Consider the following 113997-nt stretch of genomic DNA (forward strand, 5'->3'; position numbering starts at 1 on the left):
TGATGTTCTCCTGCATCAGCTTCCAGTTGCCCGGAATGCGCTGGCGGTTGTAGCCGAGGATGCGGAGCGGACGGCCGTTGAACAGGCGGTCGAAGTAGCCCAGCATGGTCGGCCCGAGGAAGTCCTCCAGCGACTCGATGTCGTGATCGAAGCTCGCGAACACCACGCCGCCGCGCGTCGCCACCTTGAGCTTGTTGAGGCCATGGTCGGCGGTCTTGAAGTCGGCCGGCATGCCGCCGTTGACCTTGCCGTCCTGCTTCACGCCGCGGCGAAAGGGCACGCCCTGCAGGTCGCCCTGCAGCGTGTAGCTCCACTGGTGGTACGGGCAGACGAATTCCTTGCGGTTGCCGTGCCGCTCGCGGCAGAACTGCATGCCGCGGTGCGCACAGACGTTCTCGACCACGCGGATGCCGCCCTCGGCATCGCGCACCATGAGCACGGAGCGCTCGCCCACGACGGTGCGCTTGAAGTCGCCGGGCGCCGGAATCTCCGCTTCGAGGCCCACGTAGTTCCAGTGCCGCGTGTAGAAGAAGCGCTCGAGCTCCTTCCTGTGCTGCGCCTCGTCGGTGTAGGCCATGAAGGGGATGCGGCTGGTGTCGCCGGATTCCCAGTGGATGCGGACCGGGAACGTGCCTGTATCGGTGGTGCTCATCGTGTGCTGTCTCTCGTTGTTTTTCGCTGTTCTCGTCGGAGCCGTTCGAGCGCGTGGGACCGATGCTCGGCCTGCCATGAAAATCAGTCAATGCGATGAGATCGATGTTCAATATCATTCGAATCAATGACCACAGAGGCCCGCCATGGAGCTGCATGACATCGACCTGAACCTGCTGGTGGTGTTCGACCAGCTCATGGCGGAGCGCAAGGTGTCGAAGGTCGCCGAGAACCTCGGCCTGGGGCAGCCGGCCGTGAGCAATGCGCTGGCGCGTCTTCGCAAGCTGCTGGGCGACGAACTCTTTCTCCGTACCTCGGCCGGCATGCAGCCGACGCCGTTTGCTGAACAGCTGGCCGCATCGGTCGGCCTGGCGCTGGGCATGCTTCACAGCGCCGTGAACGCCCGAAGCAGCTTCGATCCCGGCAGCAGCCAGCGCCGCTTCGCGATCGGCATGACCGACATCGGCGAGATCTATTTCCTGCCCCGCCTGATGCAGCGCCTGCACGAGGTCGCGCCGCAGGTGTCGATCACCACGGTGCGCAACACCGCGGTGAACCTCAAGGACGCGATGGAGGCGGGGCAAGTGGACCTCGCGATCGGGCTGCTGCCCCAACTCAAGAGCGGGTTCTTCCAGCGTCGCCTGTTCGAGCAGAAGTACGTCTGCCTCGTGCGGCGCCGGCATCCGCTCGCGCGCAGGACGTTGCGAGAGGCGGATTTCTTCGCCGCCGAACACCTGGCCGTGGTGTCGGCAGGCACGGGCCACGGCCGGGTCGACCAGATCCTGGACCGAAGCGCACCGCAGCGGAAGGTCCGGCTGACGGTGCCGCATTACGTGGCGATCGGCCACATCCTGCAATCCAGCGACCTGGTCGCCACGGTGCCGCAACGGCTGGCCGAGCGGATGGTGGCGCCCTTCGAGCTGGCGGTGTTGCCGCACCCGGTGAAGCTGCCGGAGATCGCCATTCATCTGTTCTGGCATGCCAAGTACCAGAAGGACCCGGCGAACCAGTGGCTGCGCAGCCTGATCGTCGAACTGCACGCCGATTGACGGCGCGCGAGGCGAGGGAGATGCAGCGTCAGACGCCCAGCCAGTTGGACAGCGCGGCCGGGTCTGCCGCCAGCGACGGCGACTCGGCCGCCAGCACGATGCGGCCCTTCTCCATCACGATCGCGTGATCGGTATGGGCCAGCACCTTGCGCCAGTCGCGGTCGACGATCAATGTGGCGATGCCGGTGCTGCGGATGTCCGCGATCACGCGCCAGATCTCCGCGACGATCAGCGGCGCCAGGCCCTCGGTCGCTTCGTCCAGGATGAGCAGGCGCGGGTTGGTCATCAAGGCCCGGCCGATCGACAGCATCTGCTGCTCGCCGCCCGACAGCTGCTGACCGCCGTGCGAGAGCCGCTCGGTGAGGCGCGGGAAGGTCGCCATCACGCGGTCGAAGGTCCAGGCACGGCGCCCGTCCAGGCCGGCGCGTTCGCTCATCAGCAGGTTCTCGCGCACTGACAGGTTCGGGAAGATGCCGCGGCCCTCGGGCACGTAGCCGATGCCATGCCGGGCCATCTTCTCGGGCGCCCAGCCGGTCACGTCGCGGCCGTCGAGCAGGACGCGGCCGGAGGCCGGCCGCACATAGCCCATTAGCGTGCGGATCAGCGTGGTCTTGCCCATGCCGTTGCGCCCGAGCAGGCCGAGCGAGGTGGCGGCGGGGTGCACGGCATCGACGCCGCGCAGGATGTGGCTGTCGCCGTAGTAGGTGTGGATCGATTCGATGCGCAGCATGTCAATGTGCTCCCTCGTCACCGAGGTAGGCCTCGCGCACGGCCGGGTCCTGGCGGATCATGGCGGGGTCGCCGCTGGCGATGACCGCGCCGTTGACCATCACGGTGATGCGGTCGGCGATGCGGAAGACCGCGTCCATGTCGTGCTCGACCAGCAGGATCGCGTGCGACGCCTTCAGGCGCGTGAGCAGGGCGAGCATCCGGTCGGTCTCTTCCGCGCCCATGCCCGCCAGCGGTTCGTCCAGCAGCAGCACGCGCGGCTTTGTCGCCAGGCACATCGCGACCTCGAGCTGCCGCTTGGCGCCATGGCTCATCGTGCCGGCGATGCGGTGCGCCTCGGTGTCGAGCCCGGCGGCACGCAGCGCCTCGTCGGCCGCCGCGTTGCTCGCCGAGCAAGCGCGCGAAGCCTGCCAGATCGCCCAGGGCCGCGGCGTCGCGGCCTGCGCCGCCAGGCGGCAGTTCTCATGCACCGTGAACTCCGGGAAGATGGTCGTGCGCTGGTAGCTGCGGCCCACGCCGTCGCGCGCCCGGCGCGATTGCGCGCGGGTTGTGATGTCCTCGCCGGCCAGCGCGATGCGGCCCGCGGAGGCCTCGATCTCGCCCGAGAGCATGTTGATCAGCGTCGACTTGCCCGCGCCGTTGGTGCCGATCACCGCGTGCACTTCGCCGCGCCGCAGGTCGAGCGTCACCGCGTTGACGGCCACCAGCCCGCCGAAGCGGCGGGTCAGCCCCTGCACGGCAAGAAGCGGCGCGCTCACTGATGCACCTTCGGCTTCGCCTGCGGTGCGAGCGTCCTTCGGAACGGCCGGGCGGGCGCTCATGGCGTCACCGCCTTCGGCAGCGGACTCGGCGAGAGGCGTGCCGCCAGGCCGATCAGGCCCTTCGGCAGCAGCGCCACGAACACGATGATCGCGATGCCGAGCGTGAGCTGCCAGTGGTCGGCCAGCGGCCCCACCAGCGCGTGCGTGCCCAACACTTCCTTGAGCACCGTGAAGGCCACGGCACCGATCACCGCGCCGCGCAGATGGCCGAGGCCACCGAGGATGATCATCAGCAGCACCTCGCCCGAGTTGTGCCAGGCCAGCAGTTCGGGATTGACCACGCCGTCGCGCGAGGCGACCAGGAAGCCCGCCAGGCCCGCCAGTGCGCCGGCCAACACGAAGGCGGCGAGCTTGTAGCCGTACACCGCGAAGCCGGCCGCGCGCATGCGCTGCTCGTTCACGCGGATGCCCGCCAGGGCCGCGCCGAAGCGCGATCGACGGATCAGCGCGAGCAGGCCGTAGGTGCCGACGAGCGCAGCGAGCACCATGTAGAACTGCACCCAGCGGTTCTCCATGTCGATCGGCCCGAGCGCAGGCCGCACATACAGGTAGATGCCATCGCTGCCGCCGCCGACCTTGGTGTCGTGGAAGATGAAGTAGGCCATCTGCGCGAAGGCCAGCGTGACCATGATGAAGTAGACGCCGCGCGTGCGCAGGCTGAGCGCGCCGACCACCAGCGCGTACAGCGCCGCGCTGCCCATGGCCAGGGGCAGCAGCCAGGCGATCGAGCCGCCCTCGGCGCCCGAGGCGAGCACCGTCGCATAGGCGCCGATGCCGTAGAAGGCCGCGTGGCCGAGGCTCACGAGCCCGGTCATGCCGACCAGCAGTTCGAGGCTCAGCGCGAAGATCGACAGGATCATGACCTTGACGACGAGGTCGGATGCATACGGCCCCAGCAGCGGCCCCGCGGCCGCCAGGAGAACGGCGCAAATCAGGGGAATCCAGGCAGAGAAATTCTTCATGTCAGGTCCGCCGTCCCATCAATCCTTCGGGGCGCCAGATCAGCACGATGGCCATCAGCACGTACACCCCCATCCCGCTCAGCTCGGCGAAGAAGACCTTGCCGAAGGTGTCGACGAAGCCCACCAGCAGCGACGCGACCAGCGCGCCGGTGATCGAGCCGATACCGCCGATCACCACCACCACGAAGCAGATGATCAGCACGCTTGCGCCCATGTTCGGGTAGACCGACGACATCGGCGCGGCGATCATCCCGGCCAGCGCCGCGAGCGCCACGCCGGCCGCGAACACGATGCGATACAGCCGGCGGATGTCGATCCCCAGCCCGCGCACCATGTCCCGGTTGCTCGCGCCGGCGCGGATCATCATGCCCAGGCGTGTGCGGTTCACCACCAGGTAGAGGCCGATCGCCAGCACGATGCAGGCCGCCGACGCGAAGAGCCGGTACCACGGGTAGCTCATGAGCTCGCCCAGCGCGAAGCTGCCTTCGAGCCAGGGCGGTGCCTTCACGCCGTGCACGTCGTTCCCCACGAGGATCGAGCGCAGTTCCTCAAACACCAGGATGAGGCCGTAGGTCATCAGCACCTGCTGCAGGTGGTCGCGCTGGTAGAGGTAGCTGAAGAAGGCCCACTCCAAGAGGTAGCCGAAGACGGCCGCGAGCACCACGCCCGCGACCAGCATCACGATGAACTGGTCGCCGAAGAGCGGCGACAGCGCGAACGCCATGTAGGCGCCCAGCATGTAGAAGCTGCCGTGGGCCAGGTTGATCACGCCCATGATCCCGAAGATCAGCGTGAGGCCCGAGGCGACCAGGAACAGCAGCAAGCCGTACTGGACCGCGTTCAGGCACTGGACGAGAAAGGTTCCGAAGTCCACGGCGCGCGCCTTACATCCGGCAGCCGCGGGCCGGGTCGGCCAGGCCCTTGATGGCGATGCTCACCATCTTGTTCTCCTTGCCGTCGACCTTGCGCAGGTAGATGTCCTGTACCGGGTTGTGCGACTTGCCGACCGAGAAGGCGCCGCGCGGGCTGTCGATCTTGGCCTTCTCGACCGCGGCGGCGAACTCGGCCTTCTTCGTGATGTCGCCCTTGGTGGCATCGAGCCCGATGGCGAGGATCTGCGCCGCGTCGTAACCCTGCACGGCGTAGACGTCGGGCTGCAGCTTGAAGGCCTTGGCGTAGGCGGTGCGGAAGCTGGTGTCGCGCGGCGTGTTCATGCCGTCGGCGTAATGCAGCGTGGTCAGCATGCCCTGCGCGCTGTCGCCCTGGGCGTCGAGCGTGCCGTCGGTCAGGAAGCCGGGGCCGTACAGCGGAATGGTCTTGTTGAGACCTGCGGCCGCATAGTCCTTGACGAACTTCACGGCGCCGCCGCCGGCGAAGAAGGCGTACACGGCATCGGGCTTGGCCGCGGCGATCTCGGTGAGCAACGCCTGGAACTCGACGTTGGGGAAGGGCACGGTGAGCTGCTTGACCACCTGGCCGCCGGATTTCTCGAAACCTTCCTTGAAGCCGTTGGTCGACTCGTCGCCGGCCGCGTACTTCCAGGTGATGGTGATTGCCTTCTTCTTCTTTTCCTGCTTGGCCGCGACCTCGCCCATGGCGTAGGCGGGCTGCCAGTTGGAGAAGGAGCTGCGGAAGATGTTCGGTGCGCACATCGGCCCGGTCACGGCGTCGGCGCCCGCGTTCGGCACGATCAGCGTGGTGCCGCTTTCCTTCGCGGCCTTGGCCATCGCCATGGCGACGCCGGAGTGCACGGTGCCGACGATGACGTCGACGTTGTCGCGCTTGATGAGCTTGTTGACGTTGTCGGTCGCCTTGGCCGGGTCGGACTCGTCGTCGACCTTCACGTATTCGATCTCGCGGCCACCGAGCTTGCCGCCTTGCTCCTCGACGCGCAGCTTGAAACCGTTCTCGATGGCCACGCCGAGTGCTGTGTAGGTGCCGCTGTAGGGCAGCATCAGGCCGACCTTCAGCTTGCCCTGCTGGGCGTGGCCGAGCGTGGCGATGCAGGCGAGGGTGAGCGCCGTCAGCGCGGTGCGAAGGTTCTTCTGGCTCATGGTTGTCTCCATTGATTGATGAACGAAACAGTGGCGTCTATCACCTGCTCCGGCTGGTCCCGGTGAGGGGAGTGGCCGCAGTCGGGCAATTCGAGAAGCTGGGTGCGACCGACCCGCGACGCGATGCCGCGGATCTGCTGCAGGGTGCCGTATTCGTCGTCCACGCCCTGGATGGCCAGCACCGGGCAGGCGATGCCGTCGAGCTCGCGCTCGATGTTCCATTGGCGGAAGGGCGGATGCAGCCAGATGCGGTTCCAGCCCCAGAAGGCGGAGTCGGGGTCGTCGTGATAGCGGCCGAGCTTCTGCGGCAGATCGGTCTGCAGGTACGCGACGCGCGCCTGCTCGATGTTCTCGACCGTCACGTCTTCCACAAAGAGGTGCGGCGCAAGAACCACCAGCCCGGCGACAGACTGCGGAAAGCGCGTGGCGTACAGCAGCGCGATCGATCCGCCGTCGCTGTGGCCGAAGAGCCAGGGCAGCTCATCGATGCCCAGGGCCTCGAACAGCGGCGGCAGCACCTCGTGCGCCTGGCGGTGCATGAAGTCGACATCCCACACCTCGTCGGCATCGCGCGGTGTCGAGCGGCCATAGCCGGGGCGCGAAAAGACCAAGCCCCGGAAGCCGCCTGCCGTGCACAGCCGCTCCGGGAAGTCCTTCCACATCGCGACCGAGCCCAGGCCTTCGTGCAGGAAGACGACCAGCGGTGCGTCCTCACGCTCGGCCGCGATGCGCGTGTACTCGACGCGCATGTCCCGCTCCCGCCAACGGATGGCGGCCCATTGCGGCTCGCTGCTCACGCGTGCTGCTCCTGCTCGCGCAGCCGGAAGCGCTGGATCTTGCCGGTGGCCGTCTTGGGCAACTCGTCGACGAACTCGATGAAACGCGGGTACTTGTAGGCCGCGAGATGCTGCTTCACGAAGGCCTTGAGCTCGTCGGCATCGACCGACTGGCCGGCCTTGCGCACCACGAAGGCCTTGGTCTTGGTCAGGCCGTCGCTGTCCTGCTTGCCGATGACGGCGGCCTCGAGCACCGCGGGGTGGCGCATCAGCGTGGCCTCGACCTCGAAGGGCGAAACGTAGATGCCGCTGACCTTGAGCATGTCGTCGCTGCGGCCGGCGTAGGTGTAGTAGCCGTCGGCGTCGCGCGAGTACTTGTCGCCGCTCTGCGTCCAGCCGTCGCGAAAGGTCTGGTGGCTCTTCTCGGGGATGCCCCAGTACATGAGCGCGCTGCTCGGGCCCTTGATGTAGAGGTCGCCGACTTCGCCGTCCGGCACGGGGCGGCCGTCCTCGCCGCGCAGCTCGATCTCGTAGCCGTGGACGGGCCGGCCCGTGGTGCCGTAGCGGATGTCGCCGGGCCGGTTGGAGATGAAGATGTGCAGCATCTCGGTGGAGCCGATGCCGTCGATGATCTCGCAACCGAAGTGCGCCTTGAAGCGCTGCGCGATCTCGCCCGGGAGAGCCTCGCCCGCGGAGGAGCACATGCGCAGCGCCACGCTGTCCGCCGCCGGCAGGCCGGGCGAGGCGAGCATGCCCGCGAAGCCGGTGGGCGCACCGAAGAAGACGGTGGGCTTCACGCCGGTGGCCTCGGGCGGGAGCCCGGTGCCGGTCCAGCGTCGGAAGGTGGCGTCCGGCGTCGGCCGCTCGGCCATCAGCACCACGGTCGCACCGACCGACAGCGGGAAGGTCAGCCCGTTGCCCAGGCCGTAGGCGAAGTACAGCTTGGCGGCGGAGAAGCAGACGTCGGCCTCGGTGAGTGCAAGCACCGGCTTGCCGTAGAGCTCTGCCGTCCACCACGGGTTGCCGTGCGTGTGGACCGTGCCCTTGGGCCGGCCGGTCGAGCCCGACGAGTAGAGCCAGAAGGCGTGGTCCTGCGGGCCGGTCGGTGCCGGCCTGGTCAGCGGGGGATGCGCGCCGATGACGGCGTCCAGGTCGCTGGCGCTGTTGGGCAGCGCGGCGGTGGGCTGCGAGACGAAGAGCTGGCGCAGCGCGTGCGGCGACTTGGACATGGCGTCCTGCAGCACGGGCAGCAAGGCGCCCGACACCAGCGCGGCGACGGCACCGCTGTGCGCCAGCATGTAGGCATAGTCATCCGCCGTGAGCAGCGTGTTGACCGCGACGGGCACCACGCCGGCGTAGAGGCATCCCAGGAAGCTCACCGGCCAGTCGTTGGTGTCGAGTTGCAGCAGCAGCACGCGTTCGTCGCGCTGCACGCCCGCCGACTGCAGCGCACCGGCGAGGCGGCGGGCGCGGTCTTCCAGCGCGCCATAGCTGAGCGTGCCACGGTCGTCGATGTACGCGAGCTTGGCCGGCCGCCCGCGGTTGAGCGCGAACAGGTGTTCGGCGAAGTTGAAGTCGGTGGGCAAGCTCATCGTGTGTCTCCTGGTGTCATCGGCGCGGTGGTGCGCTCTTGTGTTTTGCGTGCGCGGAGGGCTAGCTCAGGCCGAGCCCGGCCAGCACCGCCGGACTGGCCTGTATCGCGCTTCGGCGGTGGTAGAAGTCCAGCGCCCGCAGGCCGCCGAGTTCCGCGCCGCCGCCGGCGCGCCCCGGGCCGCCATGCAGCGACATCGGCATCACGTTGCCGTGGCCGGTGTGGGTCTGCGCCACGTCGGGGCTGATCACGTGAACGCGACCATGGCTGGCGGCGACCTGCATCGCCACGCGTGCCAGCGTTGCGTCGTCGCTGCCGTAGAGCGAGGTGACCAGCGAGCCCTGGCCGCGGTGGGCCAATGAGATCGCGTGGTCGATGTCGCGGTAGGCGAGCAGCGTGGCGACGGGGCCGAAGACCTCGATGTCGTGCACGCTGTCCGCAGCGTCCGCGTCTTTCGCGCCCAGCAGCACCGGTCCGATGCAGGCCGCGATGGCGGGGTCGGCATCGATCAGCGGCTGCGCGCTGCCGTCGTGCAGTGTGGTGGTCTGCTTCTGCAGCATGGCTAGGCCCTCGCGTACCGCGTTCAATTGGACTCGGCTCACCAGCGAGCCCATGCGCACGCTCTCGTTGCGCGGGTTGCCGACCGTGACGCCGCGCAGCTTGGCGCCGATCGCCTCGGCCACCGCGTCGTAGACGGTGGCCGGCACGAGGATGCGGCGGATGGCGGTGCATTTCTGGCCGCTCTTGACGGTCATCTCGCGCACGACCTCGCGCACCAGCAGGGCGAAGGCGTCGGTGCCGGGCGTGACATCGGGCAGCAGCAGCGCGGAATTCAGGCTGTCCGCCTCGATGTTGACGCGCACCGAGCGCTGCGCCACGGCGGCATGCGATCGGATCAGAGCGCCGGTCTCGGCCGAGCCGGTGAAGGAGACGACGTCGAAGGGCTGCAGCTGGTCCATCAGGCCGGTCGAGCTGCCGCAGATCACCGAGAGCGCGCCGGCCGGCAGCACGCCCGCATCGACCACGTCGCGCACCATGCGCTGGGTGAGCCAGGCGGTCGAGGTGCCGGGCTTGACGATGACGGGCACGCCCGACAGCAGGGCGGGCGCTGCCTTTTCCCACAGTCCCCAGGCCGGGAAGTTGAAGGCGTTGATGAAGAGCGCGACGCCGCGGGTGGGGACCTGCAGGTGCTGCGACAGGAACACCGGCTCCTTGCCCAGCTTGACTGCGTCGCCGTCGCGCAGTGCGTGCACGTCGCCCAGCACATCGCCCCACTTCGCGTACTGGCCCAGCGTGAAGATCGCGCCGTCGATGTCGACGGCCGAGTCGTTCTTCACCGTGCCCGAGTTCGCGGTGGCGATCTCGTAGTAGCTGTCGCGATGGCTCTGCAGGACCTTGACGATGGCGGCGAGCAGCGCGGCGCGCTGGCGATAGGTCATCCCGCGCAACGCGGCGCCGCCGACGTCGCGCGCGAAGCCGAAGGCCGCAGGCAGGTCGAGCCCGGTCGCGTCGACGCGCGCCAGTTCGGTGCCGAGCACCGGGTCGAACAGCGGCACGCCGGCGCCGCTGCCGGTTTGCCAGCGACCGCCGACGTGATTGGGAAGAAGTTCGGTCATGGTGTCGGGCCTGGGTGGACGGGTTGAACCGGGGTGAGGCAGTTGCAGCATCCTGCTACGTGCAGTATCTTGCGCTTGATCAAACAATAAGCAGCATGATGCAGCATGTCAAGCAACATAATGCATGTATGGCGTTTACCCTGAGCGCGCAAAATCAAGGCATCGAATGAGGAGTTCCATGACTGAGGAAGCAGGGCGGGGTGGCAGTGCCATGGCGGTTGCGATCGACACGGCGGCCGGGGAAGCGACGCGCCATCCGCTGCTCGCCGTGCTCGGCGAACGCGTCCGGAGCCTGCGCGCGCAGCGTGGCCTCACGCGCAAGGCGGTGGCCCTGTCGGCCGACGTGTCGGAACGCCATCTGGCGAACCTCGAGTACGGCACCGGCAATGCCTCGATCCTGGTGCTGCAGCAAGTGGCGCAAGCCCTGCATTGCTCGCTCGCCGAGCTCGTCGGCGATGTCACGACCAGCTCGCCCGAATGGCTGCTGATCCGCGAACTGCTCGAGCACCGCAGCGAAGCGGATCTGCGCCGTGCGCGCATCGCCCTGGGCGAACTGCTGGGCAACGGCCGCGGCGATGCCGCACGCCACCGCCGCATCGCGCTGATCGGCCTGCGCGGGGCCGGCAAGTCGACCCTGGGGCCGATGCTGGCGCAGGATCTCGACGTGCCTTTCATCGAGCTGAGCCGCGAGATCGAAAAGCTCGCCGGCTGCAGCGTGCGCGAGATCCATGACCTCTACGGCACCAACGCCTACCGGCGCTACGAGCGACGCGCGCTGGAGGAAACCGTGCAGATCCACAGCGAGGTGGTGATCGCCACGCCGGGCGGCATCGTGTCCGATCCGGCCACCTTCAACGAACTGCTGTCGCACTGCACCACCGTCTGGCTGCGTGCCGCGCCCGAGGAGCACATGGGGCGCGTCGTGGCCCAGGGTGACACGCGTCCCATCGCCGCCAGCAAGGAGGCGATGGAGGATCTGCACCGCATCCTCGACGGGCGTGCGGCCTTCTATTCGAAGGCCGACCTCACGGTCGACACCAGCGGCCAGACGCTGGCGCAGAGCTTCGACCTGCTGCGCGGCGTGGTGCGGGCGGCGATCGCCGCCGCGACCTGACGCCGCTGCCGGCGGGGCGCCAGGCCCGCGGGTTCTCCTGAACTGCAGAAAAGTGCAACAGGCATTGACTTGCCTGTAGACGTGCATGATGATGCATGCACTGATCGCAAGAAATGCACTATGTTTCTTGTTTGTGCTGCTTACGGAGACACCCATGACCGACCTCACGACCCACGCACCGCGCGTCGACTACCGGACCGAGCCCGCCCAGTACCAGCACTGGAACCTCGCGGTGGAAGGCGCCGTTGCGCGCCTGACGCTTGACATCGCCGAGGACGGCGGGATCCGCCCCGGCTACAGGCTCAAGCTCAACAGCTACGACCTCGGTGTCGACATCGAACTCGCCGACGCGCTGAACCGCGTCCGCTTCGAGCACCCGGAAGTCCAGTCGGTCATCGTGACCAGCGGCAAGGACCGCATCTTCTGTTCGGGCGCCAACATCTTCATGCTGGGCGTCTCCAGCCATGCCTGGAAGGTCAACTTCTGCAAGTTCACCAACGAGACACGCAACGGCATCGAAGACAGCTCCAAGCACTCGGGCCTGAGGTTCCTGGCTGCCGTCAATGGCGCTTGCGCGGGCGGCGGCTACGAACTCGCACTGGCCTGCGACGAGATCGTGCTGGTCGACGACCGCTCCTCGGCCGTGTCGCTGCCCGAAGTGCCGCTGCTGGGCGTGCTGCCGGGCACGGGCGGCCTGACCCGCGTGACCGACAAGCGCCATGTGCGGCATGACCTGGCCGACATCTTCTGCACCAGCGTCGAAGGCGTGCGCGGCCAGCGCGCGGTCGACTGGCGGCTGGTCGATGCGATCGCCAAGCCGGCGCAGTTTCCGGCTGCCGTGCAGGAACGCGCGGCCAGGCTGGCCGAAGGCAGCCTGCGTCCCGGTGCAGCCTCGGGTGTCAAGGGCGTCGCGCTGGAGCGCCTGGAGCGCGAAGACGGCGCCGACAGCATTCGCTATGCGCACGTCGAGATCGCGATCGACCGTGCCCGCCGCACCGCCACGCTGACCGTGAAGGCACCCGCCGCGGCGCAGCCGACCGACATCGCGGGCATCGAGGCCGCAGGCGCCGCGTGGTGGCCGCTTGCGATGTGCCGCCAGCTCGACGACGCCATCCTGAACCTGCGCACCAACGAACTGGACATCGGCACCTGGCTGCTCAAGACCGAGGGCGATGCGCAGGCCGTGCTGGCCAACGATGCCCTGATGCTCGCCCACCAGGACCATTGGCTGGTGCGCGAAACCATCGGCGCGCTGCGCCGCACGCTGGCGCGCCTGGACGTGTCGTCGCGCAGCCTGTTCGCGCTGGTCGAGCCGGGCTCCTGCTTCGCCGGCACGCTGGCCGAGATCGCCTTCGCGGCCGACCGCACCTACATGCTCGCGCTGCCCGACGATGCCGAGCGCGCACCCCGGCTCACGCTCAACGAATTCAACTTCGGCTTCTACCCGCTGGTGAACGACCAGAGCCGCCTGCAGCGCCGCTTTTATGAGGAAACGGCGCCGCTCGAAGCCGCACGCGGCGCAGCAGGCCAGGCGCTCGACGCCGACGCCGCGCTGGCGCTCGGCCTGGTGACGGCCGCGCCCGACGACATCGACTGGGACGACGAGATCCGCATGGCCATCGAAGAGCGTGCCGCGATGTCGCCCGACGCGCTGACCGGCCTCGAAGCCAACCTGCGCTTCGCCAGCAAGGAAAACATGAACACCCGCATCTTCGGCCGGCTCACGGCCTGGCAGAACTGGATCTTCAACCGCCCGAACGCCGTGGGCGCGAAGGGTGCGCTGAAGGTCTACGGCACCGGCGAGAAGGCCGGCTTCGATCTGAACCGCGTCTGATCCCGAACCCACGAACTCGCAAGGAAACGCCATGAGCACCGTCAACTACAGCGACAAGATCCCCAACAACGTTAACCTCAGCGAAGACCGCACGCTGCAGCGCGCGCTCGAAGGCTGGCAGCCCAACTTCGTCAACTGGTGGGACGACGTCGGCCCCGATGGCTCGACCGCCTACGACGTCTACCTGCGCACCGCGGTCAGCGTCGACCCGCAGGGCTGGGCGCAGTTCGGCCACGTGAAGATGCGCGACTACCGTTGGGGCATCTTCCTGAACCCGGGCGATGCCAACCGCGAGATCCACTTCGGTGACCACAAGGGCGAGAAGGCCTGGCAAGACGTGCCGGGCGAACACCGCGCCAACCTGCGCCGCATCATCGTCACGCAGGGCGACACCGAGCCCGCGTCGGTCGAGCAGCAGCGCCACCTGGGCCTGACCGCGCCCAGCATGTACGACCTGCGCAACCTCTACCAGATCAACGTGGAAGAAGGCCGCCACCTGTGGGCGATGGTCTACCTGCTGCATATGCACTTCGGCCGCGACGGCCGTGAAGAAGCCGATGCACTGCTGCAGCGCACGTCGGGCGACGTGGACAACCCGCGCATCCTGGGCGCCTTCAACGAGAAGACGCCCGACTGGCTGGCCTTCTTCATGTTCACCTACTTCACCGACCGCGACGGCAAGTTCCAGCTGTCGGCGCTGGCCGAGAGCGCCTTCGATCCGTTGGCGCGCACCACCAAGTTCATGCTGACCGAGGAAGCGCACCACATGTTCGTGGGCGAGAGCGGCGTGTCGCGGGTGTTGCAGCGCACCGCGCAGGTGATGAACGAGCTGAAGACCGACGACCCGCAGAAGGTGCGCGCCGCAGGCTGCATCGACCTGGGCACCATCCAGCGCTACCTGAACTTCCACTACAGCGTGACCATCGACCTGTTCGGCGCCGACCAGTCGAGCAACGCGGCCATCTTCTACAGCTCGGGTCTCAAGGGCCGCTACGAGGAAGGCAAGCGCACCGACGACCACGTGCTCAAGGGGCAGACCTACAAGGTGCTTGAAGTGAAGGACGGGCAACTGGTCGAGAAGGATGTGCCGATGCTCAACGCGCTGAACGAGGTGCTGCGCGACGACTTCATCAAGGACTCGGTGGCGGGCGTGAACCGTTGGAACAAGGTGCTGGAGAAGGCGGGCATCCCGACGCGCCTGACCGTGCCGCACAAGGCCTTCAACCGCCAGATCGGCGCGCTCGCCGGCATCAAGATGTCGCCGGACGGCCGCGTGGTGAGCGAGGCGGAGTGGGCCGCGAAGAAGAGCGAGTGGCTGCCGACGCCCGATGACTTTGCGTTCGTCGCGTCGCTGATGGGCCGCGTGGTCGACCCGGGCAAGTTCGCAGGCTGGATCGCGCCGCCGGTGATGGGCATCAACCGCCAGCCGGTCGATTTCGAGTACGTGCGTTTCGGGTGAACACGATGGACATGGCTGTCGAGGCCGGCGTCATCAAGCAGCATCTGATCGACCCGGAAATCTGCATTCGCTGCAACACCTGCGAGGCCACGTGCCCCGTGAACGCCATCACGCACGACGACAACAACTACGTCGTCCGGGCGGATGTCTGCAACGGGTGCATGGCCTGCATTTCGCCGTGTCCCACCGGCTCGATCGACAACTGGCGGACCATGCCGGTGCAACGGGCCTACTCCATCGAGGAGCAGCTGGGCTGGGAGGCGTTGCCGGCCGAGCTGAGCGCGGACGAGCTCGAGGCGGCCGGTGTGAAGGAGGCTGAAAACGTCGTCGATGCGACGGCGCAGGTCGAGGTCGAGCCTGTCGTGACGCCCGGCGAGGCGCCGTTCATGTCGGCGAGCCACGGCGCCACCACGCCGCCGTGGTCTGCGGCCCATGCCTACACCAACCTCTATGCGCCCAAGCGGCCGGTGACCGCAACCGTGACCGGCAATTTCAACTGCACGGAGGCGGGCTTCGAGAGCGAAACGCACCATGTCGTCCTCGACTTCGGTGCGATGCCCTTCCCCGTGCTGGAGGGGCAGTCCATCGGGATCGTGCCGCCCGGCACCGACGCGCTGGGCAAGGCGCACCATCCGCGCCAGTACTCGGTCGCCAGCCCCCGCAACGGCGAGCGCCCCGGCTACAACAACATCTCGCTGACCGTCAAGCGCGTGACGCAGGACCACCAGGGCAACGCCGTGAAGGGCCTCGCCTCCAACTACGTCTGCGACCTGAAGGTCGGCGAGACGGTGACGGTGGTGGGGCCGTTCGGCGCGACCTTCCTGATGCCCAACCATCCGAAGTCGAGCATCGTCATGATCTGCACCGGCACGGGGAGCGCACCGATGCGTGCCATGACCGAGTGGCGGCGCCGCCTGCGCAAGAGCGGCAAGTTCGAGGGCGGCAAGCTGATGCTCTTCTTCGGCGCGCGCACGCAGCAGGAGCTGCCTTATTTCGGCCCGCTGCAGAGCCTGCCCAAGGACTTCATCGACATCAACCTGGCCTTCTCCCGCAAGCCGGGGCAGCCGCGGCGCTATGTGCAGGACGTGATGCGCGAGCGTGCCGCAGACCTCGCATCGCTGCTGCGCGATGCCGACACCCACTTCTACGTCTGCGGGCTCAAGAGCATGGAGGAGGGCGTGCTGCTGGCCTTGCGAGATGTCGCGCAGGACGCCGGCCTGCCCTGGGAACCGCTCGCAGCCACGTTGAAGAAAGAGGGGCGCCTGCACCTGGAGACCTATTGACGGCGCCGAGGGCGCAGGAATTCGGGGCCGCGGATCTCGATAGAGTCGAGCGTTCTTCTTGGACTCTTTTTGATCAATGTGAACGCCAGTTTCTTGAGCCGGGTCGATGTGGATGCCGCCATCGTCGATCTCGACGGCACCATGGTCGACACCCTGGGTGATTTCGTCGCTGCCCTGCACGCCATGCTTGCCGACCTCGGTTTGCCGGTGGTGGACGCTGCTGCCGTCGGGCGCATGGTCGGCAAGGGGTCTGAACACCTGATCCACGCCGTGCTGCGCCACGTCGATGCGCCAGACACGCTCTACCCGCAGGCCTATGCGCGCTATCAGCATCACTACCTGGACATCAACGGCCGGCACTCGGCGGTCTACGACGGGGTGATCGCCGGCCTGCAGGCGATGCGTGACCGCGGCTGGCGCCTGGCCTGCCTGACCAACAAGCCGACCGCGTTCGCCCGGCCGCTGCTCGCCGTCAAGGGGCTGGACGGCTACTTCGACGTGGTCTTCGGTGGCGACGCCTTCGAACGCAAGAAGCCCGACCCGCTGCCGCTCTGGAAGACCTGCGAGGCGCTCGGCACGCTGCCGGCCCGCACGCTGATGGTCGGCGATTCGAGCAACGACGCGCAGGCCGCGCGCGCGGCCGGTTGCCCGGTGGTGCTGGTGAGCTACGGCTACAACCACGGGGAGCCGGTGCGGCAGGTCGATGCCGATGCGGTCGTCGATTCGCTCGCCGAACTGGCCGGCGGCGCGACGCTCGGCTAAACTCGCCGCTCCATGTTCATTCATCACGTCATCAAGACAGGGCAAGGCTGCCGGGGAGCCTGGCTTTGGCGCACGCCATCGTCATTGCCTGTTTGATGGCACGGCGCACGCCGTGCGCCCGCGGCCCCGGTCCGAACGACCCGGCGCCAGATCCTTGAATGACCCGCCAGCGACCGAATGAAGCGTCCGCTGGCCGACGGAGACCCCCACCGTGATCACCGAACTCGAATTCAAAAGCCTCAGCGCGCAGGGCTACAACCGCATCCCGCTGATGGTCGAGGCCTTTGCCGACCTCGAAACCCCGCTCTCGCTCTACCTGAAGCTGGCCCATACCAAGGACGGCGGCAAGTACAGCTTCCTGCTCGAATCCGTGGTCGGGGGCGAGCGCTTCGGCCGCTACAGCTTCATCGGCCTGCCGGCGCGCACGTTGATCCGCGCCAGCGGCTTCGGCGATGCGGCGCGCACCGAGGTCGTGACCGATGGCCAGGTGGTCGAGACGGCCGAGGGCAACCCGCTCGACTTCATCGCGGCCTACCAGAAGCGCTTCAAGGTCGCGCTGCGGCCCGGCCTGCCGCGCTTTTGCGGCGGTCTGGCCGGCTACTTCGGCTACGACGCGGTGCGCTACGTCGAAAAGAAGCTCGAAGCCACCTGCCCGCCCGACACGCTCGGCTGCCCGGATATCCTGCTGCTGCAGTGCGAAGAGCTGGCCGTCATCGACAACCTGTCGGGCAAGCTCTACCTCATCGTCTACGCCGACCCGGCGCAGCCCGAGGCCTATGCGAATGCCAAGCGCCGGCTGCGTGAACTGCGCGAGCAGCTCAAGTACTCGGTCAGCGCCCCGCAGGTGAAGCCGTCGCAGGCGCATCCCGCCGAACGCAGCTTCGCCAAGGCCGACTACATCGCCGCGGTCGAGCGCGCCAAGGAACTGATCGCCGCCGGCGACTTCATGCAGGTGCAGATCGGCCAGAGGATCAGCAAGCGCTACACCGAGTCGCCGCTGTCGCTCTACCGCGCACTGCGTTCGCTCAATCCCTCGCCCTACATGTTCTATTACCACCTGGGCGATTTCCACGTGGTGGCCGCGTCGCCGGAGATCCTGGTGCGCCAGGAGAACATGGCCGACGGCGAGCAGAAGGTGACGATCCGCCCGCTGGCCGGCACCCGGCCGCGTGGCGCGTCGATGGAACTCGACAAGGCCGCCGAGCTGGAACTGATCAACGACCCGAAGGAGCGCGCCGAGCACGTGATGCTGATCGACCTGGCGCGCAACGACATCGGCCGCATCGCCAAGACCGGCACGGTGAAGGTGACCGAGGCCTTCGCGGTCGAGCGCTACAGCCACGTGATGCACATCGTGAGCAACGTCGAAGGCACGCTCAAGGACGGCATGACCGCGATCGACGTGCTCAAGGCCACGTTCCCCGCAGGCACGCTGACCGGCGCGCCGAAGGTGCATGCGATGGAACTCATCGACCAGCTCGAGCCGACCAAGCGCGGCCTCTACGGCGGCGCCTGCGGCTACATCAGCTATGCGGGCGACATGGACGTCGCCATCACGATCCGCACCGGCATCGTCAAGGACCAGGTGCTGCATGTGCAGGCCGCGGCCGGCGTGGTGGCCGACTCGGTGCCGGAACTGGAATGGAAAGAGACCGAAGCCAAGGCGCGTGCGCTGTTGCGCGCGGCCGAACTGGTGGAAGAGGGACTGGAATGATGGCCGACGACAACACACCCCACAACGACTTCTCGCACGAGATCATCGGCGCTGCCGTCGAGGTGCAGCGCGTGCTCGGCACCGGCCTGCCGGAAGCGGTGTACGCCGCGGCGCTCGCCATCGAGCTGGCCGAGCGCGAAATCGGCTTCGAGCGCGACGTGCCGGTCGCGGCGAGCTACAAGGGCCGTGCGCTGGGCGATGTGTGCCGCGCGGACTTCGTCATCGAGCAGGCGATGGTGGTGCAGGTGCGGGCGGTCGATGCACTCGACGACCTGCACCGTGCGCAGGCGCAGGCCGCGGTGCGGCTGTCGGGCCACCGGCTCGGCCTGCTGATCAACTTCAACGTCTTCCCTGTGGTGAAGGGCGTGCATCGGATCGGAGCCAAGCCATGAAGCTGCTGATGATCGACAACTACGACTCCTTCACCTACAACATCGTCCAGTACTTCGGCGAGCTGGGGGCGGACGTGGAGGTGGTGCGCAACGACGAAGTCACGGTCGCGCAGATCGGCGAGCGCATCGCGGCCGGCACGGCCCGGCTGGTGATCTCGCCCGGCCCCTGCTCGCCGGCGGAGGCGGGCGTGTCGGTGGCGGCGATCCAGGCCTTCGCGGGACGGCTGCCGATCCTCGGCGTGTGCCTGGGCCACCAGGCCATCGGCGCGGCCTTCGGCGGCAAGATCGTGCGCGCGCAGCAGCTCATGCACGGCAAGACCAGCGAGATCACGTCCACACGCGAAGGCGTGTTCGCCGGGCTGCCCGAGAAGTTCATCGTGAACCGCTACCACTCGCTGGCGATCGAACGCGACAGCTGCCCGGCCGAACTCGCCGTCACGGCCAGCACCTACGACGGCGAGATCATGGGCGTGCGCCACATCGGCTTCGCGCATGACGTGCGGATCGAGGGCGTGCAGTTCCATCCCGAATCCATCCTCACCGAGCACGGCCACGCCATGCTCAAGAACTTTCTGGACTGAGCCCATGCCGAACACCGCCGTCGACCTGCGCAGCGACACCGTCACCCAACCCTCGCCCGCCATGCGCGCTGCGATGGCCGCCGCGCCCTTGGGGGACGACGTGTTCGGCGCCGACCCGAGCGTCAACGCGCTGCAGGAAAAGATCGCGGCGATGCTCGGCTTCGAGGCCGCGCTCTTCATGCCGACGGGCACGCAGAGCAACCTCTGCGCAATCCTGTCGCATTGCGGTCGCGGCGACGAATACATCGTGGGCCAGCAGGCGCATTGCTACCGCTGGGAAGGTGGCGGCGCCGCGGTCTTCGGCAGCGTGCAGCCGCAGCCGCTCGACCATGCGCCCGACGGCACGCTGCCGCTGGCGCAGATCGAGTCGTCCATCAAGCCCGACGACGCGCACTTCGCCCGCACCCGTCTGCTGGCGCTGGAGAACACGCTGGGCGGCAAGCTGCTGCCCTTCGGCTATGTGCAGGCGGCCACCGACCTGGCCAGGTCGCGCGGGCTGCAACGCCACCTCGACGGCGCGCGGCTCTTCAACGCGGCGACGGCCCAGGCCGTAGCGCTCGGCACCGACGTGCGCGCCGAGGCGCGCCGCATCGCGCAGTGCTTCGACAGCGTGTCGGTGTGCTTCAGCAAGGGGCTGGGCGCGCCGGTCGGCTCGGCCCTGTGCGGCTCGCGCGAGCTGATCGCGCGGGCACACCGCATCCGCAAGATGGCGGGCGGCGGCATGCGCCAGGCCGGGCTGCTGGCGGCCGCCGCATCGCATGCGCTCGACCACCACATCGACCGGCTCGCGAGCGACCACGCGCTGGCGCAGCGGCTGGCAGCCGGCCTGGCCGGCATCGAGGGGCTGCGGGTCGAGGCGCCACAGACCAACATCGTCTTCGTCGACCTGGACGGCGCAGCGGCGTCCCGTGCCACCGAGTTGCTGGCGTACCTGAACGCGCGCGGCATTCTGGCGACGGGGCTGTACCGGCTGCGCTTCGTCACGCACCTCGATGTGGACGCGGGCGGGGTCGACCGCGCGCTGGTCGCGATCCGCGAATTCTTCGCGCATTGAGGGCTTGCGCATGCCCGACACCGCGCACCTCGTCGCCTTCATCGTCGCCGGCTGGTTGCTCAACCTGACGCCGGGCCCCGATGTGCTCTACATCGTGAGCAACGCGCTGCGCTCGGGCGTGCGAGCGGGCATCGTCGCCGGATTGGGCATCACCGCCGGCTGCTTCGTGCACATCGTGGCGGCCGCCGTGGGCGTGGGCACTTTGCTGGTCGCGTCGACCCATGCCTTCACGGTGCTCAAATACCTCGGCGCGGCCTACCTGCTGTATCTGGGCGCGCGCATGCTGTTCGCCAAGCCCGCGCCCGCGGTGGCGACCGAAGCCGCACCGGCGGTCGACGCGCCGCGCGGATTGAAGGCGATCTTCATGGGCGGCTTCTGGACGAACGTGCTCAACCCCAAGGTGGCGCTGTTCTTCCTGGCCTTCGTGCCGCAGTTCATCGCGCCCGGCACCGACAACAAGGCGCTGGCCTTCGTGTTGCTGGGGCTGCTGTTCAACCTCAACGCCATTCCGGTCAACACCGGCTGGGCCGTGGCGGCCGGCTGGCTGGCACGCCGCGGCACGGTGCGCCACTGGATGCGTGTGCTGGACCGCGTGGCCGGCGCCATGTTCATCGGCTTCGGCATCAAGCTCGCGCTGTCCGACAACCCGCTTTCTTCGCCAACACATTGACACGGGAGACACCATGCCCATCACCCCCCAGGAAGCGCTACAGCGCACCATCGAGCACCGCGAGGTGTTCCACGACGAGATGCTGCACATCGTGCGGCTGATCATGAGCGGCGAGTGCTCGCCGGTGATGATGGCGGCGCTGATCACCGGCCTGCGCGTGAAGAAGGAAACCATCGGCGAGATCACCGCCGCGGCGCAGGTGATGCGCGAAGTCGCGACCAAGGTCGTGGTGGCGGACACGACGCACCTGGTCGACATCGTCGGCACCGGCGGCGATGGCTCGCACACCTTCAACATCTCGACCTGTTCGATGTTCGTGGCCGCCGCGGCGGGCGCCAAGGTGAGCAAGCACGGCGGGCGCAGCGTGAGCAGCAAGTCGGGCAGCGCCGACGTGCTGGAGGCGCTGGGCATCAACATCAACCTCAAGCCCGAGCAGATCGCCCAGTGCATCGCCGATGTCGGCATCGGCTTCATGTTCGCGCCCAACCACCACCCGGCGATGAAGAACGTCGCCCCGGTGCGCAAGGAACTGGGCATCAAGACCATCTTCAACATCCTCGGGCCGCTGACCAATCCGGCCGGCGCACCGAACATCCTGATGGGCGTGTTCCACCCCGACCTGGTGGGCATCCAGGTGCGCGCGCTGCAGCGGCTCGGCGCCGAACACGCGCTCGTGGTCTACGGCCGCGACGGCATGGACGAAATCTCGCTCGGCGCGGCCACGATGGTCGGCGAGCTCAAGGATGGCGAGATCCGCGAGTACGAGCTGCATCCCGAGGACTTCGGCTTCGCGATGTCGAGCAACCGCGCGCTGCGCGTCGAGACGCCCGAGCAGTCGATGGCGATGCTGCGCGGCGTGCTCGACAACGAGCCGGGTGCGGCCCGCGACATCGTGCTGCTCAACGCGGGCGCCGCGCTGTACGCGGCCAATGTGGCCAGCTCGATCGCCGACGGCGTGGCGAAGTCGCGCGCTGCGCTCGACAGCGGCGCGGCCAAGGCCAAGCTGGCCGACCTCGTGGCCGCGACCGCCGCCTTCTGACGAAAGAGAGAAAGACCGATCCATGTCCGACATCCTGAACAAGATCGTGGCCGTCAAGCACGAGGAAATCGCCGCTGCCAAGAAGCGCAGCCCGCTGGAGGCCGTGCGCTTCGACGCTGAGAGCCGCGTGCTCACCCGCGACTTCGTCGGCGCCTTGCGCGCCAAGATCGCAGGGGGGCAGGCCGCGGTCATCGCCGAGGTGAAGAAGGCCAGCCCGAGCAAGGGCGTGCTGCGCGCCGACTTCATCCCGGCCGACATCGCGCAGAGCTACGCCGAGGGCGACGGCGCCATCAGCGCGGCCTGCCTGTCGGTGCTGACCGATCGCCAGTTCTTCCAGGGCGGCATCGACTTCTTGAAGCAGGCGCGCGCGTCGTGCGACCTGCCGGTGCTGCGCAAGGACTTCATGGTTGACGCCTACCAGATCTATGAATCGCGCGCGATGGGCGCTGACGCGGTGCTGCTGATCGCCGCCTGCCTCGACGATGCGCAGATGAAGGACTTCGAGGCGATCGCGCTCGGACTGGGCATGGCGGTGCTGGTCGAGGTGCACGACGGTGCCGAACTCGATCGCGCGCTCGAGCTCAAGACGCCACTGATCGGCGTCAACAACCGCAACCTGCGCAGCTTCGAGGTGTCGATCCAGGCCACGCTCGACCTGCGTTCGCGCGTGCCGGCCGAACGCCTGCTGGTCACCGAATCGGGCATCACGACGCGCGACGACGTGGCGCGGCTGCGCGCCGCGGACATCCATGCCTTCCTGGTCGGCGAGGCCTTCATGCGCGCGCCCGAACCCGGGGAGGCGCTGGCGGATCTGTTCCGGTGATGGCGGCGACGCAACTCACGCAACTCGCGAGTGCCGACCCGGCGGACTGGCCGGTCGCGCCGGGCTGGCAGGGGCTGGTCGACGACTTCTTCGCGAGTGCGGTCGGCGTGAAGCTGCAGGGTTTTCTGCGCGAACGGCTGGAGGCTGGCGCGGTCATCTTCCCACCGCAGCCGCTGCGTGCGCTGGAACTCACACCGCCCGAGCAGGTGCGGGTCGTCATCCTCGGGCAGGACCCGTACCACGGGCGCGGGCAGGCGGAAGGCCTGGCCTTCTCGGTCGCGCCGGGCGTGGCGCTGCCGCCCTCGCTGCGCAACATCTTCAAGGAGCTGCAGCGCGACCTGGGCACGCCGCCACCGGCCTTTCCGCAGCCGGGTGGCAGTTTGGTGCGCTGGGCCACGCACGGCGTGCTGCTGCTCAACACCTGCCTGACGGTGGAGGAGGGGCAGGCGGCCAGCCATTCGGGGCGCGGCTGGGAAGTGCTGACCGATGCGGTGATCCGGCATGTGGCCGCCGGCGATCGCCCGGTCCTGTTCATGCTCTGGGGCTCGCACGCGCAAAGCAAGCGGGCGCTGATCGACGCAGACCGCCACCTGGTGCTGACCGCCAACCATCCGTCGCCGCTGTCGGCGTTGCGTCCACCGGTGCCTTTCATCGGTTGCGGGCACTTCGGCCAGGCGCGTGCCTGGCGGGAGCAGCATGCAGGCTGAAGGCGATGCTCCTGCTTTTGTAGCCCGTCGCATGGGCGCAACGGCTCGAGGGGTAAAAACAGGGGCTCCCACGCTCTGGGGCGACGCCGGCGGTCCGGAACCGACATCAAACCGTGCTATATTTCGAGGTTCGCCGGAGAGGTGGCCGAGTGGTTAATGGCAGCAGACTGTAAATCTGCCCTCTTACGAGTACGCTGGTTCGAATCCAGCCCTCTCCACCAGCGATGAATTTGGTTTTTAGGAGCGATTGGATCTAGCGCTTTGGGTGCCTTGAAGTGCCCCCGATGCGGGAGTAGTTCAATGGTAGAACCCCAGCCTTCCAAGCTGATGACGCGGGTTCGATTCCCGTCTCCCGCTCCATGGGACCTGGTTCGTGGTTGGTGTCTTCGGTGTTGATTGCCCTTTTGGCTCAGTGGTAGAGCACCCCCTTGGTAAGGGGGAGGTCGCGGGTCCGATTCCCGCAAAGGGCACCAGATTTCGGGGTTGCAGCCGTCGCGCGTGCGGCCCCATGTGAATGTGTTGATCTCGTTTTTTTCGGAGTCGAGAAAATGGCAAAAGGTAAATTCACCCGCACCAAGCCGCACGTGAACGTGGGCACGATCGGTCACGTCGACCATGGCAAGACCACGCTGACGGCGGCGATCGCAACGGTTCTGTCGGCCAAGTTTGGCGGCGAAGCCAAGGCGTACGACCAGATCGACGCGGCGCCTGAAGAAAAGGCCCGCGGCATCACGATCAACACCGCGCACGTCGAGTACGAAACGGCCAACCGCCACTACGCGCACGTGGACTGCCCCGGCCACGCCGACTATGTGAAGAACATGATCACCGGCGCTGCCCAGATGGACGGCGCCATCCTGGTGTGCTCGGCCGCCGACGGCCCGATGCCCCAGACCCGTGAACACATCCTGCTGGCACGCCAGGTGGGTGTGGGCTACATCATCGTGTTCCTGAACAAGTGCGACATGGTCGACGACGCCGAGCTGCTCGAGCTGGTCGAAATGGAAGTGCGCGAGCTGCTGGACAAGTACGAATTCCCGGGCGACGCCACCCCCATCATCCACGGCTCGGCCAAGCTCGCCCTGGAAGGCGACAAGGGTCCGCTGGGTGAGCAAGCCATCATGAAGCTGGCCGACGCGCTGGACACCTACATCCCGACGCCCGAGCGTGCCATCGACGGCGCGTTCCTGATGCCGGTGGAAGACGTGTTCTCGATCTCGGGTCGCGGCACGGTGGTGACCGGTGCCGTCGAGCGCGGCATCATCAAGGTCGGCGAGGAAATCGAGATCGTCGGCATCCGCCCGACCGTCAAGACCACCTGCACCGGCGTGGAAATGTTCCGCAAGCTGCTGGACCAAGGTCAAGCTGGCGACAACGTGGGCGTGCTGCTGCGCGGCACCAAGCGCGAAGACGTCGAGCGCGGCCAGGTGCTGTGCAAGCCCGGTTCGATCAAGCCGCACGTGCACTTCACCGCCGAGGTGTATGTGCTGAGCAAGGACGAAGGCGGCCGTCACACGCCGTTCTTCAACAACTACCGCCCGCAGTTCTACTTCCGCACGACGGACGTGACCGGCGCGATCGAGCTGCCTGCGGACAAGGAAATGGTCATGCCTGGCGACAACGTGAGCATCACCGTGAAGCTGATCAACCCGATCGCCATGGAAGAAGGCCTGCGCTTCGCCATCCGCGAAGGCGGCCGTACCGTGGGTTCGGGCGTCGTGGCCAAGATCCTCGACATCTAAAGGATTGCACAGGGGTATAGCTCAATTGGCAGAGCGTCGGTCTCCAAAACCGAAGGTTGTAGGTTCGATTCCTACTGCCCCTGCCACTTAGGTGGCACTCCTGAAAAGACCATCGTTTGACCCGATGGCGACGCTAGAAAAGCCCATCGTGACCCGATGGGCTTCGCCGTCTCAAGAGACACTTTGAATCGAAGGCCGCAAGGCCGCAGGAAATCAGCCGAAATGGCCACCTCTCAAATCGAAACCGTGAGCACCGGCGCCGACAAAGCCAAACTGGCTGCAGCGGTCGTTCTGGCCGTGGGCGCGGTCGTGGCCTTCTATCTGCTGTCGCGCCAGGGTGCGCTGGTGCAGTGGGCCGCGCTGCTCGTGGGTCTGGCGGCAGCTGTGGGTGCCTTTGCGAGTTCCGAAAGCGGGCGGCAGCTGTGGGCCTTCGGTCGCGACGCCTGGCGCGAAGTCAAGAAGGTCGTCTGGCCCACCCGCAAGGAGGCCATGCAGATGACGGCGTACGTGTTCGCTTTCGTGGCGATCATGTCGATTTTTCTGTGGGCCACCGACAAGACCCTCGAGTGGGTGTTCTTCGACCTCATTCTGGGCTGGAGAAAATAAATGACTGACGCTGTCGAAACCACCCCGGAAGCCACGCCGGAAAGCACCTCGTTGCTGGCCGCTCCGACCAACCCGGATTTCCGCTGGTATGTCGTCCATGCCTATTCCGGCATGGAAAAGGCTGTCGAGCGCAACATCACCGAGCGCATCAACCGCGCGGCGATGCAAGACAAGTTCGGCCGCATCATGGTCCCGACCGAAGAGGTCGTCGAGATCAAGAATGGTCAGAAACGTACCACCGAACGTCGTTTCTTTCCCGGCTACGTCCTGGTCGAGATGATCATGGACGACGAGAGCTGGCACCTGGTGAAGCACACCAACAAGGTGACGGGCTTCGTCGGCGGCGCGAAGAATCGCCCCGCCCCGATCTCGCAGAAAGAGGTCGAGGACATCGTCAGCCAGATGCAGCAGGGCACCGAGAAGCCGCGCCACAAGGTCGAGTTCACCGTCGGCGAGTTCGTGCGCGTCAAGGAAGGCCCGTTCACCGACTTCAACGGCACCGTGGAAGAAGTGAACTACGACAAGAACAAGGTTCGTGTGTCCGTGATGATTTTCGGACGCGCCACACCGGTCGAACTGGGCTTCGCCGAAGTCGAAAAGACCTGATTCAGCGGGCGGCACCGAACGCTTCGGTGCTGCCCTCCCGGTTTCCTGCCTCCCGACTCGGCAGGAAACGTCACCCTAGAGTCGTCAACCCCGGGGAGCCGCGGCCGAGTGCCGAGGCGATATCACCCGCAAGGAGCAAAGCATGGCGAAAAAAATCGTCGGCTTCATCAAGCTGCAAGTGCCAGCTGGTAAGGCCAACCCGTCACCACCCATCGGTCCCGCACTGGGCCAGCGTGGTTTGAACATCATGGAGTTCTGCAAGGCGTTCAACGCCCAGACCCAAGGCGTCGAGCCGGGTCTGCCGCTGCCGGTGGTCATCACCGCGTTCGCGGACAAGAGCTTCACCTTCGTCATCAAGACGCCGCCCGCCGGCATCCTGATCAAAAAGGCCATCAAGATCGACAAGGGTTCGGCCACGCCGCAATCCGCCAAGGTCGGCAAGATCACGCGCGCACAGCTCGAAGAGATCGCCAAGACCAAGATGAAGGATTTGACCGCTGCCGATCTGGACGCGGCCGTTCGCACCATCGCCGGCACTGCCCGCTCGATGGGCGTGACTGTGGAGGGCGTGTAAATGTCCAAGATCACCAAGAAGCAAAAAGCCTCGGTCGGCAAGGTCGACAGCAACAAGCTGTACGCGCTGGTCGATGCGATCGGCCTCGTGAAAGAAGCCGCCACCGCCAAGTTCGATGAATCCATCGACGTGGCCGTGCAGCTGGGCATCGACGCGAAGAAGTCGGACCAGGTCGTGCGTGGCGCCGTCGTGCTGCCCAACGGCACCGGCAAGACCAAGCGCGTCGCCGTGTTCGCCCAGGGCGCCAAGGCGGAAGAAGCCAAGGCGGCCGGTGCCGACATCGTCGGCATGGACGACCTGGCTGCCATGGTGAAGGCCGGCGACATGCCGTTCGACGTCGTGATCGCCGCCCCCGATGCCATGCGCGTCGTCGGTACGCTGGGTCAGATCCTCGGTCCGCGCGGCCTGATGCCCAACCCGAAGGTCGGCACCGTCACCCCGGACGTCGCCACGGCCGTGAAGAACGCCAAGGCCGGTCAGGTGCAGTTCCGTGTCGACAAGGCCGGCATCGTGCACGGCACGATCGGCCGTCGCTCGTTCGACACCGACAAGCTGCAGGGCAACCTGGCGGCGCTGATCGACGCGCTGGTCAAGGCCAAGCCCGCGACCAGCAAGGGTGTGTACCTGCGCAAGGTGGCCGTGTCGTCGACGATGGGCCTGGGCGTGCGCGTCGACACCCAGTCGATCGCACAGAGCTGACCTGAAGAATTTGCCGTGCCTCTCGGGGCGTGGCGATGTGGTGGGCCAGCGCGGCGTCGTCTTCGGATGACGGGCGCGCTGGGCCATCCAAGACCGCTGGCGTGCAGTTCGCTGCACTTAATCGAATTCCCTCGGGGACTCACCAGCGCAGATGGCGATCCCGCTGCAAGGAATCCGTTTCCGAAACAGTTGGTCGCTGCATGTAGCGCGTCTCGAGGCCTCGGCCGAAGGACGCATTAAAAGGAGTAGACCTTGAGTCTGAATCGCAGTGAGAAAGAAGCGGTCATCAGTGATGTGACCAGCCTCGCCGCAAAAGCTCAAACGCTCGTGATGGCGGAATACCGTGGTATCACGGTGGCTGACATGACCAAATTGCGCAATACCGCGCGCAGCCAGGGCGTGACGCTCAGCGTGTTGAAGAACACGCTGGCACGCCGTGCTGTCGCCGGAAGCGCATTTGAGATCGTCGGCGACCAGATGACCGGTCCGCTGATCTATGGCTTCTCCGAAGACGCCGTGGCCGCCGCGAAAGTGGTGGCCGATTTCGCGAAGACCAACGACAAGTTGGTGATTCGCGGCGGTGCATTCGGTGGCAAGGCCCTGGACGTCAATGGCGTGAAGCAACTGGCCAACATCCCTTCGAAGGAAGTGCTGCTGGCGCAATTGCTGGGCTTGATGCAATCCCCCATTTCCCGCACCGCCCGCGTTCTCGCGGCGCTGGCCGAGAAGCGTGGTGGTGGCGAAGCACCGGCCGAGGCTCCGGCCGAAGCGCAAGCGGCTTAAAGCCTTGCGTTCGAGAAATTCAACCCAATTGTTAGGAAACCAAAATGGCATTCGATAAAGACGCATTTTTGACCGCGCTGGACAGCATGACGGTCCTGGAACTCAACGACCTGGTCAAGGCCATCGAAGAGAAGTTCGGCGTGAGCGCCGCTGCAATGTCGGCACCCGCCGGCGCTGGCGGTGGCGCTGCCGCCGCTGTGGCCGAAGAGCAGACCGAGTTCAACGTCATGCTGATGGAAGCTGGCGCGAACAAGGTGTCGGCGATCAAGGCCGTGCGCGAAATCACCGGCCTGGGCCTCAAGGAAGCCAAGGACCTGGTGGAAGCCGCTCCCAAGGCCGTCAAGGAAGGCCTGTCGAAGGCTGACGCTGAAGCTGCCAAGAAGAAGCTGGAAGATGCCGGCGCCAAGGTGGAACTGAAGTAATTCAGTCTCCCTGAAGGGCTGGAGGTGCTCGAAAGAGCCCTCCAGCCTTTGCCGCTTTCAGAGCGCACCCATAAGCCGACGTCGCGACGCGGCTTTTGAGTGTCTTCTGACCCCGACTGCAGAAGACCCCTTGGTTCGGGTGATGTGCAACGCATCACTGTCCGCCAACGGCTGGTAGTGGCCAGCCGCCAAGCAGTGGCGCGAAAGCGCTGTTGACAAGTCGCGCAAGATCTCAAGCACCGGAGCTCTCATGGCCCAAACGTCCACGTACAGTTACACCGAACGCAAGCGCATCCGAAAGAATTTCGGTAGCCGCGACAGCGTCGTTGAAATCCCTTACCTGCTGCAGATGCAGAAAGACGCGTACACCGCGTTCCTGCAAGCGGGCATCGCGCCGACGAAGCGCACCATCGACGGGCTGCAAGCCGCGTTCACTGCCGCCTTCCCCATCGTCTCGCACAACGGTTTTGTCGAGATGAAGTTCCTCGAGTACAACCTGGCGAAGCCGGCGTTCGACGTGCGCGAATGCCAGACCCGTGGCCTGACCTTCGCGTCGGCCGTGCGCGCCAAGGTCCAGCTCATCATCTATGACCGCGAGTCGTCGACCTCGCAGTCGAAGGTGGTCAAGGAAGTGAAGGAGCAAGAGGTCTACATGGGCGAAGTGCCGCTCATGACCGAGAAGGGCTCCTTCATCATCAACGGCACCGAGCGCGTCATCGTGTCGCAGCTCCACCGTTCGCCGGGCGTGTTCTTCGAACACGACAAGGGCAAGACGCACAGCTCGGGCAAGCTGTTGTTCTCGGCCCGCGTGATCCCTTACCGTGGCTCGTGGCTCGACTTCGAGTTCGACCCGAAGGACATGCTGTACTTCCGCGTGGACCGTCGCCGCAAGATGCCGGTCACGATCCTCTTGAAGGCGATCGGCCTGAACCCGGAATCGATCCTCGCGAACTTCTTCGTGAACGACAACTTCCGCCTGATGGACAGCGGTGCGCAGATGGAGTTCGTCGCCGAACGCCTGCGCGGTGAGGTCGCCCGTTTTGACATCACCGACAAGGCCGGCAAGGTCGTGGTCGCCAAGGACAAGCGCGTCACCGCGCGCCACACCCGCGAACTCGAGCAGTCGAACACCACGCACATCAGCGTGCCGGAAGACTTCCTGGTCGGTCGCGTGGTGGCCCGCAACATCGTCGACGCCGACTCCGGCGAAATCCTGGCCAAGGCCAACGACGAGCTGACCGAAGCGCTGCTGAAGAAGCTGCGCACGGCCGGCGTGCAGGACATCCAGGTCATCTACACGAACGAACTGGACCAGGGCGCGTACATCTCGCAGACGCTGCGCATCGACGAAACGGTCGACGAGTTCGCTGCGCGCGTGGCCATCTACCGCATGATGCGTCCCGGCGAGCCGCCGACGGAAGACGCGGTGCAGGCCCTGTTCCAGCGCCTGTTCTACAACCCGGACACGTACGACCTGTCGCGCGTGGGCCGCATGAAGTTCAACGCCAAGGTCGGCCGCGACGAATCGACCGGCCCGATGGTGCTGACCAATGAAGACATCCTGCATGTCGTCAAGATCCTGGTCGACCTGCGCAACGGCAACGGCGAAGTCGACGACATCGACCACCTGGGCAACCGCCGCGTGCGTTGCGTCGGCGAACTGGCCGAGAACCAGTACCGCACCGGCCTGGCCCGTATCGAGAAGGCCGTGAAGGAACGTCTGGGTCAGGCCGAGCAAGAGCCGCTGATGCCGCACGACCTGATCAACAGCAAGCCGATCTCGGCCGCGCTGAAGGAATTCTTCGGTGCGTCGCAGCTGTCGCAGTTCATGGACCAGACGAACCCGCTGTCCGAAATCACCCACAAGCGCCGCGTGTCGGCCCTTGGCCCGGGCGGTCTGACGCGTGAACGTGCCGGCTTCGAAGTGCGCGACGTGCACGTGACCCATTACGGCCGCGTCTGCCCGATCGAAACGCCCGAAGGCCCGAACATCGGCCTGATCAACTCGCTGGCCCTGTACGCCCGCCTGAACGAGTACGGCTTCATCGAGACGCCGTACCGCCGCGTGGTCGACAGCAAGGTCACGATGGACATCGACTACCTGTCGGCCATCGAAGAAGGCAAGTACGTCATCGCCCAGGCCAATGCGGCCCTGGACAAGGACGGCAAGCTGACCGGCGACCTGGTGTCCGCCCGTGAAGCCGGCGAGTCGATCCTGGTGGGTGCCGAACGCGTCCAGTACATGGACGTGTCGCCCGCGCAGATCGTGTCGGTGGCGGCGTCGCTCGTGCCCTTCCTGGAGCACGACGATGCGAACCGCGCGCTGATGGGCGCCAACATGCAGCGTCAGGCTGTGCCGGTGCTGCGCCCCGAGAAGCCCTTCGTCGGTACCGGCATCGAGCGCGTCTCCGCGGTCGACTCGGGCACCGTGGTGACCGCGACCCGCGGCGGTATCGTCGACTACGTCGATGCGACCCGCGTCGTGGTGCGCGTGAACGACGCCGAAGCGGCAGCCGGTGAAGTCGGTGTGGACATCTACAACCTGATCAAGTATCAGCGTTCGAACCAGAACACCAACATCCACCAGCGCCCGATCGTCAAGCGCGGCGACAAGATCGCCAAGGGCGACGTGGTGGCCGACGGTGCGTCCACCGACCTCGGCGAACTGGCCCTCGGCCAGAACATGCTGATCGGCTTCATGCCGTGGAACGGCTACAACTTCGAAGACTCGATCCTGATCTCCGAACGCGTCGTCGCCGAAGACCGCTACACCTCGATCCACATCGAGGAACTGGTGGTGATGGCCCGCGACACCAAACTGGGTGCCGAAGAAATCACGCGCGACATCCCGAACCTGGCCGAGCAGCAGCTCAACCGCCTCGACGAGTCCGGCATCATCTATGTCGGCGCCGAAGTGCAGCCGGGCGACACGCTGGTGGGCAAGGTCACGCCGAAGGGCGAGACCACGCTGACGCCTGAAGAGAAGCTGCTGCGCGCCATCTTCGGCGAGAAGGCTTCCGACGTGAAGGACACCTCGCTGCGTGTCGACCAGGGCTCGCAAGGCACCGTGATCGACGTGCAGGTGTTCACCCGCGAAGGCATCACGCGCGACAAGCGCGCCCAGCAGATCATCGACGACGAGCTCAAGCGCTTCCGCCTCGACCTGAACGACCAGCTGCGCATCGTCGAAGCCGACGCGTTCGACCGGATCGAGAAGCTCCTGACCGGCAAGGCGGCCAACGGCGGCCCGAACAAGCTGGCCAAGGGCACCAAGCTCGACAAGGCCTACCTGTCGTCGATCGAGAAGTTCCACTGGTTCGACATCCGCCCGGCGGACGACGAAGTGGCTTCGCAGCTCGAATCGATCAAGAACTCGCTCGAGCAGACGCGCCACAGCTTCGACCTCGCGTTCGAAGAAAAGCGCAAGAAGCTCACGCAGGGCGACGAGCTGCCCGCGGGCGTGCTCAAGATGGTCAAGGTCTACCTGGCCGTCAAGCGCCGCCTGCAACCGGGCGACAAGATGGCCGGCCGTCACGGCAACAAGGGTGTGGTGTCCAAGATCGTTCCGGTCGAAGACATGCCCCACATGGCCGACGGCACGCCGTGCGACATCTGCCTGAACCCGCTGGGCGTGCCTTCGCGGATGAACGTGGGCCAGGTGCTGGAAGTGCATCTGGGCTGGGCCGGCAAGGGCATCGGCCAGCGCATCGGCGACATGCTGCAGGCCGAAGCGAAGATCGCGGAACTCCGCGCCTTCCTCGACAAGCTCTACAACGGCTCGGGCCGCAAGGAAGACCTCGGCAAGCTGAGCGACGGTGAAGTGGTCGAGATGGCCAGCAACCTGTCGAACGGCGTGACCTTCGCGACGCCGGTGTTCGACGGCGCCACGGAAGAAGAAATCCGCGGCATGCTGCAGCTCGCCTACCCGGAAGAGATCGCCAAGCTCAAGGGCCTGACCGACACGCGCACGCAGGCCTACCTGTACGACGGCCGCACGGGCGACCAGTTCGAGCGCCCGGTCACGGTGGGCTACATGCACTTCTTGAAGCTGCACCACTTGGTGGACGACAAGATGCACGCCCGCTCGACCGGCCCGTACTCGCTGGTCACGCAGCAACCGCTGGGCGGCAAGGCCCAGTTCGGCGGCCAGCGTTTCGGCGAAATGGAAGTGTGGGCGCTCGAGGCCTACGGCGCCGCCTACGTCCTGCAGGAAATGCTGACGGTGAAGTCCGACGACGTGCAAGGCCGTACCAAGGTGTACGAGAGCATCGTCAAGGGCGAACACTCCATCGAAGCCGGCATGCCGGAATCGTTCAATGTGCTGGTCAAGGAAATCCGTTCCCTGGGCCTGGACATCGAACTCGAACGTTCATAAGCAAGACAAGGAAAGAGTCCCATGAAGTCATTACTCGACCTGTTCAAGCAATTCACGCCGGATGAGCATTTCGATGCCATCAGCATCCGCATGGCTTCGCCCGAGAAGATCCGTTCGTGGTCTTTCGGCGAGGTGAAGAAGCCCGAGACGATCAACTACCGCACCTTCAAGCCCGAACGCGACGGCCTGTTCTGCGCCAAGATCTTCGGGCCCATCAAGGACTACGAATGCCTGTGCGGCAAGTACAAGCGCCTCAAGCACCGCGGTGTCATCTGCGAGAAGTGCGGCGTTGAAGTCACGCAGACCAAGGTGCGTCGCGAGCGCATGGGTCACATCGACCTGGCCGCGCCCTGCGCCCACATCTGGTTCCTGAAGTCGCTGCCGTCGCGTCTGGGCCTGGTGCTCGACATGACGCTGCGCGACATCGAACGCGTGCTGTACTTCGAAGCCTACGTGGTGACCGACCCCGGCATGACCCCGCTGAAGAAGTTCAGCATCATGTCCGAGGACGACTACGACACGAAGCGCAAGGAATTCGGCGACGAGTTCGTCGCGAAGATGGGCGCCGAAGGCATCAAGGACCTGCTGGAAGGCATCGAGCTCGACAGCGAGATCGAACGCCTGCGCGGCGACCTGACCGGTTCCGAAGTCAAGGTCAAGAAGAACTCCAAGCGCCTCAAGGTGCTCGAGGCCTTCCGCAAGTCGGGCATCAAGCCCCAGTGGATGGTGCTCGAAGTGCTGCCTGTGCTGCCGCCGGACCTGCGTCCGCTGGTGCCGCTGGACGGCGGCCGCTTCGCGACCTCCGACCTGAACGACCTGTATCGCCGCGTCATCAACCGCAATTCGCGTCTGCGTCGCCTGCTGGAGCTGAAGGCCCCGGAAATCATCGCGCGCAACGAAAAGCGGATGCTGCAGGAAGCGGTCGACTCGCTGCTGGACAACGGCCGTCGCGGCAAGGCCATGACGGGCGCCAACAAGCGCGCGCTGAAGTCGCTGGCCGACATGATCAAGGGCAAGGGCGGTCGTTTCCGTCAGAACTTGCTGGGCAAGCGCGTCGACTACTCGGGCCGTTCGGTCATCGTGGTGGGCCCGACGCTCAAGCTGCACCAGTGCGGTCTGCCCAAGCTGATGGCGCTCGAGCTGTTCAAGCCTTTCATCTTCTCGCGCCTCGAAGCCATGGGCATCGCGACGACGATCAAGGCCGCCAAGAAGGAAGTCGAATCCGGCACGCCGGTGGTCTGGGACATCCTGGAAGAGGTCATCAAGGAACACCCGGTGATGCTCAACCGTGCGCCTACGCTGCACCGTCTGGGCATCCAGGCCTTCGAACCCATCCTGATCGAAGGCAAGGCGATCCAACTGCACCCGCTCGTTTGCGCGGCCTTCAACGCCGACTTCGACGGCGACCAGATGGCCGTCCACGTGCCGCTGTCGGTGGAAGCGCAGATGGAAGCCCGCACGCTGATGCTGGCCTCCAACAACGTGCTGTTCCCGGCGTCGGGCGAACCGTCGATCGTGCCGTCGCAGGACGTGGTGCTGGGTCTGTACTACACGACCCGCGACCGCATCAACGGCAAGGGCGAGGGCCTGATCTTCTCCGACATCGGTGAAGTCCAGCGCGCACTCGACGCCAACGAAGTCGAGCTGACCGCCAAGGTTGCCGTGCGCATCACGGAGTACACCAAGGACAAGGAAACCGGCGAATTCACGCCGTCGACCGCGCTGGTGGACACGACCGTGGGCCGTGCGCTGCTGTCCGAGATCCTGCCGAAGGGCCTGCCGTTCTCGAACATCAACAAGGCGTTGAAGAAGAAGGAAATCTCCAAGCTCATCAACGTCTCGTTCCGCAAGTGCGGTCTGAAAGAGACCGTGGTGTTCGCCGACAAGCTGCTGCAGAACGGTTTCCGTCTCGCGACGAAGGCCGGTATCTCGATCGCCATCGACGACATGCTGGTGCCCGCCGAGAAGCACGGCATCATCGAGCGCTCCGCCAAGGAAGTGAAGGAGATCGAACAGCAGTACGTCTCCGGTCTCGTGACCTCCGGCGAGCGCTACAACAAGGTGGTGGACATCTGGGGCAAGGCCGGCGACGAAGTGTCGAAGGTCATGATGGCCAAGCTCTCCAAGGAGCGCGTCATCGATCGCCACGGCAAGGACGTCGAGCAGGAGTCCTTCAACTCCATCTACATGATGGCCGACTCGGGTGCACGCGGTTCCGCCGCGCAGATCCGTCAGGTCGCCGGCATGCGGGGCCTGATGGCCAAGCCCGACGGCTCGATCATCGAGACGCCCATCACCGCGAACTTCCGCGAAGGTCTGAACGTGCTGGAGTACTTCATCTCCACCCACGGTGCCCGTAAGGGTCTGGCCGACACCGCGCTGAAGACCGCGAACTCGGGTTACCTGACGCGTCGTCTGGTCGACGTGACGCAGGATTTGGTCGTGATCGAGCAGGACTGCGGCACGCACGGCGGCTACGTGATGCGCGCCATCGTCGAAGGCGGTGAAACCATCGAATCGCTGCGCGACCGTATCCTCGGCCGTTCCGCTGCCGACGACGTGCTGCACCCCGAAACGCAAGCCGTGCTGCTCAACGCCGGCGAGATGTTCGACGAAGACAACATCGAAGCGCTGGAAGCCCAGGGCGTCGACGAAGTCAAGGTGCGTACCGCGCTCACGTGCGAAACGCGCTTCGGCATCTGCGCGACCTGCTACGGCCGCGACCTGGGCCGCGGTGGCCTGATCAACATCGGCGAAGCGGTCGGTGTGATCGCCGCGCAGTCGATCGGTGAACCCGGCACGCAGCTGACGATGCGGACCTTCCACATCGGTGGCGCGGCGTCGCGTGCGGCGATCGCCTCCAGCGTGGAAGCCAAGTCGAACGGTTCGATCGGTTTCAACGCCACGATGCGCTACGTGACGAACAGCAAGAACGAGCTGGTCGTGATCTCGCGTTCGGGTGAAATCATCATCCACGACGAGCATGGTCGCGAGCGCGAACGCCACAAGGTGCCGTACGGCGCCATCCTGGCAGTGAAGGCCGACCAGCAGGTCAAGGCCGGCTTCATCCTTGCCAACTGGGACCCGCTGACGCGCCCCATCATCACGGAATTCGCCGGCAAGACGCAGTTCGAAAACGTCGAAGAAGGCCTCACGGTCGCCAAGCAGGTGGACGAAGTCACCGGCCTGTCGACGCTGGTCGTGATCGACCCGAAGCGCCGCGGCGCTGCCAAGGTCGTGCGTCCGCAAGTCAAGCTGATCGACGCCTCCGGCGCCGAGGTGAAGATCCCCGGCACCGATCACTCGGTGACGATCGGCTTCCCGATCGGCTCGCTGGTGCAGATCCGCGACGGCCAGGACGTGGGCCCCGGCGAAGTGCTGGCGCGCATTCCGGTCGAAGGCCAGAAGACGCGCGACATCACCGGCGGTCTGCCGCGTGTGGCCGAACTCTTCGAAGCCCGCTCGCCGAAGGACAAGGGCATGCTGGCCGAGATGACCGGTACCGTGTCGTTCGGCAAGGAGACCAAGGGCAAGCTGCGTCTGCAGATCACCGATCCGGAAGGCGGCATCTACGAAGAGCTCGTGCCGAAGGAAAAGAACATCCTGGTGCACGAAGGCCAGGTGGTGAACAAGGGCGAGTCCGTGGTCGACGGCCCGGCGGACCCGCAGGACATCCTGCGCCTGCTGGGTTCGGAAGAACTGGCGCGCTACATCGTGGACGAAGTGCAGGACGTGTACCGCCTGCAGGGTGTGAAGATCAACGACAAGCACATCGAGGTGATCGTTCGCCAGATGCTGCGCCGCGTCGTGGTCGACAACATCGGCGACACGAACTACATCTCCGGCGAACAGGTCGAACGCAGCGAAATGCTCAACACCAACGACGCCCTGCGCGCCGCTGACAAGATCCCCGCGACGTTCACCAACCTGCTGCTCGGTATCACGAAGGCATCGCTCTCGACCGATTCGTTCATCTCCGCGGCGTCCTTCCAGGAAACGACGCGCGTGCTGACCGAAGCCGCGATCATGGGCAAGCGCGACGAGCTGCGCGGCCTGAAGGAAAACGTGATCGTGGGTCGTCTGATCCCGGCCGGCACCGGCATGGCCTACCACCAGGCACGCCGCGCCAAGGAACAGATGGACGACGCCGAGCGCCGCGCCATCGCCGAGTCCGAAGCCGCCGAACTGGCCGGCAGCGGCTCGGACGATACGAGCACGGTCGATGCCAGCGAAGGTGCTGCGACCGAGTAACCGGTCGCTGATCCGCAGGCCATGACCGGCCCCCAGACGCCCCCTGTCCGTTCGCGGCCCGGGGGCGTTTTTATGGTTCTGCTCCCGGCGGCGCGCATGCGGCGCCCCGGGGTGTGGCAGGTGGACGCGCCGTGATGGACCGTCTCCCGCCGGAGCTGCCGTGGTGGATCGCCGCGGCCGTGCTTCTTTTCTGGTTCGTGGGTGCCTACAACCGGCTGGTGCGTCTGCGCTCGGCCGCGCTACAGGCCTACGTCACGCTCGACGCCGCCCTGGCGCGCCAGCTGGAGTTTGTCCAGGCGCGCGCGCTGGCCGCCGACGACGCCGTCTTCGGTCGCGGCCCGATCGTGCAACTGCACGCCACCGCCCTGCAGCTGACCACGCTGCTGGGCGCGACACGGCAGCGCCCGCTCGACCCCGAGCGCATGGCCGCGCTGGCCACGGCGCTGCACGTCATGCTGGCCGCCTGGCAGCGGCTCTTCCCGGACGAGGTCGTCAGCTTCGACGCCGACGGCATGCTGTCCAGGCCGGTCCCGCTGGGCGGTGTCGTGATCGACGCCTCGCCCGCTCCCGGCGCCGGCGCGATCGCGTGGCCAGAGCCTTCGGCGGCCGCCGAGATCGCCCGCGGCCAGTTCAACCAGGCGGTCCGCCAGTACAACGCGGCGGTCGGTCAGATCCCGGCCGTGCTGGTGGCATGGGTGATGCAACTGAGACGGGCGGCCGAACTGACCTGACGCCCCGGCCAACCCTCGGCTCCCTTCACCCCGCGGCGTCCACGGACGCCGTTGTTACCATCCATCGCTTGTCAGACCTCTCCGAATCCTCCCTCTCGCCGCCGCTCTGGCGCCAGTTGCAGCTCACCGCCCAGGCGTTGGCTGCGATCCGCGCCGGCACGTCCGGCACCGTCGCTTTCGACGCCATCGAACCGGCGATGCGGCCGGGCGTGCAGTCGCTCGGCTTCCAGGTGCTGCGCCGCCTCGGCCGTGCGGAAGCGCTGCGCCGCCATCTGGCCAAGCGCACGCCGCCGCCGCCGGCCGACGCGCTGCTGTGCACGGCCCTGGCGCTCGCCTGGGAGGCCGAGTCCTCACCCTACGAGCCCTTCACGCTGGTCGACCAGGCCGTCGAGGCGGCCAAGCGCAACCCTGTCACGCGGGCGCAGGCCAGCTTCATCAACGCCTGCCTGCGCCGCTTCCTGCGGGAGCGCGACGAGCTGGTCGCGGCCACCGAGAAGGAGCCGGTCGCGCAGTGGAACCATCCACGCTGGTGGATCGAGCGCCTGCGGCGCGACCACCCGCGCGAATGGCAGCGCGTGCTGGCCGCCGACAACCAGCAGGCGCCCATGACGCTGCGGGTCAACCGCCGCAAGGGTTCCGTCGCCGACTACCTCCTCGCCTTGAAGCGCGTCGGGCTCGACGGGCATGCGGTGGGCGCCGACGGCGTGCAGCTGCATCAGGCGCGGCCGGTGCAGCAGCTCCCGGGCTTCGCCGATGGCGATGTGTCGGTGCAGGACGCGGCCGCCCAGCTCGCGGCGCCTTTGCTGCTCGAAGGCCTCGCCGCGCCGGCCTCCGGCGCGCCGCTGCGGGTGCTCGACGCCTGCGCCGCCCCGGGCGGCAAGACGGCGCATCTGCTCGAACACGCCGGCGACATGCCGATCGAAGTGGTCGCCCTGGAAGTCGACGCCCAGCGCAGCCGCCGCATCGGCGAGACGCTGGCCCGCCTGGGCCTCGAGGCGCGGGTGGTCGTGGCCGATGCGGGCCGGCCGGCCGAGTGGTGGGACGGCGAGCGCTTCGACGCCATCCTGCTCGACGCGCCGTGCACCGCCTCCGGCATCGTCCGCCGCCATCCCGACGTGCGCTGGCTGCGCCGCGAAAGCGATACGGCACAGCTGGCGCTCCAGCAGGCGATGCTGCTCGCGGCGCTTTGGCCCCTGCTGAAGCCGGGCGGTCGATTGCTCTATTGCACATGCTCGGTGTTCCGGGAAGAAGGTGTGCACCAGATCGATGCGTTCCTTGCGCACAACACCGACGCCCGAATCCAGCCGTCGCCCGGCCATTTGCTCCCCCAAAACGGGGGGAATGCCCGTGGCGTCCCAGACAATGACCTGGGTGATCACGACGGTTTCTTCTACGCCTTGCTTGAAAAGCACGCACGCTGACCCGCGTCGCGGCGGGGGGGGCGGCGGCGCGTCGTCGACCTGGATGGCGCTCCTGCTCCTTGGCCTCGTGCTCTGGTTGGGCCTGGTCGGGCTCGTGGCGGCGCAGTCGCGTGGTGCCTCCGTCACCCAGATGCGCCTTGAAAACGGCGATGACGGCGTCTACCTCAGCGCCACCGTCCAGTTCGAGCTGCCGACCCTGGTCGAGGACGTGCTCGACAAGGGCATCGCCCTGCATTTCGTCGCCGAGGCCGAGCTCTACCGCGAGCGTTGGTACTGGACCGACCGCAAGGTGGCCCAGGTCAGCCGCTACATGCGCCTGGCCTACCAGCCGCTGACCCGCCGCTGGCGGCTCAACGTGGCGCCGGTGCCCATCACCGGCAACGCCGGCTTCGGCGTGTCGCTGAACCAGAACTTCGACAGCCTCGAGGAGGCATTGGATGCGGTCAAGCGCATCGGGCGGCTGCGCCTGGGCGATGTGGCGGAGATCGGCGAAGACGGCCAGCACCCGGTCGTCTTCCGCTTCCGGCTCGACACCACGCAGCTGCCGCGCCCCTTCCAGATCGGCATGGTCGGCCAGTCCGAGTGGGACATCGCCACCGAGCGCAGCGTGCGCCTGGCCGTGGAGAAGCCGCGGTGAGCACCGAGCTGCGCAGTGCCCCGGCCGCGCAGGCTGCGCGACGTGCGAAGGCGATTCGCTGGGCGGTCGGCGTGATCGCCGCGCTGGTCACCGCCGTCGGCCTGGTGCTGATGTTCCTGCTCGCGCTGTCGACCAACAACCGCACGCTGTACGAAGAGAACTACGCGCGGCTCTTCGGCATCAACGTCGTCGTGGCCGTGCTGCTGTCGCTGGTGCTCGCCTGGGTGATCTTCCGGCTGCTGCGGCGGCTGCGGCAGGGCAAGTTCGGCAGCCGGTTGCTGATCAAGCTCGCGATGATCTTCGCGCTGGTGGGCGTGGTGCCAGGCGTGCTGGTGTACTTCGTGTCGTACCAGTTCGTGTCGCGTTCGATCGAGAGCTGGTTCGACGTCAAGGTCGAAGGCGCGCTCGACGCCGGCCTCAACCTGGGCCGCGCGACGCTCGACTCGCTCTCGGCCGACCTGATGAGCAAGACCCGCGGGGCCAGCAACCAGTTGGCCGACGTGCCCGACACCAGCGCTGGCCTGGTGCTCGAACGCATCCGCGACCAGCTCGGCGCCACCGACGTGGTGCTCTGGACCGGCGCCGGCCAGTTGATCGCCGGCGCCGGTGCATCACGCTTCCAGCTCAACCCCGAGCGGCCGACGCCCCAGCAGTTCCGGCAGGCGCGGGCCGACCGGGCGGTGGCGCACATCGAGGGCCTCGACGAAACACCGGCAGCGCAGGGCACACAGCCGCCCGCGTCGGTGCGGGCCTTGGCGCTGGTGCAGCGCCCCGGTTTCGAGTTCAACACCGAGCCGCGCTTCCTTCAGGTGGTGCTGCCGTTGCCGCCCGCGGTGGTGGCCAACGCCTTGGCGGTGCAGGAAGCCAACCGCGAGTACCAGGAACGCTCGCTCGCGCGCGACGGGCTGCGCCGCATGTACATCGGCACGCTCACGCTGTGCCTGTTCCTCGCGGTGTTCGGCGCGGTGCTGCTCGCCGTGCTGTTCGGCAACGGGCTGGCCCGCCCGCTGCTCGTGCTGGCCGACGGCGTGCGCCAGGTGGCCGCCGGCGATCTGCGCCCGACCGCCGTGCTGCAGGGCAAGGACGAACTCGGCGGCCTGACGCGCTCGTTCGCCGTCATGACGCAGCAGCTGTCCGATGCGCGCGCCGCCGTCGAGAAGACCGTGGGCGAGCTCGATGCCGCGCGGGGCAACCTGCAGACCATTCTCGACAACCTGACCTCGGGCGTGATCGTGCTCGACGAGACCGGCCGCGTGCTGTCGACCAACCCGGGTGCTACGCGGGTGCTGCGGGCGCCCCTGGCGGCCTACGAAGGCCAGCCCTTCGCCGACGTGCCCGGACTGGCCACCTTCGCGCACAGCGTGCAGCAGCAGTTCGACGACTTCGAGGTCGAGCGGGCCCAGCACGGCCTCGACCACTGGCAGCACGCGTTCGAGCTGCATGCCGGCAATTCGGGCATGTCGCAGGATGCGATCAGCATCGTCGCGCGCGGTGCCGAGCTGCCGGGTGCCGCGCGGCTGCTGGTGTTCGACGACATCTCCGAGATCGTCTCGGCGCAGCGCGCGCAGGCCTGGGGCGAGGTCGCGCGCCGACTGGCCCACGAGATCAAGAACCCCCTCACGCCGATTCAGCTGTCTGCCGAGCGCCTGGAGATGAAGCTCTCGGGCAAGGTGCCGCCGCCCGAGCAGGCCATCCTCACCAAGTCGGTCAAGACCATCGTCGACCAGGTCGACGCGATGAAGCGGCTGGTCAACGAATTCCGCGACTACGCCCGCCTGCCGGCGGCCGACCTCAAGCCGGTCGACCTGAACGGGCTGGTGACCGACGTGCTCCAGCTCTACGGCCACGAGAACGCCCCGAACGCGCTGCACTGCGAGCTCGACCCGCGTTGCCCGCCGATCCGCGGCGATGCGCAGCAGATCCGCCAGGTGATCCACAACCTGCTGCAGAACGCGCAGGACGCCGCGGAGGCCAACGCCGCCCAGGGGCACAACGGCGAGGTCGTGGTGCGTACGCGCCTGGGGGATTCAGGCCGGCGCGTGCGCCTGACCGTGCAGGACAGCGGCCCCGGCTTCGCCGAGAACATCCTCAAGCGCGCCTTCGAGCCCTATGTCACCACCAAGAGCAAGGGCACCGGCCTGGGCCTCGCGGTGGTCAAGAAGATCGCCGACGAACACGGTGCGCGCATCGAGCTTTCGAACCGCATCGTCGATGGGACTGTGGCCGGCGCGCAAGTCTCGTTATCATTCGCGCTGGCCGGCGAACCGCAGGTAGCGCTCGCTCACACCGACGATTCGAAGCCATCCACCGCCTGAGCCCTGTGCCGCGCGAGGATGGTCCGGCCGACGGACACGTCTCACCCCGCACAACGCAGCAGCAAAAAAAGACTCATGGCAAATATCCTCGTGGTCGATGACGAGCTGGGCATCCGGGACCTGCTCTTCGAGATTCTCAATGACGAAGGCCACCACGTGGAGCTCGCCGAGAACGCCGCCGAAGCGCGGGCCGCCCGGCAGCGCGCGCGGCCCGACCTCGTGCTGCTCGACATCTGGATGCCCGACACCGACGGCGTCACGCTGTTGAAGGAATGGTCCACCGCTGGCCTGTTGAGCATGCCCGTCGTCATGATGAGCGGCCACGCCACCATCGACACGGCGGTCGACGCCACCCGCATCGGCGCCTTCGCCTTCCTGGAGAAGCCCATCACCATGCAGAAGCTGCTCAAGGCGGTGGAGCAGGGTCTGGCGCGCGAGAGTGCACGCCGTGCGGCGGCCAGTGTCGTGCCCGCCACGAGCGGCATGTCGGCAGTTGTCACCACCGTCGGCGACGCGTCGCTGGCGCAGCCGATGGCAGCGGTGCCGGCCGTGGTCGACAGCGGCCCGCAGTCGCGTCAGAGCTTCGATCTCGACCGTCCGCTGCGCGACGCGCGCGATGGCTTCGAGAAGGCGTACTTCGAATTCCATCTCGCGATGGAGAACGGCTCCATGACCCGCGTGGCCGAGAAGACCGGCCTCGAGCGCACCCACCTCTACAGAAAACTCAAGCAGTTGGGCGTCGACCTTTCCCGAGGCCGCCGAAGCGCTGTATAATCGCAGGCTGCACACCATGGCCCGGTAGCTCAGTTGGTAGAGCAGCGGATTGAAAATCCGCGTGTCGTTGGTTCGATTCCGACCCAGGCCACCAAATACGAAGCCCTTGAATCCTCCCGGATTCAAGGGCTTTTTCGTTCGCCCCGACCCTTCGGACGGGACGGGATCACCGCATCAGAAGTCCACCAGGCTCAACCCGATGCTCAGCACCGTCCGCTTGCGGTTGTAGTCGATCAGCGTGTCGCCGTAGCCATAGAAGAGTTGCGTGTGGAAGCGCAGGTTGCTCGTGACCGGGTCGCCGATGGCCTTGAGCCATTCGAGCCGCACCGAGCCCTTGCCGCTGTCGCGCAGGTTGTTGCGCACGGTCACGCCCAGGGTGTTGTCGCGGTTGTAATTCCAGCGACCTGCGACTTCGGCGCGGCCGATGTAGTTGGCGATGTCGGGGTTGTCGTCGTCCTCGGCGGATTCCTTCCAACGCTGCCAGACCCGCGCGGTGACCTGGAACCGGTCGTCCAGTTCCGCACCGGCCATGAGGTAGGTGCGGTTCCAGCTGCGCGACAGGGGCAGGGCCTGCCCGTTGGACTGGTGGACGATGCCGATGCCCGCATAGCGCCAGCGCCAGCCACCGGGCAGCTTGAAGTCCGTCGGGTAGACATACATCAGCTCCGGCTCGTGGTCGGTGGTGCGGAAGGGGCGAGAGAGATCGCCATTGAACAGCTGCCACGTCGACTGCTGCGTGTAGCCGAACCAGAGCGAATCCTTCTTCTGCGGGTCGTTCTGCGTCAGCATGCCCTGCGCGATCTTCGTGCGCACCGACAGGCCGATGCGCATCTCGTTGGCCTGGTAATCGGTCGGCGTGCCGTCGTGTCCTGCGGCGGGCGATGTCGGGGTGGCGGGTTTGTTCGTGGCGGCGGAGGCGCCGACGAAGAGTGGCCGGTAACCGCGGAAGCCGAAGGTGCCGCAGTCGGTGCCGTTCTCGAGTTCCCAGAAACGCGAGAGCGCCGAGTACTGGCGGTCGCGGCAACCTTGCTCGGTGGCGACGGCGACCACGCGGGTGGCCGGCATGGCGGCATCGACCGGCGGCGCAGGCGTGGTGGCGAGCACTGGCGGCGCGCTGGGGATGACGGCCGCGGGCAGCGTCTGCTGCTGCGACCATCGGTCGAAGCAGGCCAGGCGCGCCTCGTTGTTGTTAGCCAGTTTTTGGCACTGCTGCCAGGTGAGATCGGAGGTGGCCAGCGGGCTCGCGGGTTTGTCGGCCGGCTGCGCCTGCGCGGCCGTGCCGAACACTCCGAGCGTGGCGAGCAAGGCCGCAAGGATCGTGCGGTGCAAAGTCATGGTCCGGTCTTTCGAAGAACGAAGGGTTGGGTGCGGTCGTCGCCCGAGTTTCGCCAGGTGCCTCGGAACTCCCGGCCACACGAGCCGGGCTGCAGTTCACCGGCCCACACGGCACTGATGCTCAGGCCGTCCTGGGACTCGTCGAGGATGAGAAAACCCGCGTCGTCGATGTCGCCCGAGAGCTGGGCGCTTCGGCCGTCGCGAACGATGGTGCCACGCACGCTGCCGGCGTACTCGGGATGTTTGCCCATTTGCACGTCAGCCAGCGCCGGAAGATCGCCGAAGCGCGCCGTCCAGTGGCCGTAGAGCGCTTCGACAGGCAGATCGGTGGCGTCCGTCGCGCACGCCGTGGCGGCCGGCTCGGCGGATACGGCCACCGCGGGCAGTGCGCCGCACAGCAGCAGCGCGAGCAGCCAGGGCCGTGCGCTCATGTGTCGGCCGCGCCGGCGGCGGCCGCCGCCGCTGCGCCGTCCTGCACCTTCCGCGCGAACTCCGCGCGCAGCGCCTTGAGTTTCTCGCGCGGATCTTCCCGGGTCGTCTTCTTGTCCAGCGCCATCTCCGCGATGAAGCGGCTGGGCTGGGCGGCGATCATCTCGCGGCCCTTCTTGCGGCGCTTGGTCCAGCTGACGGCCAGGCTGCGCTGCGCGCGCGTGATGCCCACGTACATGAGGCGGCGTTCTTCCTGCAGGCGCGTGAGCGTGTCGTCGCTGATCTTCTGCTGGCGGCCGTCGTCGTCGTCGAGCTTGAAGGGCAGCAGGCCTTCGTTCACGCCGATGAGCATCACGTGCGGCCATTCGAGGCCCTTCGACGCATGCAGCGTGGAAAGCGTGACCACGTTCTGGTCCTGCTCGCGCTCGCTGATGGTCGACAGCAGCGAGATGGTCTGCGCGACTTCGAGCAGGTTCTTGCGTTCGCTCTCGACGTTGGCGCCCGAAGCATCGTCGATCTCGCCGCCGCAGCGGGCCGCCATCCAGTCGCAAAACTCCAGCACGTTGGTCCAGCGGCTGGCCGCGGCCTGCTCGCTGTCTTCGCCGTCGTAGAGGTGCTTCTCGTAGTCGATCTCCTTGAGCCACTCGGCCAGGAAGGCCCGTGCGTTCTCGGCGCCGACCGTCTGCTTGGCACGGTACTGCAGGTCGTTGATGTAGCGGCCGAACTCGTGCAGGCCTTCGAGCGTGCGCTTGGGCATCACGGCGGGGAGCGATGCACTGAAGAGCGCCTCGAACAGGCTCAGCTTGTACTGGCTGGCGAAGGTGCCCAGCGCGGCCAGCGTGGTGTGGCCGATGCCGCGCTTGGGCGTGGTCACCGCGCGCAGGAAGGCGGGGTCGTCGTCGTTGTTGGTCCACAGGCGGAACCAGCCGCACAGGTCCTTGATTTCGGCGCGGTCGAAGAAGCTCTGGCCGCCCGACACCTTGTACGGGATCTGCGCCTTGCGCAGCGCCTGCTCGAACACGCGCGCCATGTGGTTGGCGCGGTAGAGGATCGCGAAGTCGCGGAACTCCTTGTGCTGCGAGCTCTGGCGCAGGCTCTGGATGCGCGCGACGGCACGCTCGGCCTCGTGCGCCTCGTTGTCGGCGTCGACGATGCGCACCGGCTCGCCTTCGCCCAGTTCGCTGAACAGCGTCTTGGGGTATAGCTTCGGGTTGGGGCCGATCACGTTGTTGGCCGCGCGCAGGATCGCGCTGGTCGAGCGGTAGTTCTGCTCCAGCTTGATGACCTGCAGCGTCGGGTAGTCGATCGGCAGCTTCTTCAGGTTGTCGAGCGTGGCGCCGCGCCAGCCGTAGATCGACTGGTCGTCGTCGCCCACCGCGGTGAAGTGGCCGCGTGTGCCGACGAGCGCCTTGAGCACCTCGTACTGCGTGGCGTTGGTGTCCTGGTATTCGTCGACCAGCACGTGGCCGAGCGCAGCCTGCCATTTCTCACGCACGTCGTCGTGCTCGCGCAAGAGCTTGAGCGGCATGCCGATGAGGTCGTCGAAGTCCACGCTCTGGTAGGCAGTGAGCCGCTCTTCGTAGCGACCCATGATCTGCGCGGTGATGCGCTCGTTGTCGTCGGCTGCGGCGGCTTCGGCCTGGGCTGCGTTCAAGCCCATGTTCTTCCACTTGCTGATGGTCCACTGCCAGATGCGGGCGGTCGCCGCATCGGTGGTGCCGCCCGCGTCCTTCAGGATTTTCGTGACGTCGTCGCTGTCGAGGATGCTGAAGGCCGGCTTCAGGCCGAGCACGGCACCGTCTTCCCGCATCATGCGCACGCCCAGCGCGTGGAAGGTGCACACCACCACGTGCTTGGCGTCGCGGCCGATCAGCCCCTTGGCGCGCTCGCGCATTTCGGCAGCGGCCTTGTTCGTGAAGGTGATGGCGGCGATGCGCTTGGGCGCCATGCCGGCCTGGATCAGCCGCGCGATCTTGTGCGTGATCACGCGCGTCTTGCCCGAGCCCGCGCCCGCGAGCACGAGGCACGGGCCGTGCAGGTAGTTCACGGCGTCCTGCTGGGCGATGTTCAGTCCGGAAGACATTCGGTGATCGGGGCGGCAAAGGCGCGGCGCGCCAAGTGCGTGGAGGGGCGCCGGGTGGGACGGGAAGCGCGCAATGATACCGGCCGGCCTCTTGCGGCCGGCTTCCGCAGCCGGTGCCCTGCCGTCTTGGCGACAATCGCGGCCGTGCTGCAGATCTTCGCCGTCACCTTCCCCTTCTTCGCGCTCATCGCGGCCGGCTATCTGGCAGCGCGCCGGCGCATCCTGCCGATCGACGCGATTCCCGGGCTCAACGTTTTCGTCCTGTACTTCGCGCTGCCGTGCATGCTGTATCGCTTCGGTGCGCGCACGCCGATCGACAAGCTGCTCGACGGCAGCGTGGCGCTGGTGTGGGGCGTGGGCGCGCTGCTCGTGGTGGCGCTGACGCTGTGTGTCACGCGGCGCGGTCGCATCGGCTGGAACGACGGCGCCTTCGGCGCGCTGGTCGCCGCCTTCCCCAACACCGGCTTCATGGGCGTGCCGCTGCTCGCGACGCTGCTGGGCAGCCAGGCCGCGGCGCCCGCCATCATCAGCATGATCTTCGACATGGTGGTCACCTCGTCGCTGTGCATCGCGCTCTCGCGGCTCGATTCGGCGGGGGAGTCCGGCGCCCGGCACGCGCTGGGCCAGGCCTTCCGCGGCATGGTGATCAACCCGCTGCCGTGGTCGATCCTCTTCGGCGCGCTGGCGTCGGCCCTGCAGTTCACCTTGCCGGGGCCGCTCGATGTCACGGTCGGCATGCTGGCCGATGCCGCATCGCCGGCCGCGCTGTTCACGATCGGCGCGGTGCTCGCGCGTTCGGCGCTGCTGTCCAAGGGGAGCAAGGGGCACCGCGCCCCCGTCGGCGACGTGCTGCCGGTCGTGGCGGCCAAGCTGCTGCTGCACCCGCTGCTGGTCTATGGGTTGGGGCGGGCGGTGATCGCGCTGGGGCTGCCGCTGACCGACGCCGCGCTGACGGTGATCGTGCTGGTGGCGGCGTTGCCGAGCGCCAGCAACGTGTCGATGCTGGCCGAGCGCTTCGGCGCCGACAACGGGCGCATCGCGCGGATCATTTTGTGGACGACCGTGGCCGCCTTCGTGACCTTCCCGCTGGCCGTGCGCTGGCTGACCTGAGCCGCCGCGCATCGCGTCGATGGCCCGTCCGGATCGTGCGGCGGAACCGTGCGAGCGGAAGGAGTTCACGCGATGCCGTGTCGCGTGAGGTGCTCTTCCACGAGGAGGCCGAAGAAGGGCGCCAAGCGTGAACTAGTTTGAGTGCTTTGGTACTCAGCCGCTGCTAGAGTCGCCCGCAAAACAGGGAGTCCTATGACAGCGACGCAAGTTCGCATCGACGGGTGCCGGGCGCTCGGCGCGTGCACGTGCCGGCCGCCGACGCGCGGTCCGGCGACCACCACCATCTGCACCACCCCCGCGCAGGCGTGGCCATCGGCCCGGCGGGGCGCGCCATGACGCGGCGGCAGCGCGTCGCGGTAGCGCCGGCCACCGAGCCGGTGGCCGACAGTCCACCCCCGCGAATCGATCCACCCACCGTGCTGGGCGAGATGGCCGCGCTCGATGTGGTGCCCGCGCCTGGTGGCCCCCAACTCACCAGCCTTCATCCCCTGCCCGAAGGCGCACGCCTGCTCGACTACGAAATCGTGGGCCTGGTCGGCGAAGGTGGCTTCGGCATCGTCTACCTCGCCTACGACGCGACGCTCGAACGCCACGTGGCGATCAAGGAATACCTGCCCGCCGTGCTGGCGTCGCGCGCCAGTTCGCAGGCGGTGATGGTGAAGTCGCAGCGCCATGCCGACGCCTTTCGCACCGGCCTGCGAAGCTTCGTCAACGAGGCCCGGCTGCTGGCGCGCTTCGACCACCCTTCGCTGGTCAAGGTGCTGCGCTTCTGGGAAGGCAACGGTACGGCCTACATGGTCATGCCGTTCTATGAAGGGCCGACGCTGGCGCATCACCTCCAGACGCTGGGCCGCCCCCCGACCGAAGCGGAACTGCTCGGCTGGCTGCGGCCGCTGCTGCACGCGCTGAGCACGCTGCACGCGGTGCGCTGCTACCACCGCGATATCGCGCCGGACAACATCCTGCTCACACCCGCCGGGCCGCTGCTGCTTGACTTCGGCGCTGCGCGCCGCGTGGTGGGGCAGGCGGTGGCTTCACCCACGGTGGTGGTCAAGCCCGGCTACGCCCCCATCGAACAGTACGGCGAGGCTCCGACGCTCAAGCAGGGCCCATGGACCGATCTGTATGCGCTCGCGGGCGTGGTCTACGCCGCCATCACCGGCGCACCGCCGACGCCAGCGGTCGAGCGCTGGATCGACGACCGGCATCGGCCGCTCTCCCGCAGTGCGCATGAGGGCTACAGCGCGCATTTCCTCGAAGCGATCGACGCCGCGCTCGCGCTGCGTCCCGCTGATCGGCCCGCCAGCGCAGCCGCATTCTGGAAGCGGCTGAACGGACCGAATGCCACGCACGCTTCGTGGTCGGCCGCGGTGCCGCAGACGGCGTTCGTGGCGCCGGTCGACATGGACATGGACATGGACATCGAGATCGCGCCGGACACCGCACCGACGCCTCTGGAGGCGCCGTTGCCCGAGGCCGCAGTGGCGACGTCTGCAGCGCCCGTGACCGCGCCCGTGCCAGACCCCGACACGGCTTCAGCGCCCGCGCCGTTGAGCATCGACCTGCCGGCGCCGGTCGCGGCGGCGGAAACGCCACCACCGCACAAGCCGTGGTGGCTCCTTGCTCTGGCCGCGCTGCTGCTGATCGTGCTGGGCGTCTGGGCGCTCGACACCTGGCGCGCACCGCCGCCCACGGTATTGCCGGCCTCGTTGCCTCCGCCGCGCGAGGCGCCTGCAGCGCCCGCTTCCGTCGCAGCACCCTTGCCCAAGCCCGCGCCTGCCAAGGCACCCGCTTCGGAAACCGTGTCTGCGCCGCAAGCGAAGGCTGCCGCGCCGCGCCCGACGCCTGCACCTGCACCTGCACCTGCACCTGCACCTGCACCTGCACCGATCGCTGCCCAGCGCGAGCCCGCCGCCGCCCGGCCAACGCGCGAAGCCGCCAGGCCCCCAGCCACCACCACCGCCGAACGCTGTACCGAGCTTCTTCAGCGGGCGTCGCTCGAAACGCTGCGGCCTGCAGAACTGTCTTTTCTCACCAGGGAGTGTCGACCATGACCATGACTATCAACACCGCCACCACGGCCGCCACGACTGCAAGACGCAGGTTTCAGGGCGCGCTGGCATCCGCCGCCGTGCTGCTCGCCGTCGCGCTGGCCGGCTGCACGACGCCGCAGGCCAGCCGTTCCACCACCGCGCTGCCGCTGGACCGAGCGGCCGTTGCGGCCACCGACGCGCTGATGGCGCAGACCACCGGCATGGCCGGCTTCCTGTCGAAGCGCAGCCTGGTGCTCGACCCGATGATCGACGCCGCCACCGGCCAGCAGACCGTGGCCACGCAGACGCTGCAGCGCCGCGTCGCCGACCGCCTGGCCGCTGGCCACGACACGGTGCAGATCCTGCCGTTCCGTCAGGCCAACCTGGCCAAGGCCACCTACCTGCTCACCGGCACGCTCAGCCGCCAGGCCGCCGGCGTGGCCGGCCCGCTGACGGTCCGGCTGGCGCTCACCGATGTGCGCAGCGGCAACGTGGTTGCGCAGGCCTCCGCGCTGGCGCTGGAGCAGGGCGTCGATTCCACGCCGCTCGCGTACGACCAGGACAGCCCGGTGCTGGCGAAGGACCGGGTGATCGACGGTTACGTGCGCACCACCGCCACGCCACCCGGCCAGCGAGCCGATGCGCAGTACCTCGAGCGGCTTGCCGCGGCACCCGTGATCGACGAGGCCACCACGCTGTACAACGCCGGCCGCTACCAGGAAGCGCTCACGCAGTACAACGCGGCGGGGGCTTCGCCGGCCGGTGACCAGTTGCGCGTGCTCAGCGGCATCTATCTCAGCTCCGTCAAGCTCGAGCGAACCGCCGAAGCCGAACAGGCGTTCGCCAAGATCGTCGACTACGGCATCCGCAACAAGCAACTCGGCGTCAAGTTCCTGTTCAACCCGGGCACGACGGTGTTCTGGTCCGACGCGAAGGTCAGTGGCTCGTATGCGATGTGGCTGCAGCAGATCGCCCGTCTCAGCACGCAGGCCGCCGTCTGCTTCGACGTCGTCGGCCACACCAGCCGGACCGGCAGCGAGCCGGTGAATGATGCCCTGTCGCTCCAGCGCGCCAACGCGATCCGCCAGAAGCTGGTGGCCGAATCGACAGTCCTGGCCAACCGCACGCGGGCCAGCGGCAAGGGCTTCCGCGAGAACATCATCGGCAGCGGCTCCGACGATGCCGTCGATGCGCTCGATCGACGGGTCGAGTTCAAGATCGTCGGCTGCGGCGCCTGACCGCCGCCCGACGCCGACCGCATCAGATCTGATGCGGGTCGACGTCGATCAGCCAGCGGATCACGCCCTTGCCTTCGGGCGTGCGGCGCAGGCCGTGCAACAGCGGCTGCCACTGTGCCAGCAGGCGCTGCAGCGCAGCGCGCGAACCGCTTTCCACCAGCATCTGGGCCCGCTCGACGTTGGCCACGCGCTGGATGGTGAGCGGCACCGCCGGGTAGCGCGTCACGTGGTCGGCGCCTTCCAGCGCATCGGCTGCCACGCTCGCCGCATTCAGAAAGGCCTGTGCTGCCTCCTGCGTCTTCGCATCGGCGCGCAGCAGCGCCTGGTAGGCGAAGGGCGGCATCGCCGCCGCACGGCGCTCCGTCAGTTCGCCCTGGGCGAAGGCCGGGTAGTCGTGGCGCCGCAGCGCGGCGAACAGCGGGTGGTCGCGGTGGTTCGTCTGGATCCACATCTCGGCGGTCGCGCCCTGCGCGGCCAGGTAGGCCGCATCGCGCCCGGCGCGCCCGGCCGACTGCATCAGCAGGCTGAAGAGGCGCTCCGGCGCGCGGAAGTCGCTCGAGAACAGCGCGCCGTCGGGGTTGACCGCCGCCACCAGCGTGATGCGCCGGAAGTCGTGCCCCTTGGCGATCATCTGCGTGCCGACCAGCACGTCGACATCGCCGGCGTGCACGGCCGCCAGCTGCGATTCGAGCGCGCCCTGCTTGCGCGTGCTGTCGGCGTCGATCCGGGCCACGCGCACCGGGCTGCCGTCGGGCCGATGCACCGGCGCGAGCAGTTCGGCCAGGTGCTCTTCCAGCTGCTCCGTGCCGCGGCCGACCGGCGCGATGTCCGGGTTGCCGCAGGCCGGGCAGGCGCGCGGCACGCGCTCGGCGAAGCCGCAGTGGTGGCAGCGCAGCGTGCGGTCGATCTTGTGGAAGACGCGGTAGGCGCTGCAGTGCGGGCATTCGCTCTTCCAGCCGCAGTCGCCGCAGGCCAGCACCGGCGCGTAGCCGCGGCGATTCAGGAAGACCATGCTCTGCTCGCCGCGGGCGATGCGCTGGCCGATGGCGTCGAGCAGCCCGGTCGACAGCACCGTCTTCGGCGGCTGCAGCGCCATGTCGACCAGCCGCACCGCGGGCAGGGCGCCGGCGCCGACCCGCGAGGGCATGGCCAGGCGCGCGTAGCGGCCGCCCGGGTCGTCGCCCTCGGCGGGGCGGCTCTGGTGCCAGCTCTCCAGCGAGGGCGTGGCGGAGCCGAGGATGACCTTGGCGCCTTCGTTCCGGCCACGCCACACCGCCAGGTCGCGCGCCGAGTAGCGCGCGCCCTCCTGCTGCTTGTAGCTGGGGTCGTGCTCCTCGTCGACCACGATGAGCTGCAGTGTCGGCATCGACGCGAACACCGCCATGCGCGTGCCCAGCACGATGCGCGCCTGGCCGGCATGCGCCGCCAGCCAGCTTGCCAGGCGCTGCGGGTTGGTCATGCCGCTGTGCAGCGACACCACCGCCTCGCTGCCGAAACGGGCGCGAAAGCGCGCCTCCAGCTGCGGCGTGAGGTTGATTTCGGGCACCATCACCAGCGCCTGGGCGTCCGGCGCGCGCGCCAGCAGGCGGGCGACGGCCTGCAGGTAGACCTCGGTCTTGCCGCTGCCGGTGCTGCCAAAGAGCAGGAAGGGGCCGGCCTCGGCCTCGATGCGGCGCAGCGCCTCGGCCTGCTCCGGTGTGGCGTCGGCCGCCTGTGCGGCGGTGACCGCTGCATCCTCGCTGCCAGTGCGCCGCCGCTTCAACCGTCGCGCCAGCTGCACGCCGCTCAGGTCGCGCAGCTGGGGCGGCAGCGCGGCCAGGGCGATCTCGCCCAGCGAACGCTGGTAGTAACGGGCGGCGAAGGCCACCAGCGCACGCCATGCGCTCCCCAGCGGGGGCAGGTCGTCCAGCGCGGCGGCGACCGGCTTGAGCGCCATGGCACCCTCGTCTGGCGGATCGAGCGCCATCGGGGCGGCCTGCCACACAACGCCCAGCACCTCGCGCCGACCGAGCGGCACGCGCACCAGCGCGCCGGCCGGCAGGGCCGTCGGTGCGGTGTAACTCAGCCGATCGTCCAGCGCCGCGTGTGCGGGTGTGTGCACGGCGACCTCGATCCGCCACGCATGCGAAGTGGCCGGGAAACCTTTCTCAGTTAAAGCGACTTTGAGCAAAATGCCTTAAGTTGTTGATTTGCTTGCGGTTTGCAATCCGTCCAGAGAATGTGTGGATAACTTTGTTGATATCTATGCTCCACACGCCGCCAGCCCTTGAAAATCAAGGGTCCGACTAGACTGCCCGTAAAAAAAGCAGCGCGGCGATTCGTTATGAATCAACGACTTAGCGGCGCTATCGCTTTGGGAGCGAGGGGCGCGATCCCTCGGATCATTTGGCGCACCGCAGCAAAGGTTTTGTGCATAAGTCAACCGCGCATGCCCGATTCGCTTGACAAATCTCGAAACGACACTTTCGGCTTACTCACCCTTGAATCGTGAAAAAATGCAAGCGAGCGCTCATTCTCGTAACAGCCTCGACTGGGCATGGACAGCGCTGACCAGGGCGGCCACATGGTCCGGCGGCGTGAACTGGCTGATGCCGTGCCCGAGGTTGAAGATGTGCGTGGCGCCGGGCTGGGTGCGGTCCGCGTGCGGCGTGCCGAAGCTCCGCAGCACCTTGGCCACCTCGGCCTCGATGCGCGCCGGCGGCGCGAACAGCACGTTGGGGTCGATGTTGCCCTGCAGCGCCTTGCCCTGCGCGCCTTCGCCGACCTTCGCGCGCGCGGCGCCGAGGTTGACGGTCCAGTCGAGCCCCAGCACTTCGCAGTCCAGCGCCCGCATGGCGTCGAGCCACAGGCCACCGCCCTTGGTGAAGACGATCCGCGGCACCGGCGTGCCGTCGGCGCCGTCGCGCTTGAGCTGCGCCAGCACCCTTGCCGTGTAGGTCAGGCTGAATTCCTGGAAGGCGCCATCGGCCAGCACGCCGCCCCAGCTGTCGAACAGCATCACGGCCTGGGCGCCAGCGTCGATCTGGGCGTTGAGGTAGGCGGCCACGGCATCGGCGTTCACCGTCAGCAGCCGGTGCATCAGGTCGGGGCGGCTGTACATCAGCGACTTCACCAGCCGGTAGTCGCTCGAGCCCGCGCCTTCGACCATGTAGCAGGCCAGCGTCCAGGGGCTGCCGGAAAAGCCGATCAGCGGCACGCGGCCGTCCAGCGCGCGGCGAATGGACGTGACCGCGTCGAACACGTAGCGCAGCTTGTCGAGGTCGGGCACCTCGAGCGCGGCGATCGCCGCTTCGTCGCGCACCGGCCGCGCGAAGCGCGGGCCCTCGCCCGCCTCGAAGGACAGGCCAAGGCCCATCGCGTCGGGCACGGTCAGGATGTCGGAAAACAGGATGGCCGCGTCGAGCGGAAAGCGCTCCAGCGGCTGCAGCGTGACCTCGGTCGCGTAGTCGACGTTGGTGGCCAACCCCATGAAGCTCCCTGCCCTGGCGCGCGTCGCGACGTACTCCGGCAGGTAACGCCCGGCCTGGCGCATCAGCCAGATGGGGGTGTGGTCGGTCGCCTGGCGCCAGCAGGCGCGCAGGAAGGTGTCGTTGAGCAGGGGAGCGAAGGGCATCGCTTGATTGTCGCAGCCGGCCCTGGCGCACGGCCTCTTCGGCGCATTGACCACGCGGATGTGTTGCGCCTACCATCCGGGCGCGGTGCAAGCCGCGCCCGGGCCCGCGGGAAGGGTTGAACCCACTTGCTTTCACACGCTGCCGCGCGGTGCATTTCACCAGCTCCTTTGTGCAGCCGGATTTGCGGGTCGTCGGCGCTTCATGCACGGAGGTTCCTGTGAAACGCATTCCCGCACGGCCCGATCTCGGGCACCTGAAGAAGCAAGCCAAAGAGCTGCTTGCCAGCTATCGAGGCGGCGACCCCGCTGCCTTCGCCCGATTCCGCCAATCGCTACCCCTTGCCACGGGCAAGGACAACGCGGCCATCGCCGGTCTTGGCCTGCGCCTGCACGATGCGCAATCTTGCCTGGCGCGCGAGTACGGCTTTCTTTCGTGGGCTGATCTGCAAGGCTTTGTCCTGGCCCGCATCACGCAGGCGAGCGACCCGGCCCACGCGGTGCTGCTGTGGCTGCGCGCTGCCTATGCGGGTGAGATCGCCGGTGGCAACAACCTGGCCCGGCCCGCGGTGGCCGCGCGCCTGCTCGAGGAAAGTCTCGGACTGCTGGGAAACGACCCGTACCTGGCTTGTGCCATCGGGGATGCCGACCTGCTGCGCCTGGCGATCGCACGCGACGCGGGTTGGGTCCGGCGTGTCGGCGGGCCGCTCCTGTTGCCGCCACTCCATGCGGTGGTTCATTCCAGCCTGGTGCAGTTGCCGGTCTTTCGGGATCGCCTGCGCGCCTGCGCCAGGCTGCTGCTCGATGCCGGCGCCGATCCGAACCAGGCCATCGGCAGCCGCTGGCCGCCCGCGTCGCTCGCCGCGCCGTCCGAGGAAGTCCGCCTGTCCGCGCTGTACGGCGCGGCAGGCTTGAACCGCGATGTGGGGCTCACGCGCCTGCTGCTGGAGGCCGGCGCCGACCCGAACGACGGCGAATCGATCTACCACTCGCTCGAAGAGCCCGCCTGCACGCGATTGCTGCTGAAGGCCGGCGCCCGCGTCGTCGGCACAAACGCGCTCTACCGCGCGCTCGACCTCGACCGGTTGGCGTCGCTGCAACTGCTGCTCGCCAACGGCGGCGATCCGAACGAAGCTGCGCCCGACGGACCCGCGAGCGACTGGGGACGGCCGCTGCTGTGGGCTATCCGGCGTCGGCGTTCGCCCGCGCACATCGAGGCGCTGCTGGACGCGGGCGCCGATGCATCGGCGCGAACGCCCGAAGGCATCGACGCCCACACCTTGGCGCTGCGCTTCGGCCTGACGGACGTCGCCCGGCTGCTCGCGCAACGGGTCGGCAGCGATGCGCAGATGCCACCCGACGAGCAGTTCGTCGCCGCCTGTGCGCGCGGCGACGGGCTCGCTGCCCGGCGCCTGCAGGCGGGACATCCGCAGTTGCTTTCCACGCTGTCGCCTGCGCAACTGCGTCTGCTGCCCGAATTGGCCGCCCAGCCGAACTGCGGCGCGGCCGTGCAGCTCATGGTCGAACTCGGCTGGCCGATCACCACGATTGGCGGCGACTGGGAGGCCTCGGCGCTGAACCAGGCGGTGTTCCGCGGCGACGCTGCGCTCGCGCGCTTCCTGCTCGCACACGGCGCCACATGGACCGAGCGGCACGGCTTCGGTGACGATGTAAGCGGCTCGCTGTCATGGGCGTCGCTCAACCGGCCCACCGAGGACGGCGACTGGGTCGCCTGCGCCGAAGCGCTGGTCGCGCATGGCTTTCCCGGCGCACAGCCCGATCCGAATGGCTCCGACGGCTTGATCGTCGAGGGGCGGCTCAAGTGGTTCTCCGACGAGGTGGCGGAGTTCCTGCTCGGGGCTTCAGCAGGGAGGACCGGCACTTGAGGCCGCGTTCACGCCGTGATGATCGCTAGCTCTTGTACTTGATCGAGCAGCCGTACGGCCGGGTCGCTGCCGCGCTGATCGGCTTGCCGCCGAAGGCCTCGCCCAGCGCCTGGTTCACGTAGTTGGTCGCCGCCTTGATGTCGTCCGGGCGGGACGACGGGATGCTGTCGATGCCGCCGGCGTACACCAGCGTGCCCTTCGGGTCGATGATGAAGATGTGCGGCGTGGTGCGCGCGCCGTAGGCCTGGCCGATGGTGCCGTCTTCATCCATGAGCATGGCGGTCGGTGCACCCGACTGCGTCTTCATCCAGCTGTCGAGCGCGGCCGGCTGCAGGTAGTCGCTGGCGGCGCGTTCGGTGGAGTTGATGGCCAGCCAGACCACCCCCTTGGCGGTGGCGGCCTTCTGCGTGGCCGGCATGTTGCCGCTGCCGTAGTGTTTGCGCACGAAGGGGCAGCCGGGGTTGGTCCATTCCAGCACGACGTACTTGCCGGCGAAATCGGAGAGCTTGTGCTGGGCGCCGCGGGTGTCCATGGCGACGAAATCGGGGGCCTTTTGGCCGACGGCGGGCGCGGCATGCGCCGGGGCGCCGATGAGCAGCGTGCTGCCCAGGGCGACCGCGGCCGCCATCACGGCGCGGCGGGAGGCGCGGCTGAGGGCAGCACCGGCATCGCGGGCAGCCCGGGCCGAGCGTGAGGCGGACGATGACAGAGAGGGCATGGTCTGCAGACTCCTGGGAAAAATCGAATGACGGCCGCAGCTTAGGCCGATTTCTTCACCCGCCTGTGACAAGCCGTAGTGCCGTCATGGGCATCGTCTCGGGCAGGTGTCTCAGAGCTTGGCCAGCGCCGCCTTCAGGTCGCTCTTGCTCAGGATCTCGGTCAGCACCACCGGTGCCTTCCCCGGCGCCTGCAGCACGTACACGGGGACGCCGCTGCGCCCCAGTGCATTGATCGCGGCGGTGATGGCCGGGTCCTGCCGGGTCCAGTCGGCACGCAGCAGCGCCACCTGGCGGGCGTCGAAGTCGGCCAGCAGGTCGCCATCGCTCAACGTGGCCTTCTTGTTGTACTGGCAGGTCACGCACCAGGCAGCGGTGAAGTCGACGAAGACCGGCCGGCCGGCCGCGTGCAGTTCGGCCACGCGCGCGGCCGACCAGGGTTGCCAGCGCGCGCCGCTCGCCGCCACCGCCGGCTCGACCGGCCGCACGATGTTGCCGCCGATCGCGAGCGCCAGGGCCGCGGTGCACGCCAGCAGCGCACCGGCGAGGACGATGCGGGTGCGCCCGCGCAACGTGAACGACCACACCACCGCGGCCAGGCACACCAGCAGACCGAGCAGCGCGCCGGCGCCGTCGATGCCGCTTTGCTGGCCCAGCACCCAGACCAGCCAGGCGACCGTGGCGAACATCGGGAACGCGAGCACGCGGCGCAGCGTGTCCATCCAGGCGCCGGGCTTGGGCAGCAGGTGCGCCACGGCCGGCACGAAGCCCGCCACCAGGTACGGCAGCGCCAGGCCGAAGCCCAGCGCCGCGAACAGCATCAACGCCTGGGCAGCCGGCAACCCGATCGCGAAGCCGAGCGACGCGCCCATGAAGGGCGCGGTACAGGGCGATGCGATGACCACCGCCAGCACGCCGGAAAGAAAGTCGTTCGCCACCGGGTGCTTCACCTGCGCCGCACACAGCGAGCGTGGCACCAGGAAGCCGAACTCGAACATGCCGACCAGGTTGAGCCCCATCAGCGTGAACAGCGCCGCCAGCACCGCCACCACCGCCGGCGACTGCAACTGGAAGCCCCAGCCCAGCTGCTCGCCGGCCGCGCGAAGCGTCAGCATGGCCGCACCGAGCGCGAGGAAGGTGAGCATCACGCCGGCCGTGTAGGCCAGGCCGGCGCTGCGGTGGCCGCGCCGGTCGCCCGCATGGTTGGCGAAGGCCAGCACCTTGATCGCCAGCACCGGAAACACGCAGGGCATGAGGTTCAGCAGCAGGCCGCCCAGCAAGGCGCCGAGCAGCGCCATCAGGAAGCTGCCCGCCGGCTGCGGCAGCGGCGTCGCCGTGTTGGCTTCGAGCGCCGCCTGCAGCGCCGGCGACACCTGGGCCGCAGCCGCGGTTGCCGGCCAGGTGCCGGTGACCGGCGCCTCGGCGCGCCAGGCGATCGGCGCGCCGTCGCGCCGGTCGGCCTCGGCCAGCGCGAGCACCACCGGCATCGTGCCCGGGCTGGCGCTGCGCTGGTCGGCCAGCGGGATCGTCGCCGTCCAGGCGTCGCCCTGCCACGCCTGGGTCCAGTCCTTGCCGGCGACGGCGGCGGTGTGGATCACCTCGGCGGTCTCGGGGAAGAACTCGAGCGTCTTGCCGCGCGCGGCCGGTGGCAGGCTTTCGATGCGCACGTTGAGCACCTTGTCGGCCACCGCGATGGTGCCGGGCTGCGCGAGCGGCACCGGCTGCGCCGCGAGGGCCGCGTCGAAGTCCGCCTTGTGCAGCGCGGTCGAGCCCTGCGCCGGCAGCGTCAGCGCGAACTCGCCCTCTTCGGGAATGCATTCCTTGCGGCAGACCAGCCACGAGGCCTTGAGCCGGATGTCGATGCCGCCCGCGCCCACCAGGGCAGCGGCCGGCTTGAAGTCGGGCGCCACCGTGACCGGCACCGGCAGCAGCACGGTGTGCTCGTAGCCGTAGTTGGCGAGGTTGCCGATCGGGATCTTCTTGGGCACCGGCCAGGCGACATCGCCGGCGGCCAGTCCGACGGGCAGGTTCCACCTCAGTTCGGTCGGCAGGCCCGAGTCGCCGGCGTTCTTCCAGTAGGTGTGCCACTCGGGCTGGTGTGTGATCTGCAGCCCGAGCCACACCTTGGCGCCCGGCGCCACGCCGTCCGGTGCATGCGCGACCAGTTCGGCCCGCACGTGCGGCGTGGTGACGACCGGCGAGGCCTTGGGCGACAGCTGGGCGGTGGCCGGCAGCACGGCCGCCAGGGCGAGTGCGGCGACGGAGAGTCTGGAGAAGAGGGTGCGAAGCATGCCGGGAGTCGGAGCGGGAGTCGGTGGGAAGGTTCCTGACGGCGGCTCAGGCCGCCCAGCCCAGCACCACCCTGCGGCTGTTCGCGCTCTTCTTCTCGATCTTGGTCACGACCACCGCACCGATCTCCGACGTGTTCGCCACGTGCGTGCCGCCGCAGGGCTGGAAGTCGATCTGCGCGTCAGCCTCGCCGCCGATGCGGATCGTGCGCACCGTGCCCGTGCCGCGCGGCGGCTGCACGCTCATGCTCTTGACCAGCGAGGGGTTGGCGTCGAGTTCGGCATCGGTGATGGCACCGACCGCGAGCGGATGCGCCGCGCCGACCAGCCGCGCCAGGCCGGCCGTGAGCGCGTCCTTGTCCAGCGGATCGGTCATGTGGAAATCGAGCCGCGCATAGTCCGGCGTGATCGAGCAGCCGTTGACCGGCTGCGCCACCAGGTGGCAGAGCAGGTGCGTGGCCGTGTGAAAGCGCATCAGCCGGTGGCGGCGCTCCCAGTCGATGCGGGCCGTCACGGTGTCGCCCGCCGCCAGCGTGGCGAGCAGCGCCTCCTGGCCGGGCGCCGGCACGTGGAGGATCTCGTCGGTCGGCTTGCCTTCGGCGTCCTTGGCCTTGCGCGTGTCGGCGATCGTCAGCGCGCGGCCATCGGCCAGCGCCAGCGTGCCCGCATCGCCAGCCTGACCGCCGCCGAGGGGATAGAACACCGTGCGGTCGAGCACGATGCCGGCCTCGTCGAGGCGCACGATGCGCGACGCGCATTCCTGCAGGTAGGCGTCGGCACGGAACAGGTCGTCGGTCATGCCGCCGATGGTAGCGGCGCATCGCGCTTCGAGCCGGACCACGCCCGAAAGCGCCCACAGCCGACAGTCGGTGGCAAGACTGTCGCCCAACATCCCTGCCAACGAATCGCACCCCAAGGAGACCTCAATGAACCGCTGGACCCGCCTCTGCCTGATCCCCGTGGCCGCCGCCGCCATCGTCGCCTGCGGCGAGACGGCGCGCCTGCCTTTCGAGGCCGGCGTCGGCCCGACACCGCAGCTGCCCGCGCCGAACAAGACCTTCATCCCCACGGTGAAGGTGTCCGAGGCCGTCGGCTGGACCGACACCGCCGGGCCGACCGCGCCGGCCGGTTTCAAGATCACGGCGCTGGCCCGCCAGCTCGACCATCCGCGCTGGGTCTACACCCTGCCCAACGGCGACGTGCTGGTGGCCGAGAGCAACAAGCCGCCCAAGGAGCCGGGCGCGCCGGAAGCCAAGAAGGGGCCGATCGACATGATCAAGAGCTTCGTGCAGGGCAAGGTCATGAAGCGCGCCGGCGCCGAGGTGCCCAGCGCCAACCGCATCACGTTGCTGCGCGACACCGATGGCGATGGCGTGGCCGAGACGCGCGGCGTCTTCATCCAGGGGCTGCAGTCGCCCTTCGGCATGGTGCTGGTCGGCAACGAGCTTTTCATCGCCAACGCCAACGCGCTGGTGAAGGTGCCCTACACCGAGGGCCAGACGACCGCCACCGGCGCGCCGGTGAAGGTGACCGACCTGCCCGCAGGCATCAACCACCACTGGACCAAGAACGTCATCGCCAGCGAAGACGGCCGCAAGCTCTATGTGACGGTCGGCTCCAACAGCAATGTCGGTGAGAACGGGCTGGAGGCGGAAGAAGGCCGCGCCGCGATCTGGGAGGTCGACACGAAGAGCGGTGAGAAGCGCCTGTTCGCGAGCGGTCTGCGCAACCCGAACGGCATGGGCTGGGAGCCCGACACCAAGACGCTGTGGACCGTGGTGAACGAGCGCGACGAAATCGGCAGCGACCTGGTGCCCGACTACCTCACCTCGGTGAAGGACGGCGCCTTCTACGGCTGGCCGTGGAGCTACTACGGCGGCAACGTCGACATCCGCGTGCAGCCGCAGCAGCCCGACCGCGTGGCGAAATCCATCGCGCCCGACTACGCGCTCGGCACCCACGTCGCGCCGCTGGGCCTGGCCTTCTCGAGTCCGCGCGGCATGCCGGCGGAGTACGCGACCGGCGCCTTCATCGGCGAGCACGGCTCGTGGAACCGCCAACCGCAATCGGGCTACAAGGTCGTCTTCGTGCCCTTCATCGGCGGCAAGCCGACGGGGCAGCCGAAGGACTTCCTCACCGGCTTTCTGAATGCCGAAGGCAAGGCGCAGGGCCGGCCGGTGGGCGTGGCGCTGGACAAGGCCGGCGCGCTGCTGGTGGCCGACGACGTGGGCAACGCGGTCTGGCGCGTTGCGAAGGCGCCGGGCCGCTGAGCAACGGATGCAGGGGCGTCAGAACCCCTGCAGCACCACCTTGCCCTGCACCTTGCCGCTCTCGACGAGCGCATGGGCGCGCCGCAGGTTGGCGGCGTTGATGGTGCCGAAGCGCTCGCCGGCCGTGGTGCGGATGCGGCCGGCGTCGACCAGCGCGGCGACCTCGGCCAGCAGCTTGCCCTGCTCGGCCATGTCGGGCGTCTCGAAGCGCGAGCGGGCGAACATCATTTCCCAGTGCAGCGACAGGCTTTTGGTCTTGAGCGGCATCGCGTCGAGCACCGCCATGTCGTCGATCACGCCGATCTTCCCTTGTGGCTTGAGGCTCTCGATGATCTGCGCGTAGTGCTGCTGCGTCTGCGTGAGGCTGGCGACCAGGTCGACCTCGCCGATGCCTGCGGCCTTGAGCTCGGCGGCCAGCGGCTTCGAATGGTCGATCACCGCATGGGCGCCGAGGTCGAGGCACCACTGGCGCGTCTCGGCACGTGAGGCCGTGGCGACCACGCGCAACTGCGTCAGCTGGCGCGCGAGCTGGATCAGGATCGAGCCGACGCCGCCCGCGCCGCCGGTGATCAGCAGCGTCTGGCCGGCACCGCCGCCTTGCGGCACGCCGAGCCGGTCGAACAGCAGTTCCCAGGCGGTGATGGTGGTCAGCGGCAGCGCGGCGGCCTGCGCGTCGTCGAGGCTTGTGGGCGCACGCGCGGCGATGCGTTCGTCGACCACGTGCAATTCGGCGTTGGCGCCGGGGCGGGTGATCGAGCCGGCGTAGTAGACGCGGTCGCCGACCTGAAAGCCCTTCACTTGGTCGCCGACGGCTTCGACCGTCCCGACCGCGTCCCAGCCCAGCACCTTGGCCTGGCCGGCTTCGGGCGCGGCGTTGCGGCGCACCTTGGTGTCGACCGGATTGACCGAGATCGCGGACACGCGCACCAGGAGGTCGCGCGGACCGGCCACGGGCTCTGGCAGGGTCAGGTCCTGCAGCGCGGCGGGGTCGTCGATGGGGAGCGGAGCGTAGTAACCGATGGCTTTCATGGCGAACCTTTCAATGAACGATGCGGCCACTGTATTTGCCTGCGCTTCGTTTGATAAGCTGCCGAGAAACCACATCAGTTTCAAATGAAGATTGAAAATCTGGCCGATCTGCGCGTGCTGGTGCTCACCGCCCAGGGCGGCACGCTGAGCGCCGCCGGCCGGGCGCTCGGCATCACGCCCGCCGCGGCGAGCGCGGCGCTCAAGCGGCTGGAGGCGCAGCTCGGCGCGCGACTGTTCGAACGCTCCACCCGCGCCATGCGCCTCACGCCCCAGGGCCAGACCCTGCTCGACTACGCCACCCGCGCGCTCGACCTGCTGGCCGAAGGCGAATCGCTGGTGGCGGCCGAGGGCGGGGCGCTGGTCGGCACGGTGCGCGTGGCCTCGCCGTCCGACCTCACGCGCGGCACGCTGCTGCCGTGGTTCGACGACTTCCTCGGCGCCCACCCGGGCGTGCAGCTCGCGCTGTCGGTGGGCGACCGGCCGCTCGACGTGATGCGCGACGAGGTCGACGTCGCCCTGCGCTACGGCCCGCTGGCCGACTCGCGGCTGGTGGCGCGTCAGCTCGCGATGAGCCGCCCGCGGCTGTGGGCCTCGCCTGCTTATCTGAAGCAACACGGCGCGCCGCTGAAACCGCAGGACCTGCCGCAGCACAACTGTCTGACCTTCCACCGTGGCGGCCGGCGCCAGCGCGTCTGGCGCTTCGCGAAGCAGGGCCAGTGGACGGAAGTGCGGGTCGACGGTGATCGCTACGCCGACGATGCGTCGCTCGCGCGCCAGTGGGCGCTGGCCGGCCGCGGCATCACCTTCAAGTCGGAACTTGACGTGCGGCAGGACGAAGCGGCCGGCACGCTGGTGTGCCTGCTGCCCGATTGGGACACCGAGCCTTACCCGCTGCATGCGCTGCTGCCCAGCGGACGTTTCGTGCCCGCGCGGGTGCGGGCGCTGGTCGATTTCCTGGCGGAGAAGTTCGCTGTCATGGGCGTGCGCGAAAATTGCGTGCAGAGAACCCCATGAAAAAGCGCAAGCCATCGTCCCCCACGTCTTCGTCAGCCACCCCCTGCATCCGCGTCTCGCAAAGCGGCGTCCACGGCCTTGGCGCCTTCGCGACGCGCGATCTGCCGGCCGAAGCCTTCCTCGGTCTCTACGAAGGGCGCCGCTACACGCCCGCGCAGATCGCCGCCAAGGACTGGAACGACCAGCTCACCTACCTCTTCAACCTGTCGAACGACGAGACCATCGACGGCGCCAAGGGCGGCAACGCGACGCGGCACCTCAACCATTCGTGCGACCCGAACTGCGAGGCCGTGGAAGACTATGACGAGGGCGGCGAGCTGGTGCTCAAGTTCCAGACGCTGGTGGCGATCGAGGCCGGCGACGAGCTGTTCATCGACTACGGCCTGACCGCCGACGATGGTTCGCTTGCGAGCGACTACGTCTGCCACTGCGGGGCCGCCAGCTGCCGCGGCACCATGCTGGCGCCGCCCGAGACTGTGCCCGACGATGCGCCCCTGCCCGTGGTCGGGCTCTAAGATCGCGCGCATGACCGCTCCCGTCGCCGTTCCCGTTTCGGCCACCGCGCCGCGCCGCTTCTGGTCGCAGCTGTCGACCCGCGACTTCGCGGCGCTCGACCCGGCGACCACCGTCGCCGTGCTGCCGCTGGGAGCGACCGAGCAGCACGGGCCGCACCTGTCGCTGGGCGTCGACTCGGTACTGGTCGACGGCATCGTCGCCGCGACACTGCCCCTGTTGTCGCCTGCGTTGCCCGCGCTGTTCCTGCCGAGCCAGCACATCGGGCTGAGCCCCGAGCATGCGAACTTCCCCGGCACGCTCACGCTGTCGTCGGAGACGCTGATCCGCCTGTGGCACGACATCGGCGCCGGCGTGGCGCGCGCCGGCGTGCGCAAGCTGGTGCTCTTCAATGCGCACGGCGGGCATGTGGGCGCGATGGACATCGTGGCGCGCGAGTTGCGCGCGGCGCACGGGCTCATCGTCTACGGCGTCAGTTGGTTCAACCTGCCGCTGGGCGATGCGGGCACGCAGTTCAGCGCCGACGAACACCGCTTCGGTGTGCACGCCGGCGAGATCGAGACCTCGATGATGCTGGCGCTCGCGCCGGACCAGGTGGCCATGCAGGCGGCCCGCAACTTCGGCTCGGCCTCACAGGCGCGTGCGGCCGACTACCCGATCCTCGGCAATGGCCGCAGTGCCAAGCTGGGCTGGGCCATGGAGGACTACAACGCCGACGGCGCTGCGGGCAATGCAGCCGCTGCGACCGCAGCGAAGGGCCACACAGTGGTCGACGCCGCGGCCCGGTCGCTGGCGGCGCTGCTGGCGGAAATCTCGCGCCTGCCGCTGTCGATGGTCGGCCGGCCCGCGGGCGGCTGAGCCGGGCTCAGCCGGCGATCACCGGCCCCGCCGGTGCGCCTTCCTCGATGCGGATCGAGCCATCGGGCCGCTCGCAGGTGCCGATCAGCAGGCCGCTGGCCATCGCGTGCTCGCGCAGCGCATCGATCAGTTCGTCACGGCCGGGGCTGTCGGAAAACACGGGCACCGCGCGCAGGGCGTAGACCTGGAAGGCGTAGCGGTGCACGCCGTGGCCCGGCGGCGGGTCGGGTGGCAGCCAGGCGGCCTGCAGGTAGGAGTTGCGGCCGACGTGCAGGCCGACGCCCTCATGGTCGGCGCTGGGCAGTGCGCCTTCGGCCAGCGCACCGTCCTCGGCCGGCAGGCCGACGACGATGGCATGCACCAGGGGGTGGGGTGTCGGTGAATCGGCGTCTTCCACCAGCAGCACCAGCGAAGCGGCGCCGGTCGGCAAGCCGGTCCATTGCAGGGGCGGCGACAGGCCCTCGCCGTCGGCGGTGTAGCGCGCCGGCAGCGGCGCATGGTCGGCGAAGGCAAGGCTCGTCACAGTGATCGACGCCATGCCCTCGCGAAGGCCGAGCGTGTTGAAGACGATTTCGTCGAGGCCGGCGCGCACGCCGTGCAGCGCGTGGCCGATGACATCAGGGAGTTTTTCCAGCATGCCGAAGGTATAGCGCGTCCTTGTCCGTCAGCATGTAGGACGCGGCAGGACAGCCAACACCGTCGGACCTCGGCAGAATCGAGGCTCACTTTGCGGTCGCCTGATCGCCGACCTGCACATGCCTGACGCGCCACCCACCACGACATCCCCTCTCCGGCCGAACGCTCACCAGTCTCGCGCGAGAACCGGCGTCGCCGGTCTCGACAATGTGCTCGGCGGTGGCTTGCCCAGCGGCCATCTCTACCTGGTGGAGGGCACGCCGGGCGCCGGCAAGACGACGCTGGGGCTGCAGTTCCTGCTCGAGGGGCGCGCGCTCGGCGAAAAGGGGCTCTATGTCACCTTGTCCGAGACAGCCACCGAGCTGGGCATCGTGGCGCAGTCGCATGGCTGGTCGCTCGATGGCATCGAGTTGTACGAACTGGTCACCGAAGAGGGCCTGAGCGCGTCGGCCGAGCAGTCGATCCTGTACCCCGCAGAGGTCGAGCTGGGCGAGACGACGCGCGACGTGATGGCGGCGGTCACCCGCCTGTCGCCCACGCGGGTGGTGTTCGACAGCCTGTCCGAGATGCGCCTGCTGGCGCAGGACCCGTTGCGCTACCGGCGCCAGATTCTGGCGCTCAAGCATTTTTTCGCCGCGCGCGAGTGCACCGTGCTGATGCTCGACGACATGAGTTCGCAGGGCGGCGACCTGCAGTTGCACAGCATTGCCCACGGCGTGCTGGGCCTGGACCAGGCCACCGGTGACTACGGGCCGGTCCGGCGCCATCTGCGCATCGTGAAGATGCGGGGCGTGCGCTATCGCGGCGGCGAGCACGACGTGCACCTCGACACCGGTGGCCTCCAGGTCTATCCCCGGCTGATCGCTTCCGAGCATCACCGCGAATTCCAGGCGAACAACGCGTCCACAGGAACAGAGGCCCTCGACCTGCTGCTGGGCAGCGGGCTGGCCCGCGGCAGCAACACGCTGTTCATGGGCCCTTCCGGCGTGGGCAAGACAACGACGGCCATGTCGGCCGTCGTTGCGGCGCTGCGACGTGGCGAGAAGGCGTCGTACTACCTGTTCGACGAGGGCATGGGTACGCTGCTGCACCGTTGCCGAACGTTGGGGCTTCCGCTGGAAGTTTTCATCGAGAACGGACAACTCGAACTGCTGTCGCTCGATCCGGCCGAGATGTCGCCCGGCCAGTTCTCGAACATGGTGCGGCGGGCCGTGCAGGAGCGGGGTGCCAGCGTCATCGTGATCGACAGCCTCAACGCCTATCTGCAGGCCATGCCGGGCGCCAAGTTCCTGCTGTTGCAGATGCACGAACTGCTGAGCTTCCTGAACCAGCAGGGCATCGTCTCCCTGCTGGTGCTGGGCCAGCACGGCATCATCGGCGACGTGCGCAGCGACCTCGACCTGTCCTACCTGTCGGACGCCATCGTGCTGTTCCGATTCTTCGAGGCGCGCGGCAGCCTCCTGAAGGCGGTGTCGGTGGTGAAGAGCCGCACCAACCGGCACGAGCTCAGCATCCGGGAGTTCCGCCTGGGCGATATGGGCGTGGAGGTCGGGCCGGCGCTCACCGATTTCGAAGGCGTGCTGGGCGGTGTGCCGACCTACCGGGGTGACATCGCGTTGCTGGGCGACGATTCGTCCATCGCCAGGATCTGAGGTGGAGCGCCGGGTTCTCATCCACGCACCGCGTGGCCGTGACGCGGCCGTGGTGCAGCAGGTGCTGCAGGACATCCAGCTGGTGGCCGTCGTCTGCGCCTCGGCCGATGCCATGCTGGCCGACCTCGATCTTGGGGCGGCGGCAGCCATCCTGACCGAAGAGTCGCTGCTGCAGGTGCCCGAGGCGCCCCTGCGTGCCTGGCTGATGGCGCAGCCGAGCTGGTCCGATTTCCCCTTCATCGTGCTGGCCTCGCGCGACGCCGGCGGCCGTTCGCGCCAGGCGCTGGCGCTGCTCCAGACGCTCGGCAATGCCTTCGTGCTGGAACGTCCTGTGCACACCGAGACGCTGGCACGCGCCGCCGACGCCGCCGTGCGGGCCCGCCGACGCCAGTACGCCACGCGGCTGCACCTGCAGCAGCTCGAGGACACGCGCGCCGAGGTCGAGCGTCTCAACACGGAGCTGGAAGTGCGCATCGCCTCGCGTACGCGCGAGCTGGCTGGCGCCAACGACCGGCTGATGGCCGAGATCGCCGAGCGAGAGCGCGCCCAGGCGGCGTTGATCCAGGTGCAGAAGATGGAGGCCATCGGCCGGCTCACCGGCGGCATCGCGCACGACTTCAACAACCTGCTGCACGTGGTCAACATGAACCTCGACCTCGTGGCCCGCGTGGCCAAGGACGAGAAGGTGCTGGGCATCGCCTCGCGCGCCAAGGGCGCGGTGGGGCGGGGCGCGAAGCTCACCGGCCAACTGCTGTCTTTTGCGCGCAACCAGTCGCTGCTGCCGCGCCTGACCAATGTGAATGAGCTGCTGGACGGCATGCGCGAACTGGTCGCGGTGTCGGTCGGGCCGTCGGTGCAGGTCGAGCTTGCCCTGTGCGCGGAGCCGGCGTGGGCCGTGCTGGACGCCAACCAGCTCGAGATGGCGGTGCTCAACCTCGCGGTGAATGCGCGCGATGCATTGCCCAACGGGGGCACGCTGTCGATCTCCACGCGGCTGTCCCCCAGCGTCGGCGAACTGCCCCCCGGCGACTATGTCGCGGTGTCGATTCACGACAACGGCATGGGCATTCCACCCCACCTGCTCTCCAAGGTGTTCGACCCCTTCTTCACCACCAAGCCGGTGGGCAGTGGGACCGGGCTGGGCTTGAGTCAGGTGTATGGCTTCGCGCGCCAATCAGGCGGCCTGGCCCTGGTGCGCAGCGAGGAAGGCCATGGCACGCAGGTCGAGATGGTGTTCCCGGCGTCGCGCGAGCGGGCGTCGGCCGTCGGCACGCCGGTCGCGACCGCGCCGCAGGACCATGCCTCGCGGCGGCAGCGGGTGCTGGTGATCGAAGACGACGCCGAGGTCCGCCGTGCCATCGTCGAGAGTCTGTCGATGCTGGGCTATGTGGTGAGCGAAGCGGCCGATGGCGCCGCCGGCCTGAGCGCGCTGAGTGCGGCGCCGCAGGACCTGCTGGTGGTCGACTACGCGATGCCCGGCCTGAACGGCGCCGAGGTGATCGCCAAGGCCCGCGAGATGGTCGGCGACATCCCGGTCATCCTCGCCACCGGCTACGCCGACATGGCCGAGGTGGGGCGCGTGCTCGGCACCCAGTCCATCCTCATCAAGCCCTTCGACATCTCGACGCTGGCGAGCGCGGTCTCGAAGGCCCTGCCGCAGCCGGCGCCGATATCATGAGCCGGCGGTACGGCAACAACCACTTTCTTTCAGCCCACCGTCTCATCACTTCAAGGGAATCACCATGAGCATCGTCTGGACCATTCTGATCGGCTTCGTCGCAGGCCTCGTCGCGCGCGCGCTCAAGCCGGGCAACGACTCGGCCGGCTTCATCATCACCACGCTGATCGGCATCGCCGGTTCCCTGATCGCCACGTATCTGGGTCAGGCGATGGGCTGGTACACGGCGGGGCAGGGCGCGGGCTTCATCGCCTCGGTCGTCGGCGCGATCGTGCTGCTGTTCATCTGGGGCATGCTGAAGAGGAAGTAGCCCACCCCCGAAGCACCATGCTTCGGTCGATGAATGGCACGGCGCCCGCACTACCACGTCTATGTGGTCGCACTCAACGACCGCGTGTGGAACATCGCCCGCTTTCGACGGGCCAACCCTGACTACGTGCTGGGCAAGCCCTTCGTCTATGTCGGCATGACCGGGCTGGACCCGGACGTGCGCTTCGACAAGCACAAGGCCGGTCTGCAGGCCAACCGCTACGTGACCGAGCACGGGCTGTACCTGCTGCCCGCCATCTACGAACGCTACAACCCGATGCGATACGACGAGGCGAGGTCGATGGAAGTCGAACTCGGCATTCGGCTGCGCGCGCTCGGCTACGGGGTCTGGCAGGCCTAGCGGCGGAGCGCTCCAATTGCCTCCTCTCTCCAGAGAGAGGCATGGTTGCCATGGCGCGGTAACGAGGCGTCAACATCATTCGGGCTCTGCCCTGCAGGCGCGCCGCCGCGCGCAACGCCTGCGGTTCCCGATTGACCTACTCCTCGGTATGAATTTTCTCTCTCCCACCACCCTGGGCGGGCGTGCACTGCTCGTGACCGCCGCCGCCGTTTCCATGCTCGTCGCCTGTGGCGGCGGAGGCGATTCGACGGTCGCGCAAGCGCCTGCCACCCCCCCGGCGCAAACGCCGCCCGCCACCCCACCTGTCGAAGCCAAGCCCGGCGTGCAGATCGCCTTCATGCCCGACATCCATTTCCACGATGTCTATGCGACCTTCAAGGACGGCTCCTTCCCTGGCGTGTTCAACCCCAAGACGGGGCTGCAGGCCACCATCCGCCTGATGCACGCGCAGATGACGTCGACGCGCCTGTTCAACGAAAACTACTTCGCCTTCCTGGCAGCGCTCGACGATGCCGTGGCGCGCGGCGTGAAGCTCATCGCCCTGCCCGGCGACTTCTCCGACGACGGTCAGCCGGTGCACATGCGCGGCCTGAAGAAGGTGCTGGACGACTACGCCGCCAAGCATGGTCTGCAGTTCTTCGCCGCACCCGGCAACCATGACCCGAACCGGCCGCTGGAACGTGCCGGCGGCAAGTCCGACTACCTCGGCCTCGACCCGAACTCGGGGCGTGTCGGCTTCCCGCAGCCCATCTACAGCAAGGACGGCAACGGCGACTGTGCCGCAGGCAACTACACCGGTGCCTGGGCCAAGGTCAACTTCTCGTACTGCACCGAGGAAGTCAAGGAGATGGGCTACGCCGGCATCACCGAAGCGCTCGACCAGCATGGCCTGATGCCGAAGGCGGCGTACAAGTATTTCGAGACGCCGTACAGCAGCTACAGCTACCAGAACTACACGCTCGCTGAAGCGAAGGCGCAGGCCGTGTGGAGCCGGCGCGAATTCGAGATATGCGCACAGGGCGCCGGCGGCACCTCCAAGCAGAGCGGCTACACCTTCTGCCGCAACACGCCCGACACCAGCTACCTGGTCGAGCCGGTCGAGGGCGTCTGGCTGGTGGGCATCGATGCGAACGTCTACGTGCCGACCGGCGCCGGCGCGAACGACTTCAACGGATCGGGCGACGCTGGCTACAACAAGATGCTGACGTACAAGCCGCACGTGATCGCCTGGCTCAAGGACGTCGTGGCGCGCGGCAAGGCGCAAGGCAAGCAGGTCATCGCCTTCAGCCACTTCCCGATGAGCGAGTTCTTCAACGGTGCCTCCGACGACATCGTGGCCCTGCTGGGCGCCGGCAAGATGCAGATGGTGCGCCGCCCCACGGAAGACGTGACCAAGGCGCTCGCCGACACCGGCCTGCAGGTCCACGTGGGCGGGCACATGCACTTCAACGACACGGCGATCCGCACCTACGACGATGGCCACGGGCTGGTGAACATCCAGGCGCCGTCGATGGCAGCCTACGTGCCGGCCTACAAGCTGCTGACGCTCAAGGACGCGACCCACATTGACGTGCAGACCGTGCGGCTCGACGACGTGCCGCGCTACGACGAGATGTTCGACCTGTACCGCCAGGAGCACAGCTACTTCAGCGACTACGGTTTCATGCTGCCGGGCGGCAGCAACGGCGTGCTGTGGGACAAGAGCATCCTCGACGCCAAGAGCTACGGCGAGTTCAGCACGCGCTACATGTCGGAACTCGTGCGCCTGCGGCTGCTGAACGACGACTGGCGCTGCGAGATGCGCGAGCTGGTGAAGAGCCCGCTGTACGGCTCCGACCTGCTGGTGCTCTCGCAGCTGAAGACGGCCGTCACGCTCAAGCAGCTGGCCAACACCGGCAACCGAAGCCTGTTCAGCACCGCCTTCTTCGCCTGCCTGTCCGAGGCCGGTGGCGACGGCAGTTCGCAGGCCGTCTATGCGACCGACCTGGCGACGGCACAAGCCAAGGCACGGGCACTCGCGAACGCGGCAGGCCTGCGCCTGGAGGACTTCAACGACTGGAAGGCGATCGACCTTGCCGGCGACTTCGTGCGCCTCGCGAACGCCGGCGATCTGGCCTTCAACGACATTCCGGCCGCACGGGCCAAGCAATACAAGGTGATCGCGCAGGCGCTGGAAGCCACCAACGCCACGCTCGGGCTGGACGGCACCCAGGTGCGCAACGACAACGTGGTGGGCGCCGTGTTCCAGGCGCGCTTCAAGCCGCTGATGGAGATCCTGCTCAAGCTGGCCAAGGGTGCGCCCACCCAGCATTTCGTGATCGACCTCGAGGCCAACACCTTGACCGACCTGACCACCACCGCAGCGCCTTTCTGAAGAGTTTCGACATGAACGACAAGAACCAAGATTCGGGCCTCGTGCCTTTCGGTGCCATCACGCGTCCTGCCGACGCAGGCCGGCGCGGTGTGCTGCGCAGCGGCGTGGGCGTGACGGCGTTCTCGCTGCTGGGCGCGAGCAGCGCCTTGCTGAGCGCCTGCGGTGGCGGCGGCGACGGCGGCACCCCGGCGCCGTCCCCCGCACCGGCACCGCCTGCGCCGCAGCCCCCCGCGCCGGCGCCCGCACCGGAGGTCAGCGCGCCCACGCTCACCGGCCATGCCGTGCTGCCGGCCGACAGCTATGTCGCCGGGCCGACCTCCGGCCAGTTCGTCTCGGGCGGCGACCTCGACCGTGCGAAGAACACCTACGGCTACACCCTGCCGTTCACGTCCAGGCAGCCGATGCAGGGCTTCTCGGCGATGGTGCCGGGGCCGGTGACTGGCACCTTCTACGTGATGCAGGACAACGGCTTCGGCGGCCGCGCTGCGTCGCCCGATGCCCTGCTGCACATCTACGCGGTCAAGTTCGACTGGGACAACCGCGCAGTCGTCCCGGTGAACTTCCAGACCGGCGCCGTGCTGGCATCGTTCACGCCCGAGAGCTACATCCGGCTGAGCGACCCGTACCGCAACCTGGGCTACCCGGCGGTCGCGGACATGGTGAACTACCCCGGGACGACCCAGTCGCCGGCAGGCCAGACCGTTGCGGTCGACCCGGCCATCATCTCGGGTCGATGGCTCACCGGCTACGACATCGACCCCGAGTCGATGCAGATCGATGCCCAGGGCAACCTGTGGATCGGCGACGAGTTCGGCCCCTTCCTGCTGAAGTTCGACCGCCAGGGTCGGCTGCTGTCGCGCGAGATCCAGATCCCGAACCTGCGCCACCTTGGCAGCAACGCACTGATCCAGACCTCGAACAACCCCTACATCCAGGGCAACACCTCGGTGGCCAATCTCGGCGGCTCGGGCGGGCTGGAGAGCATGGCGATCAATGCCAGCCGGACCAAGCTCTATGCGATGTTCGAGAAGGAAATCTCGGGCGATGACAACCGCTACCGCACCATCAGCGTGTTCGACATCGCGACCCAGAACTTCGAGACCAAGACCTTCATCTACCGCGTGAGCGTCGGCCAGCGCATCAATGGCGACGGCAACCTCGAGACCGAGGTCTACACGCCCAACGACATGGTCGCCATCAACGACACCCAGTTCCTCGTGATGGAGAAGGACAGCGGCGCGGGCGACGTGCGCACCGGCAAGTTCGCGGCCTCGGGCACCTGGCGCAACGCGGCCCGCTTCAAGCGTGTCTTCAAGATCGACCTGACGCAGGTGGATTCGTCCGGCGTACTCATCAAGGAAGAGGTGGTTGACCTGATGCAACTGCTCGACCCGACGGGCATCGGTCGCGAAGCCACCATCGACGGCGTCTTCACCTTCCCCATGGAATGCGTGGAGGTGGTGACCATCGTCGACGCGCAGACGCTCATGTTCGTCAACGACAACAACTACCCGGGCGGCTCGCCCTCGCGCCTGACCGCCAAGCCGGACGACAACGAGTTCATCCGCGTTCGCCTGCCCAAGCCGCTCGCCACGCCCTGAGCGCCAGCCGCACGCCTGACGATGCGGCCAGGCGGCGTCAGGCGTAGCTGACCATGTCTTCATATGCCGGCCCGTCGAGGTGCGGCAGGGCGTTGAAGGTCAGCAGCATGTGCCGCTTGGGCGTGAAGACGAACTCGGTCACGGCCGTGTTGCGGATGCGCATGTTCAGCTCGATGGTGGTTTCAGGGCTGGTGCCGAGCACGTGGCCGACCGCGGTGCTGATCGGCCCGCCGCTCGACACCACCAGCACCTTCGCCCCGTGGTGCCGGGCGCGCACATGGTCGAGCGCGGTGGTCACGCCGGCCAGGAAATCCACGTAGCTGGGCATGCCGACCGGGGCGGTGCGGCCCTGCATCCAGGCGCCCAGTCCGTCACGCAACAGCCGGAAGTGGTGGCGGTAGAGCTCGGGCGTGTCGGGTTTCTGCAGCTTTTCGGGGTGGATGGTGGCGATCAGCGCTTCGCTGTCGTACTCATTGAGCCCCGGCCAGGGGAGCACGTCCTGCGCTTGCAGGCCGAGCCCTTCGGCGATCCCTTCCCAGGTCTGCCGATGCCGTTTCAGCGTGCCGGTGATCACCGCGTCGAAGCGCATGCCGCGCTCGCGCCAGTAGTCGCCCAGCCGCACCGCCTGACGCCGGCCGAGTGCACTCAATTGGTCGTAGTCGTCCGCACCGAAGCTGGCCTGGCCGTGGCGCACGAGGTAGAGCTGTCCCATGCGGCGATTGTGTCCAGAACATGCGCCGACCCCGTCACGGCGGCGACTTTTGCTAGCGTTTTGTGAGCGCCTGCACGTGACATGTGCGTGACAAATGTCACGTGACGGTGCATTGATGTGTCAAAGCACGAAGTACAAAGTTCTAACTATGAAAGAATTGAGCACTTTCGTATAACAGCGCTCAGCGGTTCTTGCACCGTGATGGGGCGCACATCAGAGAAGAGTCTACCGTGAACAAGTCCTATCGCAGTGTCTGGAACCATGCCCTCGGCGCCTGGGTCGCCGTTTCCGAAATCGACCGTGCGCGCAGCGGTGGCCGTGGCGCCTCGGTCGTTGTGCTCGCTGCGGCACTCCTGGCAACCGGCGCCGCCGTGGCGCAGACCATCGTCTACCCCGACGGCAGCAACACCACTGCCGGCCTCGCGTTGGCGAGCGGGACCAACACCGCGCTCGAGGTGTCCGGGTCGGCCCAAGAGGCAACGCAGTCCGGTGTGATCTCCGGCGCCGGCGGATTCACCAAGACGGGCAATGGGCGGCTGGTGATCGGCAACCGTCGGCTGGATGGCGCCGCGGTCACCAACACCTACACCGGTGGCACGACGCTCAACAGCGGCTCGCTCGAAGTGACTTCCAACGACTCGCTGGGCACCGGCACGCTGACCATCAATGGCGGCACGCTGCGCGGCGGCGTCACGCTGCAGAACAACGTGGTGGTCAACAGCAGTTTCATTGTCGATCCGCTCGACACGCGCTTCAATTCGCTCAACCCGGCGGACGACTCGAAGCCGCCAGCGCGCGAGAACGGCCTCACGCTGAACGGCGCCATGACGCTGAATACCGATGCGACCATCGGCTTTGGCGGTCCGTCCTCGATCACCTATCTGCTGCGCCTGGGTGGCGTGGTATCGGGCAACCACAGCGTGATCTTCGAGGCGCCCACCACGCTCGGCTACTGGGGCGATGTCGACTTCGTCGGCAGCCAGTCCAACACCTACACCGGCCTGACCACGCTGCGTGGCAACCTGGTGATGGGCCTGCTGCGGACCGGCGGCGCCACGTCGATCGCCGGTGACCTGCTGGTGGAGAACAGCGCGACCGCCGCGATCGGCGTGAGCGAGCAGATCGCCGACACCTCGACCGTGACGGTGAACAGCACCAGCGGCCCGACCGTGAACGGTGTGCTGCTGCCGGGCCTGGCTTTCATCAACCCGAACCTCACCGAAACCGTCGGCACGCTGAATGGCGTCGGCACCATCGGTCTGGGCTCCAGCACGCTGCGCACCGGCGCCGGCGACTTCTCGGGCACGATCTCCGACGGCGGCGTGGCGGGCGGCAACGGCGCGATGGTCAAGTACGGCACCGGCGTCTTCACGCTGTCGGGCGTCAACACCTACGCTGGCGGCACCCGCGTCGAAGGCGGCACGCTGCGCGTCGCCAACAACAGCGCCGTCGGCACCGGTGGCGTCTCGCTGGCTGGCGGCACCACGCTGGCCTACGACAGCACACGCATGAGCGATCTCGCCAACGCCATCACGCTGACCGGCAATGCCGCGCTCGATGTGGCCAGTGGCGATGTGCGCCAGAGCGGCGCCATCGGCCAAAGCGGCGGCAGCCAGTCGCTGACCAAGACCGGCGCCGGCACGCTCGAGCTCACGGCCGCCAACAGCTACAGCGGCGGCACGGCCATCCAGGGCGGCGTGCTCGACATGAACGGCGCCAGCGCGCTGGGCAGCGGTGCGGTGCAGGTCGACGCCGGCGCCGGCCTGCGCATGAGCAACGCGGCCACGCTGGCCACACAGGCCGTGACCAACCAGGGCAGCGTCGACGTGTCAAATGTCACGGCCGGCACGGCCATCGGCTCGCTCAGCGGCAACGGCGACGTGCGGCTTGGCGCCCGCTCCCTCACGGTCGGCGGCCTGAATGCCAACGACACCATCGGCGGCGTGATTCAGGACGGCGGCGTGGCCGGCGGCACGGGTGGCAACCTCGTCAAGACCGGCACCGGCACGTTGACGCTGACCGGCGCCAACAGCTACACCGGCACCACCACCGTGGCCAGCGGCACGTTGCTGGCCGGTGCCGTCGACACGCTGAGCGCGGCCTCCGCCCACAGCGTGGCCGCAGGCGCCACGCTCGACCTGGCCGGCGCGAGCCAGACGGTCGCGTCGCTCGCCAACAGCGGCACCGTGTCGCTCGTCGGCAGCACGCCCGGCACGCGGCTGACCGTCACCGGCGCCTACGTCGGCAACAACGGCACGCTGCGCCTGGGCACCGCGCTCGGCGACAGCAGCAGCGCGACCGACCGCCTGGTGCTCAGTGGCGCCGGCGCCAGCGCCAGCGGCCGCACCACGGTGCAGGTGACCAACCTCGGCGGCCTGGGCGCCCAAACCACCGGCAGCGGCATCGAAGTGGTGAGCGCGCTCAACGGCGCGACCACGACCGCGCAGACCACCAAGAGCGCGTTCACGCTGGCCGGCGGCCACGTGGATGCCGGTGCCTTCGAGTACACGCTGCATGCGGCCGACGCGAGCGGTGCCGGCGACAACTGGTACCTGCGTTCGGAGACCACCGTGCCGACGCCGTCGCAAGCGATCACACCCGGCGCGCCCGCACCCGCCGTCACCGTGCCGACCTATCGCGCCGAAGTCCCGCTCTTCGCAGCGCTGCCGCAGCAACTGCGCCAGGCCGACTGGGCCATGCTCGGCAACCTGCATCAGCGCATGGGCGACGAGCCCGTGGCCGGCGCCGCCAGCACCGGCTCGCGCAATGCCTGGGGCCGTGTCATCAGCACCGGCATCGAGGTCAAGCAGCAGGGCGACGCATCGCCTGACAGCAAGGGCCGCCTCGACGGCTTTCAGGTCGGCACCGATCTGTGGGCCGACGGCAACTGGCACGCCGGCATCTACGTCGGCCAGCTCGACGGCGACGTCAGCGTGAACGGCCTTGCCAGTGGTGTACAGCGCAGCGTTGGCCGCAACGACCTGCGCTCGCGCTACCTCGGCGCGTACGCGACCTGGTACGGCGCCAACGGCTTCTACGCCGACGCCGTGCTACAGGCCGGCGACCACCGGGTCAGCGTGCAGCCGCAGGGCAACGCGTCCGCGTCGGGCAAGGGCGACAGCCAGACCGCCTCCATCGAAGTCGGCCAGTCGCTCGCACTCGGCCAGGGCTGGACCATCGAGCCGCAGCTGCAGCTCGTCTACCAGCGCGTCGACCTCGACGACGTGTCGATCTCCGGCGCCCGGGTGCAGCAGGACAGCGACAACGGCTGGGTCGCCCGTGCCGGTGTGCGCGTGAAGGGCGCGATGAGCACCTCGCTCGGCGCCCTGCAACCCTACGGCCGCCTGAACCTGTACCGCGCTTCCAGCGGCACCGACATCGCGCGCTTCGTCGGCCCGGCAGCGACCACCGACATCGCCACGCGCACCGGCGGCACCTGGGGCGAAGTGGCTGGCGGCCTGACGCTGGCCCTGAACCCGACCTGGAGCGTCTACGGCGAAGTCGGCCAGATGTTCGCCGTCGGCGGCAGTGCGCGCATCAAGAGCGGCGTGCAGGGCTCGATCGGCGTCAAGGCACGCTGGTAAGCACCGGGGTGCGGGTGTACGGCGGCATCGCCCCGTACACCGTACGCTGCGCGGCCTCGGCAGCGGCCGGCAGCAGACGGAAGAAGGTGGCGGTTATTGACGCGTTATTGTCATTCCCGCCAGTCATCGAGAACGGACAATGGCCTGTCCTGACACCGATGACTCACCATGCATTCCACCGCGACGGGCACTGACGTACTGGTTCTCGGTGCGGGCATGGTCGGCACCTGCACCGCGCTGCAGTTGGCCCTGCGTGGGCACTCGGTCGCGTTGGTCGACCGACGCGCGCCCGGCAACGAGACCTCCTATGGCAACGCCGGGATCCTCCAGCGGGAAGCGGTCGAGCCTTACGCATTTCCTCGCGCGTGGTCGACGGTGCTCGACGTCGCGCTGAAACGTGGCATGGATGTCGACTACCACTGGCGCGCCTTGCCCTCGATCGTGTCGCCACTGGCGCGCTACTGGCATGCCTCGGCGCCGTCGCGCTATGCGCCCATCGCACGCGACCACCGTCGCCTGATCGAACACTGTTTGAACGAGCACCAGGCCCTGATCGCTGCGTCGGGCGCCGGTGCGCTGGTGCGCCAGGAAGGCTATCGATTGGGCTTTCGCAGCCAGGCCGCGATGGACAGCATGGCGGACCGCGCTGTCGTGCTTCAGGCGCAACACGGCATCCGGCACACCCTCCTGGACGGTGATGCGCTGGCGCGCGCGGAGCCTGGGCTTCGCACGCGGTTGGCGGGTGCGGTGCATTGGCTGGACCCATGGTCCGTCAGCGATCCCGGCGCTCTGGTCCAGCGCTATGCCGATCGATTCGTCGCGCTGGGCGGCCATGTCGCCGAGGGCGACGCGGCCACCTTGACCGAACGGGCCGGTGGATGGCAGGTGCAGTCGGCGAGTGGCCCGTTGACCGCACGCCATGCGGTCATCGCCCTGGGGCCGTGGGCGAAGGAACTGACCTCCACGCTGGGGTACAAGCTCCCGCTCTTCGTGAAGCGCGGCTACCACCGCCACTACCGCGGCGGGCCGGGTCTGCGGCTTGCGCTGCTGGACGCCGAGCGTGGCTTTGTCATGGCACCGATGGCCCAGGGCATGCGCCTCACGACCGGGGCGGAGTTCGCTCGCCTCGGGGCGCCTTCCACCCCTGTTCAGCTGGAGAAGGTCGAACGTGCGGCGCGCGAGTTGATCGACTTGTCGGAGCCGGTGGAGGCTGAACCCTGGCTGGGCAACCGACCCTGTACCGTGGACATGAAGCCGGTGATCGGTCCTGCCCCCCGGCACGCGGGCCTGTGGTTCAACTTCGGCCATGCCCACCAGGGCTTCACCCTGGGGCCGGTCAGCGCTCGGTTGATGGCCGACATGATCGAAGGCACGACGCCTTTCGTCGACCCCGCACCCTACTCGCCGCTGCGATTTTGAACGCCGACCTTTGCCCAACCCAGGAATGCACATGACCGAGAAGCGCCGCCCCTATGACCTGCTGATCCGCGGCGGCACCGTCATCGACGGCACCAAGGCGCCGCGCTTCCAGGCGGACATCGGCATCATCGACGGCCGCATCGCCGCCATCGGCCGGCTCGATGGCCATGGGGCCGACGAGACCCTCGACGCCACGGGCCTCATCGTCGCGCCGGGCTTCATCGACTCGCACACGCACGACGACCAGGCGGTGCTGTCGCAGGCGCTGATGCCCTTCAAGATCTCCCAGGGGGTGACGACCGTGATCACCGGCAACTGCGGCATCAGCGCGGCGCCGTTGCGTGCCGACATGGCGCTGCCCATGCCGCTCAACCTGATCGACGCACCGGCAGAGGGGCGCTTCACGACCTTTGCGGCCTATCTCGAGGCGCTGCGACACACGCCGTCTTCCGTCAACGTTGCTGCGATGGTGGGCCATTCGACGTTGCGTGGCGTCACGATGAGCGACCTCGACCGGCCCGCCACCCGCGCAGAGATCGCGGCGATGCGTGCCCATGTCGAGGAAGCGATGGCGGCCGGCGCCATCGGCATGTCGACCGGCACCTTCTACGCGACGGCCGCGCACGCAACGACCGAGGAGATCATCGAGGTCGGTCGACCGCTCGGTGCCTGCGGTGCGGTCTACGTGACCCACATGCGCGACGAGTCCGACAAGATCATGGAGGCGATGGAGGAGTCCTTCGCCATCGGCCGCGCGCTGGGCGTGCCGGTGGTGCTGTCGCATCACAAGGCCATGCATGCGCCCAACTTCGGCAAGACGAAGGTGACGCTTCCCCTCATCCGGGAGACCATGAAGCACCAGTGCGTCGCGCTCGACTGCTATCCCTACACGGCGGGTTCGACCATGATCCGCGCCGACCGCGGCATGCTCGACGGCCGCGTGCTCATTGCCAGCAGCGAACCCCACCCCGAATGCGCCGGCCGCGATCTCGCCGACATCGCCGCGGACTGGGGCGTGTCGAAGCACGACGCAGCGCTCCGGCTCCAGCCGGGCAGCGCGATCTATTTCATGATGGACGAAGACGACGTGCAGCGCGTCCTGGCTTTCGACGAGACGATGATCGGTTCCGACGGCATCCCGCTGGGCGACAAGCCGCACCCGCGCCTGTGGGGGACCTTTCCGCGCGTGCTCGGCCACTACAGCCGCGACGTCGGCCTGTTCCCGCTCGAGACAGCCGTGTGGAAGATGACCGGGCTGACCGCACGAAACTTCGGCCTGCACCGCCGCGGCACCTTGAAGATCGGCCAACACGCGGACATGGTGCTCTTCGACGCCGCGACGATCCGCGATGCGGCGAACTACGAAACGCCGGCCCAGCCGGCCGAGGGCATCGACACCGTGATCGTCAACGGGGCGGTCACCTGGCGGCAAGGCGCGCACACCGGCGCGCGCAGCGGGCAGGTGATCACGCGCATGGACCAGGTGGCCAGATGAATGCGCCGGGCGGGACGAACGAGCACACCATTCGCGCGGCGCGGGCCTTCTCCAATCTGGCGATCGCGAACCAGGACATCGACGGGATATCGAGCCTCTGGATGGCGGACGTTCTCGTGCTGACCTCGACCTCTGTGCAACTCCTGGGCGCACAGGCCAATCGCCACTACTACCAGGCCCAGTTCACGCGCCGCCCCGATACGCTGTGGGTTCGCACACCCTCGTCGGTGTCCGTCATGTCTTCCTGGCGCGTTGCGCACGAAGAAGGGGATTGGACGGGCCAATGGACCGAGCCCGACGGACAGGTGGAATTGCGCGGACGCTACATGGCGCAATGGGTTTGCGTCGAAGGCGATTGGCGCATTCAAGGCGAGCTCTATGTGCCGACGTCTTGCATCGATGGCGTCTATGGCGCCGGACTTCAGGGACGTTAAGCGCAACGCGCAGGTGTTTTTCTGCAGCGATGGGGGCATGCCACCCGCAGGCGATCTTGCAGGCGGAAGCGACATCAGCTGTGCAAAATCTATTCAGGATCGCTGCGGCAATGCAGCTCCCTGAACAGCAGCGGCGTCATGCCGAATCGGCGGTCGAAGGCCTTCGACAACTGGGCACCGGTCGAGTAACCCGTCCGTACCGCGATCTCCTTGAGCGACATGCCGGCTGCGAGAAGGTTGCGGGTCTGGTCCAGTCGCAGGGTTTCCACGAAATGCGCCGGCGTCTCGCCGGTGCTCTTCGTGAACCGTCGCAGGAAGGTGCGTTCGGACATCGAGACGCGCTCCGCCAGGCGCGGCACGTCGAGCGTCTGTGACAGGTTCTCGCGCATCCAGTGGACCAGGGCGGCGAAAGGCGCGTCTGCATCGGATTGCGCGCTCAGCACGGCGCTGAACTGCGACTGGTAGCCGGGGCGGCGCGCATACAGGACCAGGCGCTTGGCGATGGTGTTCGCCACCGCATTGCCCAGGTCGGCGGCCACCATCTCCAGGCTCATGTCGATCCCGGTCGTCACACCCGCGGAGGTCCACAGCCGGCCATCGTTGACGAACAGCGCGTTGGTGTCGACCTCGATGTCCGTGCATCGGTCCGCAAGGTCGTTGCACGCCGACCAGTGCGTGGCCACGCGCTTGCCGCTCAGCAGCCCGAAATGGGCCAATGCGAAGGTGCCCGTGCAGATGGAGCCATAGCGGCGCGCGTTCTTGCTTGCTCGCACCGCCCATTTGCGCACCGCGTCGTTGTCCGCCAGCAGCTTGAGCCCCGATTCGTCACCGCCGGCGATCAGCAAGGTGTCGATGGTGCCGGGCGACAGATCCTCGATCGACTTGGTCACCAGCGCCACCGCGCTGCTGGTCTGAATCGTGCCGCCCTCGGGGGAGCAGATGTGGACCTTGTAGTGGGCTTTGCCCAGCGCATCGTTGCCCGCCTCGAACACCATCGCCGGCCCGGTGACATCGAGAACCTGGCACCGCGGGAAGCTGAGGATGGCGACATTGAGCGGCTTCGGCATTGGCGAATATTAGCCTGTGATTGTCATTTACGCCAAGTTCGGCGACTCACACAATCGGTCATCGATTGGACATCTACACCTCAATGAACGACACCCTTCACATCGGATTCCTGATCTTTCCTGAGGTCACCCAGCTGGACCTCACCGGCCCGGCGCAGGTGCTCAGCCGCGTTCCGGGCGCCAAGGTGCATCTGGTGTGGAAGGCGCTCGAACCTTTGATGACGGATGTCGGGTTCACCATCAATCCGACCGTCACCTTCGACGATTGCCCGCGACTCGATGTGCTGTGCGCACCGGGTGGCTTTGGCGTGGTGGACCAGTTGAGCGATGACCGCACCCTGGCGTTCCTGCGGGACCAGGGGAAGACCGCGCGCTATGTGACCTCGGTTTGCAACGGTTCGCTGCTGCTCGGCGCCGCGGGGCTCATCGATGGCTACAAGTCGGCCTGCCACTGGATGTGGCGGCACTACCTGCCGCAGTTCGGCGCCGAGCCCGTGGCGGCCCGCGTCGTGCGCGATCGCAACCGCCTGTCGGGGGGTGGCGTGACATCTGGCATCGATTTCGCTTTCACCCTGGCCACCGAGCTGGCCGGAGAAGAAGTGGCGCGAATGATCCAGCTGGGCCTCGAATACGACCCGCAGCCGCCGCTCGACAGCGGGTCGCCCGACAAGGCCGGTGCCGAGCGCGTGGCCCGCGCGCGTGCGGCGCAGGACCCCTGGATCGCCGGCGTCGAGGCCCAGATCGCACAGGCGGCACAGCGCCTTTCGCTTCAGCGTTGAACACGATCCTCCACTCTCCCTAAGGAAGTCCCATGAAACCCAGCCTCTGCAAATGGACCCTCGCGGCCGCCTCCGTCGCGGCGCTCCCGGCTTTCGGCCAGATCTCCGATGGGGTCGTCCGGTTGGGGGTCATCAACGACCAGTCGGGGCCCTATGCCGCACTGACCGGGCCGGGATCCGCGCTGGCGGTGCAGATGGCGGTGGAGGACATGAAGCAGCAGCTCGGTGCGATCAAGGTGGAGGTGCTCGTCGCCGACCATCAGAACAAGCCCGACATCGGCTTGACGGTGGTGAAGCGCTGGTTCGATGTGGACAAGGTCGATGCGGTGCTCGACATCGCGAATTCCGCCGTGGCCCTGGGCGTTCAGTCCGTCATCAAGGAGAAGAACAAGATCGCGCTGTACGGCATCATCGGCACGACCGAGCTGACCGGCAAGCAATGCGCGAAGACCGGCTTTTCCTGGGTGCACGATGCCTATGCGCTGGTCTCGGGTCCCGTCAAGACGCTGACCAAGAGCGGGCTCGACACCTGGTACTTCGTCGGCGCCGATTTCGCGTTCGGCAAGAACATGGTGCAGGAAGCCAAGGCGCTCGTGGCCACCAGCGGCGGCAAGACCCTGGGCGAGGCGTTCCACCCCATGGGCGCCTCGGACTACAGCTCGTACCTGCTGCAGGCGCAGAGCTCGGGCGCGAAGGTCGTGGCCTTCGCCAACGGTGGCGGTCAGCTGGTGAACTCCATGAAGCAGTGGAAGGAGTTCGGCATGCAGGACGGCAAACAACGCCCGGTCGCCACGCTGCTGTCGGTCGCGGACGTGCATGCGGCCGGGCTCGACGTGATGCAGGGCCTGTCGGCCACCACCGCGTGGTACTGGGACCTGAACGACGACACGCGCGCCTTCTCGCGCCGCTTCTTCGAGCGCTTCAAGGCGATGCCGACCGAGTCGCAGGCGGGCATGTACTCGGCCACCAGCCACTACCTCAAGGCCGTCGTCGCCACCCAGACCGACGCCACGGACCCGGTGGCCGCGAAGATGCGCAGCACGCCGGTGAACGACATGTTCGCCAAGAACGCACCCCTGCGCGACGACGGCAAGCTGTCGCATGACTTCCTGTTGGTCACCGTCAAGACCAAGGCGGAGTCCAAGGCGCCGTGGGACTACTACAAGGTCAACGGTGTCATTGCCGCGGCCGATGCCTTCACGCCCTTGAGCGCGAGCGAATGCCCCCTGGTCGCCAGCGCCGTCGGCAAGGCCAAGTGATGGCGCCTGGCATTGCGGGCGATCCCGCCATCCTCACCGCGCGCGGTCTCACGCGCAGCTTCTCGGGCTTCACCGCGGTCAGGCAGGTCGACCTGACCGTTCGCCGAAACACGGTCCATTCCGTGATCGGGCCCAACGGCGCCGGCAAGAGCACGCTGTTCAATCTGCTCACCCGCTTCCTGGAGCCCGATGCCGGCAGCATCCTCTACAACGGTGCAGACGTCACGCGCACGCCGCCCGCGCAGCTGGCCCGGCAAGGGGTCGTGCGCTCGTTCCAGATCTCCGCCGTCTTTCCGCACCTGACCGTGGCGCAGAACGTGGGCGTGCCCCTGCAGCGCCTGTCGGGACTGCAGAAGGTGTTCTGGCGCTCCACCGCCTGCCTCAGCGAACTCGATGACCGGGTGCATGCGCTGCTGCGCCAGTTCGGACTGAGCGAGTGGGCCCACATCGCGGCCGGGGAGTTGCCTTACGGACGCAAGCGGGCACTGGAACTGGCGACCACCTTCGCCCTGGAACCCGACCTGGTGCTGCTGGACGAACCGATGGCGGGCCTGGGCATCGAGGACGTGACCCGGGTCGCCGATCTCATCGCCGAGCGCGCCGAAGAGAAGACCATCGTCATGGTCGAGCACAACCTCAAGGTGGTCGAACGGCTTTCGGACACCGTCACCGTTCTCTGCCGTGGCGAAGTCCTGGCGGAGGGCCCCTATGAAGCGGTCGCCGCCGATGCGCGCGTCCTCGAAGCCTACATCGGCCACTGACCATGGATACCACCAACACCGTCCTCGATGTCAAAGGCCTGAGTGCGGGCTACGGCGGCAACCAGGTGCTCGACGGCGTCAGCTTCACGCTGCAGCGCGGTGAAGTCGTCACGCTGCTCGGGCGAAACGGGGCGGGCAAGTCCACCACCCTCAAATGCCTGATGGGCTTCATCACCGAGAAGACCGGCACCATCGACTTCGAGGGCGCGCCGATCGTGCGGTGCCTGCCCGAGCAGATCGCCCGGCTGGGCATGGCGTACTGCCCCGAGGAACGCGGCATCTTCTCGCAACTGAACGTGCGCGAGAACCTGACCTTGCCGCCGGTGCTCCGCGAAGGCGGACTCACGTTGCACGAGGTCTACGACCTGTTCCCCAACCTCCGCGAACGCGCCGCCAGCCAGGGCACGAAATTGTCGGGCGGCGAGCAGCAGATGCTGGCGATCGGGCGCATCCTGCGCACCGGCGCCAAGTGCCTTCTGCTGGACGAGCCGAGCGAAGGCCTCGCGCCGGTCATCGTGAAGCTCATTGCCCAGACCGTCCATGCGCTCAAGCGCCGCGGCTTCACCATCCTGCTGGTGGAGCAGAACCTTCGCTTCGCCACCGAACTGGCCGACCGCCACTACGTCATGGAGACCGGGCGCGTGGTCGACATGCTGACCCGTGACGACATGCACAACGGCAACGCGCGCGTCGAAGCCTACCTGGGAATCTGAGATGAAACACCACCCCCGAAGCGCCTGCGGCGCCTCCCCCTCGAGGGGGCGATACCAGCGGCCCGGCAGAGCCGGTTCCGCGGTATCCCTGGCCTCTGGCCGCGCCAGTTTCGTGCGATGCGGACCAGGCGACATCCTGGAGGGGCGCTGACATGCTCGAAACGCTGGGACTCCTGTCTCCGTCCCCCGCCCTGTTCGGGCAGCTTCTGCTGGGGCTGATCAACGGCTCTTTCTACGCCATGATGAGCCTGGGCCTGGCCATCATTTTCGGGCTGTTGAACGTCGTCAACTTCATGCACGGCGCGCAGTACATGATGGGTGCGTTCACCGCATGGATGCTGCTGCAGTGGCTCGGCATCGGTTACGGCTTCGCGCTGGTGCTGGCGCCGCTGATCGTCGGCGTGAGCGGCATCCTGCTGGAGCGGCTCTTCGTGCGCCGGCTCTATCACCTGGACCATGTCTACGGGTTGCTGCTGACCTTCGGCCTCACGCTCATCGTCGAAGGCCTCTACCGAAAGGCCTTCGGCTCCGCCGGCCTGCCCTATGCGAACCCCATGCCCGGCGGCTTCCGCACGGCCCTGGGATACCTGCCGTACTACCGGCTGTGGGCCCTGTTCGCCTCGCTCCTGGTGTGCCTCGCCACCTGGTACATGATCGAGAAGACGAAACTCGGGGCCTACCTGCGCGCCGCCATCGAGCGTCCGGACCTGGTGCGCGGCTTCGGCATCAACGTGCCGCGGATGGTGACGCTGGTCTATGGATTCGGCGTGGGCCTGGCCGGCCTGGCGGGCGTGTTCGCCGCACCGATCTACAACGTCAGTCCGACGATGGGCTCCAACCTGATCATCGTGATCTTCGCGGTGGTGGTGATCGGCGGCATGGGTTCCATCAAGGGCGCCATCATCACCGGCTACCTGCTGGGCCTGGCGGAGGGCCTGATGCGCTATTACTACCCGCCGCTGTCCGATACCGTCGTCTTCATCATCATGGCCGGCGTGCTGCTCATCAAGCCTGCGGGGCTGTTCGGCAAGGGCGTGATCAGTCAGCACGCGGCCGCCGCCATGGAAAGCCGCGCCGGCATCGAACCGAAGAAGCTGCGTGCGGGCCTGAGCTGGGTGCTCCTGGCCGTGTCGGTGGCAGCGCTCGTCGCCGCGCCCTTCGTGATGTACCCGGTGTTTCTCATCAAGGTGCTGTGCTTCGCGGTCGCCGCGAGCGCGGTCAACCTGCTGCTGGGCTACATGGGCGTGCTGTCGTTCGGCCATGCCATGTTCTTCGGCTTCTCGGCGTATGTGGCGGGCCATCTGGCCAAGGTGTGGGGGCTGTCGCCCGAGCTGGCGATCCTGGGCGCGACGCTCGCGTCGGTCGCGCTCGGCGGCATCGTCGGCCTCATCGCGATCCGGCTGCAGGGCATCTACTTCGCGATGTCGACCCTCGCGCTGGCCCAGATGGTGTACTTCTTCTGTCTCCAGGTGCCGTTCACGAACGGCGAAGACGGCATCCAGAACATCCCGCGCGGCGTGGCCTTCGGCGTGTGGGACCTGAAGAGCGATCTGTCCGCATACTTCTTCGTCCTGCTGATCTGCGGCGCTGCCATTCTGGCCATCGCTCGGCTGGTCCACTCGCCGTACGGGCGCATCGTCGCTGCGGTGCGCGACAGCGAACCCCGCGCGATCTCGCTGGGCTACAACGCCAGCCGCTACAAGCTCGCGGTCTTCGTGTTCTCGGCGGGCATCACGGGCCTCGCAGGCGCGACCAAGGCCATCGCGGTGCAGATCGCCACGCTCACCGACGTGGGCTGGCAGATGTCCGGCGAGTTTCTGTTGATGACGCTCGTCGGCGGCCTCGGCAGCATCACCGGCCCGATCCTCGGCGCGCTCGCCCTCATCAGCATGGAGACCTACATGTCCGAACTGCAGGACTGGGTCACGGTGGCACAAGGCGTGGTCTTCTTCGTGGTCGTGCTGGCCTTTCGCGAAGGCATCGTCGGGAGCCTGTCCGGCATCTGGCGCAAGCAGGCCGCTGCGCGCACGCACGTGAAGCTGAAACTCGAACCGTCCGATGGACCGACCTAGCGCCGCGCTGCGGCTTCGTCCGCACAGCCGGCGCGAGGACTTCTACGGGGTGGCGCTCGGCATCTTCTTCTGCGCTGTCGGGATCGGCCTCCTTCACCGCGGCGGAATGATCACCGGGGGCATCGCGGGCCTGTCGCTGCTGGTCGCCCTCTTTGCACACCAGCCGGTGGGCGCGCTGGTCTGGGTTCTGAACGTGCCGTTCGTCGCGTTCGCATTCGCCGCCATGGGCCGAGGGTTTGGCGCCAAGACGCTGGTCGTCAGCGCTGTTCTGGGCGCGTCGATCGAGTTCGTGAGCCGTTCACTGAACGTCTCGGAGATCTCTTCCGCGTTCTCGGCCATCGGTGGCGGCACGCTGCTGGGCACGGGCATCCTTTTTCTGGCGCGACACAACGCCTCGCTGGGCGGAACGGGCGCGGTCGTGCTCTGGCTGCAGAAACGATACGGCCTGAATGCGGGCGTGAGCCAGCTGGGGATCGACGCCGTGCTCTTCATCGTCGCTTCGGCGCTGCTGCCTTGGCCGACCGTGGTCTGGTCGCTCTTGGGCACCCTCGCGATGAATGCCATGGTCATCGTCTGGCACAAGCCGGGGCGCTACCACGGCTGATGCCTGCGCGGCGGGCGTCACCCGTCAGTGGCCGAGCGTGCTGGCAACGCGCGTCGAGACCTCGCGGCGCTGCCGAAGCATCTCCTGCGCCGACAGTCGCACCTTCTCGACGAGCTCCGGCGCCGCCACGCGCGGGTGCCCACTCTGAAACGGCGGGGCCGGATCGTATTCGAGCATGAGCTGAAGCGACTTCGCCGCCTCGGCCCCGCGGAGCACCTCCAGCACGGTGAAGGCGAAATCGAGTCCCGAGGTCACGCCGGCGCCCGTGATCCGGTTGCCATCCACGACAACGCGCTCGGGCACGATCTCGACGCCGAAGAGCGCCAACTGGTCGATGGAAAGCCAATGACACGTGGCCTTGTGTCCCTGCAGCAGGCCGGCGGCGGCGAGCAGCAGCGAGCCGGTACAGACCGAGGTGACCCACTCGGCGCCGATCGCCTGTCGGCGCAGGAACTGCAGCACCTCGGTGTCTTCCATCAAGGGCGTCTGTCCCGGGCCGCCGGGCACCACCAGGACGTCGTACTGCGGCGCTTCGTCGAAGCGCTGGTCGGCAACGATCGTGAGCCCGGTGTCGCCCTTGATCGGCTGTCGATCCTTCCAGACCAGTTCCGCATGGCAGTCCGGCGCGCGTGCCAACACTTCGAAGGGCCCGAGGATGTCCAGTGAGGTCATCATCGGGAAGACGAGCATGCCGATCCGGGTTTTGGGTTTCAGGTTCATGCGACCACTGTGCCCGGCGGGTCGGGATCGCGTCGGACAAAAATCGGTTGTTTCCCGACAGGATGCGGTCGCTGCTAAGACGGTGCGCTGCGCGGCGTCGATCGCTGGCCCGTTCAGGTCATGCGCTCGCCTTGCGCGTGTCGACCGCGATGCGCACCGCCAGCAGCGCGAGCACGCTGCCCATCACGTAGCGCTGCGCGCGCAGCCAGCCTTCGCTGCGCGAGAGCACCGCGGTGATCGACGCGGCGCCGAGCACCAGCATCAGGTTGACCAGCCCGCTGACCGAGATCTGGATCGCGCCGAGCGCCGCGCTCTGCCACAGCACCGAGCCGCGCTCGGGGTGGAGGAACTGCGGGAAGAAGGAGAGGTAGAACATCGCGACCTTCGGGTTCAGCACGTTGGTCAGGAAGCCCATGCGAAACAGCTTGGCCGGCGGGTCGATCGGCAGCGTGCGCGCCGCGAAGGGCGCGTGTCCGCCGGGCTTGACCGCCTGCCACGCCATCCACAGCAGGTAGGCCGCACCGGCCAGGCGCACCGCGTCGAAGGCGAAGGGCACGGCCGCGAGCAGCGCGGTCAGCCCCAACGTGGCCGCGACCAGGTGCACCAGGAAGCCGACCAGCACGCCGGCCAGCGACACGATGCCGGCGCTGCGCCCCTGGCACAGCGCGCGCGACACGCAATAGATCATGTTCGGCCCGGGCGTCAGCACCAGCAGCAGCGAGGCGAGCGAGAACCAGGCGAGTTCGGTGGCGCTGAGCATGGCGTCAGATCCCTTTCGATTCGAGCGTGACGGGTCCGCGCGGCGTCTGCAGCACAGCCACCAGGTTGGGCGGGCCGGCCTGTACCGGCACCTGCGCGAGCCCCAGCGCCGCGTGCGCCGCCTGCAGCATGTCCGGCCGCGGGTGCGTCGCATGCAGGCCGGTCAGCGTGACGCCCGACGGTGGCATCGTGTCGGCCGGGTGCACCGGTCCCCACTCGATCACCGTGGGCAGCGCGCCATAGAAGAGACGCTGGCCGTCGTCGCGCACGCTGATCTTCCAATCGAGCCGGCCGGCGGCCGTGTCGCGCGATGCTTCGACGAGCGGGCCGCGGTCGATGGGCGTGGGGCCCGCGGCAAGCGCGTGCAGCGCCGCTGCCGCGTCGGGCACGCGGGCGACGAAGTGGATCAGCCGCGGCCCGTGCTGCGCCAGCTCGGCCTGCAGCGCGGCGTCGTCGAGGTCGAACCAGCGGTGCAAGCCGCCGGCACGCGTGGGCTGCTTCACGGGGTCGATCGCGATGACTTCGAGGTAGGCCTGTGGAAACGCCGTGGTCGCGATCGAGATCAACCGGTTGTGCGTGCCCATCAGCGGATGCGCGCCGCCGGGGCCGGGCGTCACGCCCAGCGTGGCTTCACACCACGCCACGCCCTCGTCGAGCGTGCGGGCGGCGATGACGAGGTGGTCGATCTGTGCGGGCATGGGTCGGACCTCAGAAACTCAGAGGTGGACGCTGCCTTCGATGCAGGTCACGGCATCGCCGCCGACCCACACCTGGCCACCGGCGTCGCGTTCGATGTGCACCCGCCCGTCGCGGCCCATGCACTGGCCCTGGCCGGCGACGTAACGCTCGGGCACGTGGCCGTCGGCGATGAGCCACTGCGCGATGCTGGCATTGAAGCTGCCGGTGACCGGGTCTTCCTCGACGCCGATGGGCGCCGCGAAGGCGCGCACCTCGAGGCCGACCGGCGCGGGCTGCGCACGAGCGCCGAAGGCGCGCGCTTCGCGGTTCGAGCGGCCGATGAGCGCGGGCGCTGCGTCCGCCACGTTCGGCACCGCCGCCACGCCGACCTTCTGCCGCAGTTCCTTGAGCGCACGGTGGTCCGGCTTGAGCGCCAGCACCGTGTCGACGTCGTCGAGCAGCAAGCCCATCCACACCGGCCCGTTGTCGAGCATCTGCGCCCCGCGGATCTGCGCCGCCTTCAGGCCGAGCGCGGCGGCCACGCGCGCCAGCACGCTCGGGCTCGGCGCGCTGCGCGTCACCGGCGGCGCGGCGAAGGCGAGGCGTTCGCCGTCGCGGCGGATCGGCACCAGGCCGACGGCGCTCTGCTGCACGATGCGGTCGCCCGACTTCGGCGTGCCGCCGGCGCGCAGCCAGGCGTGGCAGCTGCCGATGGTCGGATGGCCGGCGAAGGGCAGCTCGCTGCCGGGCGTGAAGATGCGCACGCGGTAGTCCGCCGCCGGGTCGGTCGGCGGCAGCAGGAAGGTGGTTTCCGACAGGTTGGTCCACTGCGCGAAGCGCTGCAGCTCGGCGTCGTCCAGGTCGCTGCCGTCGAGCACCACCGCGAGCGGGTTGCCGCGGTAGGGGACGGCGGTGAACACGTCGACTTGTTGGAAAGGGCGGGTCTTCATCATCGGAACTTCATTCAAGAGGGAGGTCGAGCACGCCGCGCGCGGCAGAACGCGCCTTCAGGTCGGCGAACCAGCGTTCGACGTTCGGCCAGACCGGTCGGGTGTAGTCGGTGGGCGGCAGGCCGAACCAGCGGTGGGCCTCGCAACCGACCGGGATGTCGGCCATGGTGAAGTCGTCGCCCATCATGAAGGCGCGCGTGGCCAGGTGCGTGTCGAGCAGCGCGAAGAGCGGCTCGGTGGCGCGCACCGAGCGCTCGATCACCGCGGCATCGCGCTCGGCCGCCGGCGTGCGGATCCACTGCTTGAAGGCGCCGGCGCTCACCGGGTTCAGCGCGGTCTGCTGCCAGTCCATCCAGCGCTCGGCGTCGAAGCGCTCGTGCAGCGGCTCGGGGTAGAGCGCGCCCGGCGCATGCTTGGCACAGAGGTAGCGCACGATCACGTTCGACTCCCACAGCACCAGGCGCGCCTCGCCTTCGCCGTCGTCGATGCAGGGCACCAGCGCGTTCGGGTTGAGCGCCAGGTACTCGGGCGTCTGCACGACGCCGAACTTTCCGCCGGCCTCGGTGCGCTGGAAGTCGAGCCCGAGTTCCTGCGCGCACCACACCACCTTGCGCACGTTGATCGAACTGATGCGGCCCCAGATGTTGAGCATTTCCTTTTCCTTCTTGATTCGTTGTCGTGTGGGGTGGCGGCGTTTAGCGTGGCGCCGGGCGGTCCAGCATCAGCAGTCGCAGCGCCAGGCCGAGCATCGCCACGGCCAGCAGCCGGTGTTGCAGGCGCGCGGCACCGGGGCGGCGCTGCAGCCATCGGCCCACCTGTCCGCTGAAGGCGCCGAGCAGCGTGTTGAAGGCCAGCGCCGCGAGCGAGAGCACCCCGCCCAGCAGCATCAGCTGCAGCGTGACGTGGCCGCGCGCCGGGTTGACGAACTGCGGCAGGAACAGCATGAAGAACAGCAGCGCTTTCGGATTCACCAGGTTGTTGAGCCAGGCCTGCCGCACGATGCGCGCGAACGGTGCGGGCGATGCCGCGCCGACCGGGGCCGCACCGCCTTCGCGCCAGGCCTTGGCCGCGAGCCAGAGCAGGTACGCCGCACCGGCGTAGCGCAGCAGATCGAAGGCCGGCGCCCAGGCCGCGACCAGCGCGGTGATGCCGGTGGCGGCACACAGCGTGTGCACCAGGTCGGCCGCCGAGATGCCGATGGCCGCCGCGAAACCGCCACGCGGCCCCTGAGCCACCCCGTGGGCCAGCACGAAGGCCATGTTCGGCCCGGGCGAGAGGAACAGCGCCAAGGCGGCGAGCAGGAACAGCCCCAGGGTGGCGAGGTCGATCATGGTGCCCGCATGGCGCCCCGTGCCGTGGTGATCAGGTCGCGGCCAGCTCGCGCTGCACGCGGGCGGCGGCGTCCAGCGCCAGCTGCTCGCGCAGCGTCGCGGCCAGCGCGGCGATGGCGGTGTCGATCTCGTCGACGCTGGCGGTCACGAAGGACAGGCGCAGCGTGCGCGGGTCGCCCTGGCCGTCGGCATAGAAGGGCGCGCCGGGCACGAAGGCCACGCCGCGCTCGACCGCCTTGGGCAGCAGCTTCACGGTGTCGATGCCTTCGGGCAGGCGGGCCCACATGAACATCCCGCCGATGGGCGCGTTGAAGCGCACGTCCAGGCCCTTCATCTCGCGGGTCAGCGCGGCGGCCATGGCGTCGCGCTGGCGCTTGTACAGGGCGCGGATGGTCGGCACGTGGCGCGCCAGGAAGCCGTCCTTCATCACCTCGACCACCATGCGCTGCGTGAAGATCGGCGTGTGCAGGTCGACCGCCTGCTTGGCCTGCAGCAGCTTCGGGTAGATCGCCTTCGGCGCCACCAGGAAGCCCAGGCGCAGGCCCGGCGCCAGCACCTTCGAGAAGGAGCCGAGGTAGATGCAGCCTTCGGGGTTGCGCGCCGTCAGCGGCAGCGGCGGCGCTTCGTCGAACCACAGGTCGCCGTAGGGGTTGTCTTCGATGATCGGCAGGTTGGCGGCGGCCGCGGCGGCGGACACGGCGGCGCGGCGCGCCTCGCTCATGGTGCGACCGGTCGGGTTCTGGAAGTTGGGGAGCAGGTAGATGAAGCGTGCGTCCTTCGACTTGTCGATGAGGTCGTCCACGATCACGCCCTCGTCGTCGCTCGCCACGCTCACCGGCGTCGGTTCCATCGGCGCGAAGGCCTGCAGTGCGCCGAGGTAGGTCGGGGTCTCGACCAGCACGCGGCTGCCGGGGTCGATCAGCACCTTGGCCACCAGGTCGAGGCCCTGCTGCGAGCCGGTGGTGATCAGCACCTGCGCCGGGTCGACGTTCCACGGCAGCATATCGGCCACCGCCTGGCGCAGCGGGCCGTAGCCTTCGCTCGCGGCGTACTGCAGCGCGGCCGGGCCGTCGTTGGCCAGCACGTGGGCGCAGGCGTCGGCGAAGGCGCTGATCGGGAAGGTCTTGGGCGAGGGCAGGCCGCCGGCCAGGCTGATGATGCCGGGCAGGTCGGTCACCTTGAGGATCTCGCGCAGCACTGAGGGGTTCATCTTCTCGGCGCGTGCGGCCATCTTCCATGTCGTCATGATTTTTCCTGGAGGCGAGGGAGGGTTGTCGTGGTCGAAAGGGGGAATCGAAGGAACTGAAAAGTGTGCCGCGTCAGCGCGGGCCTTGCGAGAGTTTCTTGCCGATGAGCACCGTGGCGACCACCGCGAGCGCGAAGCCCAGCGTCACGCCGTCGAGCGGCTCGCCCAGCAGCGGCACCGCCGCGAGGATGGAGAGAAAGGGCTGCAGCAACTGGGCCTGGCTGACGCGCAGCGCGCCGCCCATGGCGAGGCCGCGGTACCAGGCGAAGAAGGCGATCCACATCGAGAACACGCCGACGTAGGCCAGGCCGGCCCAGGCCGTCCACGCGACCGGCTGCGACGGCCAGGTGAGCAGGGCGCCGGGCAGCGTCACCGGCAGCGCCATCACGCAGACCCAGCAGATCACCCGCTCGGCACCCAGCGCGGGCGTCACCTGCGCGCCGTAGATGTAGCCGAACGAGGCGGCGAGCACCGCGCCCACCAGCAGCAGGTCGGCCCATTCGAAGCCGAAGCCGTGGCCCTGCTGCCAGGCCCGCAGCAGCGAGAACGCCACGACCAGCCCGCTGCCGACCACGGCGCAGACCCAGAAGCCCAGGCGCGCGCGCTGGTGCAGCACCCAGGCGGCGACCGCGGCGGTGGCCAGCGGCAGCAGGGCGGTCACCACGGCGGCGTGGCTGGCGGTGACGGCGCGCAGCGCGAAGCCGAGCAGCAGCGGGTAGCCGATCACGTTGCCGAGCACCGCCATGCCCAGCGGCTTCCACTGATGGCGTTCGGGGCGCGGCGCGCGCGTGGCGAGCAGGAACAGGATCGACAGCACCCCGGCCAGCGCGGCGCGGCCGAGCGTCATGAACCAGGGCGAGAGCTGGGGCGCGGCCTGCGTGCCGGTGGCCAGCCGCGTCATCGGCAGCGTGACCGCGAAGAGCGCCACGCCGAGCACGCCCAGCCACATGCCCAGCGTCTCGCGGCGCATGCCGAGCGGGCGGTCTTGGTCGATCGGCATCGCACTCATGCCTTCACCATCCACGCCGCCGTCAGGACGAGCAGCGCTGCCATTGCGCGGTTGAACCACAGCAGCCGGCTTCCCTCGGCCAGCCAGCCGCGCAGCAGCGACCCGACCAGGGCATAGACGAAGTTGCTGACGAAGGCATAGACCAACATCACCGGCGCGACGATGGCGTAGCGGTGCAGTGCGTCGGGATGCCCGGCGATCCAGCCGGCGACCAGCGTGAGCGCCAGCAGCCAGGCTTTCACGTTGAGGAACTGCAGCATCACGCCCTGGCCGAAGCCGACCCGCACCGAGGCATCGCCGGTCTGGCCCAGCGCGCCGCTGCGGCTGAGCTTGAAGGCCAGCCACAGCAGATAGGCGATGCCGAGCGCCTTGATCACCCACTTGAGTGCGGGCGCGGCCATCACCAGGGCACCGACGCCGGCCGCGCAGAGCGCCAGCAGCAGCGTCCAGCCGACCGGCACTGCCAGCACGAAGCGCATGGCGCGCGGCAGGCCGCCGTTGGCCGCGAGGGTGGTGGACAGCGTGGTGTTGGGCCCGGGCGAGAAACTCATCGCCGCAGCCATCACCAGCAGCGCCGTGAATTCTTGCCAGGTCATGGCACACACTCTAGACTGATGACCATTACAGTGCCAATACAGTTGGTCGGACATGGACGTCGACTGTATCGGCCGGTTGCACGACACAGAGCCCCCGATGCTGACACGAACCTCCACCCAGTCCCTGACCAGCCAGTTGGCCGACCGCTTTGCCGATCGCATCCGCACCCGGCTGCTGCCGCCCGGCGCACGCCTGCCGTCGGTGCGCGAGTGCGCGCGGCAGCAGGGCGTGAGTCCGCACACGGTGGTGGCCGCCTACGACCAGCTGCTGGCGCAGGGCCTGGTCGAGGCGCGGCGCCAGCGCGGCTTCTTCGTGCGCGACGCGGCACCGGCCGCACCGGCGACATCGGCTTCCGCGATGGAGCCGCGGCCTGCGCGCAGCGGCGTGCTGGCCAGCACCTCGCGGGTGGGTGGCGTGCCGGCCGATGCCAGCGCGCTCATCCGCGGCATGTTCCATCGCCAGAGCGACAAGCCGCAGCCCGGCATGGGCGTGTTCCCGCCCGACTGGATGGATTCGACCTTCATGCCGACCTCGTTGCGGCGGCTGACCGGCACCCGCGCGCTGCAGGAGATTTCGCTGCAGTACGGCGAGCCGGCCGGCGACAGCGCGCTGCGCCGCAGCCTGTCGCAGAAGCTGATGGGCACCAACATCCCGGCGGCGCCGGAGCAGATCCTCACCACCATCGGCGCCACGCATGCGCTGGATATCGTGAGCCGCACGCTGCTGCGCGCCGGCGACCCGGTGATGGTCGAGGAGCCGGGCTGGGCCATCGAGTTCGCCCGGCTCGAAGCGCTGGGCATGCGCATCCTGCCGGTGCCGCGGCGCGCCGACGGGCCCGACCTGGCGGTGATGGCGCAGTACTGCGAGACGCACAAGCCCAAGCTCTTCGTCAGTGTGAGCGTGCTGCACAACCCGACCGGCTACAGCCTGTCGCCCGGCAGCGCGCACCGGGTGCTGCAACTGGCCAACCAGCACGACTTCCACATCGTCGAGGACGACACCTACAGCCACCTGGCGCCCGAGCACGCCACGCGCCTGTGCGCGCTCGACGGCCTGCAGCGGACCATCTACGTGAGCGGTTTCGCGAAGATCCTCGCGCCCAACTGGCGCATCGGCTTTCTGGCGGCGGCGCCGGCGCTGTTCGGCCGCCTGCTGGAAACCAAGCTGCTGGCCACGCTCACCACCCCGGCGCTGTTCGAGCGGGCGCTGGCCTGGTGCATCGACCAGGGCCAGCTGCGCCGGCATGCCGAGCGGGTGCGCCTGCGGCTCGACGGTGCGCGCGCGCGCACGGTGAAGCTGGCGCTGGCGCACGGCTGCCGCTTCGAGTCGGAACCGGCGGGGCTGTTCGGCTGGGTCGACACCGGCGTCGACACCGACGCGCTGACCCAGCGCATGCTCGACGAGGGCTACCTGCTGGCGCCTGGTTCGCTGTTCCACGCGCGCCGGCCGCCGAGCACGCTGATGCGCATCAACTTCGCGACGGCGCAGGACGCCGCCTTCTGGAAGGTGTTCGCCCGAGTGCGGGGCTGATTCGCCGCGCGTCGATCAGGTGCGGATGCGCCCGTCGCCCGTGATCATCGACAGCTCGACGAACTTCGAGGCCACATGGTTCTTCGGCGAGAAGGACACCTCGAAGCCGCCGAACTGCTGGCGGTCGATGCTCTCCAGGCCCTGGATCAGCCCGTCGCGCGTGAGCTTGCCCGGCGCGCGGCGCAGGCCTTCGGTCAGCACCTTGGCCGCGAGATAGCCTTCCATGCTCGAGAAGTTCGGCTTGGTGGCGCCACCGGACTTTTTCGCGGCGTCGCTGAATTCGCGCGTGATCGCGTTGGCCGGGCTGTAGGGCGATGGCACGACCTGCGTGACGACCACGCCGGCGCCGTCCTTGCCGAGCGCGTCCGACAGGGCCTGCGTGCCGACGAAGGACACGTTGTAGAAGGTGCCGCCGAAGCCGACCTTGCGCGCCTCGCGGATGAAGGCGGCACAGGAGTTGTACGCGCTGACCTGGATCACCGCGTCGGGCTTGGCGGCGGTGATCGTCTTCACGGCGGCGGCCACGTCGACCGAGTTGCGCTCCACCGTCGCCAGGGCGGCGGGCTTGAGGTCGAGCTGCGCCAGCGCCAGCGTGGCGCCGTCCAGGCCGGCCTTGCCGTAGGCGTCGTTTTGGTAGAAGACCGCGATCTTCTTCAGGCCCAGGTTGGTGAGCTGCTTGACGATCAGCGCGGTCTCGTCGTTGTACGACGCGCGCAGGTGGAACACGTTGCGGTTGAAGGGCTCGCGCAGCGCCATGGCGCCGGTGAAGGGGGCGATGAAGGGCACCCGGTCCTTCACGGCCAGCGGCAGCGCCGCCAGGCTGGTCGGCGTGCCGATGTAGCCGAACAGCGCGAAGGCGTCTTCGGCGATCAGCTTCTGCGTGTTGGCGGCCGTGCGCTCGGGCTCGTAGCCGTCGTCCAGGAACTTGATCTCGACATCGCGGTGGCCCGGCACGGCGTTGTACTGGTCCAGGTACAGCTTGGCGCCCTGGTAGAACTGGATGCCCAGTTGCGCGGCCGGCCCGCTGAACGGGGCCGACTGGCCCAGCACGATCGGCGTCTCGCTCTGCGCGCGCGCCAGTTGGAAACCACCGAGTGCCGCCGCACCGGCCGCCATCGAGAAATGCCTGCGATTGATCATGGTCGAACCTCCGCGCGCGCTCGCGCCAACAACAAGGAAACAAGGACTGGAACTAGACTCGGCCGATGGTCGCTGCCACCGCTTCTTCTTCGACGTCTCCCGCACCCTCCGCCACCGTGCTCGGCGCCTGTCCGCACGACTGTCCCGACACCTGCGCACTGGTTACCACCGTGCAGGACGGCCAGGCCATCAAGCTGCAGGGCAACCCGGACCATCGACACACGGGCGGCGTGCTGTGCACCAAGGTGTCGCGCTACCTGGAGCGGACCGCGCACCCCGATCGCCTGCTCTACCCGATGAAACGCGTCGGCCCCAAGGGCGCCGGCCAGTTCGAGCGCGTCGGCTGGGACACCGCGCTCGACGACATCGCGCGCAGGTTGCAGAATCTAACCGAAAGTAACAGTTCAGAAACGATTTTGCCCTACAGCTACGCCGGCACCATGGGTTTGGTGCAGGGCGAATCGATGGACCGTCGTTTTTTCCACAAGCTCGGCGCCTCGCTGCTGGACCGCACGATCTGTTCCACCGCCGGCGGTGAGGCCCTAAGTCTTACCTTGGGCGGCAAGGTGGGCATGCGGGTCGAATTCTTCGCCGAGTCGAAGCTGATCCTCATCTGGGGCAGCAACTCGATCGCCAGCAACCTGCACTTCTGGCGCCACGCCCAAGCGGCGAAGCGCGCCGGGGCGAAGCTGGTGTGCATCGACCCGCGCAAGACCGAGACCGCCGACAAATGCGACGAGCACATCGCGCTGCTGCCGGGCACCGACGGCGCGTTGGCCCTGGCGCTGATGCACGAGCTGATCGTCCACGACTGGCTCGACCACGACTACATCGCGCGCCACACCGTCGGCTGGGACGCGCTGCGCGAGCGCGCCCTGCAATGGCCGCCGGCCCGCGCCGCCGCGGTGTGCGGCGTGCCCGAGGCACAGATCGTGGCGCTGGCCCGCGACTACGGGCAGACGAAGCCCGCCGCCATCCGCCTGAACTACGGCATGCAGCGGGTGCACGGCGGCGGCAACGCGGCGCGCGCCATCGCCTGCCTGCCGGCGCTGGTCGGTGCCTGGCGCCATCGCGCGGGCGGCTTGCTGCTGAGCAGTTCGGGGGCGTACCCGGTCGACCGCGCCGCGCTGCAGCGGCCCGAGCTGCTGGCCGGCCGTCGGCCGCGCACCATCAACATGGTTCGCATCGGCGACGCGCTCACGGGTGATGCGCCCGCGCTGTCGAACGGCCCGCCGGTGAAGGCGGTCGTGGTCTACAACAGCAACCCGGTCGCGGTGGCGCCGGAGTCGGGCAAGGTGGCGACTGGCTTCGCGCGCGAGGACCTCTTCACCGTGGTGCTCGAGCAGTTCCGCACCGACACCGCCGACTACGCCGACTACCTGCTGCCGGCCACGGTGCAGATCGAGCACTGGGACATCCACACCAGCTACGGCCACACCGACGTGCTGCTCAACCGCCCGGCCGTGGCGCCGCGCGGCGAGGCGCGCAGCAACGCCTGGGTGTTCCGCGAACTGGCGCGCCGCATGGGCTTCGACGAGCCCTGTTTTCAGGACGACGACGAGGCGCTGTGCGCCGCCGCTTTCGCGCCCGGTGCGATCGACGTCGCGCAGTTGCACCGCGACGGCTTCACCACGCTGCGTCTGCCCGACGCGCCGTACGCCGACGGGAATTTCCCGACACCTTCGGGCCGCTGCGAATTCTTCAGCGAACGCCTCGCCGCCCAGGGCCTGGACGGTCTGCCCAACCACGTGCCGAACCACGAGGCGGTGGGCAGTTCGACGCAGTTTCCGCTGGCGATGATCTCGCCGCCGGCGCGCAACTTCCTCAACTCGACCTTCGTCAACGTGACCAGCCTGCGCGCCATCGAAGGCGAGCCGCTGCTGGAGATCCACGCCGACGACGCGGCCGCTCGCGGCATCGCCGACGGGGCGATGGTGCGTGTGTTCAACCAGCGTGGCGAGCACCGCTGCCGCGCCGAGGTGTCGCGCCGCGCGCGGCCGGGCGTGGTGCATGGCATGGGCATCTGGTGGCGCAAGCTCGGCTTCGACGGCACCAACGTCAACCAGCTCACCAGCCAGCGCCTGACCGACATCGGGCGGGGACCGACCTTCTACGACTGCCTGGTCCAAGTCGAGCAAAGCAATGCCGGCTGAGGCCATGGCGCGGCGCGGCGCGGCCGCGCTCATGCTGCTGGCAACCAGCCTGCTCGCCGGCTGCGCCGACCTCGGCTACTACTGGCAATCGGCCAGCGGTCACCTCGGCGTGATGCGCGCGGCGCGGCCGGTGCCGCAGTGGCTCGACGACCCGGCCACGTCGCCCACGCTCAAGGCCAAGCTCGAACTCACCCAGCGCATCCGCCGCTTCGCCGTGACCGAGCTGCACCTGCCGGACAACCCCAGCTACACCGGCTATGCCGACCTGCACCGCAACGCAGCGGTGTGGAACGTGGTGGCGGCACCGCCGTATTCGCTGACGCTCAAGACCTGGTGCTTCCCGGTGGCGGGCTGCGTGGGCTACCGCGGTTACTACGACGAAGCGCAGGCGAAGGTCGAGGCTGACGCGCAGCGCGCGCAGGGGCTGGAGGCGGCCGTCTACCCGGTGCCGGCGTACTCGACGCTGGGCTGGCTCAACTGGGCCGGCGGCGACCCGCTGCTGAGCACCTTCATCGGCTACCCCGAAGGCGAGCTGGCGCGGCTGATCTTTCACGAGCTGTCGCACCAGCTGCTGTACGTGTCGGGCGACACGCTTTTCAACGAGTCCTTCGCCACCGCGGTCGAGCGCATCGGCGGGGCACGCTGGCTGGCGATGCAGGCCGGCGACGCGGCACGGGCCGACTACGCGCAGTACGACGCGCGGCGCCAGCAGTTTCGCGCGCTCACCTTCGCCACGCGGCGGCGGCTGCAGGCGGTCTACAGCTCGCCGCAGGCCGAGGCGAAGGACTGGGCGGCGGTCGAGGCGATGAAGCGCGAGGCGATGGCGGCCTTCCGCGCCGACTTCGCGGCATTGCGCGACGGCTGGCCGCCGCAGCGGCAGGCGGCCTACGACGCCTGGGCCGCACGCGCCAACAACGCCACCTTCGGCGCCCAGGCCGCCTACGACGATCTGGTGCCCGGCTTCGAGGCGCTGTTCGAGCGCGAGGGCCGCGACTGGCCGCGCTTCTACGCGGCCGTCAGGACGCTGGCCGCGCTGCCGAAGGACAAGCGCCACGCCGCGCTGCAGGGCGTGGCCCCACCGGCGCACACCGCGCGGGCCACGCAGCCTTCAGCCGCGCAGTGAGTCGATCAGTTCGACGTACTTCTGCTTCGCCTCGTCCGCCGACAGGCCCTTCTGTGCGGTCCAGGCGTCCCACTTGGCGCGTGCCACCACGTCGCTGAAGCTCGGGCGCTTGGCGGCGTTGTCGCCTTCGGTGGCCTGCTTGAACAGGCCGTAGATCTTCAGCAGCGTCGGGTTGTCCGGGCGCTCGGGCAGCAGCTGGGCGTTGGCCTGGGCGGCCTCGAAAAGGGATGACAGGTCGGACATGGAACGGCACTCGCAAGAAGGGGCTGGGCACAAGGGCTGGGCATCTTAAGGGAGCCCATCCTCTGCGCCTTCAATCCGTCAGGCCGGCCCGTGCGAGTTCGACGTCCAGGCGCTCGCGCGCATCCGCTGGCGTCACGGCGGCCGCCTTCTCGTAGAGCCGGGTGGCCTCGGGCAGGCGGCTGTCGCCTTCGAGCATCAGCAGGCCGCGCGCGTATTCCATCCAGCCGCTGGCCGACGATGGGTTCAGCGCCAGACCGCGCTCGAACAGCGCGACGGCGAATTCGGCGCGCACGCCATAGGTCATGCAGCCGACCAGGGCGCCGACCTTGTCGATCACCTCGGCATGGAAGGCACCCAGCGCGATGTGGGCATCGGCATGGTGCGGCTCCAGGGCGATCACGCGCTCCAGCACCGTCTTCACCTTGGTGCCCAGCCCCTGCGCCAGCGCGCGGGCCACGCTGATGCCCTGGGCATAGCGGCCCAGCGCATAGGCTTCCCAGAAAAGCGCGTGGGCGTTGCCCGGTTCGACGGCGGCGTGCCCCGCGGCGCGCTCGGCCACCTGCAGGAAGAGCGCCAGGCGCACCGTCTCGCGGGGCTCGAGGTAGTTGGCGTAGATCGCGGTGGCCTGGTTGGCCAGCATCAGGCCGTCGGTGCCGTGCTGCAGCCCGATCGCTGCGGCGCGTTCGAACTCGCCGTTGTGATAGCAGACCCAGCCGTCGGCCAGCGGCCCCGGCGCGGGCGGCGCCAGCGGGTTGCCGGCATGCAGGCGCGGCCAGGCGGCCAGCAGGCGCTGCGTGTCGAAGCGCGGCAGGTCGGCATAGGGCAGCGGCGCCCACCGGCCGGCCTGTGCGGTCGGCGCATGGCAGCCGGGCGGGAGCAGCGACACGGGACGCAGATCGGGAGTCATGGCGTCTTGCTCCTGGTGGGGGGCGGGTGGATCGGGGCCGATCAGGCGGCCATCGCCAGATCGTCGCGCTCGTAGGCGCTGCTCAACGACAGCAGGTGCCGCCGCTGGTCGGGGGCGAGGTAGGGCGCCATCAGGTGCAGCGTGTGGTGCGCACCGCGCATCAGCGCGCTCTGCGCATGGGCCGGCTCGAGCGCCTCGCGCGGGTTGCGCACGTACTCGTAGCTCAGCCAATAGGTCAGCACCACCACCATGCTCTGCGCCAGCATGTCGACCTCGCGCGGGTCGATGTCCAGATGGCCCGCCGCGCCCAGGCTGGCCAGCAGCGTCCGGATGGCCGCGGCCTTCTTCTGCAGCACCAGCTGGAACTGCGTCTCGAGGTGGCGGTTGTTGCTCAGCAGGTCGTTGAGGTCGCGGTAGAGGAAGCGGTAGCGCCACAGCAGCTCGAACAGGCTGTGCATGAAGAACCAGGCGTCTTCCACGTCGTGCACGCCTTCACTTGCGTGCAGCAATTCTTCCAGCTCCGTCTCGTACTGGCTGTAGAGCCGGTTGATCAGCTCGTCCTTGGCAGGGTAGTGGTAGTAGAGGTTGCCGGGACTGATGTTCAGTTCACCGGCCACGAGCGTGGTCGACACGTTCGGCTCGCCGAAGCGATTGAACAGGTCGAGCGCTGCTTCGAGGATGCGCTCTGCAGTGCGGCGCGGCGCCTTCTTGGCCATGTGGAAGCCCCGGTTGTCTCTTGGGGGCCACTCTAGCGCAAAGGGGAGGGTGATGGGATGCGGGTCGTGCCCGGATCAGCTTCGCAGACGCCTGATCAGGGTTTGTCTGCACGCGGACTGCGGCGGCGCGATGGCTTGGCGTCCTCGGCGGCCTTCGCCGAGCCGCGGCTCGGCGACTTGCGCGGCGCTGTCGCAGCGGGCTTCCGCGTGGCCAGCAGCGCCTCCAGTTGCTCGACCCGCGCCTGCAGCGCAGCGAACTCGGCGGCCGAGGGCGCGCCCAGGTGTTCCAGCGCCCGCGCCACCCGTTCCTCGAAGATGTTCTCGAGCTTGCCCCAGCCGGCGCTGGTCTTGGCGCCGAACTCGCTGGCCAGCCCGGCCATGCGGGTCTGGGCCTGGCTCAGCGTTTCTTCGGCCGCCTGCTGCGTCTTCTTCTGAAGACCTGTGCCGTCCTTCACCAGCGCCTCGAAGGCCTTGCTGCCCTCCTGCTGCATCTTGGCGAAGGCGCCCAGCCCGGCCAGCCAGATCTGCTGGGCCGAGTCCTTGATGGGGTCCTTGGGCTTGTCGTCTTGGGTGGCCATACGCTGACCCTTTAGTGCTCGCGGCTGACGGCCACGTGATAGCCGTGCTTCTTGAGCAGCGAATGCTGGCGTGCAGCTTCAAGGTCGTTGGCAACCATCTCGCTGATCATCTCGTCCAGCGTGATCTCGGGGATCCAGCCCAAGTCCTCCTTGGCCAGGGCTGGGTCGCCCAGCAGCGTTTCCACTTCGGCCGGGCGGAAGTAGCGCGGGTCGACCGACACGATCACGTCGCCCGGCTTCACCGCTGGCGCAGCGTCACCCTCGACGCTGCGGACCACCGCTTTTTCGTCGACACCGGTGCCGACGAAGTCGAGCGTGATGCCGAGCTCGGCCGCCGTCTTGCGCACGAAATCGCGCACGCTGTATTGCACGCCGGTGGCGATCACGTAATCCTTGGCTTCGTTCTGCTGCAGCATCATCCATTGCATGCGGACGTAGTCCTTGGCATGGCCCCAGTCGCGCAGCGCATCGAGATTGCCGACGAACAGGCATCTCTCCAGACCCTGGGCGATGTTGCAGATGCCGCGGGTGATCTTGCGCGTCACGAAGGTCTCGCCGCGGCGGGGGCTCTCGTGGTTGAACAGGATGCCGTTGCAGGCGTACATGCCGTACGCCTCGCGGTAGTTTTTGGTGATCCAGTAGGCGTAGAGCTTGGCAACGCCATAGGGGCTGCGCGGGTAGAACGGTGTGCTCTCGCGCTGCGGAATCTCCTGCACCAGTCCGTAGAGTTCGCTGGTGCTGGCCTGGTAGAAGCGGGTCTTGTCCTGCATGCCGAGCAGGCGCACAGCCTCGAGCAGGCGCAGGGTACCAATGGCGTCGACGTCTGCCGTGTATTCGGGGGCCTCGAAGCTGACCGCCACATGGCTTTGCGCGCCCAGGTTGTAGATCTCATCGGGCTGCACCTGCTGCACGATACGCGTCAGATTGCTGGTGTCCGTGAGGTCGCCGTAGTGCAGGTGCAGCTTGCGGTTCTGCTCGTGCGGGTCCTGGTACAGGTGGTCGATGCGCTCGGTGTTGAACGACGAGGCCCGACGCTTGATGCCGTGGACTTCGTAGCCCTTCTCCAGCAAAAATTCGGCAAGGTAGGAGCCGTCCTGGCCGGTGATGCCGGTGATGAGTGCTTTCTTCGCGGTCATATGTATCGTTATTTGGTTTTTGCGGTGATAGGGGTGACACGGCCGTAGGTGTCGTCGAAACGGACGATGTCGTCCTCCCCGAGATAGCCGCCGGACTGCACCTCGATGACCTCGAGCATGATCTTCCCGGGATTCTCCAGCCGGTGCACGGTGCCCAGGGGAATATAGACGGACTCGTTTTCGCGAACCAGGATCGTCTCATCGTCGCGTGTGACCTTGGCGGTGCCCTTGACAACCACCCAGTGTTCCGCGCGGTGATGGTGCATCTGCAGCGACAGCTTGGCGCCAGGCTTGACGGTCAGTCGCTTTACCTGGAAGCGCTCTGCGGCGTCGACGCTGTCGTAGGCGCCCCAGGGGCGCGCCACACGGCGGTGGTCGGTCGCTTCGAGGCGACCTTCGCGATTGAGCATGGTCACCACGTCCTTCACCTGCTCGACGCAATCGCTGCTGGCCACCAGAAGAGCGTCTTGTGTGTCTACGATGATCAGGTTGTCAGTGCCCAGTGCAACCACCGGACGGATCGGTGCGTGGATGAAGGTGTTGCGCGCGTTCAGAGCGCTCGCCATGCCATGCAGTCGATTGCCATCGTCGTTGGCCGGGTACAGGTTGGCCACGGCGTTCCAACTGCCCACGTCGCTCCAGGCGCCGGCAAAGGGGACTACAGCGATCTGGGCGTGTTTCTCGAGCACGGCGTAGTCGATGCTCTCGCTGCGGCACGCCTCGAAGGCCTCGCGGTCGAGCCGCACGAAGTTGCCATCGACGGTTTGGGCGGCAGTGGCTTGTTGGCATGCGGCCAGAATGTCTGGCGCATGCTGGCGTAGTGCCTCGATGAGTGTGCTGGCCTGCACCAGGAAGATGCCGGCATTCCAGAAGTAGCCGCCCTTGAGCAGCAGGGTCTGCGCCACGTCGGCGGTCGGCTTCTCGACGAAACGCACGACTGCGTGGCCGGCGGCACCCTTCAGCGCTGGACCGGACTCGATGTACCCATAGGCCGTGCTGGGTAGGCTCGGCACCACGCCGAAGGTCACGATGTTGCCCGCCAGCGCCGCTTCCACGCCGCCGCGCACAGTCTGGGCGAAGAGGGCCGCATCGGGGATGTGGTGGTCAGCCGGGGCGAAGAGAAGCAGGTCGTCGGGGTTCGCGAGCAAAGCGGCGGCGGCCATGGCGGCCGCGGTGTTGCGGGCCACTGGCTCGAGCACCTGCCGACCCTGGACCTTGGCCGCGTCCAGTGCTTCCTGCACCAGAAAACGATGCTCGTCCGCCGCCACGCAGCAGATGTCGCTGTTGAGTTCGCGCAGCCGCTCCAGCGTGAGCTGGAGTAGGCTTTTGTTGTCGATCAGGGGCGCGAACTGCTTCGGTAGCGCCTTACGCGAAAGAGGCCAAAGCCGGGTGCCGCTGCCGCCGCAAAGGACGACAGGATGAATGGATGTGGTCATGGTGTGAACCTGGGCTCGCAGGCCCTGGATAACGCCGTCCGGGATCGTGAGTTCACGGCCCGGATGCTGGCTGGATTAAAACTAAAGCAAACAGACTGTAGCGCGAGATTGTTTCCAATCGTGTTGACTTTTCTAGCACGGGACCACGGCTTTGTGGCTTTCTACGCGAATCGTAATGCTTGAAGGCGCCGAATAGCCCTCCGTTTCGCTTCGAAGCACACTTTGGGGGCGGATGCCGGCCATCGGTCATCCAGCCGTCATGACCCATGGATAATCCCATAGGCCCTGACAAGGGTGACTCAAAATCAATCACTGACTTCCCACATGATCCTCGTTACCGGCGGTGCCGGCTTCATCGGCGCCAACTTCGTTCTCGATTGGCTTGCCCAAAACGACGAACCGATCGTCAATCTCGACAAGTTGACCTATGCCGGCAACCGGGAAACGCTGGCGTCGCTTGATGGCGATGCCCGTCATGTGTTCGTCCACGGCGACATCGGCGACAGCGCCCTCGTCGACCGACTGCTGGCGACGCATCGCCCGCGCGCCGTCGTCAACTTCGCGGCCGAGTCACACGTGGACCGTTCCATCCATGGGCCCGAAGATTTCGTGCAGACGAATGTGCTGGGCACCTTCCGACTGCTGGAGTCGGTGCGGGGATACTGGAATTCTCTGCCGCTGGCCGAGAAGAGCTCGTTCCGTTTCCTTCATGTGTCGACGGACGAGGTGTACGGCTCTCTGTCGGCCACGGATCCGGCCTTCACCGAAGACAACAAGTACGAGCCCAACAGTCCCTACTCGGCCAGCAAGGCGGCCAGCGACCACATGGTGCGGGCCTGGCATCACACCTACGGGCTGCCGGTGGTGACGACGAACTGCTCGAACAACTACGGCCCGTACCATTTTCCCGAGAAGCTCATCCCCTTGATGATCGTCAACGCCCTGGCCGGCAAGCCCTTGCCTGTGTACGGCGACGGCATGCAGGTGCGCGACTGGCTGTATGTGAAGGACCACTGCAGCGCCATCCGCCGCGTGCTCCAGGACGGCCGGCTGGGTGAGACCTACAACGTCGGCGGCTGGAACGAGAAGCCCAACATCGAGATCGTCAACACCGTCTGTTCGTTGCTCGACGAGCTGCGCCCCCGCACCGACGGCAAGAGCTACCGCGATCAGGTCAGCTACGTGACCGACCGCCCCGGCCATGACCGGCGCTACGCCATCGACGCGCGCAAGCTCGAACGCGAGCTGGGCTGGAAGCCGGCCGAGACTTTCGACACGGGCATTCGCAAGACGGTCGAGTGGTACCTGGCCAACGGCGAATGGGTGGCCAACGTGCAAAGCGGGGCCTACCGCGACTGGGTGCAGAAGCAATACGAGGCGCCGTCGGCGAAAACGGGCGCATGAAGCTGCTGCTGCTGGGCAAAGGCGGGCAGGTCGGTTGGGAGTTGCAGCGCAGCCTGGCACCGCTGGGCGAGCTTGTTGCCCTCGATTTCGACAGCACCGACCTGCACGCCGACTTCAGCCGGCCCGAGCTGTTGGTTGACACCGTGCGCAAGGTACGTCCTGACGTGATCGTGAATGCCGCTGCACACACCGCCGTCGACAAGGCCGAGAGCGAGGTCGATTTCGCGCGCACGCTCAACGCCACATCGCCAGGCACCGTGGCCCAGGCCGCACACGAGATCGGCGCGCTGATGGTGCACTACTCGACCGACTACGTCTTCGACGGCAGCGGCAGCACGCCGTGGACGGAAGCCGATCCGACCGGCCCGCTGAGCTGTTACGGGCGAACCAAGCTCGAAGGTGAGCAGTTGGTCGCGCATAACTGTTCTCGGCATCTCATCTTTCGCACCAGCTGGGTCTACGCGGCACGCGGTGGCAACTTCGCAAAAACGATGTTGCGCCTGGCCAAGGAGCGAGATCGGCTGACCGTCATCGACGACCAGTTCGGTGCGCCGACCGGGGCAGAGTTGCTGGCGGACGTCACGGCCCATGCGATCCGCGCCACCCTCGGCGACACAGAGAAAGCCGGCCTCTATCACCTGGTCGCGGGCGGCGAAACCAGCTGGCACGGCTATGCACGTTTCGTGATCGAGCATGCCCGTTCGGTTGGTGTCGACATCAAGGTTGCCGCCGATGCGATCGCCCCGGTGCCCACCACCGACTTTCCCACACCGGCTCAGCGACCTCACAACTCGCGGCTGAACACCACCAAGCTGCAATCCACCTTCGGGCTTGTTCTGCCGCATTGGCAAACCGGCGTGGCCCGGATGCTGAACGAGACTCTGGGATAACTAGGGACATCAAGAATGACACAACGCAAGGGAATCATCCTCGCCGGCGGCTCCGGCACCCGACTGCACCCGGCCACGCTCGCCATGAGCAAGCAACTGCTGCCGGTGTACGACAAGCCCATGATCTATTACCCGCTGAGCACGCTGATGCTTGGCGGCATGCGCGACATCCTCATCATCAGCACCCCGCAGGACACGCCGCGCTTCCAGCAGTTGCTGGGCGATGGCAGCCAGTGGGGCATGAACCTGCAGTACGCCGTGCAGCCCAGCCCGGACGGGCTGGCTCAGGCCTTCCTGATCGGCGAGGAGTTTCTTGCGGGCGCGCCGAGTGCCTTGGTGCTGGGCGACAACCTGTTCTACGGGCACGACTTTGCGCAACTGCTCTCCGACGCAGACGCGCAGCCCTCGGGCGCCACCGTCTTCGCTTACCATGTGCAAGACCCCGAACGCTACGGCGTGGTCGCGTTCGACGCCAACGGCAGGGCCAGCAGCATCGAAGAGAAGCCCGCCCAGCCCAAGAGCAGCTACGCCGTGACGGGCCTGTACTTCTATGACAACCAAGTAGTCGATATCGCCAGGGCCGTTAAGCCCAGCGCGCGCGGCGAACTGGAGATCACGGCTGTCAATCAGGCCTATCTGGACGCCGGTGCGCTCAATGTGCAGATCATGCAGCGTGGCTATGCGTGGCTGGATACCGGCACTCACGAGAGTCTGCTGGAAGCAGGTCAGTTCATCGCCACGTTGGAGCATCGGCAGGGGTTGAAGATCGCCTGCCCGGAGGAAATCGCCTGGCGCGCGGGGTTCATCGATACAGAGCAGCTTCGCAAGCTCGCCGCGCCGCTGCAGAAAAATGGGTATGGCAAGTACTTGAATCATCTTCTGGCCGAGGGCGTGCGCGCATGAAGGCCACGCCCACTGCCATTCCCGAAGTGATCGTCATTGAACCGAAGGTGTTCGGCGATGCGCGGGGCTTCTTCTACGAGAGCTTTAACCAACACGCCTTCAACCAAGCCACCGGCCTGGAAGTTGTATTTGTTCAGGACAACCATAGCCGCAGCAGCAAAGACGTGCTGCGTGGCCTGCACTATCAGCTACCGCCGCACGCCCAGGGCAAACTCGTACGCGTCACCCGCGGGGCTGTGTTCGACGTGGCAGTGGACATCCGTCGGTCCTCGCCGACGTTCGGTAAATGGGTGGGCCAGGAACTGAGCGAGAAGAACAGCCTGCAAATGTGGATTCCGCCCGGGTTTGCGCATGGCTTCCTAGTGTTGAGCGAGACCGCAGATTTCTTATACAAGACGACGAACTATTACGCAGCTACGCATGAGCGGTCTATTGCCTGGAGCGATCCTTCGCTGGGGATTCATTGGCCATGCGAAGGCGAGCCTGTGCTGTCGAACAAGGATCAGTGCAGCCCCATGCTGACGGCCGCTGAGCTTTTCGAATGACCCATTCTTCAGTGGTAGTCGACCCCCATGCGGCACAGCCCACATCCCTCACAGCTCTGGTGCGAAGTGTTCGACAGCATCGCCAACTGATCGTGCAGATGACCCGGCGGGAAGTGGTGGGCCGCTACAAGGGGTCATTCCTGGGCATGGCTTGGTCCCTGTTCAATCCCATATTGATGCTGGTGGTCTATACCTTCGTCTTCTCCGTGGCCTTCAAGGCGCGCTGGGGGGGGGGGGGCGAAGAGGGCAAGGCGCAGTTTGCGTTGGTGCTCTTCGTCGGCCTGATGGTGCATGGACTGCTGGCTGAAGTGCTGAATCGTGCTCCGACACTCGTACTGGGCAACGTCAATCTGGTCAAGAAGGTCATCTTTCCCTTGGAGATTCTGCCGCTGATTGGCGTTCTTGCTGCGTTGTTCCATCTTGCAATCAGCCTCGTCGTGCTGATGGTCGCCGTAGTGATCTTCAGCGGCTCGTTGCACTGGACAGTCGCCCTTGTTCCGTTGGTACTGCTGCCGTTGATCGTGTTGGCTTGTGGCCTTGCTTGGATGCTCGCCTCGCTGGGCGTCTATTTGCGTGACGTTGGCCAGACGATGGGGATTCTTACCGCGGCGATGATGTTCCTCTCGCCTGTTTTCTACCCGCTATCGGCGTTGCCTGAGGGTATTCGTGGTTGGCTGTTTCTCAATCCCACGACTTTCATCATCGAGCAGGCGCGGGGTTTGCTGATTTGGGGCAAGTCGCCGGATTGGGTGGGGCTGGGGGTCTACACGCTGGTGTCCATCTGCGTGGCTTGGTTGGGCTATTTCTGGTTTCAGAAGACACGGAAAGGATTTGCCGATGTCCTCTGACATTGCAATCCGGGTTTCCGGACTCAGCAAGTGTTACCAGATCTACGACAGCCCGCGTGATCGGCTCAAGCAGTTCTTTCATTCATGGCGTCTTGCCGGCCGTGGCGGCAAAAACTACTTCCGTGAGTTTTGGGCGCTGCGTGACATTTCGTTCGAGGTCAAGAAGGGCGAGGTCATCGGCATTCTCGGACGCAACGGCAGTGGAAAGTCCACGTTACTCCAGTTGATCTGCGGAACGCTTACGCCAACTGCCGGGAGGGTCGAAACCAGAGGGCGGATTGCTGCACTGCTCGAGCTCGGATCTGGGTTCAACCCAGAATTCACCGGGCGGGAGAACGTTTATCTGAACGGGGCTGTGCTCGGATTGACCAGGGAGGAAATGGAAGCCCGTTTTGCCGACATCGAGGCGTTCGCAGACATTGGCGAATTCATTGATCAAGCGGTCAAGACTTACTCGAGCGGCATGATGGTCCGGCTGGCCTTTTCAGTTGCAGTGCACGTGCAACCTGACATCCTGGTCGTGGACGAGGCGTTGAGCGTCGGAGATATCGCGTTTCGCAACAAGTGCATGGAGTTCATCCAGCGCCTTGTGGCAGATGGCGTGACGATTTTGTTTGTCACCCACGATCTGGGAACGCTTCAGCTGCTTTGTTCCAGAGTCGTCTGGCTTAGCCATGGCGAGATGGCGGACAGCGGTGACCCAATCAGGATCGCGCAGGAGTACTACGTCAGCAGTCTGCCGACTCAGGGACGAGGCTCGGCTGACAACGGCGCGAAGGTGTTGCCGCAGCAGAACACCGGCAAGGCCCAGTTTGTGGACGTCTCCCTGGCGGGTGGCGACAGCGGAAAATTCATGCTGGGTGACCCGTTTCGCCTGGGGTTCGCCGTCAGAGCGTTGGCTGACCTTCCAAAGTTGGTCTTCGCAGTCAGCATCTATCGAGCGGATGGGGATTGGGTCATCGGGCAGACCAGTCGGGAAGACCAGGTTTTCTGGAGCGAAGTCCCGCAAGGTCAGCTCTGTCGTGGCTACTTGGATTTCCGTGCGCTTTGTTTGGTGCCCGGCGACTACCTGATTTCGGTCGCGGCGTACAACGAAGACTATTCTGTCTGTTTCGCCATGACGGATTTGTGCTCGCCCTTCTCGGTCCGGTCGAGCTACCCCACGTGGGGCAAGTTTCATCATCCCTGTGCCTGGATCACGGGTTCTGAATAGCGCATCTGTTTAGCAAGGATATTGACCTGTGGTTGCTGTCGTGAATGATCATCGTTGTCCCGTCTGTCTGCGGGCTGACACGCTCTTTGATGTGTGTGAGGTCAAGTCGTACCGAATTTACGGGTGCGGGCACTGCGGTGCCGAACATGTGCACCCCATGCCGAATGAGCAGGAGCTCAAGGCCTACTACGACCGCGAGCAATGGTTCGAGGGCGGGGAGCCGGGTGGCTACCAGGACTATGAGCGGCAGACGCGCTGGTCGGTCGATGCGCTCCAACGCATCCTTAAGGACGACTACCCGGGCAATACCGGCCTGTCCATTCTCGATGTGGGATGCGGCTACGGGGCTCATTTGGAGGCCGCCGCCGACCTGGGCTGGAAGTGTTTCGGCACCGAAATCTCC

The 113997-nt window shown here is 67.6% G+C and carries 99 protein-coding genes and 5 tRNA genes (2 of these 104 only partly in view); 67 read left to right on the forward strand and 37 right to left on the reverse strand.

Features of this window, described 5'->3' with window-relative positions:
- A protein-coding gene (locus ACSFA2_RS11160) for an aromatic ring-hydroxylating dioxygenase subunit alpha (protein ID WP_435455392.1) crosses the window boundary here: on the reverse strand, positions 1 to 652 show its 5' portion. Its footprint begins 611 nt before the window's first position; only the first 652 of its 1263 coding nucleotides appear in the window; the start codon lies at positions 650 to 652; its stop codon lies off the left edge, out of view.
- A gap of 145 nt (positions 653 to 797) precedes the next feature.
- On the opposite strand from ACSFA2_RS11160, the gene ACSFA2_RS11165 reads away from it, so the two are divergent.
- A complete protein-coding gene (locus ACSFA2_RS11165) occupies positions 798 to 1700 on the forward strand; it encodes a LysR family transcriptional regulator (protein WP_435455393.1) in 903 nt (300 codons plus the stop codon).
- Positions 1701 to 1728: 28 nt separating this feature from the next.
- Here ACSFA2_RS11165 and ACSFA2_RS11170 read toward each other — a convergent pair whose 3' ends face one another.
- The 8 genes from ACSFA2_RS11170 to ACSFA2_RS11205 all read right to left on the reverse strand — a co-directional run bounded on the left by ACSFA2_RS11170 (position 1729) and on the right by ACSFA2_RS11205 (position 10249).
- Positions 1729 to 2430 carry an ABC transporter ATP-binding protein gene (locus ACSFA2_RS11170; protein ID WP_435455394.1) on the reverse strand — a complete coding sequence of 234 codons (702 nt, stop codon included), beginning with the start codon at positions 2428 to 2430 and terminating at the stop codon, positions 1729 to 1731.
- 1 nt (position 2431) lies between these two features.
- A complete protein-coding gene (locus tag ACSFA2_RS11175; protein ID WP_435455395.1) occupies positions 2432 to 3250 on the reverse strand; it encodes an ABC transporter ATP-binding protein in 819 nt (272 codons plus the stop codon).
- Positions 3247 to 4212 carry a branched-chain amino acid ABC transporter permease gene (locus tag ACSFA2_RS11180; protein ID WP_435455396.1) on the reverse strand — a complete coding sequence of 322 codons (966 nt, stop codon included), beginning with the start codon at positions 4210 to 4212 and terminating at the stop codon, positions 3247 to 3249. Before ACSFA2_RS11180 ends, ACSFA2_RS11175 begins: the two co-directional genes overlap by 4 nt.
- A 1-nt stretch (position 4213) precedes the next feature.
- Positions 4214 to 5086, reverse strand: coding sequence for a branched-chain amino acid ABC transporter permease (locus ACSFA2_RS11185; protein ID WP_435455397.1), 873 nt, complete (start codon positions 5084 to 5086; stop codon positions 4214 to 4216).
- 10 nt (positions 5087 to 5096) lie between these two features.
- Positions 5097 to 6266, reverse strand: a complete 1170-nt coding sequence (locus tag ACSFA2_RS11190) for an ABC transporter substrate-binding protein (RefSeq protein WP_435455398.1) — start codon at positions 6264 to 6266, stop codon at positions 5097 to 5099.
- Complete coding sequence (locus ACSFA2_RS11195) at positions 6263 to 7015, reverse strand: alpha/beta fold hydrolase (RefSeq protein ID WP_435455512.1); 753 nt, start codon at positions 7013 to 7015, stop codon at positions 6263 to 6265. Before ACSFA2_RS11195 ends, ACSFA2_RS11190 begins: the two co-directional genes overlap by 4 nt.
- Before the next feature lie 44 nt (positions 7016 to 7059).
- Positions 7060 to 8634 (reverse strand): benzoate-CoA ligase family protein, encoded by a 1575-nt coding sequence (locus ACSFA2_RS11200; protein ID WP_435455399.1) that lies wholly within the window; start codon positions 8632 to 8634, stop codon positions 7060 to 7062.
- A 61-nt stretch (positions 8635 to 8695) separates the two neighbouring features.
- On the reverse strand, positions 8696 to 10249 hold the full coding sequence (locus ACSFA2_RS11205; protein WP_435455400.1) for a 3,4-dehydroadipyl-CoA semialdehyde dehydrogenase: 1554 nt from the start codon (positions 10247 to 10249) through the stop codon (positions 8696 to 8698).
- Positions 10250 to 10427: 178 nt separating this feature from the next.
- On the opposite strand from ACSFA2_RS11205, the gene ACSFA2_RS11210 reads away from it, so the two are divergent.
- The 32 genes from ACSFA2_RS11210 to ACSFA2_RS11365 all read left to right on the forward strand — a co-directional run bounded on the left by ACSFA2_RS11210 (position 10428) and on the right by ACSFA2_RS11365 (position 43711).
- Positions 10428 to 11363, forward strand: a complete 936-nt coding sequence (locus ACSFA2_RS11210) for a helix-turn-helix transcriptional regulator (RefSeq protein ID WP_435455401.1) — start codon at positions 10428 to 10430, stop codon at positions 11361 to 11363.
- 154 nt (positions 11364 to 11517) lie between these two features.
- Positions 11518 to 13197: a 2,3-epoxybenzoyl-CoA dihydrolase gene (gene boxC / locus ACSFA2_RS11215; protein WP_435455402.1), complete on the forward strand. Its 1680-nt coding sequence runs from the start codon at positions 11518 to 11520 to the stop codon at positions 13195 to 13197.
- Positions 13198 to 13228: 31 nt separating this feature from the next.
- A complete protein-coding gene (gene boxB / locus ACSFA2_RS11220; protein WP_435455403.1) occupies positions 13229 to 14656 on the forward strand; it encodes a benzoyl-CoA 2,3-epoxidase subunit BoxB in 1428 nt (475 codons plus the stop codon).
- 5 nt (positions 14657 to 14661) lie between these two features.
- A complete protein-coding gene (gene boxA / locus ACSFA2_RS11225; protein ID WP_435455404.1) occupies positions 14662 to 15939 on the forward strand; it encodes a benzoyl-CoA 2,3-epoxidase subunit BoxA in 1278 nt (425 codons plus the stop codon).
- 93 nt (positions 15940 to 16032) lie between these two features.
- Positions 16033 to 16701 carry a phosphoglycolate phosphatase gene (locus ACSFA2_RS11230; protein ID WP_435455405.1) on the forward strand — a complete coding sequence of 223 codons (669 nt, stop codon included), beginning with the start codon at positions 16033 to 16035 and terminating at the stop codon, positions 16699 to 16701.
- A gap of 211 nt (positions 16702 to 16912) precedes the next feature.
- Positions 16913 to 18415: an anthranilate synthase component I gene (trpE, locus tag ACSFA2_RS11235; RefSeq protein WP_435455406.1), complete on the forward strand. Its 1503-nt coding sequence runs from the start codon at positions 16913 to 16915 to the stop codon at positions 18413 to 18415.
- A complete protein-coding gene (locus ACSFA2_RS11240; RefSeq protein WP_435455407.1) occupies positions 18415 to 18807 on the forward strand; it encodes a GxxExxY protein in 393 nt (130 codons plus the stop codon). The genes trpE and ACSFA2_RS11240 overlap by 1 nt, the downstream gene beginning before the upstream one ends.
- Positions 18804 to 19388 carry an aminodeoxychorismate/anthranilate synthase component II gene (locus tag ACSFA2_RS11245; protein ID WP_435455408.1) on the forward strand — a complete coding sequence of 195 codons (585 nt, stop codon included), beginning with the start codon at positions 18804 to 18806 and terminating at the stop codon, positions 19386 to 19388. The genes ACSFA2_RS11240 and ACSFA2_RS11245 overlap by 4 nt, the downstream gene beginning before the upstream one ends.
- 4 nt (positions 19389 to 19392) lie before the next feature.
- Positions 19393 to 20442: a low-specificity L-threonine aldolase gene (gene ltaE / locus ACSFA2_RS11250; protein WP_435455409.1), complete on the forward strand. Its 1050-nt coding sequence runs from the start codon at positions 19393 to 19395 to the stop codon at positions 20440 to 20442.
- A gap of 10 nt (positions 20443 to 20452) precedes the next feature.
- A complete protein-coding gene (locus tag ACSFA2_RS11255; protein ID WP_435455410.1) occupies positions 20453 to 21112 on the forward strand; it encodes a LysE family translocator in 660 nt (219 codons plus the stop codon).
- 13 nt (positions 21113 to 21125) lie between these two features.
- A complete protein-coding gene (gene trpD / locus ACSFA2_RS11260) occupies positions 21126 to 22151 on the forward strand; it encodes an anthranilate phosphoribosyltransferase (RefSeq protein ID WP_435455411.1) in 1026 nt (341 codons plus the stop codon).
- A gap of 22 nt (positions 22152 to 22173) precedes the next feature.
- Positions 22174 to 22974 carry an indole-3-glycerol phosphate synthase TrpC gene (gene trpC, locus ACSFA2_RS11265; RefSeq protein WP_435455412.1) on the forward strand — a complete coding sequence of 267 codons (801 nt, stop codon included), beginning with the start codon at positions 22174 to 22176 and terminating at the stop codon, positions 22972 to 22974.
- A complete protein-coding gene (locus ACSFA2_RS11270) occupies positions 22974 to 23681 on the forward strand; it encodes a uracil-DNA glycosylase (protein ID WP_435455413.1) in 708 nt (235 codons plus the stop codon). The genes trpC and ACSFA2_RS11270 overlap by 1 nt, the downstream gene beginning before the upstream one ends.
- Positions 23682 to 23816: 135 nt before the next feature.
- Positions 23817 to 23902, forward strand: a tRNA-Tyr gene (locus ACSFA2_RS11275).
- 65 nt (positions 23903 to 23967) lie between these two features.
- Positions 23968 to 24041 (forward strand) — tRNA-Gly (locus ACSFA2_RS11280).
- 38 nt (positions 24042 to 24079) lie between these two features.
- Positions 24080 to 24154 (forward strand) — tRNA-Thr (locus tag ACSFA2_RS11285).
- Between the two features lie 75 nt (positions 24155 to 24229).
- Positions 24230 to 25423: an elongation factor Tu gene (gene tuf / locus ACSFA2_RS11290; RefSeq protein ID WP_435455414.1), complete on the forward strand. Its 1194-nt coding sequence runs from the start codon at positions 24230 to 24232 to the stop codon at positions 25421 to 25423.
- A 10-nt stretch (positions 25424 to 25433) separates the two neighbouring features.
- Positions 25434 to 25509, forward strand: a tRNA-Trp gene (locus tag ACSFA2_RS11295).
- Between the two features lie 136 nt (positions 25510 to 25645).
- Entirely contained in the window at positions 25646 to 26029 is a 384-nt protein-coding gene (secE, locus tag ACSFA2_RS11300) for a preprotein translocase subunit SecE (RefSeq protein ID WP_435455415.1), read from the forward strand.
- Positions 26030 to 26635, forward strand: coding sequence for a transcription termination/antitermination protein NusG (gene nusG, locus ACSFA2_RS11305; protein WP_435455416.1), 606 nt, complete (start codon positions 26030 to 26032; stop codon positions 26633 to 26635).
- A gap of 142 nt (positions 26636 to 26777) precedes the next feature.
- The gene (gene rplK, locus ACSFA2_RS11310) at positions 26778 to 27209 is read left to right on the forward strand and encodes a 50S ribosomal protein L11 (RefSeq protein WP_068631686.1); all 432 of its coding nucleotides are present in this window, start codon (positions 26778 to 26780) and stop codon (positions 27207 to 27209) included.
- The gene (gene rplA, locus ACSFA2_RS11315) at positions 27210 to 27908 is read left to right on the forward strand and encodes a 50S ribosomal protein L1 (protein ID WP_435455417.1); all 699 of its coding nucleotides are present in this window, start codon (positions 27210 to 27212) and stop codon (positions 27906 to 27908) included. It begins immediately after the preceding gene.
- A gap of 252 nt (positions 27909 to 28160) precedes the next feature.
- Complete coding sequence (gene rplJ / locus ACSFA2_RS11320) at positions 28161 to 28691, forward strand: 50S ribosomal protein L10 (protein ID WP_262076741.1); 531 nt, start codon at positions 28161 to 28163, stop codon at positions 28689 to 28691.
- Between the two features lie 44 nt (positions 28692 to 28735).
- A complete protein-coding gene (gene rplL, locus ACSFA2_RS11325) occupies positions 28736 to 29113 on the forward strand; it encodes a 50S ribosomal protein L7/L12 (protein ID WP_435455418.1) in 378 nt (125 codons plus the stop codon).
- Positions 29114 to 29363: 250 nt separating this feature from the next.
- Positions 29364 to 33488 (forward strand): DNA-directed RNA polymerase subunit beta, encoded by a 4125-nt coding sequence (rpoB, locus tag ACSFA2_RS11330; RefSeq protein ID WP_435455419.1) that lies wholly within the window; start codon positions 29364 to 29366, stop codon positions 33486 to 33488.
- A 21-nt stretch (positions 33489 to 33509) separates the two neighbouring features.
- Positions 33510 to 37739 (forward strand): DNA-directed RNA polymerase subunit beta', encoded by a 4230-nt coding sequence (rpoC, locus tag ACSFA2_RS11335; RefSeq protein WP_435455420.1) that lies wholly within the window; start codon positions 33510 to 33512, stop codon positions 37737 to 37739.
- A gap of 134 nt (positions 37740 to 37873) precedes the next feature.
- Positions 37874 to 38470: a lema family protein gene (locus tag ACSFA2_RS11340; protein WP_435455421.1), complete on the forward strand. Its 597-nt coding sequence runs from the start codon at positions 37874 to 37876 to the stop codon at positions 38468 to 38470.
- Between the two features lie 68 nt (positions 38471 to 38538).
- A complete protein-coding gene (rsmB, locus tag ACSFA2_RS11345; protein WP_435455422.1) occupies positions 38539 to 39891 on the forward strand; it encodes a 16S rRNA (cytosine(967)-C(5))-methyltransferase RsmB in 1353 nt (450 codons plus the stop codon).
- 43 nt (positions 39892 to 39934) lie between these two features.
- Positions 39935 to 40528 (forward strand): DUF4390 domain-containing protein, encoded by a 594-nt coding sequence (locus tag ACSFA2_RS11350; RefSeq protein WP_435455423.1) that lies wholly within the window; start codon positions 39935 to 39937, stop codon positions 40526 to 40528.
- Positions 40525 to 42843, forward strand: a complete 2319-nt coding sequence (locus ACSFA2_RS11355) for a sensor histidine kinase (protein WP_435455424.1) — start codon at positions 40525 to 40527, stop codon at positions 42841 to 42843. The genes ACSFA2_RS11350 and ACSFA2_RS11355 overlap by 4 nt, the downstream gene beginning before the upstream one ends.
- Before the next feature lie 75 nt (positions 42844 to 42918).
- Positions 42919 to 43617 (forward strand): response regulator, encoded by a 699-nt coding sequence (locus ACSFA2_RS11360; protein WP_435455425.1) that lies wholly within the window; start codon positions 42919 to 42921, stop codon positions 43615 to 43617.
- Between the two features lie 18 nt (positions 43618 to 43635).
- A tRNA-Phe gene (locus ACSFA2_RS11365) sits at positions 43636 to 43711 on the forward strand.
- An 80-nt stretch (positions 43712 to 43791) separates the two neighbouring features.
- On the opposite strand, the gene ACSFA2_RS11370 is transcribed toward ACSFA2_RS11365, so the two are convergent.
- The 3 genes from ACSFA2_RS11370 to ACSFA2_RS11380 are packed head-to-tail and all read right to left on the reverse strand — an operon-like array spanning position 43792 to position 47464.
- The gene (locus tag ACSFA2_RS11370) at positions 43792 to 44952 is read right to left on the reverse strand and encodes a phospholipase A (protein WP_435455426.1); all 1161 of its coding nucleotides are present in this window, start codon (positions 44950 to 44952) and stop codon (positions 43792 to 43794) included.
- Positions 44949 to 45383, reverse strand: a complete 435-nt coding sequence (locus tag ACSFA2_RS11375; RefSeq protein ID WP_435455427.1) for a hypothetical protein — start codon at positions 45381 to 45383, stop codon at positions 44949 to 44951. The genes ACSFA2_RS11370 and ACSFA2_RS11375 overlap by 4 nt, the downstream gene beginning before the upstream one ends.
- Positions 45380 to 47464 (reverse strand): ATP-dependent helicase, encoded by a 2085-nt coding sequence (locus ACSFA2_RS11380; protein ID WP_435455428.1) that lies wholly within the window; start codon positions 47462 to 47464, stop codon positions 45380 to 45382. The genes ACSFA2_RS11375 and ACSFA2_RS11380 overlap by 4 nt, the downstream gene beginning before the upstream one ends.
- A 144-nt stretch (positions 47465 to 47608) precedes the next feature.
- Between ACSFA2_RS11380 and ACSFA2_RS11385 the strand changes: the two genes are divergently transcribed.
- The 3 genes from ACSFA2_RS11385 (at position 47609) to ACSFA2_RS11395 (ending at position 51845) form a co-directional block, all read left to right on the forward strand.
- Positions 47609 to 48574: an AEC family transporter gene (locus ACSFA2_RS11385; protein WP_435455429.1), complete on the forward strand. Its 966-nt coding sequence runs from the start codon at positions 47609 to 47611 to the stop codon at positions 48572 to 48574.
- A 245-nt stretch (positions 48575 to 48819) separates the two neighbouring features.
- Entirely contained in the window at positions 48820 to 50628 is a 1809-nt protein-coding gene (locus ACSFA2_RS11390; RefSeq protein WP_435455430.1) for a serine/threonine protein kinase, read from the forward strand.
- Positions 50625 to 51845: an OmpA family protein gene (locus tag ACSFA2_RS11395; RefSeq protein WP_435455431.1), complete on the forward strand. Its 1221-nt coding sequence runs from the start codon at positions 50625 to 50627 to the stop codon at positions 51843 to 51845. The genes ACSFA2_RS11390 and ACSFA2_RS11395 overlap by 4 nt, the downstream gene beginning before the upstream one ends.
- A gap of 22 nt (positions 51846 to 51867) precedes the next feature.
- On the opposite strand, the gene priA is transcribed toward ACSFA2_RS11395, so the two are convergent.
- Both priA and hemE read right to left on the reverse strand, forming a co-directional pair.
- On the reverse strand, positions 51868 to 53946 hold the full coding sequence (gene priA, locus ACSFA2_RS11400) for a replication restart helicase PriA (protein ID WP_435455432.1): 2079 nt from the start codon (positions 53944 to 53946) through the stop codon (positions 51868 to 51870).
- Positions 53947 to 54354: 408 nt separating this feature from the next.
- Complete coding sequence (gene hemE, locus ACSFA2_RS11405) at positions 54355 to 55458, reverse strand: uroporphyrinogen decarboxylase (protein ID WP_435455433.1); 1104 nt, start codon at positions 55456 to 55458, stop codon at positions 54355 to 54357.
- 218 nt (positions 55459 to 55676) lie between these two features.
- Between hemE and ACSFA2_RS11410 the strand changes: the two genes are divergently transcribed.
- Complete coding sequence (locus tag ACSFA2_RS11410; protein WP_435455434.1) at positions 55677 to 57341, forward strand: ankyrin repeat domain-containing protein; 1665 nt, start codon at positions 55677 to 55679, stop codon at positions 57339 to 57341.
- 25 nt (positions 57342 to 57366) lie between these two features.
- Here the strand turns inward: ACSFA2_RS11410 and ACSFA2_RS11415 are convergent, their stop codons facing one another.
- The 3 genes from ACSFA2_RS11415 to ACSFA2_RS11425 form a co-directional block, all read right to left on the reverse strand.
- The gene (locus ACSFA2_RS11415; RefSeq protein ID WP_435455435.1) at positions 57367 to 58059 is read right to left on the reverse strand and encodes a thioredoxin family protein; all 693 of its coding nucleotides are present in this window, start codon (positions 58057 to 58059) and stop codon (positions 57367 to 57369) included.
- 111 nt (positions 58060 to 58170) lie between these two features.
- Positions 58171 to 60348, reverse strand: coding sequence for a protein-disulfide reductase DsbD family protein (locus ACSFA2_RS11420; protein ID WP_435455436.1), 2178 nt, complete (start codon positions 60346 to 60348; stop codon positions 58171 to 58173).
- Positions 60349 to 60394: 46 nt separating this feature from the next.
- Entirely contained in the window at positions 60395 to 61144 is a 750-nt protein-coding gene (locus tag ACSFA2_RS11425) for an alanyl-tRNA editing protein (RefSeq protein WP_435455437.1), read from the reverse strand.
- A 127-nt stretch (positions 61145 to 61271) separates the two neighbouring features.
- Here ACSFA2_RS11425 and ACSFA2_RS11430 point away from each other — a divergent pair, with 127 nt between their 5' ends.
- Positions 61272 to 62615, forward strand: a complete 1344-nt coding sequence (locus ACSFA2_RS11430; protein ID WP_435455438.1) for a PQQ-dependent sugar dehydrogenase — start codon at positions 61272 to 61274, stop codon at positions 62613 to 62615.
- Positions 62616 to 62633: 18 nt separating this feature from the next.
- On the opposite strand, the gene ACSFA2_RS11435 is transcribed toward ACSFA2_RS11430, so the two are convergent.
- Entirely contained in the window at positions 62634 to 63644 is a 1011-nt protein-coding gene (locus tag ACSFA2_RS11435; RefSeq protein ID WP_435455439.1) for a zinc-binding alcohol dehydrogenase family protein, read from the reverse strand.
- Positions 63645 to 63728: 84 nt separating this feature from the next.
- On the opposite strand from ACSFA2_RS11435, the gene ACSFA2_RS11440 reads away from it, so the two are divergent.
- From ACSFA2_RS11440 to ACSFA2_RS11450, 3 genes are read left to right on the forward strand one after another with little or no spacing between them, the layout of a single operon-like run.
- Positions 63729 to 64658, forward strand: a complete 930-nt coding sequence (locus ACSFA2_RS11440) for a LysR family transcriptional regulator (protein ID WP_435455440.1) — start codon at positions 63729 to 63731, stop codon at positions 64656 to 64658.
- The gene (locus ACSFA2_RS11445; protein WP_435455441.1) at positions 64655 to 65173 is read left to right on the forward strand and encodes an SET domain-containing protein; all 519 of its coding nucleotides are present in this window, start codon (positions 64655 to 64657) and stop codon (positions 65171 to 65173) included. The genes ACSFA2_RS11440 and ACSFA2_RS11445 overlap by 4 nt, the downstream gene beginning before the upstream one ends.
- Before the next feature lie 10 nt (positions 65174 to 65183).
- Positions 65184 to 66029: a creatininase family protein gene (locus ACSFA2_RS11450; protein ID WP_435455442.1), complete on the forward strand. Its 846-nt coding sequence runs from the start codon at positions 65184 to 65186 to the stop codon at positions 66027 to 66029.
- A 7-nt stretch (positions 66030 to 66036) separates the two neighbouring features.
- Here ACSFA2_RS11450 and ACSFA2_RS11455 read toward each other — a convergent pair whose 3' ends face one another.
- Positions 66037 to 66666, reverse strand: a complete 630-nt coding sequence (locus ACSFA2_RS11455) for a YbhB/YbcL family Raf kinase inhibitor-like protein (protein WP_435455443.1) — start codon at positions 66664 to 66666, stop codon at positions 66037 to 66039.
- A gap of 118 nt (positions 66667 to 66784) precedes the next feature.
- Here ACSFA2_RS11455 and ACSFA2_RS11460 point away from each other — a divergent pair, with 118 nt between their 5' ends.
- The 6 genes from ACSFA2_RS11460 to ACSFA2_RS11485 all read left to right on the forward strand — a co-directional run bounded on the left by ACSFA2_RS11460 (position 66785) and on the right by ACSFA2_RS11485 (position 74640).
- A complete protein-coding gene (locus tag ACSFA2_RS11460; RefSeq protein WP_435455444.1) occupies positions 66785 to 68317 on the forward strand; it encodes an ATPase domain-containing protein in 1533 nt (510 codons plus the stop codon).
- 1 nt (position 68318) lies between these two features.
- Positions 68319 to 69995 carry an ATP-binding protein gene (locus tag ACSFA2_RS11465; RefSeq protein ID WP_435455445.1) on the forward strand — a complete coding sequence of 559 codons (1677 nt, stop codon included), beginning with the start codon at positions 68319 to 68321 and terminating at the stop codon, positions 69993 to 69995.
- A 64-nt stretch (positions 69996 to 70059) separates the two neighbouring features.
- The gene (locus tag ACSFA2_RS11470) at positions 70060 to 70305 is read left to right on the forward strand and encodes a GlsB/YeaQ/YmgE family stress response membrane protein (RefSeq protein WP_435455446.1); all 246 of its coding nucleotides are present in this window, start codon (positions 70060 to 70062) and stop codon (positions 70303 to 70305) included.
- Between the two features lie 33 nt (positions 70306 to 70338).
- A complete protein-coding gene (locus tag ACSFA2_RS11475; RefSeq protein WP_435455447.1) occupies positions 70339 to 70665 on the forward strand; it encodes a hypothetical protein in 327 nt (108 codons plus the stop codon).
- A 148-nt stretch (positions 70666 to 70813) separates the two neighbouring features.
- The gene (locus ACSFA2_RS11480) at positions 70814 to 73039 is read left to right on the forward strand and encodes a metallophosphoesterase (RefSeq protein ID WP_435455448.1); all 2226 of its coding nucleotides are present in this window, start codon (positions 70814 to 70816) and stop codon (positions 73037 to 73039) included.
- A gap of 11 nt (positions 73040 to 73050) precedes the next feature.
- Positions 73051 to 74640 (forward strand): esterase-like activity of phytase family protein, encoded by a 1590-nt coding sequence (locus tag ACSFA2_RS11485; protein WP_435455449.1) that lies wholly within the window; start codon positions 73051 to 73053, stop codon positions 74638 to 74640.
- 37 nt (positions 74641 to 74677) lie between these two features.
- Here the strand turns inward: ACSFA2_RS11485 and ACSFA2_RS11490 are convergent, their stop codons facing one another.
- Positions 74678 to 75352, reverse strand: coding sequence for a histidine phosphatase family protein (locus ACSFA2_RS11490; RefSeq protein WP_435455450.1), 675 nt, complete (start codon positions 75350 to 75352; stop codon positions 74678 to 74680).
- 230 nt (positions 75353 to 75582) lie between these two features.
- Between ACSFA2_RS11490 and ACSFA2_RS11495 the strand changes: the two genes are divergently transcribed.
- From ACSFA2_RS11495 to ACSFA2_RS11510, 4 genes are all read left to right on the forward strand, one after another.
- Complete coding sequence (locus ACSFA2_RS11495) at positions 75583 to 78936, forward strand: autotransporter outer membrane beta-barrel domain-containing protein (RefSeq protein ID WP_435455451.1); 3354 nt, start codon at positions 75583 to 75585, stop codon at positions 78934 to 78936.
- A 168-nt stretch (positions 78937 to 79104) separates the two neighbouring features.
- Positions 79105 to 80355: an NAD(P)/FAD-dependent oxidoreductase gene (locus ACSFA2_RS11500; RefSeq protein WP_435455452.1), complete on the forward strand. Its 1251-nt coding sequence runs from the start codon at positions 79105 to 79107 to the stop codon at positions 80353 to 80355.
- A 31-nt stretch (positions 80356 to 80386) separates the two neighbouring features.
- The gene (locus ACSFA2_RS11505; RefSeq protein WP_435455453.1) at positions 80387 to 81850 is read left to right on the forward strand and encodes an N-acyl-D-amino-acid deacylase family protein; all 1464 of its coding nucleotides are present in this window, start codon (positions 80387 to 80389) and stop codon (positions 81848 to 81850) included.
- On the forward strand, positions 81847 to 82284 hold the full coding sequence (locus tag ACSFA2_RS11510) for a YybH family protein (RefSeq protein WP_435455454.1): 438 nt from the start codon (positions 81847 to 81849) through the stop codon (positions 82282 to 82284). The genes ACSFA2_RS11505 and ACSFA2_RS11510 overlap by 4 nt, the downstream gene beginning before the upstream one ends.
- Positions 82285 to 82373: 89 nt before the next feature.
- Here the strand turns inward: ACSFA2_RS11510 and ACSFA2_RS11515 are convergent, their stop codons facing one another.
- On the reverse strand, positions 82374 to 83351 hold the full coding sequence (locus tag ACSFA2_RS11515) for a GlxA family transcriptional regulator (RefSeq protein ID WP_435455455.1): 978 nt from the start codon (positions 83349 to 83351) through the stop codon (positions 82374 to 82376).
- A gap of 83 nt (positions 83352 to 83434) precedes the next feature.
- Here ACSFA2_RS11515 and ACSFA2_RS11520 point away from each other — a divergent pair, with 83 nt between their 5' ends.
- The 6 genes from ACSFA2_RS11520 to ACSFA2_RS11545 all read left to right on the forward strand — a co-directional run bounded on the left by ACSFA2_RS11520 (position 83435) and on the right by ACSFA2_RS11545 (position 89539).
- Entirely contained in the window at positions 83435 to 84130 is a 696-nt protein-coding gene (locus ACSFA2_RS11520) for a DJ-1/PfpI family protein (protein WP_435455513.1), read from the forward strand.
- 32 nt (positions 84131 to 84162) lie between these two features.
- Positions 84163 to 85389 (forward strand): ABC transporter substrate-binding protein, encoded by a 1227-nt coding sequence (locus tag ACSFA2_RS11525; RefSeq protein WP_435455456.1) that lies wholly within the window; start codon positions 84163 to 84165, stop codon positions 85387 to 85389.
- Positions 85389 to 86150, forward strand: a complete 762-nt coding sequence (locus ACSFA2_RS11530) for an ABC transporter ATP-binding protein (protein WP_435455457.1) — start codon at positions 85389 to 85391, stop codon at positions 86148 to 86150. The genes ACSFA2_RS11525 and ACSFA2_RS11530 overlap by 1 nt, the downstream gene beginning before the upstream one ends.
- A 2-nt stretch (positions 86151 to 86152) precedes the next feature.
- Positions 86153 to 86863, forward strand: coding sequence for an ABC transporter ATP-binding protein (locus ACSFA2_RS11535; protein ID WP_435455458.1), 711 nt, complete (start codon positions 86153 to 86155; stop codon positions 86861 to 86863).
- Between the two features lie 152 nt (positions 86864 to 87015).
- On the forward strand, positions 87016 to 88935 hold the full coding sequence (locus tag ACSFA2_RS11540; RefSeq protein WP_435455459.1) for an ABC transporter permease: 1920 nt from the start codon (positions 87016 to 87018) through the stop codon (positions 88933 to 88935).
- A gap of 49 nt (positions 88936 to 88984) precedes the next feature.
- A complete protein-coding gene (locus ACSFA2_RS11545) occupies positions 88985 to 89539 on the forward strand; it encodes a YitT family protein (protein WP_435455460.1) in 555 nt (184 codons plus the stop codon).
- 24 nt (positions 89540 to 89563) lie between these two features.
- On the opposite strand, the gene ACSFA2_RS11550 is transcribed toward ACSFA2_RS11545, so the two are convergent.
- The 9 genes from ACSFA2_RS11550 to ACSFA2_RS11590 form a co-directional block, all read right to left on the reverse strand.
- Complete coding sequence (locus ACSFA2_RS11550; protein ID WP_435455461.1) at positions 89564 to 90259, reverse strand: DJ-1/PfpI family protein; 696 nt, start codon at positions 90257 to 90259, stop codon at positions 89564 to 89566.
- 118 nt (positions 90260 to 90377) lie between these two features.
- The gene (locus ACSFA2_RS11555; protein ID WP_435455462.1) at positions 90378 to 91019 is read right to left on the reverse strand and encodes a LysE family translocator; all 642 of its coding nucleotides are present in this window, start codon (positions 91017 to 91019) and stop codon (positions 90378 to 90380) included.
- Between the two features lie 4 nt (positions 91020 to 91023).
- On the reverse strand, positions 91024 to 91716 hold the full coding sequence (locus ACSFA2_RS11560) for a VOC family protein (RefSeq protein ID WP_435455463.1): 693 nt from the start codon (positions 91714 to 91716) through the stop codon (positions 91024 to 91026).
- An 18-nt stretch (positions 91717 to 91734) separates the two neighbouring features.
- Entirely contained in the window at positions 91735 to 92646 is a 912-nt protein-coding gene (locus ACSFA2_RS11565; protein WP_435455464.1) for a PhzF family phenazine biosynthesis protein, read from the reverse strand.
- Between the two features lie 10 nt (positions 92647 to 92656).
- On the reverse strand, positions 92657 to 93298 hold the full coding sequence (locus tag ACSFA2_RS11570; RefSeq protein WP_435455465.1) for a glutathione S-transferase family protein: 642 nt from the start codon (positions 93296 to 93298) through the stop codon (positions 92657 to 92659).
- A gap of 43 nt (positions 93299 to 93341) precedes the next feature.
- Entirely contained in the window at positions 93342 to 93977 is a 636-nt protein-coding gene (locus ACSFA2_RS11575; protein ID WP_435455466.1) for a LysE family translocator, read from the reverse strand.
- Positions 93978 to 94008: 31 nt separating this feature from the next.
- Positions 94009 to 95223: an aminotransferase-like domain-containing protein gene (locus tag ACSFA2_RS11580; protein WP_435455467.1), complete on the reverse strand. Its 1215-nt coding sequence runs from the start codon at positions 95221 to 95223 to the stop codon at positions 94009 to 94011.
- A gap of 73 nt (positions 95224 to 95296) precedes the next feature.
- Positions 95297 to 96223, reverse strand: coding sequence for a DMT family transporter (locus ACSFA2_RS11585; protein ID WP_435455468.1), 927 nt, complete (start codon positions 96221 to 96223; stop codon positions 95297 to 95299).
- A 5-nt stretch (positions 96224 to 96228) separates the two neighbouring features.
- Positions 96229 to 96828 carry a LysE family translocator gene (locus ACSFA2_RS11590; RefSeq protein WP_435455469.1) on the reverse strand — a complete coding sequence of 200 codons (600 nt, stop codon included), beginning with the start codon at positions 96826 to 96828 and terminating at the stop codon, positions 96229 to 96231.
- 97 nt (positions 96829 to 96925) lie between these two features.
- Between ACSFA2_RS11590 and ACSFA2_RS11595 the strand changes: the two genes are divergently transcribed.
- Entirely contained in the window at positions 96926 to 98359 is a 1434-nt protein-coding gene (locus tag ACSFA2_RS11595) for an aminotransferase-like domain-containing protein (RefSeq protein WP_435455470.1), read from the forward strand.
- A 15-nt stretch (positions 98360 to 98374) separates the two neighbouring features.
- On the opposite strand, the gene ACSFA2_RS11600 is transcribed toward ACSFA2_RS11595, so the two are convergent.
- A complete protein-coding gene (locus ACSFA2_RS11600; RefSeq protein WP_435455471.1) occupies positions 98375 to 99499 on the reverse strand; it encodes an ABC transporter substrate-binding protein in 1125 nt (374 codons plus the stop codon).
- A gap of 65 nt (positions 99500 to 99564) precedes the next feature.
- On the opposite strand from ACSFA2_RS11600, the gene ACSFA2_RS11605 reads away from it, so the two are divergent.
- Together ACSFA2_RS11605 and ACSFA2_RS11610 are read left to right on the forward strand one after the other, a co-directional pair.
- The gene (locus ACSFA2_RS11605; RefSeq protein WP_435455472.1) at positions 99565 to 101652 is read left to right on the forward strand and encodes a molybdopterin-containing oxidoreductase family protein; all 2088 of its coding nucleotides are present in this window, start codon (positions 99565 to 99567) and stop codon (positions 101650 to 101652) included.
- The gene (locus ACSFA2_RS11610; protein WP_435455473.1) at positions 101642 to 102775 is read left to right on the forward strand and encodes an aminopeptidase; all 1134 of its coding nucleotides are present in this window, start codon (positions 101642 to 101644) and stop codon (positions 102773 to 102775) included. Before ACSFA2_RS11605 ends, ACSFA2_RS11610 begins: the two co-directional genes overlap by 11 nt.
- Here ACSFA2_RS11610 and ACSFA2_RS11615 read toward each other — a convergent pair.
- The 6 genes from ACSFA2_RS11615 to ACSFA2_RS11640 form a co-directional block, all read right to left on the reverse strand.
- Entirely contained in the window at positions 102761 to 103018 is a 258-nt protein-coding gene (locus ACSFA2_RS11615; protein WP_286648071.1) for an acyl-CoA-binding protein, read from the reverse strand. The two genes, ACSFA2_RS11610 and ACSFA2_RS11615, sit on opposite strands and share 15 nt — an antisense overlap.
- A gap of 70 nt (positions 103019 to 103088) precedes the next feature.
- Complete coding sequence (locus tag ACSFA2_RS11620) at positions 103089 to 103925, reverse strand: tetratricopeptide repeat protein (RefSeq protein WP_435455474.1); 837 nt, start codon at positions 103923 to 103925, stop codon at positions 103089 to 103091.
- Positions 103926 to 103966: 41 nt separating this feature from the next.
- Positions 103967 to 104641, reverse strand: coding sequence for a TetR/AcrR family transcriptional regulator (locus ACSFA2_RS11625; protein WP_286648073.1), 675 nt, complete (start codon positions 104639 to 104641; stop codon positions 103967 to 103969).
- A 95-nt stretch (positions 104642 to 104736) separates the two neighbouring features.
- Positions 104737 to 105219, reverse strand: a complete 483-nt coding sequence (locus ACSFA2_RS11630) for a phasin family protein (protein WP_435455475.1) — start codon at positions 105217 to 105219, stop codon at positions 104737 to 104739.
- 11 nt (positions 105220 to 105230) lie between these two features.
- Positions 105231 to 106355, reverse strand: coding sequence for a GDP-mannose 4,6-dehydratase (gene gmd / locus ACSFA2_RS11635; protein WP_435455476.1), 1125 nt, complete (start codon positions 106353 to 106355; stop codon positions 105231 to 105233).
- 8 nt (positions 106356 to 106363) lie between these two features.
- Complete coding sequence (locus ACSFA2_RS11640; protein WP_435455477.1) at positions 106364 to 107791, reverse strand: mannose-1-phosphate guanylyltransferase/mannose-6-phosphate isomerase; 1428 nt, start codon at positions 107789 to 107791, stop codon at positions 106364 to 106366.
- A gap of 324 nt (positions 107792 to 108115) precedes the next feature.
- On the opposite strand from ACSFA2_RS11640, the gene rfbB reads away from it, so the two are divergent.
- From rfbB to ACSFA2_RS11675, 7 genes are all read left to right on the forward strand, one after another.
- Positions 108116 to 109195, forward strand: a complete 1080-nt coding sequence (gene rfbB / locus ACSFA2_RS11645; protein ID WP_435455478.1) for a dTDP-glucose 4,6-dehydratase — start codon at positions 108116 to 108118, stop codon at positions 109193 to 109195.
- Positions 109192 to 110085 carry a dTDP-4-dehydrorhamnose reductase gene (rfbD, locus tag ACSFA2_RS11650; RefSeq protein WP_435455479.1) on the forward strand — a complete coding sequence of 298 codons (894 nt, stop codon included), beginning with the start codon at positions 109192 to 109194 and terminating at the stop codon, positions 110083 to 110085. The genes rfbB and rfbD overlap by 4 nt, the downstream gene beginning before the upstream one ends.
- A gap of 15 nt (positions 110086 to 110100) precedes the next feature.
- On the forward strand, positions 110101 to 110988 hold the full coding sequence (gene rfbA / locus ACSFA2_RS11655) for a glucose-1-phosphate thymidylyltransferase RfbA (protein WP_435455480.1): 888 nt from the start codon (positions 110101 to 110103) through the stop codon (positions 110986 to 110988).
- A complete protein-coding gene (gene rfbC / locus ACSFA2_RS11660; protein ID WP_435455481.1) occupies positions 110985 to 111533 on the forward strand; it encodes a dTDP-4-dehydrorhamnose 3,5-epimerase in 549 nt (182 codons plus the stop codon). The genes rfbA and rfbC overlap by 4 nt, the downstream gene beginning before the upstream one ends.
- Positions 111530 to 112381: an ABC transporter permease gene (locus ACSFA2_RS11665; protein WP_435455482.1), complete on the forward strand. Its 852-nt coding sequence runs from the start codon at positions 111530 to 111532 to the stop codon at positions 112379 to 112381. Before rfbC ends, ACSFA2_RS11665 begins: the two co-directional genes overlap by 4 nt.
- Positions 112371 to 113594, forward strand: coding sequence for an ABC transporter ATP-binding protein (locus ACSFA2_RS11670; RefSeq protein ID WP_435455483.1), 1224 nt, complete (start codon positions 112371 to 112373; stop codon positions 113592 to 113594). The genes ACSFA2_RS11665 and ACSFA2_RS11670 overlap by 11 nt, the downstream gene beginning before the upstream one ends.
- A 157-nt stretch (positions 113595 to 113751) precedes the next feature.
- Positions 113752 to 113997, forward strand: the 5' portion of a protein-coding gene (locus ACSFA2_RS11675; RefSeq protein ID WP_435455484.1) for a methyltransferase domain-containing protein. 2649 nt of this gene lie beyond the right edge of the window; the window shows 246 of its 2895 coding nt (coding positions 1-246); it begins with the start codon at positions 113752 to 113754; its stop codon lies off the right edge, out of view.

It is taken from the genome of Variovorax cryoconiti (assembly GCF_051216395.1).
Lineage (GTDB): Bacteria > Pseudomonadota > Gammaproteobacteria > Burkholderiales > Burkholderiaceae_C > Variovorax.

What these genes read in the sequence shown, in the direction of transcription:
- gmd (WP_435455476.1), bottom strand. Translation starts at nt 106,355, where the DNA reads ATGACCGCGAAGAAAGCACTCATCACCGGCATCACCGGCCAGGACGGC.
- ACSFA2_RS11485 (WP_435455449.1), top strand. Translation starts at nt 73,051, where the DNA reads ATGAACGACAAGAACCAAGATTCGGGCCTCGTGCCTTTCGGTGCCATC.
- ACSFA2_RS11350 (WP_435455423.1), top strand. Translation starts at nt 39,935, where the DNA reads ATGGCGCTCCTGCTCCTTGGCCTCGTGCTCTGGTTGGGCCTGGTCGGG.
- ACSFA2_RS11505 (WP_435455453.1), top strand. Translation starts at nt 80,387, where the DNA reads ATGACCGAGAAGCGCCGCCCCTATGACCTGCTGATCCGCGGCGGCACC.
- ACSFA2_RS11615 (WP_286648071.1), bottom strand. Translation starts at nt 103,018, where the DNA reads ATGTCCGACCTGTCATCCCTTTTCGAGGCCGCCCAGGCCAACGCCCAG.
- trpC (WP_435455412.1), top strand. Translation starts at nt 22,174, where the DNA reads ATGTCCGACATCCTGAACAAGATCGTGGCCGTCAAGCACGAGGAAATC.
- ACSFA2_RS11620 (WP_435455474.1), bottom strand. Translation starts at nt 103,925, where the DNA reads ATGACTCCCGATCTGCGTCCCGTGTCGCTGCTCCCGCCCGGCTGCCAT.
- ACSFA2_RS11270 (WP_435455413.1), top strand. Translation starts at nt 22,974, where the DNA reads ATGGCGGCGACGCAACTCACGCAACTCGCGAGTGCCGACCCGGCGGAC.
- ACSFA2_RS11195 (WP_435455512.1), bottom strand. Translation starts at nt 7,015, where the DNA reads ATGCGCGTCGAGTACACGCGCATCGCGGCCGAGCGTGAGGACGCACCG.
- boxB (WP_435455403.1), top strand. Translation starts at nt 13,229, where the DNA reads ATGAGCACCGTCAACTACAGCGACAAGATCCCCAACAACGTTAACCTC.
- ACSFA2_RS11470 (WP_435455446.1), top strand. Translation starts at nt 70,060, where the DNA reads ATGAGCATCGTCTGGACCATTCTGATCGGCTTCGTCGCAGGCCTCGTC.
- ACSFA2_RS11455 (WP_435455443.1), bottom strand. Translation starts at nt 66,666, where the DNA reads ATGCTGGAAAAACTCCCTGATGTCATCGGCCACGCGCTGCACGGCGTG.
- trpD (WP_435455411.1), top strand. Translation starts at nt 21,126, where the DNA reads ATGCCCATCACCCCCCAGGAAGCGCTACAGCGCACCATCGAGCACCGC.
- ACSFA2_RS11535 (WP_435455458.1), top strand. Translation starts at nt 86,153, where the DNA reads ATGGATACCACCAACACCGTCCTCGATGTCAAAGGCCTGAGTGCGGGC.
- ACSFA2_RS11205 (WP_435455400.1), bottom strand. Translation starts at nt 10,249, where the DNA reads ATGACCGAACTTCTTCCCAATCACGTCGGCGGTCGCTGGCAAACCGGC.
- ACSFA2_RS11480 (WP_435455448.1), top strand. Translation starts at nt 70,814, where the DNA reads ATGAATTTTCTCTCTCCCACCACCCTGGGCGGGCGTGCACTGCTCGTG.
- ACSFA2_RS11515 (WP_435455455.1), bottom strand. Translation starts at nt 83,351, where the DNA reads ATGCCGAAGCCGCTCAATGTCGCCATCCTCAGCTTCCCGCGGTGCCAG.
- ACSFA2_RS11340 (WP_435455421.1), top strand. Translation starts at nt 37,874, where the DNA reads ATGGACCGTCTCCCGCCGGAGCTGCCGTGGTGGATCGCCGCGGCCGTG.
- ACSFA2_RS11200 (WP_435455399.1), bottom strand. Translation starts at nt 8,634, where the DNA reads ATGAGCTTGCCCACCGACTTCAACTTCGCCGAACACCTGTTCGCGCTC.
- ACSFA2_RS11670 (WP_435455483.1), top strand. Translation starts at nt 112,371, where the DNA reads ATGTCCTCTGACATTGCAATCCGGGTTTCCGGACTCAGCAAGTGTTAC.
- ACSFA2_RS11415 (WP_435455435.1), bottom strand. Translation starts at nt 58,059, where the DNA reads ATGCCCTCTCTGTCATCGTCCGCCTCACGCTCGGCCCGGGCTGCCCGC.
- ACSFA2_RS11395 (WP_435455431.1), top strand. Translation starts at nt 50,625, where the DNA reads ATGACCATGACTATCAACACCGCCACCACGGCCGCCACGACTGCAAGA.
- rfbC (WP_435455481.1), top strand. Translation starts at nt 110,985, where the DNA reads ATGAAGGCCACGCCCACTGCCATTCCCGAAGTGATCGTCATTGAACCG.
- ACSFA2_RS11590 (WP_435455469.1), bottom strand. Translation starts at nt 96,828, where the DNA reads ATGACCTGGCAAGAATTCACGGCGCTGCTGGTGATGGCTGCGGCGATG.
- boxA (WP_435455404.1), top strand. Translation starts at nt 14,662, where the DNA reads ATGGACATGGCTGTCGAGGCCGGCGTCATCAAGCAGCATCTGATCGAC.
- ACSFA2_RS11555 (WP_435455462.1), bottom strand. Translation starts at nt 91,019, where the DNA reads ATGCTCAGCGCCACCGAACTCGCCTGGTTCTCGCTCGCCTCGCTGCTG.
- ACSFA2_RS11175 (WP_435455395.1), bottom strand. Translation starts at nt 3,250, where the DNA reads ATGAGCGCCCGCCCGGCCGTTCCGAAGGACGCTCGCACCGCAGGCGAA.
- ACSFA2_RS11525 (WP_435455456.1), top strand. Translation starts at nt 84,163, where the DNA reads ATGAAACCCAGCCTCTGCAAATGGACCCTCGCGGCCGCCTCCGTCGCG.
- ACSFA2_RS11585 (WP_435455468.1), bottom strand. Translation starts at nt 96,223, where the DNA reads ATGCCGATCGACCAAGACCGCCCGCTCGGCATGCGCCGCGAGACGCTG.
- ACSFA2_RS11180 (WP_435455396.1), bottom strand. Translation starts at nt 4,212, where the DNA reads ATGAAGAATTTCTCTGCCTGGATTCCCCTGATTTGCGCCGTTCTCCTG.
- ACSFA2_RS11510 (WP_435455454.1), top strand. Translation starts at nt 81,847, where the DNA reads ATGAATGCGCCGGGCGGGACGAACGAGCACACCATTCGCGCGGCGCGG.
- ACSFA2_RS11605 (WP_435455472.1), top strand. Translation starts at nt 99,565, where the DNA reads ATGGTCGCTGCCACCGCTTCTTCTTCGACGTCTCCCGCACCCTCCGCC.
- ACSFA2_RS11360 (WP_435455425.1), top strand. Translation starts at nt 42,919, where the DNA reads ATGGCAAATATCCTCGTGGTCGATGACGAGCTGGGCATCCGGGACCTG.
- ACSFA2_RS11560 (WP_435455463.1), bottom strand. Translation starts at nt 91,716, where the DNA reads ATGCCCGCACAGATCGACCACCTCGTCATCGCCGCCCGCACGCTCGAC.
- secE (WP_435455415.1), top strand. Translation starts at nt 25,646, where the DNA reads ATGGCCACCTCTCAAATCGAAACCGTGAGCACCGGCGCCGACAAAGCC.
- ACSFA2_RS11530 (WP_435455457.1), top strand. Translation starts at nt 85,389, where the DNA reads ATGGCGCCTGGCATTGCGGGCGATCCCGCCATCCTCACCGCGCGCGGT.
- rplA (WP_435455417.1), top strand. Translation starts at nt 27,210, where the DNA reads ATGTCCAAGATCACCAAGAAGCAAAAAGCCTCGGTCGGCAAGGTCGAC.
- ACSFA2_RS11190 (WP_435455398.1), bottom strand. Translation starts at nt 6,266, where the DNA reads ATGAGCCAGAAGAACCTTCGCACCGCGCTGACGGCGCTCACCCTCGCC.
- ACSFA2_RS11610 (WP_435455473.1), top strand. Translation starts at nt 101,642, where the DNA reads ATGCCGGCTGAGGCCATGGCGCGGCGCGGCGCGGCCGCGCTCATGCTG.
- ACSFA2_RS11640 (WP_435455477.1), bottom strand. Translation starts at nt 107,791, where the DNA reads ATGACCACATCCATTCATCCTGTCGTCCTTTGCGGCGGCAGCGGCACC.
- boxC (WP_435455402.1), top strand. Translation starts at nt 11,518, where the DNA reads ATGACCGACCTCACGACCCACGCACCGCGCGTCGACTACCGGACCGAG.
- ACSFA2_RS11450 (WP_435455442.1), top strand. Translation starts at nt 65,184, where the DNA reads ATGACCGCTCCCGTCGCCGTTCCCGTTTCGGCCACCGCGCCGCGCCGC.
- ACSFA2_RS11440 (WP_435455440.1), top strand. Translation starts at nt 63,729, where the DNA reads ATGAAGATTGAAAATCTGGCCGATCTGCGCGTGCTGGTGCTCACCGCC.
- ACSFA2_RS11445 (WP_435455441.1), top strand. Translation starts at nt 64,655, where the DNA reads ATGAAAAAGCGCAAGCCATCGTCCCCCACGTCTTCGTCAGCCACCCCC.
- ACSFA2_RS11595 (WP_435455470.1), top strand. Translation starts at nt 96,926, where the DNA reads ATGCTGACACGAACCTCCACCCAGTCCCTGACCAGCCAGTTGGCCGAC.
- ACSFA2_RS11380 (WP_435455428.1), bottom strand. Translation starts at nt 47,464, where the DNA reads ATGTCTTCCGGACTGAACATCGCCCAGCAGGACGCCGTGAACTACCTG.
- ACSFA2_RS11430 (WP_435455438.1), top strand. Translation starts at nt 61,272, where the DNA reads ATGAACCGCTGGACCCGCCTCTGCCTGATCCCCGTGGCCGCCGCCGCC.
- ltaE (WP_435455409.1), top strand. Translation starts at nt 19,393, where the DNA reads ATGCCGAACACCGCCGTCGACCTGCGCAGCGACACCGTCACCCAACCC.
- ACSFA2_RS11210 (WP_435455401.1), top strand. Translation starts at nt 10,428, where the DNA reads ATGACTGAGGAAGCAGGGCGGGGTGGCAGTGCCATGGCGGTTGCGATC.
- rplK (WP_068631686.1), top strand. Translation starts at nt 26,778, where the DNA reads ATGGCGAAAAAAATCGTCGGCTTCATCAAGCTGCAAGTGCCAGCTGGT.
- ACSFA2_RS11625 (WP_286648073.1), bottom strand. Translation starts at nt 104,641, where the DNA reads ATGGCCAAGAAGGCGCCGCGCCGCACTGCAGAGCGCATCCTCGAAGCA.
- ACSFA2_RS11580 (WP_435455467.1), bottom strand. Translation starts at nt 95,223, where the DNA reads ATGACGACATGGAAGATGGCCGCACGCGCCGAGAAGATGAACCCCTCA.
- ACSFA2_RS11240 (WP_435455407.1), top strand. Translation starts at nt 18,415, where the DNA reads ATGGCCGACGACAACACACCCCACAACGACTTCTCGCACGAGATCATC.
- ACSFA2_RS11475 (WP_435455447.1), top strand. Translation starts at nt 70,339, where the DNA reads ATGGCACGGCGCCCGCACTACCACGTCTATGTGGTCGCACTCAACGAC.
- ACSFA2_RS11565 (WP_435455464.1), bottom strand. Translation starts at nt 92,646, where the DNA reads ATGAAGACCCGCCCTTTCCAACAAGTCGACGTGTTCACCGCCGTCCCC.
- hemE (WP_435455433.1), bottom strand. Translation starts at nt 55,458, where the DNA reads ATGCCCTTCGCTCCCCTGCTCAACGACACCTTCCTGCGCGCCTGCTGG.
- ACSFA2_RS11490 (WP_435455450.1), bottom strand. Translation starts at nt 75,352, where the DNA reads ATGGGACAGCTCTACCTCGTGCGCCACGGCCAGGCCAGCTTCGGTGCG.
- ACSFA2_RS11665 (WP_435455482.1), top strand. Translation starts at nt 111,530, where the DNA reads ATGACCCATTCTTCAGTGGTAGTCGACCCCCATGCGGCACAGCCCACA.
- ACSFA2_RS11500 (WP_435455452.1), top strand. Translation starts at nt 79,105, where the DNA reads ATGCATTCCACCGCGACGGGCACTGACGTACTGGTTCTCGGTGCGGGC.
- ACSFA2_RS11575 (WP_435455466.1), bottom strand. Translation starts at nt 93,977, where the DNA reads ATGATCGACCTCGCCACCCTGGGGCTGTTCCTGCTCGCCGCCTTGGCG.
- ACSFA2_RS11425 (WP_435455437.1), bottom strand. Translation starts at nt 61,144, where the DNA reads ATGACCGACGACCTGTTCCGTGCCGACGCCTACCTGCAGGAATGCGCG.
- ACSFA2_RS11255 (WP_435455410.1), top strand. Translation starts at nt 20,453, where the DNA reads ATGCCCGACACCGCGCACCTCGTCGCCTTCATCGTCGCCGGCTGGTTG.
- ACSFA2_RS11600 (WP_435455471.1), bottom strand. Translation starts at nt 99,499, where the DNA reads ATGATCAATCGCAGGCATTTCTCGATGGCGGCCGGTGCGGCGGCACTC.
- ACSFA2_RS11165 (WP_435455393.1), top strand. Translation starts at nt 798, where the DNA reads ATGGAGCTGCATGACATCGACCTGAACCTGCTGGTGGTGTTCGACCAG.
- nusG (WP_435455416.1), top strand. Translation starts at nt 26,030, where the DNA reads ATGACTGACGCTGTCGAAACCACCCCGGAAGCCACGCCGGAAAGCACC.
- ACSFA2_RS11520 (WP_435455513.1), top strand. Translation starts at nt 83,435, where the DNA reads ATGAACGACACCCTTCACATCGGATTCCTGATCTTTCCTGAGGTCACC.
- ACSFA2_RS11570 (WP_435455465.1), bottom strand. Translation starts at nt 93,298, where the DNA reads ATGCTCAACATCTGGGGCCGCATCAGTTCGATCAACGTGCGCAAGGTG.
- ACSFA2_RS11630 (WP_435455475.1), bottom strand. Translation starts at nt 105,219, where the DNA reads ATGGCCACCCAAGACGACAAGCCCAAGGACCCCATCAAGGACTCGGCC.
- ACSFA2_RS11460 (WP_435455444.1), top strand. Translation starts at nt 66,785, where the DNA reads ATGCCTGACGCGCCACCCACCACGACATCCCCTCTCCGGCCGAACGCT.
- rfbB (WP_435455478.1), top strand. Translation starts at nt 108,116, where the DNA reads ATGATCCTCGTTACCGGCGGTGCCGGCTTCATCGGCGCCAACTTCGTT.
- ACSFA2_RS11375 (WP_435455427.1), bottom strand. Translation starts at nt 45,383, where the DNA reads ATGAGCGCACGGCCCTGGCTGCTCGCGCTGCTGCTGTGCGGCGCACTG.
- rpoB (WP_435455419.1), top strand. Translation starts at nt 29,364, where the DNA reads ATGGCCCAAACGTCCACGTACAGTTACACCGAACGCAAGCGCATCCGA.
- ACSFA2_RS11435 (WP_435455439.1), bottom strand. Translation starts at nt 63,644, where the DNA reads ATGAAAGCCATCGGTTACTACGCTCCGCTCCCCATCGACGACCCCGCC.
- rfbA (WP_435455480.1), top strand. Translation starts at nt 110,101, where the DNA reads ATGACACAACGCAAGGGAATCATCCTCGCCGGCGGCTCCGGCACCCGA.
- rplL (WP_435455418.1), top strand. Translation starts at nt 28,736, where the DNA reads ATGGCATTCGATAAAGACGCATTTTTGACCGCGCTGGACAGCATGACG.
- tuf (WP_435455414.1), top strand. Translation starts at nt 24,230, where the DNA reads ATGGCAAAAGGTAAATTCACCCGCACCAAGCCGCACGTGAACGTGGGC.
- rpoC (WP_435455420.1), top strand. Translation starts at nt 33,510, where the DNA reads ATGAAGTCATTACTCGACCTGTTCAAGCAATTCACGCCGGATGAGCAT.
- ACSFA2_RS11170 (WP_435455394.1), bottom strand. Translation starts at nt 2,430, where the DNA reads ATGCTGCGCATCGAATCGATCCACACCTACTACGGCGACAGCCACATC.
- ACSFA2_RS11540 (WP_435455459.1), top strand. Translation starts at nt 87,016, where the DNA reads ATGCTCGAAACGCTGGGACTCCTGTCTCCGTCCCCCGCCCTGTTCGGG.
- ACSFA2_RS11550 (WP_435455461.1), bottom strand. Translation starts at nt 90,259, where the DNA reads ATGAACCTGAAACCCAAAACCCGGATCGGCATGCTCGTCTTCCCGATG.
- ACSFA2_RS11420 (WP_435455436.1), bottom strand. Translation starts at nt 60,348, where the DNA reads ATGCTTCGCACCCTCTTCTCCAGACTCTCCGTCGCCGCACTCGCCCTG.
- ACSFA2_RS11370 (WP_435455426.1), bottom strand. Translation starts at nt 44,952, where the DNA reads ATGACTTTGCACCGCACGATCCTTGCGGCCTTGCTCGCCACGCTCGGA.
- rfbD (WP_435455479.1), top strand. Translation starts at nt 109,192, where the DNA reads ATGAAGCTGCTGCTGCTGGGCAAAGGCGGGCAGGTCGGTTGGGAGTTG.
- ACSFA2_RS11245 (WP_435455408.1), top strand. Translation starts at nt 18,804, where the DNA reads ATGAAGCTGCTGATGATCGACAACTACGACTCCTTCACCTACAACATC.